Source organism: Streptomyces sp. NPDC029151, assembly GCF_055564315.1.
The window spans coordinates 111,702-224,971 of record NZ_JBVHWQ010000004.1 but is presented as its reverse complement, the minus strand read 5'-3'; the positions used below and the strand labels follow the sequence as shown (position 1 = coordinate 224,971).

The following is a 113,270-nucleotide window of genomic DNA, read 5'->3' as shown; positions in this document are numbered from 1 at the left end:
CCGTGCGGCGGGTGTGAGGGGTGTTGGACGGGGCTGAGGTGCCGTGCGGCGGTGTGAGGGTGCCGGGTGGCTGCGGTGTGTGGGCGGGAGGGTGCCTGCGGCTCATCCGTGGCCGGGTGGGGGTGCCTGTGACGCCTGCGGTGGGCTCGGGGTCGGGGCCGTGCGGGGGCGGCCGTCCTCGGCACGGCGCGGAACCGGCCGGCTGCCCGGGTCCCCGCGCTGACACGCCGACCGCTGCTGTGGGCGGCCCCCGGCACGCCCCCCGTTCCGCCGTGCGTGGCTGGGGCGCCATCGCGGGTCCCACACGGCCGGCCGAAGGGCGCGGGGAACCGGGCGGTCCGCCGCCGTGGGAGGCGGTGGCCCGGTACGGCCGGCCGCGCCCGGACCGCCCGGACCTGCCTCGATGCGGGAAGCGGGGGAGTTGCCCCCGGGGCGCTCGATGCCGGTGCCGGTCCGCGTGCCCGGTGCGGGGGAGCGGCCGGCCGGCCGGACCCGACGGAGTGAGCTGGCGCACACCTGCCGTAGAGTTGAGGCCGGTCGATACCTGACCGCGGCAGATCGGAAGGGCAGCAGGCGTGACCGTCGACGACACGGGCTCCGGCGCTGGCGGGGACGGCCGGGTTGACCCCCACGCCCCCGACACCGGCGAGGACCCGCTGGCCCTGCGGCTCGAACAGCTCATCCTGGGCGCCGAGCGCCGTTACACCCCGTTCCAGGCGGCCCGCAGCGCCGGTGTCTCCATGGAGCTGGCGTCCCGGTTCTGGCGGGCCATGGGCTTCGCGGACATCGGGCAGGCGAAGGCCCTCACCGAGGCCGACGTGCTGGCGCTGCGCCGCCTCGCCGGTCTGGTGGAGGCGGGGCTGCTCAGCGAGGCCATGGCGGTGCAGGTGGCCCGGTCCACCGGGCAGACCACCGCCCGTTTGGCGGAGTGGCAGATCGATTCCTTCCTGGAGGGGCTGACCGAGCCGCCGGAGCCGGGCATGACCCGGACCGAGGTGACGTACCCGATCGTCGAACTGCTCCTGCCCGAGCTGGAGGAGTTCCTCGTCTACGTCTGGCGCCGCCAGCTCGCGGCCTCCGCCGGACGGGTCGTGCAGACCGGGGACGACGAGGAGATGGTCGACCGGCGGCTCGCCGTCGCCTTCGCCGACCTCGTCGGCTTCACCCGGCTCACCCGCCGCATGGAGGAGGAGGAGCTGGGCGAGCTGGTCGAGGCGTTCGAGACCACCGCGGCCGACCTGGTGGCCGCGCGCGGCGGCCGGCTCATCAAGACCCTCGGCGACGAGGTGCTGTACGCCGCGGACGACGCGGGCACGGCCGCGGACATCGCGCTGCGGCTGGTGGAGACGCTGGCGAACGACGAGACGATGCCCGAGCTGCGGGTCGGCATGGCGTTCGGCACGGTGACCACCCGCATGGGCGACGTGTTCGGTACGACGGTGAACCTGGCCTCCCGGCTGACCTCGATAGCCCCGCGCGACGCCGTCCTCGTGGACAGTGCCTTCGCCGAGGAGCTGATCCGCACCGGCGAGGCGCCCGCCTCGGAGGCGGAGGCGGCGGAGGCCGCCGCGGCCGCCGAGAAGGAGGGCGAGGACCCGCCGGTGTACCGCTTCGCGCTCCAGCCGATGTGGCAGCGCCCGGTGCGCGGGCTCGGCGTGGTCGAGCCGTGGCTCCTCGCCCGCCGCGACGGCCAGTCGTAGGCGCCGGTACCGGGCTGCCGGTGCTGAACGCCGGTTCCGGCGGCCGGTACCGGTCGCCGGTCACGGACGGCCCGTCCTAGCCGCCGTCGAGCACGTCCACGCACAGGCCGATCACCGGGACGCACACCCCGCCCGGCTCCGGCTCGCCGGTGGTGCGGCTCGGGGTGGGGGTCCGGCTCGGCGTGGGGGCCGGGGGCGGGGCGGACGCCGTGGGAGTGGGACGCGGTGTGCCGCGGGGGTCCTGTGTCTCGCCGGGTACGGCGGTCGGCGCGGCCGTCGGTACGGAGGTGTGGCCGGGCGACGGCGCGTCCGTGCGCGGCGCCGTGGGAGCCGGGGGACCGGCCGGTGCGGCTGCGAGGCTCCGGCCGCCCATGACCGAGGTCGCCGAGGGCAGCGCGGTGGGGGCGGCGGCGAGGGTGGCCGAGGTGTTCGCGGAGCGGTCCGGGGTCGTACCGCCCGCTCCGAGGCGGGACTCGGCCTCCGCGGTGCCGGGTCCGCCGGCCCCCGGCTCCGGGGTGACCCGGACCAGACTGAGCACCCCGGCGGCCAGGGCCAGGCCGCCGGCCGCGAGCAGCACCTTGCGGGGGCGGGGTTTGCGGTGCCGTCCGCGCCGTACTCCCGGCGTGCGCTCCGGCGCGCGGTGCTGCTGCGCGCCGGACTGTGCAGGTATCGGTGTCATGGATTCCCTCCCCGCCGCGCGCCGGGGGCGCGCGGCGGAGCGCACGCTATGCGCTCCTGTGGGCGATGTGCGGGGAGACGGCCGGGATGTCACTCGAACGGGCGAACGGGCCTGGACCTCCGGACTTCACGGAACGGGGCGCGGCTGCGATGATCGGGCCGACGGTCAGTTAACCCGCGTTAACCGGAGGGGTGTCATGAGCGAGGAGCGGTACGGGGAGTTCGTGCTGGTGCGGCGGCACGGGCACGTCGCGGAGCTGGTGCTGGACCGGCCCAAGGCGATGAACGCCGTCTCCACGGAGATGGCCCGCTCGCTCGCGGGCGCGTGTTCCGCGCTGGCCGCCGACCGGGACGCCCGGGTGGTCGTCCTCACCTCGTCGCACGAGCGGGCGTTCTGCGTGGGCGCGGACCTGAAGGAGCGGAACTCCTTCACCGACGCCGACCTGGTACGGCAGCGGCCGGTGGCGCGGGCCGCGTACACCGGGGTGCTGGAGCTGCCGATGCCGACGATCGCGGCCGTGCACGGCTTCGCGCTGGGCGGCGGCTTCGAGCTGGCGCTGTCCTGCGACCTGATCGTGGCCGACGGTACGGCCGTGGTGGGGCTGCCCGAAGTCTCCGTGGGCGTCATCCCGGGCGGCGGCGGCACCCAGCTGCTGCCCCGGCGGGTCGGTGCGGCGCGCGCGGCCGAGCTGATCTTCTCGGCACGGCGGGTGGAGGCCGCGGAGGCGGCGGAGCTGGGCCTGGTGGACCGGGTGGTGGAGACCGGCCGCGACCGGGAGGAGGCGCTGGCGCTCGGCGAGCGGATCGCCGCGAACTCGCCCGTGGGGCTGCGCGCCGCCAAGCGGGCCCTGCGGCTGGGGCACGGGCTGGACCTGCGGGCCGGCCTGGAGGTCGAGGACGCGGCGTGGCGCTCGGTGGCGTTCTCGGGGGACCGGGCGGAGGGCGTGGCCGCGTTCAACGAGAAGCGCAAGCCCGAGTGGCCCGGGGAGTAGGGCGCCTCGCCCCGGCCGGGGCGGGACGGTTCGCGGCGCCGGCGGCGCGTCGCAGCGGGCGCGGGGAGCCGGCGCCCGTCCTCCCCGCGCCGGCGCCCTTACCCCCGCATTCCACCTGATCGCCCCACCAACAGCCCGGACACTCCCATTCCTCCCTAATCTGGAGTAATGGCTGAGGACAAGCGGCTAGCCGCGGTCGTGGCGCTGGCGCAGGGCATGGCGGCGGCGCACACCCCGCGGGAGTGCTGGCAGGCCGCCGCCCGAGGCGCCTGCCGCGCGCTGGCCGGCAGCTTCGCCGCGCTGTCGGTGTGGGAGCGGGAGCTGGGCCGGCTGCGTGTCCTGGTGAACGTCGGGGACCGCGCGTCGGACGAGGCGGAGTTCCCCGAGTCGGAGACCTACCCGGTGCACCAGTTCCCGGAGATCACCGAGTTCCTGCACGAGCGGTGGGCCGGCGGCGGCGGGCCCAACGCCTGGGTGGAGACGGCCGAGGGTACGGCGAAGGGCACCCCCGGCTACTTCCACCAGCGCGTCGCCGCCCTGCGCCGCCGGGGCCGCGGCTGCTGCGTCGTCGCCCCCGTCGTCCTGCACGGCCGGGCCTGGGGTGAGCTGTACGTGGCGCGGGCGGTCGGCGAGCCGCTCTTCGCACGGGCCGACGCCGACTTCGCCACCGTGCTCGCCGCCGTCGTCGCCGCGGGCATCGCGCAGACCGAGCGGCTGGAGGAGGCCCGCCGGCTCGCGTACACCGACGCCCTGACCGGACTCGCCAACCGCCGGGCCGTGGACGTGCGCCTGGGCGAGGCGGTGGAGCGGCACCGCGCCGAGGGTGTGGCCGTCAGTCTCGTCGTGTGCGACCTGAACGGGCTGAAGCGGGTCAACGACACCTTGGGGCACGCCGTCGGCGACCGCCTCCTCGAACGCTTCGGCTCGGTGCTGTCGCTGTGCGGCGCGATGGTGCCGGGCGCGCTGGCCGCCCGGCTCGGCGGGGACGAGTTCTGTCTGCTCGCGGTGGGGCCGCCCGCCGACGACGTGGTGAAGGCCGCGGACGAGCTGTGCCGGCGGGCCGGGGAGCTGGAGCTGGGGGAGGGCGTCGCGTGCGGGGTCGCCTCGACCGGGGATCCGATCGGCGAGGTGCGGGACGCCCGCCGGCTGTTCCGGCTCGCGGACGCCGCCCAGTACCGTGCGAAGGCGATGCGCCTGGACCGGCCGGTGGTGGCCGGCCGGGAGGGGCCGGACGACCCGGTCGTACGGCTGGCCGACGAGCCGCCGCCCTCGCGGGCCGAGCGGCGGCGGTTCCGCGGGCGTCGGCCGTGAGGCGAACCCCACACCGTGCGGTAAGGGTCGCCCCCGGTCCCCAGTAGTGACATCACCGCATTCAATGCGTACGCTCCTGAATATGGATATGCACACTGTGGTGGTGGGGACGTCCGGTGTCACGGCGTCCGACGTTCTCGCCGTGGCGCGCGGCGGTGCCCGCATCGAACTGTCGGCGGAGGCGGTGGCGGCCCTCGCGGCGGCCCGGGAGATCGTGGACGCGCTGGCGGCCAAGCCGGACCCGGTCTACGGCGTCTCCACCGGCTTCGGCGCCCTGGCGACCCGGCACATCAGCCAGGAACTCCGCGCCCAGCTGCAGCGCAACATCGTCCGCTCGCACGCCGCCGGCATGGGCCCGCGCGTGGAGCGCGAGGTCGTCCGGGCCCTGATGTTCCTGCGGCTGAAGACCGTCTGCTCCGGGCACACCGGTGTGCGGCCGGAGGTCGCGCAGACCATGGCCGACGTGCTGAACGCCGGGATCACCCCGGTGGTGCACGAGTACGGCTCCCTCGGCTGCTCCGGCGACCTGGCCCCGCTCTCCCACTGCGCCCTCACCCTCATGGGGGAAGGGGACGCCGAGGGCCCCGACGGTGTCGTCCGGCCCGCCGGCGAGCTGCTCGCCGAGCACGGGATCACCCCCGTCGAGCTGCGCGAGAAGGAGGGCCTCGCCCTCCTCAACGGCACCGACGGCATGCTCGGCATGCTGGTGATGGCCCTCGCCGACCTGGACACCCTGTACAAGTCCGCCGACGTCACCGCCGCCCTCAGCCTGGAGGCGCTGCTCGGCACGGACAAGGTCCTCGCACCCGAGCTGCACGCCATCCGGCCCCACCCGGGCCAGGGCGCCTCCGCCGCCAACATGCTCGCCGTACTGGAGGGTTCACAGCTCACCGGGCACCACCAGGACGACGCGCCCCGCGTCCAGGACGCCTACTCCGTGCGCTGCGCCCCGCAGGTCGCCGGCGCCGGCCGCGACACCCTCGCGCACGCCCGCCTGGTCGCCGAGCGGGAGTTGGCCTCCGCCGTCGACAACCCCGTCGTGCTGCCCGACGGCAGGGTCGAGTCCAACGGCAACTTCCACGGCGCGCCCGTGGCCTACGTCCTGGACTTCCTCGCCATCGCCGCCGCCGACCTCGGCTCCATCGCCGAGCGCCGCACCGACCGGCTGCTGGACAAGAACCGCAGCCACGGGCTCCCGCCCTTCCTCGCCGACGACGCGGGTGTGGACTCCGGCCTGATGATCGCCCAGTACACGCAGGCCGCGCTGGTCAGCGAGATGAAGCGGCTCGCCGTACCGGCCTCCGCCGACTCCATCCCGTCCTCCGCCATGCAGGAGGACCACGTCTCCATGGGCTGGTCGGCCGCGCGCAAGCTGCGCACCGCCGTCGACAACCTCACCCGGATCGTCGCCATCGAGCTGTACGCGGCCACCCGCGCGATCGAACTGCGCGAGGGCCTCACCCCGGCGCCCGCCAGCCAGGCGGTCATCGAGGCCGTACGGGCCGCGGGCGTCCAGGGACCGGGCCCCGACCGGTTCCTGGCCCCCGACCTGGCCGCCGCCGACGCGTTCGTGCGCGGCGGTGACCTCGTGGCGGCCGTCGAGAAGGTCACCGGCCCGCTCCGGTGAACCTCCGGTGAGACGCGCAGGGGCCCCGGCAGCATGTCGCCGGGGCCCCTCGACGTTCACGGAGGGAACGTCACTTCAGCTTGGCGGCCTGCGCCTTCACGACCGGAGCGGAGACCGTGTAGGCCTTCTTGCTCATCATCGCGCCGATGTTGATCGTCGTGTACACGGCGAGGGTGTTCCCGTGCCGCACGACCTCGGCGTGCAGCGGCAGGGAGCCGTCCTTGCCCGCGTCGTTGACCGCGGTGAAGGCGACCGACGCGTCACCGGTGCCGGAGGACTTCTCCCCGGAGACCTTGGTGAACTTGCCCTTCTCGCCGTCCTGCTCGCCGGAGAAGCCGCCCGAGCAGGCCTTGACCGCGTCGGAGACCGACTTCAGCCCCTGCTCGGCGCCGTCACCGTCGTACGAGGCCAGGGTGACCACGGTGACGTCCAGGTTCATGGACTCGTTGATCGAGTCCTCGAACTTGCCGTCCTCCAGCGAGGTGGCGTCGGGCTTGGGGGCCTTCTTGTCCTCGGTGGCCATCTTGCTGGTGTGGGCCGCCGGGGAGCCGGGCGCGATGCCGGTGAAGGCGCGCAGCACCGGGTCGCACTGGGCGTCGTCGGCCCTGACCTTGCCCGCGTCGGGGACACCGCCCTCGACCGCGCCGACCTTCTGCCCGGGCACGTCGCCCTGGGTGATGATCCGCTTCTCCAACTCCGCGGCGCTCAGCGTCTTCGCGGCAGGCTTCGCCGCGTCCTTGCCCGAGGTGGTGCCGGAGTCCTTCGAGTCCCCGTTGCCGCACCCGGTGACGAGGGCGAGCGACAGAGCGCTCACAGCTGCGGTGGCGCACAGCCGCACGCCCGATGATCTGTTCATGGGCGAACTATGTGCGGTCTGTCAAGCGTTCGTCAAGGCAGATTAAAAACCCAGGCGTTCCCGGCGTACCGAATACACCACGAATCCGGCGCCCACGGCGAGGAAGAGGCTGCCGCCGATGACGTACGGGGTGGTGTCGAAGGCCCCCGTGTCGGCCAGCTCGGTCTCCTGCGCCGCCTGGTCCGCGGACTCGGTGGTCGACGCCGTCACCGCTCTGGCCTGCGTCACGTGGGTGACCTGGGTCGAGACGGCACCGGTCGCCGTCTCTCTCGCCGGGGCGTCCTGCGAGGCGTTCGCGGACGGGACGAACCACAGCGCGCAGAGCAGGGTGCCCGCGGCGGTGGCGGTCAGCAGCGGACGGCGAGCGGATGACACGGAATATCGATCCCCTTGTGACGCTGGCGAATTGGCCGTGTGGGGCGATGTTAGTGAAAGGCGCGGGTCACAGGAAAGTCACGGGAGGTTTCGGCCGTACGCTCCCGCCATGAGTGCAGAAGACACATCACGGTTTGTACGGCTTCGCGTGGAGCTGGTGCTGGAAGTTCAGGACGACGACGAGGTGACCAAGGCCGCGCTGCGCCGGGTCGCCGAGGACTCCGAGCTGCCCGAGGCGGAGCGGACCCACGCCGAGAGCGCTGTGACGGAGGACACCGCGGAGGCCCTGGCCTATCTCGTGGACCCGTTCGACCTGGTCAACGCGGTGCCCGGGGTGGAGCTCCAGCAGGCCTCCTGGTCCAGCGAGCGGATCGACTTCGACCCCGATTCGCCCGACTGGGACCTGGACGAGGATGATGGGGCGGCGGACGACGAGGAAGAGGACGGCATCGGCTGAGCGTCGCGGGGCACCCATGACCCCGGACGGCAACCGCCGTCCGGGGTTTTGTCGTCCCAGGGGGCGCACGGACCGGAACCCGCACCGCCCGCGACCGCGTTCCGCGGACGTGGGATGCCCCACAGACCCGCGGTCTGTGGAACGGGGAGGGGCGGCCGTAGCGTTCAAGGTTCTTGACGGGGACTCTCGGGCTTATCGCGACTCGGCAATGATGGAGAAGCTTGTGATGACGGACAGTATGCGGCGCAGGGGCCTGGCGGCCGCGTCCGCTCTGCTCGGCGGTGTGCTGGTGCTCACGGCGTGTTCCGGCGGCGACGACGCCTCCGGCAGCGGCAGCGGCGACACCTCGCAGGCCAAGGTCGACGAGGCGGCGGCCAAGAAGTCGTCCGAGGCGCAGATCACGATCACGCCCAAGGACGGCTCCAACAACGCCTCGATCAACAACTCGGCCGCCGTCACCGTGCGCAAGGGCACCCTCACCGGCGTCACGATGACGACCCAGGACGGCAAGACCGTCGCCGGCCAGCTGTCCGCCGACAAGAAGAGCTGGAAGCCCAGCGTCCAGCTGGAGCGCTCCACCACCTACAAGCTCGCCGCCGAGGCCAAGGACTCCGAGGGCCGGATAGCCCACGAGAACGCCTCCTTCACCACGGTCTCCCCGGCCAACAGCTTCATCGGCAGCTTCACCCCGGACAACGGCTCCACGGTCGGCGTCGGCATGCCCGTGTCGATCAACTTCGACAAGGCGATCACCAACAAGGCCGCCGTGCAGAAGGGCATCACGGTCAGCTCCAGCAGCGGCCAGGAGGTCGCCTGCCACTGGTTCAACGCCAACCGCATGGACTGCCGTCCGGAGGAGTACTGGAAGGAGGGCTCCACCGTCACCCTGAAGCTCGCGCTCGACGGCGTCCAGGGCGCCGACGGCGTCTACGGCGTCCAGCAGAAGACGGTCACCTTCCACATCGGCCGCAACCAGGTCTCCTACGTCGACGCGCAGACCAAGCAGATGAAGATCACGCAGGACGGCAAGGTCGTCAAGACGATCCCCATCTCCGCCGGCTCGCCCGACAACAAGACGTACGAAGGCCGGATGGTGATCTCCGAGAAGTTCAAGGAGACCCGGATGAACGGCGCGACGGTCGGCTTCACCGACGACGACGGCAAGGGCGAGTACGACATCAAGGACGTGCCGCACGCCATGCGCCTGACCACCTCCGGCACCTTCATCCACGGCAACTACTGGGGCGCCCCCTCGGTGTTCGGCAACGTCAACACCAGCCACGGCTGTGTGGGCCTGCAGGACAAGAAGGGCGCGAACGACCCCAGCACGCCGGCGGCCTGGCTCTACAACCACTCGCTGATCGGTGACGTCGTCGTCGTGCAGAACACCGGCGACAAGACCGTCTCCCCGGACAACGGCCTCAACGGCTGGAACATGGACTGGGCGCAGTGGAAGGCCGGCTCGGCCGTCTGACGCCTCCTCAACCACGCCTCCGGTGCCGCCCCCAGGGGCGGCACCGGTGTGTGCGGGGCCGGCCGCGGCCTTCTCATGCCGCTCTTATGCCGGCCTTATCGTGTCATCAGGGTCCGTCCCTAGCTTGCGGCCATGTTCTTCACCTACCTGAGGCGCGAACTGCGCCGCCGCAGAAAGGCGGCCCTCGTCGTCGCCTCCGGGCTCGCCCTGGGCATCGCGCTGGTCATCGTGGTCGACTCCGTGTCCAACGGCATGGGCAAGGCCCAGGACAAGGTCCTGCAGTCGCTGTACGGGCTGGGGACCGACATGACGGTCACCAAGGCGGCGCCGGCGTCCACCGGCGACGCCCAGCGCCCCCGCTTCCGCTTCGACGCGCAGGGCGACGACGACGCCGAGCAGAGCAGCGACCGCGTCATGGTGCAGGGCTTCCAGACGCTGCCGGTCTCCACGGTCGGCAAGGTCGGCTCGCAGCCCGGGGTCTTCGACGCGGTCGGCGGACTGAGCCTGCGGGTCCTCAAGGTCAGCGGCCAGTTCACGCGCGGCCGGATCCAGCAGGAGGACGCGGGCGGCGGGTTCCGGCGCGGCGGGGAGGGCCGGCCGCAGGGCGAGGTGAAGGGCGGCGGCGCCGACTTCGACGTCGACGACTACTCCGTCTACGGCACCGACGTCACCGAGCCCGCCCTGGGCCCGCTGACCTCCTCGAAGATCACCAGGGGCCGCACCTTCAAGGCGACGGAGACCGACGCCGGGGTCGCCGTGGCCGACTCCGCCTACGCCCAGCGCAAGAAGTACGAGGTCGGCTCCACCGTCACCGTCAAGGGCGTCACGTTCCGCGTGATCGGCATCGCCACCGCCGACAGCGGTGACCCGGCGGCCGACCTGTACATCCCGCTGAAGCGGGCGCAGACCCTCGCCGGCGCGAAGGACGAGGTCACCACGGTCTACGTCAAGGCGGCCGACTCGCAGAAGATCGACGGCGTCAAGTCGACGATCCGGAAGAACGTCCCCGGAACGACGGTCACCACCTCCGCCGACCTCGCGGACACCGTCTCCGGCTCCCTGTCCACCGCCTCCTCCCTCGCCACCGACGTCGGCACGTGGCTGTCCCTCGCCGTGCTGGTGGCCGCGTTCCTGGTGGCGGGACTGCTCACCTCCTCCGCGGTCTCCCGCCGGGTCCGCGAGTTCGGCACGCTGAAGGCACTGGGCTGGACGTCGGGCCGGGTGACCCGGCAGGTGGTCGGCGAGGCCGTCGTCAACGGCCTGGCCGGCGGCGTCCTCGGTATCGCCCTCGGTCTGGCGGGCGCCTACGCCGTCACGGCGATCAGCCCCGCACTGAAGGCCCGGCTGGGCGGCGGCACGGGCGCCGGCACCGCCGGCGGTGGCTTCCCGGGCGGCCCCGGAGGCCGGACGGCCAAGACCCTGGAGGTGGCTCTCACGGCCCCGGTGAGCGTGACGACGATCGTCCTGGCGGTGGGCCTCGCCGTGGCGGGCGGCCTGATCGCGGGCGCGTTCGGCGGCTGGCGCGCGTCCCGGCTGCGCCCGGCGGACGCGCTGAGGCGGGTGGAGTAACCCGGCTCCCCGGCGAAGACCGGCCGGTCCGGCCGAGGGGCGCGGGGAACCGCGCGCCCAGCCCCCGCGGACCGGCGGCCGCACCCGAGCGCGCGTCCACCCCCGAACGGATACCGGAGCCACCATGTACGAACTGAGAGACGTCACCAAGCGCTACACCCGGGGCAAGGACACCGTCCACGCCCTCGACGGAATCGACCTCACCATCGCCGACGGGGACAGGCTCGTCATCCAGGGCCCCACCGGCGGCGGTAAATCCACCCTCCTGCAGATGCTCGGCGCCCTCGACCGGCCCACCTCCGGCGAAGTCGTCCTGGACGGCACGGATCTGGCCGGACTGACCGAGGCGCGGCTGACGCGGCTGCGCAGCGAGAACATCGGTTTCGTCTTCCAGTCGTTCAACCTCATCCCCACCCTCACCGCCCAGGAGAACGTGGAAACCGCCCTCGTACCCCTCGGTATCAAGGGGAGGGAACGGCGTGAACTGGCCGCCGAGGCACTGGAATCGGTCGGTCTCGGCGAACGCCTCGGCCATCTCCCCGGCGAGATGTCCGGCGGACAGCAGCAGCGCGTCGCCATCGCCCGGGCCGTGGTGAAGAAGCCCAAGGTGCTGCTGGCCGACGAGCCGACCGGCAACCTGGACGAGGGGACGCGGGACGAGATCATGGACGTACTGGAACGCCTGTGGAAGGAGCACGGGCTGACCTTCATCATGGTCACCCACGACTCCGCGCTGGCGAGGAAGGCCCCGCGCCTGGCCACCCTGCGCAAGGGAAGGATCACCGTGCGGGAGAACGCCGGGACCTGACGGCGTATAACACCCGGGAACGCCACGGCACTTCCCGGTTCTGTAACGGTGTTCCGGCCGCCGCGTAACAGTTTCCGTACGCGCTTTCTCACCCTCCTCTCATCTATTGAGCCGTCTGATCACCCCCCGGCATACTGCGTCACCCGGGGGGCTGACGTTCATACATGCGAGTCCGCCCCCGGCCGGGTGAACGGGGAATTCACCCGGTACTCCATCTCCAGGGGGAGAACTTGCGCAGACAAGTGAAAAGAGCAGCTGCGGCCACCGTGGCAACGGCCGCAGCGGTCGCCCTCGCAGCGGGTATGACCAGCCCCGCGTCGGCGAAGCCCGCAGGCGCCCCGGCGGCCGTCGCCGCCTCCGACGTCACCGCCCGGCACCACGTCACCCTGATCACCGGTGACCGGGTCGCCCTCGACGCCAAGGGCCGCATCGTCGGCCTGGAGCGGGCCAAGGGGCGTGAGCACATACCCTTCCAGGTCCGCAAGGCCGCCGGACACACCCTGGTCATCCCGGCCGACGCGGCCCGCCTGGTCGCCTCCGGCACACTGGACCAGCGTCTGTTCGACGTCACCGAGCTCAACAAGGCCGCCACCCGCAAGGCCCAGAAGAACGGCCTGAAGGTCATCGTCGGCTACCGCGGCGCCGCCACCGCCGCCAAGGCCGACGTCCGGGACGCGGGCACCCTGCGCCGCAGCCTGAAGGCGCTCAACGCGGACGCCGTGCAGACCCCGGTCAAGGCCACCGGTGAGCTGTGGGACGCCGTCACCAACGGCGACAGGACCGCCTCCGGCATCGCGCACGTCTGGCTCGACGGCGTCCGCAAGGCCTCGCTCGACCAGTCCGTGCCGCAGATCGGCGCCCCCACCGCCTGGGCCGCCGGCTACACCGGCAAGGGCGTCAAGGTCGCCGTCCTGGACACCGGTGTGGACACCAGCCACCCCGACCTGAAGAACCAGGTGCTGGAGTCCAAGAACTTCACCGCCGCCGCCGACGCCACCGACCACTTCGGGCACGGCACGCACGTCGCCTCCATCGTGGCCGGCACCGGCGCCAAGTCGGGCGGCAAGTACAAGGGTGTGGCCCCGGACGCCAAGCTCCTCAACGGCAAGGTCCTGGACGACTCCGGCTCCGGTGACGACTCCGGCATCCTCGCCGGCATGGAGTGGGCGGCCTCCCAGGGCGCCTCCGTCATCAACCTCAGCCTCGGCGGCTACGACACCCCCGAGGTCGACCCGCTCGAAGCCGAGGTCAACAAGCTCTCCGCCGAGAAGGGCGTCCTGTTCGCGATCGCCGCGGGCAACGACGGCCCCCAGTCGATCGGTTCCCCGGGCAGCGCGGACGCCGCACTGACCGTCGGCGCCGTCGACAAGAAGGACAAGCTGGCGGACTTCTCCTCCACCGGCCCGCGCACCGGTGACGGCGCCATCAAGCCGGACGTCACCGCGCCCGGCGTGGACATCACCGCCGCGGCGGCCAAGGGCAGCGTCATCGACCAGGAGGTCGGCGAGAAGCCCGAGGGCTACCTGACCATCTCCGGCACCTCGATGGCCACCCCGCACGTCGCGGGTGCCGCCGCCATCCTCAAGCAGGAGCACCCCGACTGGGGCTACGCCGAGCTGAAGGGCGCCCTGACCGGCTCCGCGAAGGGCGGCAAGTACACCCCGTTCCAGCAGGGCTCCGGCCGCATCCAGGTCGACAAGGCCATCAAGCAGTCGATCGTCGCCGACCCGGTGTCGGTGAGCTTCGGTGTGCAGCAGTGGCCGCACACCGACGACAAGCCGGCCACCAGGAAGCTGACGTACCGCAACCTCGGCGACAAGGACGTCACGCTCACCCTGAGCAGCACCGCCACCAACCCCAAGGGCGCGGCGGCCCCGGCCGGCTTCTTCAAGCTCGGCGCGACGACGGTGACCGTCCCGGCGCACGGCACGGCCGCGGTCGACCTCACCGTCGACACCAAGCTGGGCGGCACCGTCGACGGCGCCTACTCCGCGTACGTGACGGCGACGGGCGACGGGCAGACCGTCCGCACGGCCGCCGCGGTGCAGCGCGAGGTGGAGTCGTACGACCTCACCCTGAAGTTCATCGGCCGTGACGGCAGGCCCACCCCGAACTACGGCGCCGACCTCAGCGGTATCGCGGGCCTGGCCGGCGGCATCTGGCTGAACCCGTACGACAAGTCCGGCACGGTGAAGGTGCGCGCGCCCAAGGGCACGTACATCCTCAACACCTCCGTCTACGCGGACCCGCAGGACGCCACCAAGGGCATCGACTGGATCGCGCAGCCGAAGCTGACCGTCGCCAAGAAGCAGACGATCACCATCGACGCGCGCAAGGCCAAGCCGGTGGACATCACCGTCCCGGCCAGGGGCCTGACGTCGCGGTTCGCCTCGCCCGAGTTCGACGTGGTGCTCGGGGACAACCAGTACGGCTACGGCTGGTTCCTGGACACGTACAAGAACTTCCGCACCGCCCACCTGGGCCCGCAGCTGCCCGCCGGCTCGCTGCGCCAGCAGTGGGACGGCCACTGGAGCAAGGGCGCGACCGAGCAGTACGACGTCACCTCCGGCGGCGCGGTCAAGCAGCTCGCCACCGGCTACACCAAGCACTACAAGGCGAGCGACCTGGCCACGGTGAAGGCCCGGCTCGGCGCCGCGGCCAAGGGCAAGAAGGGCTCGATCGACGCGGTGGGCTGGCTGCCCGGCAGCTCCAGCGGTTCCTCCATCAGCATCCCGCAGAACCTGCCCGGCACCCGCACCCTGCACCTGTCCGCCACCGGCGGCGTCCAGTGGCAGCTGGAGTTCCAGCAGAACGGCGGCGTCGACCAGGACGGCTTCCCGGTCAACGAGATCGGCTACGGCCTCGGCCAGTTCACCTTCAAGGCCGGCCGGACCTACACCAAGACGGTCAACACCGCGGTCTTCGGCCCGCACGTGGGCACGGGCGCCGGTCTCTTCCGGGACGGCAACGAGATCTTCGGCTCGCTGCCGCTGTTCGCCGACTCCGGCAAGCACGCCGGGTACTCGCAGTACACCTCGGCGAACACCACCCTGTACCGCAACGGCACCAAGGTCGGCTCCAACGACGACCCGCTGTACGGCGGGAAGACCTTCAAGGTCCCGGCCGGTGACGCGGCCTACAGGCTGACCACCTCGGTCAAGCGGTCCTCGAAGGTGGCGGAGGCCTCGACGCGCATCGACGCGGCCTGGACCTTCCGCTCCAAGAAGCCGGCCGACTTCACCCAGCTGCCCGCCTCCGCGCCGCACTTCGGCGCCACGACCGGCCTCGACAGCCGCGTCACGGCCGGCAGGACGGTCACCTTCCCGGTCACCGTCGAGGGCTCGGCCGCGGGCCGCAACCTGAAGTCCCTCGCCGTCTACGTCTCCTACGACGGCAAGAACTTCAAGAAGGTCACCGTCAAGAGCGGCAAGATCACCGTCAAGAACCCGGCGAAGAACAAGGCGATCTCGTTCCGCGCCAAGATCACCGACAAGAAGGGCAACACGTCGGAGGTCACGATCTACAACGCGTACTTCGGCAAGTAGGCCGTAGCGCTCCCAGGTGAGGGGCACACCGGAGGACAGCCTCCGGTGTGCCCCTCACCGCGTCGCCGCCCGGGTCGCGTCGGCGCCCCAGCTGGCCAGCAGACGCAGGGACTCGGCCGACGGGGAACCCGGCTCGGCGTGGTAGGTGAGCAGGGACTGGTCCGAGCCGTCCGTCAGGCGGAAACTCTCGAAGTTCAGGTCCAGGTCGCCCACCAGCGGGTGGTGCAACCGCTTGACGCCGTGGCTCTTCTCCCTGACGTCGTGCGTGGCCCACAGCCGGCGGAACTCCTCGCTCTTCACGGACAGCTCGCCCACCAGCGCCGACAGCCGGGGATCGTCCGGATAGCAGCCCGCGTCCATCCGCAGCGCGCACACGATGTCGATCGCCTTCTGCTGCCAGTCGACGAACAGCTCCCGGTAGTCCGGGTGCAGGAACACCAGCCGCGCCCAGTTCCGCTCCGCCGGCGGCAGCTGCGCCCAGTCCCCGAAGACGGCCGCCGCCATCCGGTTCCAGGCGAGGATCTCCGCCCGCCGGCCCACCACGTACGCCGGCACGCCCTCCATCGAGTCCAGCAGCTGCCGCAGCGCCCCCCGCACCTGCTGCTGCCGCGCCGCCGGCTTCTTCTTGTGCGCCTTCGGCTTCGCCAGGTGGGTGAGGTGGGCGTGCTCGGCCTCCGTCAGCCGCAGCGCCCGCGCGATCGAGGCCAGCACCTCCGCCGACACGTTCCGCCCATTGCCCTGTTCGAGCCGGGTGTAGTACGCCACCGACACCCCGGCCAGCTGCGCCAGCTCCTCCCGGCGCAGCCCGGGCACCCTGCGCTGCCGCCCGAAGCCGGCCAGCCCGACGTCCTCCGGCTTCAGCCGGGCCCGCCGGCTGCGCAGGAACTCGCTCAGCTCCGCCCGCCGGTCCAGGGCCCGGCCGGCGGTGACCGCCGCGTCCGGCTGCTCGTCGCTGCTCTCCATGCGTCCAGTATTCCTGGTCGTACGCCCACGAGCCTGACCCCGCCAGTGGTACGCACAGCCGTCGTACGCAAAGCCGTGGTCTGGGTGGCGGGGCCGCCGCCTTGCAGGCTGGAGGCCGTACCCGGCAGAAAGAGAGCCGGGCGCGAACCCCCTCGCTAGGAGATCCCCGGCATGACCACTGTTGCCGCATACGCCGCACCCGCCGCGAAGGCTCCGCTGGAGCGGACGACCATCGAGCGACGCGCGGTCGGCGAGTTCGACGTCCTGATCGACATCAAATTCGCCGGCATCTGTCACTCCGACATCCACCAGGCCCGGGAGGGCTGGGGCGAGGCGATCTTCCCGATGGTCCCCGGCCACGAGATCGCCGGTGTCGTCGCCGAGGTCGGCCCCGGCGTGACGAAGTTCCAGGCCGGCGACCGGGTGGGGGTCGGCTGCATGGTCGACTCCTGCCGAGAGTGCGAGAACTGCCTGCGCGGTGAGGAGCAGTACTGCCTCAAGGGCATGGTCGGCACCTACAACGCCGTCGGCAAGGACGGCGAGCCCACCTACGGCGGCTACTCCGAGAAGATCGTCGTCGACGAGAACTACGTCGTCCGCATCCCCGACGGCCTGTCCCTGGACGTCGCCGCGCCGCTGCTGTGCGCGGGTATCACCACGTACTCCCCGCTGCGCCACTGGAACGCGGGCCCCGGCAAGAAGGTGGCCGTCGTCGGTCTCGGCGGCCTCGGCCACATGGCCGTCAAGATCGCCCACGCCATGGGCGCCGAGGTGACGGTCCTGTCCCAGTCCCTGCGCAAGAAGGACGACGGCCTGAAGCTGGGCGCCGACCACTACCACGCCACCAGCGACCCGAAGACCTTCGAGGAGCTGGCCGGCACCTTCGACCTGATCGTCTCGACCGTGTCGGCGCCGATGGACTTCGGCGCACTGCTGTCGCTGCTGAAGGTCGACGGCGCCCTGGTGAACGTGGGCGCACCCGAGGAGCCCGTCGCGCTCAACCTGTTCTCGGTGATCGGCGGCCGCAAGACCCTCGCCGGCTCCATGATCGGCGGCATCCGCGAGACCCAGGAGATGCTGGACTTCTGCGCGGAGCACGGGATCGGTGCCGAGATCGAGCTGATCAGCGCCGCCGAGATCAACGAGGCGTACGAGCGGGTGCTGGCGAGCGACGTCCGCTACCGCTTCGTCATCGACACCGCGACGATCTGACCCCGGGTCCCGCGGGCCCCGGTCCCGCCGGTCCTGTACGGCCGTAGTCCCGCCGGCCCCCTGGGCCTGCCGGGCTACGGCCCGCGTGGTCCCCGCCGGCCCTGCCGGGCTACGGCCTTCGGCGGATCGCGCGCCTCCCGCGGGGCGACCGCCGGATGCGGGCCGTCACGGCCGTTCGCGCGGCCCCGCCCGCACCGTGGGCGCGCCCCGTTCGCACGGTCCCCCACGCCTTCGGGGCGAGCTCCTACCGGCCGAAGCCCTCCCCGGCGCCGTACGCCCGCACCAGGACGGCCCCGTCGCCCGCCGGCCGTACGACATGGACCCGGCCCGCCCCGGACACCCGCACCTCGTCGCCGTCCACCGCGACCAGCGTGTTCTCGTCCACCGCGACCCCGTACGGCACGTCGCCCCGCGCGACCGCCGCGACCAGCCGCGGCAGCGTGCCCCACTGGGCCGCGTGCACGTCCACCGCGAACGGGACCAGTCCGAGCCCCGCCCGCACCTCGACCTCCGCCAGGTCCTCCCCGGTCTCCTCCGGGCACACCGGCACCCCCTCCACCAGCCACCCGCCGACCACGGCCCGCCGCGCGGCCACGGCGGCACCGGCGGAGAAACCGGCGTACGGCAGACCGCGCGCCGCCAGCAGCTCCGGCAGCCGCTCCAGGCACCCCGACAGGGCTTCCTGGTAGGCCGGCGTCAGCCCGCCGCACACCAGCAGCCCGTCGATCCCGTCCAGCGCGGCCTCCGGCTCGAACCGGCCGCCGAGCGGCACCGGCAGCGGCACCGGTACGCACGCCGGGTCCGCCTTCCCCAGGGCCGCCGCGTACCGCTCGAACTGCGCGGCCCCGTCCCCCTCGTCCAGGACCAGGCAGCCGACCCGCCGCCGCCCGCGCACCTCGCGCAGGAACGGCTCGTACACCTCGGCGCGGTCCCAGCCGCCACCGATCAGAAACACAGGACTGCCCATGCCCTCCCCTTCACCTTCCGCTTCCTGGCCGAAGGGCGAATCTACGGGGCGGCCGCCGGAGCCGTCGCCCGAATTACGGGGTCAGCGGGGCACCCGGAACACCTCGGCCGCGGTGCCGCCGAGCACCCGGTCCCGGACCTCGCCGGAGGCCGTGGCCCGCTCCACCATCACGCGGGCCACGACGGGGTCGCCGTAGGGGGCGTCGGAACCGAAGAGGGTGCGCTCGGGGAGTTCGCGGACGGCCAGCCGTACGGCGATGACGAGGAACGCCGTCGACAGCTCCAGGTACATGCCGGGCGTGTCCCGCACCAGTTCCACGGCCTCCATCCAGTGCAGGCCGCCGAGCTGGCTCACGACGAGCGGGACGCGGGGGTGGCGGCGGGAGAGCGCGGCGAGCGTGCGCAGGTCGTCCGCGGTGGTGGGGGCGAAGCCGTGCACGACCACGGGCAGCCCGCCGTGATCGGCGGCGGCCCTCAGCACGGGCTCCAGCCGCCCGGCCCGCCCCGGCGCCGGCGTCAGCTCCCCGATCCCGCGCAGCCCCCGGCCGACCACGTCCTCGGCGACGGCCCGTTCGACCTCCTCCTCCGGCAGCTCCAGCGGCACGGACCCGAACCCGACGAACCGGTCCGGATGCGCGGCGACCGCCGCGGTCACCTCGTCCAGCGCACCGGCGAAGGCCTCCCGGGTGCCGCCGCGCCCGCCGAGCGCACCGTCCAGCACCGCGAACTCCCGCCGCAGCGACGCCAGATCACCGGCGCGCTCGGGATGCGGCCGGGTCGGGAAGAGGACGGTCCTGTCGACACCGGCGGCGTCCATGGCGTCCAGGTGGAGGCCGACGGGGTCGTGCACGTGCCCGTGCGCGTCGATGATCACTGTTTCTCCCTGCGGGTCGCGGAATGCCTGTCGCCGCGAGAGAGTTGCAGCCTCACACAGTGGGAAGGTCAAGCGACCGGCAGACCCGGGAGGAGGAACGGCGTGCTGATCGGCGAACTGGCGGCCCGCACCGGCACCAGCCCCCGCCTCCTGCGCCACTACGAGAGCACCGGCCTCCTCACCCCGCACCGCCGCCCCAACGGCTACCGCACGTACGAGGAGGCGGACGTCCAGCGCGTCCACCGCATCCGCACCCTCCTCGCCGCGGGCCTGCCGACCCGCCTGGTCGCCACGCTGCTGCCGTGCACGGCGGACAGCGCAACGGGCCCCGCCCTGACCGCCTGCCCCGGAGTCCCCGAAACCCTGCGCCGCCGCCTGTCCGAACTGGACGAGAGGGCCCGGCGCCTGGAGGCGGAGCGAACGGAACTACGCCGCCTGCTCACCGCCCTGACCCCGCGGACCGCCGCCGCGCAACGCTGATCACCCGCCGGACGCTCCGGCCTCCGCGGCACGCGTGACCTCCGCGACGTAGGCGGGGAAGGTGGCGAAGCGCAGCCAGACCAGCAGGCAGGTGTTCCGGGGTGCGCAGCCCGGGCGGACGAGGCCGTGGAGGGCGCCGACCGCTTCGGCTGGCGCCCGGCGGTCCGGGCGGCCCATGCGGCCGAGGTCCGCGAGACACACCCCTGCGACGGTCCGGGCGGCTCCGCCCCTTCCGGTCAGGCGGCCGCCGGCGCGGCCTGGGCGGCCACCTCGCCCACCACGGTGTTGCGGACCCGGCAGTAGTACCCGGCCTTGTCGTTCCGGTAGCGCCACGGCAGCGCGTGCACATACCCGTCGACCAGCTTGAACTGCTCCAGCGCCGCCTCGTTGCGGTCCTGCAGGTGCAGGTAGAACGCCAGCAGGTGACGCAGCTCCGGCAGCCGCGGGTGGGCCGGGTCGGCCGCCGCCGCGTCCGCGAGGGCCGCTTCGACCCGGGCCAGCATCTCGGGGGTGTTGTCGGCCGCGGTGTCCTCCGAGTCGTCGTGCTCGAAGTGCGCGATGAGCGGCAGCGCCGTCAGCAGGCTGCCCAGCGGCGCGCCGGCCGCCGCCCGCTCGGCGAAGTCCATGGCCTGCCGCTCGGAGCCCCGCCATTTCGCGCACCAGTACTGGAGCGCCGAGAAGTGGGCCTCGTAGTGGTGCGGGGCGCGGGCGGTGAGCTTCTCCCACAACGCGTCCATCCGGGCGTTCGGATAGCCGAGGCCCAGCGCCACCCAGATCTCCGCGACGTACGGCGTCGGGTCGTCCGGGTTCAGCTCCGCCGCCCTGGCGACCTCCTCACGGGCACCGTCCAGCGTGCGGTGGAAGGCGTCGAACTGCTCCCTGGTCGTGTACTGGGCCTTCTGGCCGCCCCGCAGCTTCCAGGCCAGGATCACCGTGCTGCGCGCCCGGACCACGGCCGCGTCCGGATCGTCGCGCCGCTCGGCCTCCCACGCCAGCAGCCAGGCGTCCTCCTCGGCCGCGCACTCGGCCAGCAGATACGCGGCCCACGACCGGCGCTCCCAGTCCCGGCCTATCGAGGCGAGCAGGCCGGCGGCCGGCAGCCAGTCGCCGCCGCGCACCGCGGCGAGCACACCGGCCCACTCCGCGGGCAGGGGCCCCGCGAGGTCCGTGTTCTGCCGCTCGACGGGCAGCAGTCCGAGCTTCTCCGCGGCCCGCGCGGCCTGCGCGGCTTCCGCGGCCTGTGTCGCCTCCGCATCGTCGTCGGGGCTCGGGTGGAACAGCTCCTTGAGGAACACCCAGGCCAGCCACAGCACGAAGACGAGTGTGGGGACGGCCAGGACGCCCAGGATCCAGAACAGGACGGTCATCGGGGGTCGGTCCGTTTTCTTCTCGGGGGGTCTTGCTCGGGGGAGGTCTGGAGGGTCGGGGGAGATGTCACCGGAAATCCCGGGGAGTTCCAGGGGCGAGGGGCGGGGCTGCCCGGGCCGGGAGGACCGTCAGGCGTTCTGGGTGGCCGGCGGCAGCAGGGCCCGCAGCCGCGTGGTGTCGGGGTGGTCGGCGAGAGCCGCCTCCAGGGCCGCCTCCAGCTCGGCCTCCGAGCCCCCCTGCCCCGTCTCCGAACCCCAGCCGGGCAGCCGCAGCGACGCCGGCTGCGACCAGGAGAACTCCCAGTGCAGCAGCGAACGGGAGCTGAACTCGGCCAGCACCATCGTGCGCAGCGAGCGGCGCAGCACCGGCCGTACGAACTCGCGGAACGCCCGCCCCTTCGCCGCGGCCGCCTCCTCCGACAGCGGCAGCTTCTCCGCCAGGCGCCACAGCCGGCCGTCGTCGATGACGTCCAGCAGCGCGGACAGCGTCGCCGGCTGCCCGGTGTACCCGGCCAGCGCCCGGTGCAGCGGGGTCTGGGTGGCCGCCAGGCCCGCGGTCATCGAGGCGTCCAGCAGCTCCGGCCAGCCGGCCGCGCGCGGGTAGCGCAGCAGTTCGTCGGCGAGGGTGGCGTCCTCCAGCGCCGCCAGCGTGCGCGCGGGGTCGGACAGCAGGGCCAGCGCCGCCCCCGTGGCCTCGTCGGTGCGGCCGTCGGCGGGCAGCGCCTCGATCCGGCGGACGCGTTCGGCGATCGGCGGGTGGGAGTCGTACGGCCCGACGGGCTCCTCCGGCAGCTCCGAACGGAGACCGGCCAGCTCCAGTTCACGTGCCGTCAGCATCCGGCCGAAGCCACCGAAGAACTCACCGTGCGGCGGCAGCAGCCGGGCCTGGAGGCCGAGGGTGGCGTACGACTCCAGGTAGAAGTCGTGGGAGGCGGACAGGACCGGGATCTCCCGCAGCGCCGACGCGGTCGCGTCCCGTCCGGCGATCCGGGCGGCGCTCAGGTCGGCGGCGAACTCCTGGCCGCGCGCGGTGGAGAGGGAGGCGCGCAGGTAGAACCTGCCGTACGCGGTGTAGATCCGCGCCATCGTCCGGTACGTCGCGCCGACGCCGGTGGTGTCGACCTGCTTGGCCTTCCTGCCCTTGGCGACCCGCTTGGCGGACGCCCGCTCCTGCCGTGCCCGGTCGGCGGCGACCTTGTCGTCCGCCTTCTCGTGGAACTGGCCGATGACCCGGCCGATCTGCACGCGCCCGCGCACGACGAGTGCGGACAGCCGGGTGTCACCGCCGGTGAAGTGCCCGAACTCGTGGGCGAGCACGGAACGCAGCTGAGCCTCGGTCAGGCCGGTCAGCAGCGGGACGCCGAGGTGGAGGCGGCGGGGGCCGGGGAGCAGGCCGAGCAGCCGCGGACTCTCGCTGACGGACGCGTTGACCTCGCCGGTGAGCACGATCCGGTCGGGGGCGCGGGTGCCGGCCGCCGCGGCGATCTCCCGGACCAGCGCCCACAGCCGGGGCTCGTCGGCCTCGGTGACCGGGATGCCGGGGACGTCCTCGCCCCTGGGCGTCCGCAGCATCAGCATGCCGCGGACGACGGGGATGGCGAGCAGCACGGTCACGAAGCCGACCTTCGCCGTGAGCGGGCCGTGTCCCCAGCTGAAGACGAGGACATCGAGGCCGATCAGCGCGGCGAGCAGGACGAGGCTCAGCAGATAGAAGCCGAGCAGCAGGACGAGGGCGCGCAGCGCGCGCAGAGTAGCGCCCATCGGGCAGATCCCCCCACAGGACCTCAAAAAGGGACATGACAAGGCCGACGGGCCGTCGGGCCCGGTCGTCGCCGGTAGTGCGTATGGGTGCGTTCCGGTGCTGGTGATACGCGTGTGGCACCGGTGGCACTTGTGGTGTGGGGGGATGCGGAGTATGCCCTACCGCAGGTCAGAAGGGCAATGCCGGTCAGCCGGGGAGGGTGGCCGGGCTGCCGCCGTTCGCCTCGTAACCTGCCACCGCCAGCGCGCGGGCCACGGCGTACTCGGCGGCCGGGTCGGTGGACAGGGTCCACGGCAGCGCCCCCACGTGACCGTCGATGTGGATCAGCTGGTCCATGGCCTCCGCCCAGCGCTCGGCGCGGACCAGGAAGAACAGCAGCAGGTGCCGGACGTGCGGGAGCGTCGCGTCGTCGGGGCGGGCCGAGCGGACCGCGTGCAGGGCGCCGTGGATCGCCTTGGTGATGACCTCGCTCTGGAAGAAGCTCCTGACCGTGGTCACCTCCGGGAGGTGCTCGAACACCGCGAACAGGGGCAGCGCGGCGAGCAGCGAGCCCTCCGGGGCGCGGGCGGCGGCGGCCTCGGCGAAGGAGTACGCCTGCTCGCGCGAGCCGTGCCACTTCTCGCACCAGTAGTGCAGGGCGGCCAGGTGTGCGCCCATGTGCTGCGGCGCCCGGTCGACGATCTTCAGCCACAGCTGCTCGAACTCGTCTCGCGGGTAGGCCAGTCCGCGCGCGATGGACAGCTCTACGACGTACGGCACCGGGTCGCCGGGGGCCAGCAGCGCCGCCTGTGCACAGGCGTCCCGCGCCTCCTCCATGATGATGCGGAAGTCCTCCGTGCCCGGTGTCGCCGTCCGCCAGGCCTGCTGCACCAGGAACTCCGCGTGGACGGCGGCGGCGCCCGCGTCCTTGGGCCGCTCGGCCCGCCACACCCGCAGCCACTGGCCGCCCGGCGTCTCGTGTATCCCGCCGGGCCGCTGCCGCAGCTCCAGTGAGGCGGCGCCGGCGAAGGCCTGCACCCGCTGCCAGCGCAGTTCGTCCCCGGCGTCGGTGCCGGCCAGCAGCTGGTCGGCGGCCCGGTAGTCCTGGGTGCGCTGCACCAGCTCCAGGACGGCCAGCAGGTCCTGGTCCGGGCCGGGCAGGCGCACGTCCAGCTCCTCCTGGCGCACGAAGCCGTAGGCCGCCGGGTCGGCGGCGTCCGGGTGTCCCGGGAGGACCTGCTCGATCATCCCGCGCCTGCGCCGCATGACCGGGAGCAGCACGAGGCTCAGCATGAGCAGCGCCATCAGCAGCCAGAGAATCGCCATGCCCCAAGCGAACCAGACGCCGCCGACACTTGGCGAACCCCGCCCCGCCTCTGTGGAAAACTCCCGACCCGACCATGACAACCAGCCGGATCGGGGGGAGGGCGGGGGACCGGTGGAAGGGCGGCGCGGACGGCCCGGGGGACGGCGTGGCGGGGCGATCGGGCTCGGCGGGCGTCCCGGCCTGGGGAGGGTGAGGTGGGGCGATCGGGCTCGGCGGGCGTTGGGGCCCGGGGAGGGTGAGGTGGCGCGATCGGGCTCGGCGAGCGTCGGGCCCGGGGAGGGTGAGGTGGGGCGATCGGGCTCGGTGGGCTGTCGCGGCGGCTCCGGGGAGGGCGGGGTGGGGCGTCCGGGTTCGGCGGGCGTTGGGGCCCGGGGAGGGCGAGGTGGGGCGATCGGGCTCGGCGAGCGTCGGGCCCGGGGAGGGTGAGGTGGGGCGATCGGGTTCGGCGGGCGTCCCGGCCTGGGGAGGGTGAGGTGGGGCGTCCGGGTTCGGCGGGCGTTGGGGCCCGGGGAGGGTGAGGTGGGGCGTCCGGGTTCGGCGGGCGTTGGGGCCCGGGGAGGGTGAGGTGGGGCGATCGGGTTCGGTGGGCGTTGTGGCGGTTCCAGGGAGGGCGGGGTGGGGCGTCCGGGTTCGGCGGGCGTCTCGGCGGCTCCGGGGAGGGCAGAGCGAGGCGACTGGGTTCGGCGGGCTGTCGCGGCGGCTCCCGGGGAGGGCGAGCCGGGGGCGACCGGGCTCGGTGGGCGTCGGCAACGGGCCGGGCGGACTACGCTCGGTGCACATGAGCGACAGGCACATCAGTCAGCACTTCGAGACCCTCGCGATCCACGCGGGCAACACCGCGGATCCCCTCACCGGCGCGGTCGTACCGCCGATCTACCAGGTGTCGACCTACAAGCAGGACGGCGTAGGCGGGCTGCGCGGCGGCTACGAGTACAGCCGCAGCGCCAACCCCACCCGCACCGCCCTGGAGGAGAACCTCGCCGCGCTGGAGGGCGGCCGCCGCGGCCTCGCCTTCGCGTCCGGCCTGGCGGCCGAGGACACCCTGCTGCGTACGCTGCTCACCCCCGGCGACCACGTGGTGATCCCGAACGACGCCTACGGCGGCACCTTCCGGCTCTTCGCCAAGGTCGCCACCCGCTGGGGCGTGGAGTGGTCGGTCGCCGACACCAGCGACCCGGCCGCCGTCCGCGCCGCGATCACCCCGAAGACCAAGGCGGTCTGGGTGGAGACCCCCTCCAACCCGCTGCTCGGCATCACCGACATCGCCGCCGTCGCGTCGGTCGCCCACGACGCGGGCGCGAAGCTCGTCGTGGACAACACCTTCGCCACCCCCTACCTCCAGCAGCCGCTCTCGCTCGGCGCCGACGTCGTCGTGCACTCCCTGACGAAGTACATGGGCGGCCACTCGGACGTGGTCGGCGGTGCGCTGATCGTCTCCGACCCGGCCCTCGGCGAGGAGCTGGCCTACCACCAGAACGCGATGGGCGCCGTCGCCGGCCCCTTCGACTCCTGGCTGGTGCTGCGCGGCACCAAGACCCTCGCGGTGCGCATGGACCGGCACAGCGAGAACGCCACGAAGATCGCCGACATGCTGACCCGGCACCCCAAGGTGAGCAGCGTGCTCTACCCGGGGCTGCCCGAACACCCCGGCCACGAGGTCGCCGTCAAGCAGATGAAGGCGTTCGGCGGCATGGTGTCCTTCCGTGTCGAGGGCGGCGAGCAGGCCGCGGTCGAGGTGTGCAACCGCGCCCAGGTCTTCACCCTCGGCGAGTCCCTCGGCGGCGTCGAGTCCCTCATCGAGCACCCCGGCCGGATGACGCACGCCTCCGCGGCCGGCTCCGCCCTGGAGGTCCCGGCCGACCTGGTCCGCCTGTCCGTCGGCATCGAGAACGTCGACGACCTGCTGGAGGACCTGCAGCAGGCCCTCGGCTGACAGGCCGGCGTCACCAGCCGGTGAGCGGCGGAGTCGTCTGCGAGGGCGGCTCCGCCCACGGCTGGGCCCCGGCCGCCCACACCGCGAACGCGACGGCCGCGGCGAACGCCAGCAGCCACAGCACACGGCGGACGAGCTGCCGCTGCCGCAGCAGACGGTCACCGCGGCGCACCGCCTCCCCGTACAGCTCCGGCGGCAGGGGCGCGCCGCCCCGCTCCATGACCCGCCGCACGGCGGCCTCCCGCTCACTCCGGTTCATCCCGGCCTCCCCCCGCCGCCCGTCCCGGTCTCTGCCCGGCCCCGGTGGCGCTCACGACGGTGCCACCTCCGTGTTCGGCGTGCGCGGGGCGGCCCGGCGGTCCGGGTGCAGCACCGTGGCCGTGGCCCGGTCGCACAGGATGTGGACGCGTTCCGCGGGCAGGCCGAGCAGGGCCGCCGTCTGTTCCTCGGCGACACCCTCGTACAACCGCAGCACCAGGACGAGCCGTTCCCGCGGTGTGAGCGCGGCCAGCGGACTGCGCGGATCCGGCCTGGCCCGGCCGAGGACGCCGTACCGGTGCCAGGTGGTGCGGGCGAAGCGGGTGGCGAGGTACTGGCGGGCGCAGTCGTACGGGTCCTCGCCGCGCAGCCGGTCCCAGCGGGCGTAGGTGTGCGCGAGCGCGAGCGTCAGCAGGCGCCGCGCGCGCGGGTTGGCGTCCGGCGCCTCCGCGGTGAGCAGCATGGCGGCGTGCAGCAGGCGCCCGGCCGCGCCCGCGACGAACGCCTCGAACTCCCGGGCCCGGCGGGCATCACGGGCCACTTGCCGATCGCGCACCACGCCTCCCCCTGACGGGGTCCTGGTGGGGACCCGGTCTCATATGAGGCCAGCGGCGGCCCCGGGTCAAGAGGTGCGGACGCCCGCGGTGCGGTGCGCGCTCAGGAGGCCGGCGGCTGCTCCGCCACCGCGACGCCCTGCACCGACATCCGGGCGGAGAGGGCGACATTGAAGCGGGTGAGGAGCGTGCAGAACTGCTCGCGCTCCTCCGGCGCCCAGTCGTGTGTCAGCTCGGCCATGAGCTGACGCCGGGACGAGCGCACCTCCTCCAGCCGGGCGGCGCCGCGCGGCGACAGCTGGAGCACCACCGCGCGCCCGTCCTCCGGGTGCGAGGTGCGTTTGACGAGCCCGGTGTCGACCAGCGGCGCCACCTGCCGGGTGACCGTGGAGGAGTCGATGCCCATGCTCGCGGCGAGCGCCTTGACGCCCATCGGGCCTTCGTTGTCCAGGCGGTTGAGCAGCAGGTACGCAGCGCGGTCCATGGAGTTGCGCACCTGTCCGACGCCGCCGAGCCGGGTCTGTTCGGCGCGGCGGGCGAACACCGCCACCTCGTGCTGGAGGGTGTCGAGGAGACCGGTGTCACCGACGGTCGTCATGTCCATCGACATTTCAGGTGTTGTGGGCATGGCCGGAGGCTCGCTTCATGAAGGGCTGCTGGGTTGGGGGACAGGGTACGCGGCCCGGCGCCGGGCCGTACCGGCGCTGCGCAAACCGGTCTCGCTGCTTGGTCACACCCGTCGTGCGCACACGTGAACTGCGATGCTGGAGTCATGAGCTACCGCACGGCCGACTCCTTGCGCTCCGTCACCCTGGACGACGTCCGCGGCGCGCAGAAGATGCTCTCCGGCGTGGCCCGGGTGACCGCGATGGAGGGCAGCCGGCACCTGACCCAGATGGTGGGCGCGCCGGTGCACCTGAAGTGCGAGAACCTCCAGCGGACCGGCTCGTTCAAGCTGCGCGGCGCCTACGTGCGGATCGCCGGGCTGCTGCCGGAGGAGCGGGCCGCCGGCGTGGTGGCCGCGAGCGCCGGCAACCACGCGCAGGGCGTGGCACTGGCCTCCTCGCTGCTGGGCGTGCACTCCACGGTGTTCATGCCCAAGGGCGCGCCCCTGCCGAAGATCAGCGCGACCCGGGACTACGGCGCCGAGGTGCGCCTGCACGGCCAGGTGGTCGACGAGACACTGGCCGCCGCCCAGGAGTACGCGGCCGAGACCGGCGCGGTGTTCATCCACCCCTTCGACCACCCGGACGTGATCGCCGGCCAGGGCACGGTCGGCCTGGAGATCCTTGAGCAGTGCCCGGAGGCCCGGACGGTGGTCGTCGGCATGGGCGGCGGCGGACTCGCGGCCGGCATCGCGGTGGGGGTGAAGGCGCTCAGGCCGGACGTCCGGATCGTCGGCGTACAGGCGGAGGGCGCCGCCTGCTATCCGCCCTCGCTGGCCGCCGGGCGCCCGGTGTCGCTGCGGAACCCGGCGACGATGGCCGACGGCATCAAGGTCGGGCGGCCCGGCGTGGTGCCGTTCGGGATCGTCGACGAACTGGTCGACGAGGTGCGCACGGTCACCGAGGACCAGCTGTCCGCGGCGCTGCTGCTCTGCCTGGAGCGGGCCAAGCTGGTCGTGGAACCGGCCGGGGCCAGTCCGGTCGCCGCGCTGCTGGCCGCGCCGGACACCTTCGAGGGCCCGGTCGTCGCGGTGCTCTCCGGCGGCAACGTCGACCCGGTGCTGATGCAGCGGGTCCTGCGGCACGGCATGGCCGCCCAGGGCCGCTACCTGGCCGTACGGCTGCGGCTGACCGACCGGCCGGGCGCCCTCGCCACCCTCCTGGGGGTGCTGTCGGCGGTCGACGCCAACGTCCTCGACGTCAGTCACGTCCGCACCGATCCCCGGCTCGGGCTCAGCGAGGCCGAGGTGGAGCTGCACCTGGAGACGAAGGGCCCCGTCCACTGCACCGAGGTCGGCCGGGCCCTGCACGACGCCGGCTACACCGTCATCGACTGACCCGGCGCCGCCGCACCCGCTCGCCGGTCATGACGAAGCCCCCGGCCGCCCTGGGGCGGGCCGGGGGCCGAAGCGAACCGGGATCAGGCCGTGTACGGCTTGGCCTCCAGGATCCGCACCGAGGCCTTCTTGCCGTTCGGCAGCTCGTACTCCGCGTCCTCGCCGACCTTGTGGCCGATGACGCCCGAACCGAGCGGGGACTGCGGGGAGTACGTCTCGATGTCGGCGCTCGCGTACTCGCGCGAGGCGAGCAGGAACGTCAGGGTGTCGTCCTCGTCACCGTCGAAGGCGATCGTGACGACCATGCCGGGCGCGACGGCGCCGTCCGCGGCGGGCGCCTCACCGACCTTCGCGTTCTCGAGGAGCTGGGTCAGCTGGCGTACGCGCAGCTCCTGCTTGCCCTGCTCCTCCTTGGCCGCGTGGTACCCGCCGTTCTCGCGCAGGTCGCCCTCCTCGCGCGCGGCCGCGATCTTGGCGGCGATCTCCGTGCGCGCAGGACCAGTAAGGTACTCAAGCTCTTCCTTGAGCTTGTCGTACGCCTCCTGGGTCAGCCAGGTGACGTTCTCGCTGGTCTGGGTCACAGGGTGCTCCTCGTCGGTACTGGGAATACAAAGCATCGCCCTACCCAGAAGAATGTTCCCTCTCGGGTGGGCGAAACCACGAGCCTAACAATTCAACGGCCCAAGGGGGAGGACATAAGCCACCAGAATTCCATCAACGCAGGTCAGCGCCTACGCATTCCGGGTGAACCCGGGAGGTGTCGTCCCCGTCCCGCAGCGGCCGTCAGTCGGTGTGGCAGCCCAGCAGCTGTGCCGTCGTCCCCTCGGCCGTCGTACGCAGCGTGACCACCTTGTCGATCCGCGTGGCCGATCCGGAGAAGCGGAAGTCGGCCCGGCCCACCTCCGCACCGTCGGCCGCCTGGGACCGCACGGTGCAGTAGCCCGAGGCGCCGGCGTCCTTGTGGACCTCCAGATGGACCCGGACCGCGTCGTCGGACGCCTTGAAGGAGATGACCGCGGCGCTGATCTCGCTCTTCGCGACGTAGTGGTAGAAGAAGAAGCCGATCAGGGCGAGGAGGGCCGCGCCCAGCACCGAGCCGGCGATCCTGAGCGTGCGGTCGGCGTTCCGGTCCGAGGAACGACCGTAGCGACCCTCGGGCAGCCGCGTGCTCGCGGTACTCATGATCGTCCTCTCCGCGGAATTATTCGCCCCCCGATTCGGTCACTATAGAAGCCGCCCGCCACCCGACCACCACCCCTCAACGAGTCCCTTCGGGACGACGCCAGTTTCTTCGCACCCGGAGCCACGGGGGCGCCGACTTACCGAGGATTGAGTCTTGACTGACCAGTTGCGACTGATGGCCGTTCACGCGCACCCCGACGACGAGTCGAGCAAGGGCGCGGCCACCATGGCGAAGTACGTGTCCGAGGGGGTGGACGTGCTGGTGGTGACCTGCACCGGCGGAGAGCGCGGATCCGTCCTCAATCCCAAGCTGCAGGGCGACACCTACATCGAGGAGCACATCCACGAGGTCCGCCGCAAGGAGATGGACGAGGCCCGGGAGATCCTCGGCGTCCGGCAGGAGTGGCTCGGCTTCGTCGACTCCGGCCTGCCGGAGGGCGACCCGCTGCCGCCGCTGCCCGAGGGCTGCTTCGCCCTGGAGGACGTCGACAAGGCGGCCGGCGAGCTGGTGAAGCAGATCCGTTCCTTCCGTCCGCAGGTGATCACCACCTACGACGAGAACGGCGGCTACCCGCACCCCGACCACATCATGACCCACAAGATCTCCATGGTGGCGTTCGAGGGCGCGGCGGACACCGAGAAGTACCCCGAGGCCGAGTTCGGGCCCGCCTACCAGCCGCTGAAGCTGTACTACAACCAGGGCTTCAACCGTCCCCGCACCGAGGCGCTGCACCAGGCGATGCTCGACCGCGGCCTGGAGTCGCCCTACGGCGAGTGGCTCAAGCGGTGGAACGAGATCGAGCGCACCGAGCGCACCCTGACCACGCACATCCCGTGCGCGGACTTCTTCGAGATCCGTGACAAGGCGCTGATCGCCCACGCCACGCAGATCGACCCGGACGGCGGCTGGTTCAAGGTGCCGCTGGAACTCCAGAAGGAGGTCTGGCCCACCGAGGAGTACGAGCTGGCGAAGTCCCTCGTGGACACCTCCATCCCCGAGGACGACCTCTTCGCGGGCATCCGGGACAATGCCTGACATGAGCGCAAGCGTGAGCCTCGCAGTGACGCACCTGGTCCCCCTCGCCAAGGAGGTCGACCAGAACAAGGTCACCCCCGGAGTCCTCGGCTTCATCGTCTTCGCGGTGATGGCCCTGGCCGTGTGGGGCCTGATGAAGTCGATGAGCAAGCACATGCAGAAGGTCGACTTCAAGGAGGCCCCGGACGCGGAGGGTGAGAAGGCCGGGCGGAAGACCGGCCCCTCGGCCCAGCAGGGCTGACCCGCGGCGGGTCAGCGCCCCGTCGGTACCGCCACCCCCATCACCTCCCGGGCGTGGCGGTCCGGAGTCATGCGCAGACGCCAGGCCTGCCAGCCGTCCTCCAGCCGGACGCCCCGCTCCAGCAGCAGGGCGTACGCCGGCACGTAGTCGTCCAGCTTCTCGTCCCGCAGCGGATGCGTGGCACGGGCCAGCTGGGCCAGCTCCTCCTGGGCGACCGCCGTGCCCACCTCCACCCCGCCCGGCGCCGCGTACGGCAGCAGGGTGCAGCGCAGAAAGCGGGCCCAGTCCTCGCCGCGCTTGTCGCCGTAGGACGAGAACAGGGTGAGCGCCTCGTCGCACAGGGCCAGCGCCTGCTGCGTGCGCGCGTTGCCCGCGTCCACCACCGCCAGCTCCAGGCAGGTCCAGGCCTCGCCGTGGGCGACGCCGATCCGCTGGAAGTCGGCCCGCGCGTCCACCAGGAGCTGACGGGCGAACCCGGAGTTGCGCAGCGAGCCGGTCTGCGCGGCCCGCTGGTCCCGGGTCGCCCGCGCCGAGTGGTGCCGGGCGCAGGCCAGGCCGTAGACGTCCCGCATCCGGGAGAACATCGTCCGGGACCGCTCCAGCTCGCGCACCGCCTGGTCCAGCTCGCCGGTCTCCTCCAGCGCCTGCCCCAGGTAGAACAGCGTCCACGCCTCCCCGCGCGCGTCCTCGTTGTCCCGGTGCCGGGCCACCGCCCGGCGCAGGCCCTCCACGGCCGCCGGGGCGTCCCCGGCCACCAGCCGGGCCCGGGCCAGCTGCGTCAGCGCCCAGGCCTCGCCGCGGGCGTCCCGCGTCCTGCCGTACCGCTCCAGGGCCGCCCGCAGCTCCGTCTCCGCGCGCGGTACGTCCCCCAGCCGCAGCGCCAGCTGACCCAGCTGGAAGTGCGCCCAGGCCTCGCCGTGCACCGAGCCGCCCTCGCGGTGCAGCACCAGCGAGCGGGTGAGCAGGTCCAGTGCCTCCGCCAGCCGCGCCCGGTCCCGCTGCACGGCCGCCAGCGCGTGCATCGTCCAGGCCCGGTCCGTCGCCAGCTCCGGCGCCTGCTGCAGGTCCAGCGACTCCTGGAGCCTGGCCGCGGCCTCGGTGAGGTTGCCCTGGTGGTGCAAGGTGATCCCCAGCGAGGTCAGCGCGCGGGCCGCCCCCGCCTCGTGATGGGCCTCCCGGTACAGGTCCACCACCGACGCCAGGGTGGTACGCGCCTTGTCCAGCTCGCCCAGCTGCCGGGCCGCGATACCGGTACGCCACTGCACCGACCGCACCAGCAGCCCCTGGTCCACCGACTGCGCCAGCTCGCTGATCTCACCCAGCCGGTACAGGTCACCGCGCAGCAGGCAGTAGTCGCACAGCGCGCCCAGCAGGTTCAGCACCGCGGCCTGGTCCACGCCCTCGGCGTGCCGCAGGGCCGCGGTGATGAAGCTCGACTCGTCGTCCAGCCAGCGCAGTGCCTCGTCGAGCGAGGGGAAGCCGTGCGAGCCGAACTGGTTCGACCGCGTCGACATGTTCCCGTCGACCAGGCGCAGCACCGCGTCGGCCAGCTCGGCGTAGTTCACGATCAGCCGTTCCTGCGCCGCCGCCCGCTCGGCGGGGTCCTCCTCGTCCAGCAGCCGGGCGTGCGCGAAGGCCCGCACCAGGTCGTGCAGCCGGTACCGGCTGCCGCGCACGTGGTCGATCAGGCCGGCCCGGGCGAGCACCACGAGATGCCGGGTGGCCTCCGCCTCGTCGGTGGCGAGCAGCGCGGCGGCCGCCGCCGCGCCCAACGAGGCCCGGCCCGCCAGCGCGAGCCTCCTCAGCAGCCGGCGGGTGGGCTCCGGCTGGTCGGTGTAGCGCAGCCACAGCGCCCGCTCCACCGGCTCCACCGGGCCGTACACACCCAGGTCCGCGGCCAGCCGCCGGGGGGAGCGCGGGCCCAGCGCGGAGCCCGCGATCCGCAACGCCAGCGGCAGCCCCCCGCACAGCTCGCGGACCCGCTCGACGGACTCCGCGTCGTACGGCCCCGACGCGTCCTTCGCCGCCGCGCCCAGCAGCTCCTCGGCGCCCGGCGCGTCCAGCGCCCGCACCGGCAGCTCGTGCACCCAGGCCGGCAGGTCGCCGGGCAGGTCGAGCGGGGCCCGGGCGGTGACCAGGACCAGGCTGTCGGACCGCTCCGGCACCAGGGCGCGCACCTGCTCCGGGTCCGAGGCGTCGTCCAGCACGATCGTGACCGGCAGCCCGGTCAGATGCCGGTGGTACAGCTCGCCGAGCCGCTTGAGCTGCTGGTCGGGGGAGGACCGCTCCCGGAACAGCAGCTGCTCGCGGGGTGCGCCCAGCCGGTTGAGCAGGTGCAGCAGCGCGTCCCGGGTGGACAGCGGCGCCTCGTCCCGGCTGCCGCCGCGCAGGTCGACCACCACCGCGCCCCGGAAGTGGTCCCGCAGCTCGTGCGCCGCGCGCACCGCGAGCGTGGTCCGGCCGGAGCCGGGCTCGCCGTGCAGCACCACCACCGTCGGCCGTGTCTCGGTGGCCGCACGGGCCGCCTGCGCCCACTGCCTGATCCGCCCCAGCTCCGCCCGGCGCCCCGCGAAGATCCCGTCGGCCTCCGGGAGCTGACCGAACGACTGCTCCAGCATCGAACGCCTGCGGGCCGCCGCGCTCTTGTCCGCACCGCGCAACGCCTGTCCGCCACCGGTCTTCTTGGCGCCCGTGGAGGCGCTGAGGACCCGCTGCTGATCGAGGAACGGGCGGATCCCCCGCACCTCCAGGGCCGTCAGCCACTGGAGCCGCAGCTGCTCCGGGCCGCCGGGCTGACCGGCCGCGCCCGCGCGGTGGTGGGCGGCGGGCAGATGCGCGCCGGCCACCTTCACCACCGTGGCCGCGGCGCCCACCACGGCGGCGGTGGCGCCCGCGCCGAGGGCCGTACCGGTACCCGTGCCCAGGGACAGGTCGGCCACGGCGGCGGCGACGGCGGCAACGGCCGCCACCAGCAGGGCCGTCCCCGCGCCCGAGCGCGCGTACCGCTGGCCGAAGGTCAGCCGGCCGGCCTCCGCCTCGTCCAGCGCCCGGGTGTAGGCCTCGTACTCCTCGCCGGCCGCCCCCGCCATCGCCTCCAGCGCACCGCGCGCCCGCGACAGCAGCACCTGACCGTCGACCCGACCGCCCGACCGTCGCACCTCCTCCTCGACGGCCCGCACCAGCAGCCGCTCGGCCTCCGCCCGATGACCGTCCCGCATGTCCCGTCCCCCTCCGGCGTCAACTCCTCTGCCTAGGAGTGTCCTTGGAGCGGGGCGGGAGCGCGAGGGGGTGGCGGCCGGCGGGGTGCCGGCGCCGAGCGCCGAGGCCGCGCTCACGGCCATTCCTCGCGTCCGGCCCGTCTTGCCAGCGCCAGTGTCACGCACACCGCCGCCACCGCCCCCTCCGCCACCGCGCAGGCGAGGGCCTGGGCGAGGGAGGCCACCGTGTGGGCGGTGGTGATGTCGAACCAGGCGTCCACGACCGCGATGCCGGCCGTCGCCGAGGCCGTGAGGCGGGCGCGGGCGTCGCCGCGCAGGCCCAGGGCGGCGGTGGCGGCGCAGCCGGCCGCCAGGAGGACGTCCAGGCCGATCCAGGCCAGGGACCAGTGGTGCACCCGCGTGCTGCCGGGCAGGGTCACCGCCAGCACCGCCATCCACGGCACCAGCAGGGCCGCCGCCGCCCCCAGCAGGATCAGCGTCCACTTCCTCGTCCCCGTCATCCCCAGCCCCCTCGTCGCCGTCACGAACACTGCTTCCACGATAGAACGCAGAGAAAACTCTGCAAAGAAAAATCGGCAGACCTCAGGGATGTCTCAGGGTGGCTCAGGGATCGGTCGGGGGTGCGCGCGTTACCGTGAGCCCATGACCGACGGCCTGCCCGAGATGACCAGCCTGGAGCGCACCGCCCTCTACAAGTCCCTCGGCAACCCGCTGCGCCGCCGGATCCTCGACTACCTCGGCCGGCACGGCGAGGCGAACTCCACGGTGCTCGCCCGCGAACTCGGCGAGAGTTCCGGTACCACCAGCTACCACCTGCGCAAACTCGCGGAGCAGCGGCTCATCGAGGAGATCCCGGAGAAGTCCGGCGGCCGGGAGCGGTGGTGGCGGGCCCTGCCCTTCCGGCACACCACGCCCGACCCGGCCACCATGGCCCCGGAGGAGTACGCGGCAGCCGCCGAGCTGGCCCACCTGAAGATCGAGTTCGACACCGCGCTGTACCACCGGGCCCACCGGGAGTACCGGGGTCCGGAGGGCTGGGTCCAGGTCCAGCGCCACGGTACCTGGATGACCAGGGCGGAACTCCTCGACTTCATGCGGGACTACCACGCCCTCCTCGACCGCTACGGCCGTTCCCGCGAGGAGGCCCCGGCGGGGGCGCGCCCGATGCTGATGCGGTTCTACGCCGTTCCCGAGCCCGGGGGGCCCGGGGGGCCCGGGGAGCCCGGGGAGCCCGGGGAGCCCAGGGATGGGGTCGCGGGCGGGTCCGTGGAGGGCGGCGCCCTGGGGAGACCCCTGAGGGAGTCCCCGGGGGAGCCCTAGGTGAGCGACCCGGGCCCTGGGGGAGTTCCGAGGGAGGGTGCCCCAGGCCCCGATGGGACGCCCCGGAGGAACCCTTGCCGGCATCCGTGGAGCAGTGGGTGCAGGAGGACGCCCGACGCGGTCCCGCCCTGACCTCCCGCACGCGGGGTGCTGCGGCAGGATGGGGGTATGCCGAATCGACTGGCCCATGAGACGTCCCCGTACCTGCTCCAGCACGCGGACAACCCCGTCGACTGGTGGCCGTGGTCCGGTGAGGCCTTCGAGGAGGCCCGCAGGACCGGGCGGCCCGTGTTGCTGAGCGTCGGATACAGCAGCTGTCACTGGTGCCATGTCATGGCGCACGAGTCCTTCGAGGACCAGGCCACCGCCGACTACCTCAACGAGCACTTCGTCAGCGTCAAGGTCGACCGCGAGGAGCGGCCGGACGTGGACGCCGTCTACATGGAGGCCGTACAGGCCGCCACCGGGCAGGGTGGCTGGCCCATGACCGTCTTCCTCACCCCGGACGCCGAGCCGTTCTACTTCGGCACCTACTTCCCGCCCGCCCCCCGGCACGGCATGCCGTCCTTCCGGCAGGTGCTGGAAGGGGTGCAGCAGGCCTGGACCACTCGTCACGACGAGGTCGCCGAGGTCGCCGGGAAGATCGTCCGGGACCTCGCCCAGCGGGAGATCGTCCGGCATGCCGCCGAGGCGCCCGGCGAGGGGGAACTCGCCCAGGCGCTGCTCGGGCTCACCCGCGAGTACGACCCGCAGCGTGGTGGATTCGGCGGTGCGCCGAAGTTCCCGCCGTCCATGGTGCTGGAGTACCTGCTGCGGCACCACGCGCGGACGGGTGCCGAGGGCGCGCTCCAGATGGCGCAGGACACGTGCGAGCGGATGGCCCGGGGCGGGATCTACGACCAGCTCGGCGGCGGGTTCGCCCGGTACTCCGTCGACCGCGACTGGATCGTGCCCCATTTTGAGAAGATGTTGTATGATAATGCACTTTTGTGCCGGGTGTACGCCCACCTGTGGCGGGCCACCGGATCGGATCTCGCCCGGCGGGTCGCGCTGGAGACGGCCGACTTCCTGGTGCGGGAACTGCGCACGGAGGAAGGCGGGTTCGCCTCCGCGCTCGACGCCGACAGCGACGACGGCAGCGGGCGGCACGTCGAAGGGGCGTACTACGCCTGGACGCCCGCGCAGCTGCGGGAGGTGCTCGGCGACGACGCCGAACTCGCCGCCCAGTACTTCGGCGTGACCGAGGAGGGCACCTTCGAGCACGGGCAGTCCGTCCTCCAGCTCCCGCAGACGGAAGGTGTGTTCGAGGCCGAGAAGGTCGCGTCCGTCAGGCAGCGGCTGCTCGACGCGCGCACGCGGCGGCCCGCGCCCGGCCGGGACGACAAGGTCGTCGCCGCCTGGAACGGGCTCGCCGTCGCCGCGCTCGCCGAGACCGGTGCCTACTTCGACCGGCCCGACCTGACCGAGGCCGCCCTCGGCGCCGCCGACCTGCTCGTCCGCGTCCACCTGGACGAACACGCCCGGCTCGCCCGCACCAGCAAGGACGGCCGGGTCGGCCCCAACGCCGGTGTGCTGGAGGACTACGCCGACGTCGCCGAGGGCTTCCTCGCGCTCGCCTCGGTGACCGGCGAGGGCGTGTGGCTCGACTTCGCCGGACTCCTCCTCGACCAGGTCCTCGCCCGCTTCACCGACCCCGCGACCGGCGCCCTGTTCGACACCGCGTCCGACGCCGAGCCGCTCATCCGCCGCCCCCAGGACCCCACCGACAACGCCGTCCCCTCCGGCTGGACCGCCGCCGCCGGAGCGCTGCTGGGCTACGCCGCCCACACCGGCTCCGAGGCCCACCGAACCGCCGCCGAGCGGGCGTTGGGAGTCGTGAAGACGCTCGGACCGCGGGTGCCCCGGTTCATCGGATGGGGGCTCGCCGTCGCCGAGGCGCTGCTCGACGGACCGCGCGAGGTGGCGGTCGTCGGACCCGCCCCGACCGACGAGCGGACGGCCGCCCTGCACCGTACGGCGCTGCTGGGCACCGCCCCCGGGGCCGTCGTCGCCTGCGGCACCCCGGACGGCGACGAGTTCCCGCTGCTCGCCGAGCGCTCCCTCATCGACGGCGCCCCGGCCGCGTACGTCTGCCGGGGCTTCGTCTGCGACCTGCCGACAACGGACCCGGCGGCCCTGAAGGCACGGTTGGCCAGGCCGTGACCCGGGGGCCGGCCGGGCCGCGGCCACGCCTCCGCCGTCCCCGGTGATCCGGCCCGGCGGCACGGTGCCGGAGACCGGCGGCGCCCCGCGCGCCCACCGCGTGGACCCCGCCTTCGAGGGGTCCGTCTTCGGGGGGTCCGCGAGGGGCCTGTGAGCCGCCGTGCCCGTTCCGGGGCGGCCCGCCCGCGGATCACCTCGCTCGCGCACACCCACCGGAGGTACGGCACCACCAGCGGATCACCGCCGACCGCCCCCGACCGCCCCCGGCGGCAGCCGGCCGCGCGGGCCGGGCCCCGCGGATCGGCCGGTGTGCTCAGCCGCCCTGGGTACGCCTGCTCAGCGCCCGCTCCACGACCGCCTCCAACTGGTCGTGGTGGGCGCCCTTCCAGTAGGCGCGGCCGCAGTCCGCGCACCGGGCGAAGACGTCGTACGAGCGTTGGGTGCCGTCCTTGAGCTGGTCGGCGACCTCCTCCTTGGTGGCCTCCGTCAGCAGGCCGTTGCAGGCGGTGCAGCGGGTCCAGGGGCGCAGGTCGGGGGCGAAGCGGTCGAGGACGTCCTGGAGCTGGTCGTCGGGGCGGGTGCTGTAGACGAAGGCGCCGGCCCACAGTTCCCGGCGGCGCAGCAGACCCCGGTCCCGGCTGAGCATGACCCGCTTCTCGGCCGCGGAGCGGGCGGCGAGCGCCGGGTCGCCGATGTCCGTCGACTCGTACGCCGTGTCCACGCCGAGGAGGCGCAGCCTGCGGGCCAGCGTGCCGAGGTGGACGTCGAGGAGGAAGCGGAGCGGCGCGCCGGGCACCCGCTGGGGCCGTTCCACCGGCCGCACGGCGACGCGCTCGGCGGGCCCGGGGATGTGCGAGGGCGGGACCGTGCGGCCGTCCACGACCAGCGCGCCGACCTCGGTGAGCGGGACCCCGAGGGACTCGACGACGTGCCCGAGCGTCGAGACGCCGTCGGTGACGAGCGTCCGGCGCGGCGCACGCGGGACGAACAGGGACAGCTCGGGAGCGAACTCGACGTGGATCTCGGGACCGTTCACCCGGTCAGGATGCCACGCGAACGGGCTGTGGCCTCAGGGTTTTCCGGTGGGGAGGCCGCGCTCCAGGACGTCGAGGGCGCGGTCCAGCATGGCGCGCAGGTCGTCCTCGAAGCCGTTCTCCGCCCAGCACATGTTGGCCTCCATGAGGCCGCCGACGAGGGCCATCGCGTAGACGCGCACCTCCAGGCTGTCCGGGTCCAGGGCGAAGCGCTCGCCGAGGGCCGTCCGGAGCAGGCGCCCGGTCTCCGACATGCTCTCGACCATCCGGGACCGGACGGCGGGGACCTCGACCGCGAGGCGCGCCCGGAGCCGGACCACCTCGGGGTCCTCCGCCATCATCGCGTCGAAGGCCGTGTGCATCACGTACCGCACCGAGTCCGTCCACGACTCCCCCGCGGGCCGGGCGCGCAACTCCTCCAGCAGCAGGGGGTCGTACTCGTCCGTGAGGACGATGTCCTCCTTGGTCGGGAAGTACCGGAAGACGGTCGACGGCGACACCTCGGCCCGGTCGGCGATCTGCTCGATCGTCGTGGCGTCGTAGCCCTGTTCGCCGATCAGCGCGTAGGTCGCGGCGCGGATCGCCCGGCGGGTCTTGATCTTCTTGCGTTCCCGCAGCCCCAGAGGGGGGCGGTCGGCGGGGGAGAGGGGGGAACGAGCGGCCGTCATGCCGGTCATTGTCCGGCATCGGCCGTGGTGGGGGCCACGGGCCGGGTCTCCTCCCCCTCCGTGCGCCGGGCCGCCGGTGCGTTCGGCAGCAGCAGCGCCGCGAGCAGGGCGGCCACCAGGGAGGCCACCGCGCACACCAGCAGCACCAGGGTCATGCCGTGCACGTACGAGGCGTCCGCCGAGGCCGCGAGGTGCGCGGAACCGGTCCTCGCGGCGACCAGGTGCGCGGCGACCACCGACTCCCCGGCGGTGTGCGCGGCGGCGGAGGGCAGCCCGGTGACGTCGAGCCGGTCCCGGAAGGCGTCCGCGAGGAGGCTGCCGAGCAGCGCGATGCCGATGGCGCCACCGACCTGGCGGAGGGTCAGCAGCAGTCCCGATCCGCTGCCGGCCCGGTCGGAGGGCAGCGTGCCGAGGGCGCCGTCCATCGCCGGGACCACGCAGAAGCCGAAGCCGAGGCCCGTGATCGACAGCCACAGCGCGGTGAAGCCGTAGCCCGAGTCCACCGTCGTACGGCTGCCCAGCAGGGCGGCGAAGGCGAGCACGACCAGGCCCGCGCCGACCACGGCCCGGGCGCCGAACCGGGCGACCACCGGCTGGGCGCCCCGCGCGGCGACCAGCAGGCCGCCCATCATCGGCAGCAGCCTCAGGCCGGTGCCGAGGGCGTCGTTGCCGAGGACGGCCTGGAGGTACGGGGGCAGCACGAACATCAGGCCGGACAGCACGAACATCACCAGGGTCGCGGCGACGGTGTTGAGCAGGAAGCCCCGCCGGCCGAGCAGGGCAAGGTCGAGCATGGGGCGGACCGCCCGGCGCTCGCGCAGCACCAGGGCGGTGAGGACCACGGCCGACGCGGCGAGCACCGCCAGGACCGGCGCGTCGCCCCAGCCGCGGTCGGGGGCCTCGATGATCGCGTAGACGAGGGCGCCCAGGCCGGTCGCGGCGAGCGCGGTGGACAGGACGTCGACCCTCGGTGAGGCCGGGTCCCGCGTCTCGGGCAGCAGGAACACGCAGGCGGCGATACCGAGGGCCGCCATCGGCACGTTGACCAGGAAGACCGAGCCCCACCAGAAGTGGCCCAGCAGCCAGCCGCCGAGGACCGGACCGAGCGGCAGGCCGAGCGCGGAGGCCGCGGAGATCAGGCCGACCGCCTTGGTGCGCTCGTCCGGGCCGAACAGCGAGGGCAGCACGGACAGGGCGAGCGGCATGACCAGCGCCGCTCCGACGCCCATGACCGCGCGGGCGGCGATCACGGCGTGCACGTCACCGGCCAGCGAGCCGAGGAGCGAGCCCGCCAGGAAGACACCGAGCCCGGCGACGAGCATCCGGCGGCGCCCGAACCGGTCGCCGAGCAGACCGGCGGGGAGCATCAGCGCCGCGAAGACGACGACGTACGCGTCCGCCATCCACTGCTGCTGACCCGTCGTGGCGCCGAGCCGCCCGGCCATCGTCGGCAGGGCGACGTTGAGGATCGTCGTGTCGAAACCGAGCACCAGCATGCTCGCGACCAGGGCGCCGAGGGCCCACCAGCGGCGGGGGTGGTGCCGCGTCTCGTCCACGTGAGTGACAGTAGCCATGAAATGAAAGTAGCTGTCAAAATAGGCCGACTGTCAATTCCTGCGAGGTGTCGGACAACGAAAAACGGCCACGGCTCGGGTGAGCCGTGGCCGCGGGAAGCGGTGTCGCGGGGTTACGCGTGCTGGTACGCCACCAGCGAGATCCCGACGTAGTGGACGACGAACGCGGCGAGGGTGAAGAGGTGGAAGACCTCGTGGAAGCCGAACCAGCGCGGTGACGGGTTCGGGCGCTTGATGCCGTAGATCACGCCGCCGACGCTGTAGAGCAGCCCGCCGACGACCACCAGCACCAGGACGGCGATGCCGCCGGTGCGCAGGAAGTCCGGCAGGAAGAAGACCGCCGCCCAGCCCATCGCGATGTAGCAGGGCGTGTAGAGCCAGCGCGGGGCCCCGACCCAGAAGACGCGGAAGACGATGCCCGCCGCCGCGGCGGCCCAGATCCCCCACAGCAGCCACCGGCCCTTCCCGTCGGGCAGGAGCAGCAGCGTCAGCGGGGTGTAGGTGCCCGCGATGATCAGGAAGATGTTGGCGTGGTCCAGGCGGCGCAGCACGCCGTCCATGCGCGGGCTCCAGTTGCCCCGGTGGTACAGGGCGCTGACACCGAACAGCAGGCAGGCCGTCAGGGCGTAGATCCCGCAGGCGACGCGGCCTCTGGTCGAGTCGGCGAGGGCGGTGAGCAGCAGGCCCGCTATGAGTACGGCCGGAAACATACCGAGGTGCAGCCAGCCGCGGAGCCTCGGCTTGACCGGATGCGGCAGGGAGAGCGCGACGGGACCGCGGCCGGCGGCCGGCGTGTCCGTGGGCGCGTCGGGGGCGGACGCAGTCATGCGCCGCATGGTACCGAGGACGCCGTAGGTCATTCATCAACGCACGGTCATTTTCCGCGCGATGGACCGGTTGGGCAAAAAGTCCTTCACCTGAACCCAACGTGGACGCAAAGAGTCCAGGAAATCGTGTGATTCCTCACGCCGCTCACCTGTGATGCCCCCTGGACAGATGGGCACTAGACTCGGATGATCAAATGAGTGCGGTCGGCACCGGATGAGCGGGCTACGAAGCATCCGGGTCGCGGCCCCCACGGGGCGGACAAACACAAAAACCCTCACTTAGGAGCAATCGTGGCGCGCGACATCGCGGCTCCCACCGTCGTCCCCACCAACCACCAGGAACTGATCTCGTGGGTCAACGAGATCGCCGAACTGACGCAGCCGGACAGTGTGGTCTGGTGTGACGGCTCCGAGGCCGAGTACGAGCGGCTGTGCGAGGAACTGGTCGCCAAGGGAACGTTCAAGAAGCTTGACCCGGTCAAGCGCCCCCACTCCTACTACGCCGCCTCCGACCCGACCGACGTCGCGCGCGTCGAGGACCGGACCTTCATCTGCTCCGAGAAGGAGGAGGACGCCGGTCCGACCAACCACTGGAAGGCCCCCGCCGAGATGCGGGAGATCTTCTCCGGCGAGAAGGGCCTGTTCCGCGGTTCCATGCGGGGCCGCACCATGTACGTCGTCCCGTTCTGCATGGGCCCGCTGGGCTCCCCGCTGTCCGCGCTGGGCGTGGAGATCACCGACTCCGCGTACGTCGCCGTCTCCATGCGCACGATGACGCGCATGGGCCAGGCCGTCCTGGACGAGCTCGGCGACGAGGGCTTCTTCGTCAAGGCCGTCCACACCCTCGGCGCCCCGCTGGAGGAGGGCCAGGAGGACGTCCCCTGGCCCTGCAACTCCACCAAGTACATCTCGCACTTCCCCGAGTCGCGCGAGATCTGGTCCTACGGCTCCGGCTACGGCGGCAACGCCCTGCTCGGCAAGAAGTGCTACGCCCTGCGCATCGCCTCGGTCATGGCCCGCGACGAGGGCTGGCTGGCCGAGCACATGCTCATCCTGAAGCTGACCCCGCCGCAGGGCGAGTCCAAGTACGTCGCCGCCGCCTTCCCCTCCGCCTGCGGCAAGACCAACCTCGCCATGCTGGAGCCCACGATCTCCGGCTGGACCGTGGAGACCATCGGCGACGACATCGCCTGGATGCGGTTCGGCGAGGACGGCCGCCTCTACGCGATCAACCCGGAGGCCGGCTTCTTCGGCGTCGCGCCCGGCACCGGCGAGCACACCAACGCCAACGCGATGAAGACCCTGTGGGGCAACGCGGTCTTCACCAACGTCGCCCTCACCGACGACGGCGACGTGTGGTGGGAGGGCATGACCGAGGAGCCCCCGGCCCACCTGACCGACTGGAAGGGCAACGACTGGACGCCGGCCTCCGGGACCCCGGCCGCCCACCCCAACGCCCGCTTCACCGTGCCGGCCTCGCAGTGCCCGATCATCGCGCCCGAGTGGGAGGACCCCAAGGGCGTGCCGATCTCCGCGATCCTCTTCGGCGGCCGCCGCGCCAGCGCCGTGCCCCTGGTCACCGAGTCCTTCGACTGGAACCACGGCGTCTTCCTCGGCGCCAACGTCGCCTCCGAGAAGACCGCGGCGGCCGAGGGCAAGGTCGGCGAGCTGCGCCGCGACCCGTTCGCGATGCTGCCGTTCTGCGGCTACAACATGGGCGACTACATGGCCCACTGGATCGACGTCGCCAAGGACAAGGACCAGTCCAGGCTGCCGAAGATCTACTACGTCAACTGGTTCCGCAAGAACGACGAGGGCGCGTTCGTCTGGCCCGGCTTCGGCGAGAACTCCCGCGTCCTGAAGTGGATCGTGGAGCGGCTGGAGGGCAGGGCCGAGGGCGTCGAGACGCCGATCGGCATCCTGCCGACGAAGGACGCGCTGGACACGAACGGCCTCGAACTGGCCGACTCCGACCTGGACTTCCTGCTCACCGTCGACAAGGAGATCTGGCGCGAGGAGGCCGCCCTGGTCCCCGAGCACCTCAACACCTTCGGTGACCACACCCCGAAGGAGCTGTGGGACCAGTACCGGGCGCTGGTGGAGCGCCTGGGCTGACCGGTCCCGCCGAAAGACTCCACGGCCGGCCAGGATGTGCCCTGACCAGCGATCGTCACGACCGGCCGTGGAACAACCCCGGGAAGGGCCCCGCACAACGGCGTGCGGGGCCCTTCCCGTGCGCGCCCCCTTGCTCACCGGATCTTCACAGCTGTTTCATGGCTGTACAGGCGTCTCACCGACGACGGCGGGACGCCCGAACTCAGCCTGTGGGGGGCACAGTTGAATACAGCACAGCGACCCGGACGTCTCGCGGCCACGCTGCTCGCCGCCGCACTCGCCGGGACCGGACTCACCGTCGCCGTCGCGCCCGCGGCCCACGCGGCGGCCTCCGACGCCGTGGCCAAGCTGCCGATCTCGTCGTACTCGGGCCTGGCCGTCGACTCGGTGCACCAGCGCATCTACATCGCCGACCAGCGCGACACCAACACCGACGGCACCGTGCTGGTCTACGACTTCGAGGGCCGGAAGGTCGGCACGCTCCAGCACCAGTCGAATGTCTCCGGCGTGGCGCTCAGCGACGACTCCGCGACGCTGTACGTGGGCGAGCGCGGCCGTGTCGTCGGCTACGACACCGGCACGCTCCAGCAGAGCGGGGCGTACGGCGCCGCCTACGACACCTGCGGCCGGCAGCTCGCCTTCGCCGGGGGCACGGTGTGGAGCACGGACGCCTACGTCTACCAGGCCTACCAGTGCGCCACGGCCTCGACGGCCCTGGACGTCCTCACCGGCGGCACCGTCGACCGGACCGGCTGGAACGACACCGGCCGGCTCCAGCTGGCCCCGGGAGCACGCGGGAAGAACCGCCTCCTCGTGGGCCAGCCCAAGGACAGCGGTGCGGCGAACCCGTTCCTCGCCTCGTTCGACGTCAGCGGCGCCACCCCGGTGCGGGACGCCTCCCGCCGGTTCGCGGACGGCGACGGCAAGGGCGCCCTCGACCTGCAGGACATGGCGGTGAGCCCGGACGGCGGCAAGGTCGCCGTGGCCGACGCCGGTGCGGGCACCCGGCTGCTGAACGCCGACCTGTCGGACGCGCCCGGCCAGTACCAGGCGCTGCCCGCCGGAGCGACGTCCACCGCGGTCGCCTTCAGCGGTGACGGCGCCTACATCGCCCGCGGCGCCCAGGCCTCCGGCAGCACCCCCGACCTGCTGGTGCAGAGCGCCGACCCGGCCGACGGCACACCGCCGCTGGAGTTCGCCTTCGAGGGCGGTCTGGACGGCAACGCGGTCGCCCCGCGGGGTCTGGCCTGGTCCCAGGACGGCTCCCGGCTCTTCGCCGTCACCCGGGGCGGCACCGGCCAGGAGTTCTGGCTGCACGTCATCCAGCCGCCGGCCGTCCAGTACGACACCCGCTTCGCCGGCGCCCTCACCCACAGCCCCGCCGGGGCCGTCGCCGGGGAGCCGCTGGCCGTGCGCGGCCGGCTGGAGTGGGAGGGGCCCGCGCCCGCCGGGCCGCTGAAGGTGAGCGCCGTCCGCAAGGACGCGACCGGCACCCACCAGCTGGGCACGGCGACCGTCAAGGACGACGGCACCTTCACCGTCCTGGACGAGCCCGACCTGGTCGGCGAGGCCACCTACAGCGTGTCCTTCCTCGGCGACCTCACCCACCGCCCCGCGACCGACGTCACCCACACCGTGACCGTCGGCAAGGCGCCGAGCGCGATCGCGCTGACCGCGCCGGACGAGGCCACGATGCGCGGGGGCGTCCACATCACCGGCACCTTCACCGCCCAGGGCAAGGCGCTGCCCGAGCGGGCCGTGCTCACCGTGAAGCGGACGGACCGGCTCGGCACCGGCACCCTGTCGTCGGTGACCGTCGCCGCCGACGGCACCTTCACCGTCGACGACCTGCCGCGCACCCGGCGCGAGGTGACCTACGCGGTCAGCTGGCCGGGCGACGACCTGCACACCGGCGCGACCGCGTCGGCCACGGTGTACGTCAGGCGCTGAGCCCGCGTCCCACCGGTCCCGCCCCGGTCCTCCGGGCACGGGTGCGGGACTTCTGGGGCACCAGCCCCGGGGCGCACGCCGCCGGCGCCGCCCCGGCCGGGCCGGGCGGGGTCTGTGGCGCCCGGTCCGCGCGTCGCTGCGGGTGCACGCGGACCGGGGCCGTTCGAGGGGATCCCCGGAGGGATCAGTGGGCGGTGCTGTACGCCTTCGGGCCGGACAGCGCGGCGGTGTGCGCGTCCATCCGCTGGGCCGCGAGGATCGCCGCCGCCGTGTCGGCGCGCGACGCGGCGACCACGAGCGCGCGGCCGGCGAGGGTGTGCGCGCGCCGGTGCAGGGCGGCGGGGTCGCCGGCCGCGGCCGGTGCCGCCCGCAGGGGCGTGCGTCCACCCCGCAGGCGGGCCACCTGTGCCGCGAGGCGCTCCGCCGCCGTGTCCAGGTCGGCGGACGGGCTCAGGGCACGCAGCTCGTCGGTGACCGCGAGGAGCGCGGCGAGGTGTCCGGCGAGCTGGATGTCCAGCTCCTCCTCGCGCGAGCGGTGCGGGAAGTCGGAGGGGGCGCCGGCCATCGTGCTGTGGACCGACTTGGTGCGGATCGGTTCGTACATGGGGGATGGCCTCCTGTGCTCTGACAGGAAGCCATCCTACCTTGGATTTCGTCTAAAGTTGAGTCGGGTCACGGAACGGGGTCCGCCGGCTACCGCTGGCTGTATCCGTCCAGGAAGTTCCCGATCCGCGTCACCGCGTCCCGCAGGTCCCCGACCGACGGCAGCGTCACCACCCGGAAGTGGTCCTGCTCGGGCCAGTTGAAGCCCGTCCCCTGGACGACCATGATCTTCTCCTGCCGCAGCAGGTCCAGGACCAGCTGCCGGTCGTCCCTGACCCGGTAGACCTCCGGGTCCAGCCGCGGGAACAGGTACAGCGCGCCCTTCGGCCGTACACAGCTCACGCCCGGGATCCGGGTCAGCAGCTCGTACGCCGTGTCCATCTGCTCCTTCAGCCGCCCGCCCGGCAGCACCAGGTCCTTGATCGTCTGGCGTCCGCTGAGCGCGGCGACCACCCCGTGCTGCCCCGGCATGTTGGCGCACAGCCGCATGTTGGCCAGAATCGTCAGGCCCTCGATGTAGGAGTCGGCGTGCGCGCGGGGGCCGGAGATCGACATCCAGCCGACGCGGTAGCCGGCCACGCGGTAGGCCTTCGACATGCCGTTGAACGTCAGCGTCAGCAGGTCGGGCGCGACCGCCGCCGTCGGGGTGTGCGTGGCGCCGTCGTAGAGGATCTTGTCGTAGATCTCGTCGGAGCAGACCAGCAGGTTGTGCCGGCGGGCGATGTCGGTCAGCCCCTTCAGCACCGCCTCGTCGTACACCGCGCCCGTGGGGTTGTTCGGGTTGATGACGACGATCGCCTTGGTGCGGTCGGTGACCTTGCGCTCGATGTCGGCCAGGTCGGGCATCCAGTCCGACTGCTCGTCGCAGCGGTAGTGCACGGCGGTGCCGCCGGACAGGGAGACGGCGGCCGTCCACAGGGGGTAGTCCGGGCTCGGGACGAGCACCTCGTCGCCGTCGTCCAGCAGGCCCTGCATCGCCATCACGATCAGCTCGGAGACGCCGTTGCCGATGAAGACGTGCTCGACGTCCGTCTCGATCCCGATGGTCTGGTTGTGCATCACCACCGCGCGGCGCGCGGCGAGCAGGCCCTTGGCGTCGCCGTAGCCGTGCGCCGTGGAGACGTTGCGGAGGATGTCCTCCAGGATCTCCGGGGGGCACTCGAAGCCGAAGGCGGCCGGGTTGCCGGTGTTGAGCTTGAGGATGCGGTGGCCCGCCGCCTCAAGCCGCATGGCCTCTTCGAGCACCGGGCCCCGGATCTCGTAACAGACGTTGGCGAGCTTGGTCGACTGGATCACCTGCATGTCCGTGAGCTTAGGGGCAGGCGACGCCTCCTGGTCCGTGTTTTCCGCCACGTGAGACCCGCAGGTCTGCCCGGATGTCGACGTCGGCTGTCTCAAGAGTCACTTGCATCCCTAGAATCCGCTGGCATGTCCACGGAACGGGAGTACGAGGCGGGGGCGTACGGCATGGAGGCGGCGGGCGGCGCGCCCGGCGTCCGGCCGAACGTGTACCACCCGCAGCCGGCTCCGGCCCCCGCGTACGAGCAGTACGCCGACCCCGCCGCCGCGCACGGCTGGCAGAACGCCTACGACGCCACGCGCGAGCTCGAACCCCTGGCCGAGCCGCCGGGGCCGCCGGAGGCGGCGGAGCCGGGGGAGCGGGCCGGAGTGCCGGCCGCGGTGCCGGCCGGGACGCGTGGGCCCGGCCGGGCCGACCGGCGGCGTGCCGCGCGGCGCCCGGGCGGCCGGCGCCGGGCGGTGGTGGTCGCCGGCGTCCTCGGCGTGGCCGGCGCGGTCGCGGCCTTCGCGGCGCTGGGCGGTTCGGACTCCCCGGACGGCGCGCGTCCCGGGGCCGGCCGGAGCGCGGGCGCCGGAGCCGCGTCCACGGGCCCCGGCGCGGAGACCGCCTCCCCGGGCACGGCGTCCCCGGCGGGCGCGGGCTCCGGCGGCTCCGCGCCGTCCCCCGCGGCCTCCTCGGACACCGCCGCTCCCGCCCCCGCCGCCACCCCGGACGCGGGCGGTGCGACGGACCACGGCCCCGGCGCCACGACCTCGGCGCCGGCCCCGTCGGCGTCCGGCGTCCCGAGCCCGACGGCGCCGACGGCCACGCCGACGGCGTCACCGTCCGGCACGCCCGTCGGCAGGGGCCGCGGACACGGCCGCGGCACGTGGAAACACCGGTAGGCCCGGGCGTCGGTGACGACGTGTCCGGTGCCGTGGACGGTCGCGCCGCCGCCCGCGCGCACAGGGAAACCCCTATGACCTGACACCGCGTCTTGTCCCCGCGCCTCTCCGCTGCTGAGAATGCGCATGACAACCGAGTGGGCGACCGGAAGCACCTCCGGTCGCCCCAGTCGTAAGAGGGGACCCCCACGTGAACAAGCCTCTCCTTGCCGCGCTCTCCGCCCTGGCGATAGCCGGACTGGGCGCGACCCCGGCCGTCGCCGCACCGCACGCGGCCGCCAAGACCACCGCCCCGCACTCCGCCAAGGCCGTCAAGGCGACCGTCAGCTTCGCGGGCACCGTCTCGCTCAGCAACTGCTCCGGCTCCGTCATCCGCTTCCCGGGCTCGGCCGACACCGACCCGGCGCTCGTACTGACCAACGGCCACTGCCTGGAGACCGGCATGCCGGGCCCCGGCGACGTCATCACCGGCCAGTCCTCCAGCCGTTCCTTCGGCCTGCTGAACGCCTCCGGCTCCAGGATCGGCACCCTCCGCGCCAACCAGGTCGTCTACTCGACCATGACGGACACGGACGTCACGATCTACCGCACCACCACCACGTACGCGGCGATCAGGAGCACGTACGGCATCAGCCCGCTCACCGTGCAGGACACCCATCCGGTCGCCGGCACCGCCATCAAGGTGGTCTCCGGGTACTGGAAGCGCACCTACAGCTGCAACATCGACGGGTTCGTCTACCGGCTGAAGGAGGGCGACTGGACCTTCAAGGACTCGGTCCGCTACACCTCCTCCTGCAACACCATCGGCGGCACCTCCGGCTCCCCGGTCATCGACACCACCACCGGCAAGGTCGTCGCCGTCAACAACACCGGCAACGAGGACGGCGAGCGGTGCACGGTGAACAACCCGTGCGAGGTCGACGCGAACGGCAACGTCACCGTCCGCCAGGGCATCAACTACGCCCAGGAGATCTACAACATCCCGGCCTGCTTCACCACGGGCAACAGGCTCGACCTGAGCGCGGCCGGCTGCACCCTGCCCAAGCCGTAAGCGCGGTTCACAGCGGCGTACGGCGGACGGACCGCCCCGCGAGGACGTCCGTCCGCCGGCCGTCCTCGACGGCGAACCGGCCGTCGACCAGCACGTACGGGATCCCCTCCGGCAGCGTGCGCGGCTCGGCGAAGGTGGCGCCGGGCGCGACCGTCTCCGGGTCGAACAGCACCAGGTCGGCCCGGTAGCCCTCGCGCACCAGCCCGCGGTCCGGCAGCCGCAGCCGCGCCGCGGGCCGCGAGGTGAGGTGGGCGACGCACTCCTCCAGCGTCAGCACCCCCAACTCCCGCACGTAGTGCCCGAGATAGCGCGGGAAGGTGCCGTACGCCCGCGGATGCGGCTTGCTGCCCCGCAGGATGCCGTCGGAGCCACCGGTGTGCGTGCGGTGCCGCATGATCGCGCGGACGTTCTCCTCGTGGCCGACGTGCTGGAGGACCGTCGTGCCGAGCCGGTCGCCGGCCAGCAGCCGGCGCGCCGTCGTCCACGGCTCCTCGCCGCGCAGCCGCGCCGCCTCCCGCACGGTACGGCCCACCAGGCCGGCCAGGGCCGGATCGGTGACGCCGGAGATCTCGATCGTCTCCCACTGCACCGGCACCCCGTGGCAGCCGTCCGAGCCGGTGACCTCCAGGTCGTAGCGGATCCGCTCGGCCGTCCGCGGGTCGGCGAGCCGGGCCAGGACCTCCGTGGGGCCGCCCTCGCTCGCCCAGCTCGGCAGCAGTGCGGCGAGGGTGGTGCAGCCGGGGGTGTAGGGATAGGTGTCCAGCGTGATGTCCGCGCCCGCGTCCAGGGCCCGGTCGAGCAGCGCGAGCAGCTCCGGCGCCCGGCCCCGGTTCACGCCGAAGTTCAGCGTCGCGTGCGCGAGGTGCAGCGGACAGCCCGCCTCCCGGGCCAGGTCCACCACCTCCGCGTACGCCTCCAGGGCGCCGGCGCCGTAGGAGCGGTGGTGCGGGCAGTAGTAGCCGCCGTAGGACGCCACCACCCGGCACAGCTCGGTCAGTTCGCCGCCCCCGGCGTACATCCCGGGCGTGTACGTCAGCCCGGAGGACAGCCCGACCGCGCCCTGCTCCAGCCCCTCGGCCACCAGCCGCCGCATCCGGTCCAGCTCCGCCGGGGTGGCCGGGCGGTCCTCCCAGCCGACGACGAGCGCCCGGACGGTGCCCTGCGGGACCAGGTAGGCCGCGTTCACGGCGATCCCCCGGTCCAGCCGGTCGAGGTACTCGCCGACGCTCCGCCAGTCGATGTCGACGTCGTCGCCGTACCCGTTCCAGCCGGTGATCGCCCGCCGCACCTCCTCCAGCGTGCGGTCGTCCACCGGGGCGTACGACAGCCCGTCCTGCCCCAGGACCTCCAGGGTGACCCCCTGCGCGACCTTGGCGCTGTGGTCCGGGTCGCGCAGCAGAGCCAGGTCGGAGTGGGCGTGCATGTCGACGAAGCCGGGGGAGAGGACCAGGCCCTCGGCGTCGATCTCCCGCACGGCCTGCGGGCGCTGGCAGCCCGCCGCCGCGGCCTCCTTGACGATCGAGACGATCCGGCCGGCGTCGACCACGACATCGGCGCGGTACGACGGCTCACCGCTGCCGTCGACCACGTCGGCGTCCCGGATGACCAGGTCCTCCACACCGGCCTCCTAGAAGAACGTACGGATGTAGTCGACCACCGTGCCGTCGGCCTCGGCCACCGGGATCAGCTGCCACTTGTCGAAGGACGTGCACGGATGGGAGAGGCCGAAGCCGACCCAGTCGCCGACCTCGACGTCCGCGCCGGGCCCGGTGCGCAGCCACAGGTGCTGGTCGGACAGGGCGGTCACCTCGATCCCGGTCGCCGCGTGCTCGCCACCGTCCCGGCGTACCACGTGCGCCACCGGGAGGTCGAGGTCGTAGGCGGCGTCGCGCTTGCCCGCGTTGACGAACGCCTCGGCCGGGGACGGCCGGGACACCACCTGCGCCCACAGCCGGAACGCGGGCTCCAGCGCCCCCTCCTCCGGCACCCGGTTGAACGGGGTCAGCCTGCTGTAGTGCACGTCGTCGTGCGAGACGTACGCCCCGGAGCGCAGCAGCTTCAGCACCGGCAGGGACAGCCCGGGGACCCCGGCGAAGACATCGGCGACGGCGTCGAACCACTCGCTGCCGCCGGCGCTCACCACGATCTCGCTCGCCTTGGCGAACCGCCCGGCCCGGTCGAACTCCACGGTCAGCGCCACCAGTCGCTCCAGCCACGCCCGCACCCGCTCCGGGGAGGCGTCCGGCACCTGCGCCTCGTACCCCGCCACGCCGACGAGCCGCAGCGTCGCGGTGCCGGCCACCGCGTCGGCGACGGCCCGGGCCTCCGTCTCCGACCGCACCCCGGTCCGGGCGCCGTCGCCCGCGCCGACCTCCACCACCACGTCCACCGGGCGGGCGGTGCCGCCGAGGGCCGCGTCCATCAGCTCCACCCCGCGCACGGAGTCGACGTAGCAGACGAACCGGAACTCCGGGTCGGCGGCCAGCTCGCCGGCGATCCAGCGCAGGGCGGAGGCGTCCACCAGCTCGTTGGCGAGGAACACGCGCGGGACGCCGAACGCCCGGGCCACCCGGACCTGGTGGGGCAGCGCCAGCGTGATCCCCCAGGCGCCGTGCTCGATCTGGCGGTGGAAGAGCTGCGGGGCCATGGAGGTCTTGCCGTGCGGGGCGAAGGCCAGGCCGTGCCGGGCGGTGTACGTCTCCATCAGCGCGAGGTTGTGCTCAAGGCGCTCGGCGGAGAGGGCGAGGACGGGCGTGGTGAAGCCGTCGCCGTCCCGGAAGAGGTTGCGCCGCTGGGCGGTCAGCTCGCCGACGGTGAGACCGTCGGCGTCCGGCGGGAGGCCCTTGAAGCGGTGGTCGACACGTTCCTCGGCAAGGCGGGTGAGCGCTTCGGTGCCCATGGAGCCCCTCTCTCGACCGTTGCAAGAAATGCAACGGTCATTGCGTGTGCTGCTACTGGTGTCTAGCATCTCGCCGAACACCGGGTCAACGGAGCCGTCACCCGGACCTCGACAGGACAAGAGTCCCCGGCAGGAGTCCCCGACAGGGGTCCCCGACAGGAGTCATCATCGACGACGCTGCTTACGCCCCGGCCGTTGCACCGGCGTGGGAAACCGCGGACGTGGTGACGCTCGGCGAGTCCATGGTCGCCTTCCTGCCCAGTCGCCCCGGCCGCCTCGCCGACGTCCCCTCCTTCGACCGGGCCATCGGCGGCGCCGAGTCCAACGTCGCCTGCGCGCTGGCCGCCTTCGGACACACGGCACGCTGGGTCGGCCGGGTCGGCGCCGACGGCTTCGGCGACCATCTCGTGGAGCGCATCGCCGGGTACGGCGTCGACGTCACCGCCGTCCACCGCGACCCGCACCGGCCCACCGGGGTGTACTTCCGTACCGCGGGGGACCGGAGCACGGGCGCGCACGAGGTGGCGTACTACCGGACGGGATCGGCGGCGTCGGCGATGTCCCCGGCCACCGTGGACCTGACGGCGGTGCGCGCGGCCCGTGTCCTGCACCTGTCCGGCATCACGGCGGCCCTGTCGGACGACTGCCGGGAACTGCTCCACGCGCTGACGGCCCCCGCCCCGGACCGCCCGCCGGTGTCCTTCGACGTCAACCACCGGCCCGGGCTGTGGCGCGACGGCGAAGCCGGCCGGGTGCTGCTGGACCTGGCCCGGCGCGCGGACATCGTGTTCGTGGGCGAGGACGAGGCCGAGGAGGCCTGGGGCGTCACGGGCGGCCCCGACGCGATCCGCGGGGAACTGCCGGAACCGGCGGTCCTGGTGGTCAAGCAGGGGGAGAAGGGGGCGACGGCGTTCGGACGACGGGGTACGGGCGCGCGCGGCGCCGGGACCTTCGAACCGGCCCTGCGCACGGCCGTCGTGGCCACCACCGGCGCCGGGGACGCCTTCGCCGCCGGATTCCTCTCCGCGACCCTGCGCGGCCTCCCCGTGCGGGACCGCCTGCGCCACGGCCACCTCTTCGCCGCCGCCGCCCTCACCGCCCCCGGAGACCTCGCCGCGCCCCCCGCCCGCGACCACGCCGACCGCCTCGCCGCCCTGGACGACGACGCATGGGGGAGACTTCGACTCGGCCCCGGCTGGACGCAGGCCGATCGGGCCCCGGAGGAGGCGAACATCCCATGAGTCAGACCGTCGACCGCGCCCTGAGCATCCTGCCCCTGCTCGCCGAGGGCCCCGCCGACCTGGGCCGGGTCGCCGACCGCCTCGGCGTCCACAAGTCCACGGCCCTCCGGCTCCTGCGCACCCTGCACGAACACGGCCTGGTCTACCGCCAGTCCGACCAGCGCTACCGCCTCGGCGCCCGCCTCTTCGCCCTCGCCCAGGAGGCGATGGAGAACCTCGACATCCGCGAGATCGCCCACCCCCACCTCGTACGGCTCAACGAACAGTGCGGGCACACCGTCCACCTCGCCGTCCACGAGGACAACGAGGTCCTCTACATCGACAAGGTGGAGAGCCGCTACCCGGTCCGCATGTACTCCCGGATCGGCAAGCCCGTCGCCGTCACCGTCGCCGCCGTGGCCAAACTGCTCCTCGCCGACCTGCCCGAACCCGAGCGCCGCGCCCTCGCCGAGCGGCTCGACTACCCCCTGTACACGCCCCGTTCGACCCCGAACGCCGACGCCTTCCTGAAGGAGCTGGCCGCGGTGCGCGAACAGGGCTGGGCCACCGACCTCGGTGGCCACGAGGAGTCCATCAACTGCGTCGCCGCCCCCATCCGCGGCGCCGACGGCCGCGTGGTCGCCGCGATGTCGGTGTCCGCGCCGAACGTCGTCGTCACCGCCGAGGAACTCCTCACCCTCCTCCCGCTGGTACGCCGTACGGCCGACGCGATCAGCGGCGAGTACTCCGGACGAACCCCAGCGAAGGACCCCACCGTATGACCGGCAAGACCGCGCTCACCCCGAACACCCACACCACCCCGACCGCGAAGTTCTCGCACGGCGTGCGGAAGGGCAACATCCTCCAGGTCGCCGGCCAGGTCGGCTTCCTGCCCGCCGAGGAGGGCAAGCCCCCCACGCCGGCCGGACCCACCCTGCGCGCGCAGACCCTCCAGACCCTCGCCAACGTCAAGGCGATCCTGGAGGAGGGCGGCGCCGGCTGGGACGACGTGATGATGATCCGCGTCTACCTCACCGACACCGCCCACTTCGCCGAGATGAACGAGATCTACGACGCCTACTTCGAGGAGCAGGCTCTCACCCAGCCGCCCGCCGCCCGCACGACGGTCTACGTCGGCCTGCCGGCCGGCCTCCTCGTCGAGATCGACGCGCTCGCCGTACTGGGCTGACCGGCACCGGACTCCCGCGGCCCCCCTGGCACTCCCCGACGCACGCCCTCTCCGGCACGGCGCCCTCCCGGCGCCGTGCCGCGATCCCCCCTGCCCGAAAGCAGCATGCGTTCACGTAGAGGACCCCCGTATGCCGTGCTTCCTCGCCGTTCCCGCCACCGCCCCCGCCGCCCCACCCCACACCGGAGGCCTGCTCCTCCTCGTCGACGGCACGGCCGGACTGCTCACGGTCGCCGCCGTGGGCATAGCCCTGCTCCTCTTCCTGATCATCAAGGTCAGGCTTCAGCCGTTCGTCGCCCTGCTCGTCGTCTCCGTGGCCGTGGGCCTGCTGGCCGGCCTGTCGGTCACCGAACTCTTCGGCACGGTGCAGCGCTCGGACGCGGTGTCCACCATCGAGTCCGGCATGGGCGGCATCCTCGGCCACGTCGCGATCATCATCGGCCTGGGGACGATGCTCGGCGCGGTCCTCGAAGTCAGCGGCGGCGCCGAGGTACTGGCCGCGCGCCTGCTGGCCCTGTTCGGCGAGCACCGGGCCCCTCTCGCGATGGGGGTGACAGGCCTGGTCTTCGGCATCCCGGTCTTCTTCGACGTCGGCATCTTCGTCCTGGCACCGATCGTCCACGCGGCGGCGAAGCGCGGCGGCGGGTCGGTCCTGCTGTACTGCCTGCCCCTGCTGGCCGGCCTGTCGATGACCCACGCCTTCCTGCCCCCGCACCCGGGCCCGGTGGCCGCGGCCGGACTGCTGCACGTACAGCTGGGCTGGGTGATCCTCATGGGCGTCGTCTGCGGCGTCCCGGCCGTCCTGGCCGCCTGGGCGTACGCCGCCTGGACCGGCCGCCGCGTCTTCGTCGCCGTACCGCAGGACATGGTGGAGGCGGCGGAGGAGGCCAGGCGGGCCGTCGTCCAGGAGCAGCGGGCCTCGGGTGCGGAGCCACGCGAGGACCCGGTGCCGCTGGGCACGGTCCTCGTCATCATCGGTACGCCGCTGATCCTGATCCTCGCCGCCACCTTCTCCTCCATCGCCCTCGACCGGTTCACCGGCCGCTCGGTCGTCGAGTTCTTCGGGCACCCCTTCGTCGCCCTGACGATCGCCCTCCTCCTCGCCTACCACCTGCTCGGCATCCGTCGCGGCTGGTCCCGCAAGTCCCTGGAGGCGGTGTCGACGGCGTCCCTGAAGCCGGTCGGCAACATCCTGCTGGTCGTCGGCGCGGGCGGGGTCTTCGGCGCCGTACTGAAGGCCGGCGGGGTCGCCCAGGCGCTGTCGGACACCTTCCACGACGTGGGTCTGCCGGTGATCGTCCTGTCGTACCTGATCGCGCTCGTGCTGCGGGTCGCCCAGGGCTCGGCGACGGTGGCGATCGTGACCACGGCGGGCATCGTGGCCCCGCTGCTGACACAGGATCACCACTCGCAGGCCTTCACCGCCCTGGTCATCATGGCCGTCTCGGCGGGCTCCATCTTCGCCTCGCACGTCAACGACGGCGGATTCTGGATGGTGGCCAAGTACTTCGGCATCAGCGAGCGCGACACGCTGCGGACCTGGACGGTCCTGGAGTCGGTGCTGTCACTGGCGGGGTTCGCGGTGGCGGCGGTGGTCAGCGTGTTCGTGAGCTGACTGGTTCCGGCACAGGAAAGTCGTCCATACTGCCGCCGTGGAGCAGCGCATAGGATCGAGCAGCAAGCCGTCGAAGGCCGAGCCGTTGAAGGCGGCGCCTGTCACGGGCGCCGGTTTCGACCCGGCGTACATCCCGGGGATCACGGGTCCGACACCGGGCGAGCCGGTGTCGAAGGAGCCGGATCCCGTGGAGGCGACGGCTGAGGAGCTGAAGGCCGGGAAGGCGCCGGCCGAGAAGCCGGCGCAGCCCGCCGAGGGGCTGGACACGGACACGGAAGAACCGGCCGACGCCCCGGTCGAGGACGCGACCGACGAACCGGCGACCGACGGCCCGGTCTTCGAGGCCTCCGACCGCCGGGCGCGGATAGTGGCCGACCGCAAGGGCGTCCGCCTCAGCCTGGACGAGGAGACCTGCGAGTTCCGCTGGGACGAGATCGCCGCCGTCGAGACGGAGTCGCCCCGCTTCGGCAAGCGTTACACGATCACCGTGCACACGCCCGACCGCCGCTGGTACCCGATCGAGATCGAGGCGGCGGCCAGGGCGCGCTTCAAGGAGTGGGACGAGCAGCTGGACGCGGTGCTCGACGCCTACTTCGAGGAGGCATGACGCCTAACTGCAGTACTGGTCGGCCTTCCCGATCGACCGGTACATGCAGTCGGCGTTCTCCAGCAGCTGCAACACGGCGTCCCTGTTCCGGGAGGTCTCTCGCTCGATGACCTCGTCGGGCGGGTAGAACCCTCCGTCCCAGCTGGACGTCGGGTACATCTCGAAGGTGTAGTCGAAGATCTTGTGCACACCCCAGAGGTAGTCGTCGATGGACCCGTCGGTGATGTACAGGTCGCTGGACTGCTCCGCGGTGTACCCGTTGCTGGCGGCCATCTTCTGCCCGACGGCCTTGAAAGCGGCGGCGTCGTCCGCGGTCATCCCGGTGGCGGTGTCGTTGTACGTCCACCCGAACGGCCACAGCACCAGCTCGCTGTAGGTGTGGAAGTCGATCCCGGCCTTGATCTGCTGCTTGCCCCCGACGACCCGGCCGCGCACGAAGTCGGAGACGACCTTCACCTCGGGCGCGGACTCGGCGGCGGACCCGCGGTAGGTCTCCGAGGACGCTGAGCCCGACGACCCGCCGCAGCAGCCCCACTTGTAGTTCCAGTTCCGGTTGAGGTCCGTCCCGACGTACGACGACCCGGAGTTGGGCTGCCGGTTCTTCCGCCACGACCGGTACGACCCGCTGGCGATGTCGTACTCGCCGCCGTCCGGATTGAGATCGGGCACGATCCAGATCTCCCGGCTGTTGACGATGTCCGTGATCCGGGGATCGCTCCCGTACCCGGCCCCGAGTTCGCGCAGCAGGTACAGCGCCATCTCCACGGTCAGGTGCTCCCGCGCGTGCTGGTGGGCGGTGAACAGCACCTCCGGCTCGTTCTCGTCGGTGCCGACGTTGTCACTGACCTTGATGGCGACGATGTCCCGGCCCTGGTACGACTTCCCGATCACCCGCTTGCTCATGATGCCCGGGTAGGCGGCCAGCCGCTGGTCGATCTCGGCGTTCATCTCGGCGTAGTTGTGGTACTTCGCGTCGGCGCTGGGGAAGTCGTAGAGCCGCGCCCCGCTCCGCTGCGGGGCTGCGCCCAACGGCTGCACGTCGTACCCCATCCGGCGCAGCCTGCCGATCTGCTCGGCCCGCCCGGAGACGACGACACTCTCCTCGTCGGCTTCGTCGACGGTGACACCGGTCGCCTGAATGGCCGTACGGGTGACGGCGTTCGTGCCCCGATGGATCTCGTACTGCCGGACGTCGTCGTCGGCCGACCCGACCCTGCGGACGCCGTCGGCACTGGCATGGCCGAGACCGGCGGAAACCGGAGCGGCGAGTGCGAGCGCCAGCAGCGCACCGAGAGCGGCGGTACGTCTGCCGCCGCGCGCGCCGGAGCCGCGGATGCGAAGTCGCATGAACTCTCCTTGTGGGGTGGAGGTGGGGATGTTCCCGTGCGACGTGCGGATGCGAACCTGCCGGGGCCTTCTTGGGGAGTCCCTGTGGGTTCGCTGTGCGGTTGGCGCTCATGGTGCGCCGTTGACATGATCAGGTCAAGCATGTGTCGGGATGCCGACCGAAACGGGACGGAGGCGGTTGACGGGGCCGCCCGCTCCCCCTGACGCCCCACGACGGCGGTGAGCAGCGTACGTGCAGCGGAAGCGCGCCTTGCGTCCTGTCATGGCGATCGCGGTGATGCCACCGCACGCGGACATCCCACTCACCGACTGGAGTTGCTGAGCCATGCCCGAAAGATGAATCTTGGGACTACACGCTCCACATCCCCGACGACCCGAATGCCGTGACCGTCTGCCGCCGCACCCTGCGCGACCTGACCGGACTCGTGGAGACGGCGGAACTGCCGGCGACGGGCACACCAAGGGACCGACGGCGTTGCGGGTGCGCTGCTCCCGGGAGGGCTTGGTGTGACTCGGGCGCGGGACGCGGACTCCGCGCAGCCGCCCTTGCGCCGGCTGGGAGCGAGCCTTCCACGAAGGGGCCGCGGTCGTGCTTGCCGCGCACCTGGCGGATCAGGAAACTCGCGCCGGGTGGGGAATCGGATGAATCGGGATGGGCCTCCGCGTCACCGGCGCCGTTGATTCATGCTTCGTTGGCATAGGCCGTGAGCTTGGCGATGAAGGCGACTTCGGCGGTGGCGTGGAGTCGCATCGTGGGTGACGACACATCGAGAATGATGTCGCCCTCTCTGTGTAGGGATACATCTGCGCTTACATTTGTTCCGAAGCCTTCCAGGGTGAGCGATCGAAGGCCGCTGAACGAAACCTCGATCTGCACGGTATTGAATCCGTTCGCCTTCCATTTTTTCGGGGGCTGATCAGGGTAATGGGGGAGGTCCAGGCGCAGCTTAAGTGTGGGTCCGTCTTCGTGTACGGCTACCTCGTGCACGCGTACCCCGGTCAATTCGGGGGCGCTCCCCTGATAAACTGCGTCGATTCCTTGTGAAGAATGCAGAAATGACGTCCATGACATACGGATCAGGCCCTATGCTCCGTCGGTTCAGTACTCATAGTGCTGTGCAGTTCCCGGGACCTTACCAGTCCTGGGGTTTTCCCACGGACGGACGTTGAAGTGTGGCCCCTGATCGCCTACACCGCCTTCACCGTAGTAGTGCCCGTACCCGTGATCCTGGATGATCACCCTACTCCCGTCGCTTCGTGTATAGACGTACTCTCGCGTCATGACAGGATTGTGCGAAGCGTCCATGACCTGCTGCCCCGTACGGTCTGTCATCGGAATCCTGCGAATCTCATCCGGTTGCTGCGACATGGGAATATGCAAGTCGCGTTTCGCATCCCTGAAGGCCGCGTTGCGGCTGTTTGAGTGTTTGTAGGAGAGATTCTCTGGACATCCTTCCTTCGGTGCGAGACCGAGAGGGTCGCTCCAGGTGTGCGGGTTGTCGATATAAGTAAACGGATTGGGGGCGGGCGCCAGTCCGAGGGGGTCCGGAGTCGAGTAGCGGGCGATTTCGGGGTCGTAGTGGCGGAAGTAGTTGTAGTGCAGGCCTGTTTCGGGGTCGTAGTACTGGCCTGGGAAGCGTAGAGGGGTGTAGGTGGTGCTGTTTGTCGACCACGCCGTTGTTCCCCACAGGGTGCTGCGGGTGCGCCAGGCGATTTCGCCCTGCTCGTCCACCAGCTCGTTCGGTGTGCCGACCAGGTCGGTGACGATGACGAAGAAGCGGGAGTCGATTTCCTCCTGCGGGGCTTTCGCCGCGGCGATGCGTTCCGTCTGGGAGAGGGGGCGTAGGCCCTGGTGGTCCCAGGTGAGGGTGACCGCGTGGGGGAGGCCCGCGGACGTTGTTGTCTGTTCGCAGAGGGTGGTGCCGTCCCAGATGAAGTCCACCCGTTCCAGAACCGTCTCACCGTCGCCTGCGAGACGGAGTTTCGCTGTGCGGCGGCCCAGGGGGTCGTAGGTGTAGCGCCAACGGGTGCCGTCGGGTGTCACCACCGACGCCAGGCGGTCTTCCGCGTCCCATTCGTAGCGCCAGGTGTCCGGCTTGCGGGACAGACGAGTCTTCTGGCGGAGGGTGATGCGGCCCAGGGCGTCGTGTTCGTAGCGGACGTTGCCGGCTCGGATAATGCGGGTTCCCGCATACGCGCGCGGGCCCTTCGCCTCCGCACCCGGGTGCTCCGACGGCCAGGACGCCATGGTCTGGTTGCCCGCCTCGTCGTAGGCGTACTGCTCCGTCCAGCCTGCCGCATGGACGGCGGTCACCCTGCCTGTTGCGTCCAGGTCGAAGCGGCGGGTGCCGGAGAGGTGGTCGTCGATGCGGATCGGGTTGCCGTCGGCGCGGTACGTGTACGCCCGGTGTTGGACCCGCTGACCCCCGGCGCCGGTCACCGACTGGGTGGTGAGGCGGCCCAAGGCGTCGAAAGTCTGCTCCAGGGTGATGGTGCCGCCGATGCGGCGGGCCAGTTCGCGGCCCGTCTCGTCGTAGGCGAAGTCGATCGCCCGGTCCGATGCCACCATGCCCGTGCGGCGACCCGCTGCGTCGTACGACCAGGCCGTCTTGGCTCCGGTCGGGGTGGTGCGGCTGGTGCGGCGGCCCAGGGCGTCGTAGGCGTAGGTCACTGTGCGGCCGTTGACCGTCTCCGAGCGCAGGCGGCCGTACCGGTCGCGCAGCAGCATCAGCGTCGTGCCGTCGGGGCCCGTTGCCTGGGCCAGCTGGTCGGTCAGGTCGTAGGCGTACGTGGTGATGCGGCCCGCCGCGTCCTTGCGCAGTACCTGGCCGAATTCGTTCCGCTCGAACGACGTCACCTCGCCGAGCGCGTTGCGGCGGGCGACCAGGTGGCCCGCCGCGTCGTACTCGTACGTCAGTACGCGGTCGTCGAAGTCCGTCTCCCGCACCAGGCGGCCGGCCGGGTCGTACTCGTACGTCCAGGTCAAGCCATGCGGGTTCGTGACCGCCGTCAGGCGTAGTTCGGTGTCGTGCGCGAATTCGTAGCGGACGCCGTCCGGTGTCGTGCGGGCCGTCAGCAGGTCGAAATGCGTGTACTCGAAGCGGCTGACCCCGCCAAGGGGGTCGGTGTGGCTCGTGCAGTTGCCCTCGCCGTCGTACGTCCACGTCTCCGTGGTGCCGTCGGGGGCCGTGCGGCGGGTCAGCCGGCCTTCGGGGGACCATTCCAGGCGGGTCGTGGCGCCCGTCGGATCCGTGATGGCGACCGGGAGGCCCAGGGCGTTGTGTTCGTAGCGTGTGGTCGCGCCCAGCGGATCCGTCACCTCCACCGGGAGGCCCGCGCGGTCGCGGACGACCGTCGTGGTCGCGCCCAGCGGATCCGTCACCGACGTGAGGTGGCCGGCCTCCGTGTACGTGAAGCGGGTCGTCTGGCCCGCCGGGTCCGTCACGGAGGTGCGGTTGCCCCGCTCGTCGTAGGTCTGGCGGATCACCGTGCCGTCCGGGTTCACCACCTTCACCGGCAGGCCCAGGTCGTTGTACTCGGCCCGTGCCTCGCGGCCGTCCGGGCGGACCACTCGTGTGAGGTTTCCTGCCTCGTCGTACTCGAAGGTGGTCGTGTGGCCGAGCGGGTCCGTCGTGGACAGCAGGCGGTTGTAACGGTCGCGGACGTAACGTGTCGTCGCGCCGAGTGGGTCGGTCTCCGCCACGACCTGCCAGGCGTCGTTGACCAGGTAGCGGCGGGTGTGGCCCTCGCCGGTCGTTGCCGTCGTGGTGCGCAGGCCCGTCGTGGGGTCCGGGGCCTCGTACGTCAGCCGGAGGGCCATGTGGCCTTCCGCGCCGCCCTCGGCGATGCAGCGGTTCTGGCTGTCGTACGCGTAGGTGTAGCCGCGGTTGTTGGTGTCCGTCCAGGAGGTGACGTGGCCCGCCTCGTCGTACGTGAAGCGCAGCGGCAGGCCCGAGGAGTCGATGACCTCGGTGAGGTTGCCGTCCGCGTAGCCGAAGCGCTTCAGTTCCTCACCGGTGGCGGTCAGGTGGTACGCCGTGACGCGGCCCGAGTCCGTCGTGATGCGGACGCCCTGGCCGGCGCTCGTGTGGACAGCCAGGGGAGCGTGCTCGGTGTCGTACTCGAAGGTGGTCCAGTTGCCGTTGCGGTCGTCGATCTGTTCCAGGACCGCCAGGCCGGGGCCTCGGTCGGCGAAGTGCCAGGTGCGATGGGTGCGCGGGTCGGTGATCGTGTAGCCACCGTCCACGCGGTCCAGGGGGAGGCGGGGGCCGTGGCTGGGGAGGGTGGGCAGTCCGGGGGCGGGGTGGGGGTACGACAGGAGGAGGCCGTCCTCCGTGACGTAGACGACTCCCTCCGCGTCGATCTCCAGGCGCTGATCCAGGGTGGAGGACCAGGACGGGCCGAACCAGCGGCCCAGGTGGTAGCCCGACTCCACGCGACGTGTGAGAACCAGGGGAAGCGCTCCGGGGAGGGCGACATCCGTCTGGGGCAGGTACATCTTGCCGGTGGCGAGGTCGATGGGGTCGGTGCCCTTGCTTTCCACCGATTCACCGGTACGGGATGGCTGGGCGGGGTCCTCGTTCACCCGGTCCCGGGCCGACTTTCCGGCCGCGCCCTCGGCTCCCGCCCGCGCTTCTCTGCCTGCCGCCGCTTCCGCCGCCTGCCGGGTCAGGCCCGCCTCTGCCGCGTCCCGCGCCAGCCCCGCTTCCAGCCCGGCGCCGTCGCCGAGGAGGAACTGGGGGGCCATGCGTCCGCTGAACTCGGAGGGGTCCTTGCGGAACTCGTCCCACATGGTCTTGGCGGTGCGTTCGGGGTGGGCGGCGGTGGAGGTCAGGCCGGAGAGCGTCATGCTGACGTTCTGCATGTAGGCGGCCGGGTGGGTGAGGTTGTAGGGGTCCGTCGGGTCCAGGCCGCGGACGAAGTTGACGAGGCCGGCCGTGCCCTTGGCGACGCCTCCGGCGAAGTGGGTGAGTTCGATGCCGGTGGACAGCGCGCCGTCCTTCAGGTCGCCCTTGAGGCGGTCCAGGGGAGGGGGTTCGGCCGGGGCGTGGGCCAGGGCCGCTCTCACCTTGCCCTGGGCTTCGGAGGCGGCGGTGTTGCGCTGCTTGCGGGCCTCGGCGAGCTTGTGCTGCGCGGCCTGGACGGTGGCCTTGCCCGGGTCGTGGAACTTCCCCGGGTCCGGGCCGGGGTCCTCGCCCGCGTCGGCCTTGGCCTTGTACGACGCCACGTCCTTCTGATACGTCTCGAACGCGGCCTTGGACGCCTTCACGCCCTCCTTGTAAAGCTCCACGGCCTCCTTGGCCTGGCCTTGCGCCCATTTCACGGTGTCGGCGTACGAGTCCAGCGCCTCCGCCGCCGTCTTGCAGGCCTCCGCCGCCTGGGCCCACTTGGCGGGGTGGACGCCGAACTTCTCGCGGAAGGCGTCACCGCCCTCGCCCTTCCAGCCGGAGGAGTCGACCTTCTTCAGGCCCTGGCTGACCTTGTCGAACGCGGCGTGGAAGTCCCGCAGGTGTGCAGCGCTGTCCCGGATCTTCGCCGGGTCGCCCTGGACGAGTTCGTTCGCCTCCTCGCTCTGGCCCAGCTGCTGCTCGCCGGGGGTCGCGCCGAGGTCGGAGGCGATCCCGTCGCCCCAGTCCTCCACCACGTCGGCCCACTTGTGCAGCCCGTACTCGTCCAGCTTGTCGCCGACCTTGTCCGTGGCCCAGTCGACGCCCTCGCCGAGCTTCTTCTTGCCCTTGTCGTAGAGGTTCTCGGCACCGCCCAGCAGGGCGTTGGTCACATCCCCGATGCCCATCAGCCCTCACCGCCCGGCTGGTCACCGACCAGGTCGCCGACGCCCACGCCCGGTACCGGTCCGATGGTGTGCGAGGTCATCACGTCGTCCGCGGCCTGCTTCCAGCCCTGCTTGCCGGTGGCCCACGCCTTTTCGAAGGATTCCTCGCTGTAGTCGACGTCGCCGCCGTACGCACCGGACGTCGCGATGTCGCCGTAGCCCATCTTCTCGACGTCTTTCTCAGAGGCGTACGGGTTGCCGACGGCCGCGTTCTCCACGACCTTCACCGTGCCCTCGACGTACTTGTCGGTCTCGTAGTACGTCCCGGCCGCCAGGCCCGTCTTCTCCGCGAACCCGTTGCCCTCGGCGATCAGCGACCGCACCCCCCACTCCCAGCGCTCGCAGAACGACTTGAACTCGTCCGTCAGGCCCTCATGGCCCAGCTCCAGGCCGGACAGCGCGATGCCGGCGAAGCCTCGCCCGGCCCCGGACGTGCCGAAACCGCCCAGCTCCTTCAGCTCGCCCAGCGCATCCGTCAGCCCCTTGGCGATCAGGCCCAGCCCCTCGGTCGCCAGATCCTTACCGGTCACCGCTCATCCCCCGTCGCACTCTCCACGTCCACCGCCACCGCGTCCGGCACGATCCCCCGTACCGGAGGGAAGACCATGCCGTCCTCCCCGTCAGCGCAGTCCAGCGCCACCCCGCACGGCACCCCCACCGCCGGAACCGCCGCGTCCAGCAGGCGCGCGCCCAGCCACCGCTGGTAGGCCCACTCCCGGGCGCCCTCGCCCCGCGCGAGCGCGAAACGGGCCAGGGCGTGCTCGTGGGAGAAGGCGTAGATCCAGCGGACTCCGCCGAAGTCGGCTGTCAGGGGGGCGCCGTCCTCGGCCACCGGCACCAGCACCGCAGTGCGGCGGAACTCGCCCAGCAGGACAGCGAACTCACGTCGTCCGTGACCGGGATCGCCCGCGGCGTCCGGTCGGTGCTCCGGTGTCGCGAAGTCCGCGTAGTCGTACAGCCGTGACCTGCGGACATTCCCCGTGGTGTTGGCGTCGCCCCCGTGTTCGGCCATGTCCGGGATCATCACACCGAGCCGTTGTCAGGGGCAAAAGGGATGGCGGCGGACCGCTCGAGTTCGGCCGCCGCGCACACGACGGCGCCCGGACCGAGACGGTCCGGGCGCCGGGAGTATGACAGGGGTTCAGGTCACGGCAGCGCGTGCACGTGCGCGCCCACCGGGTTCGACCAGGCGTTCCCCGACGCCGCGTCCCAGTTCGTGGACCAGGTCATCGCGCCGCGCAGGGACGGGTACGTCTTGGACGGCTTGAAGGTGCCGCAGTTCGTGCCGGCGGTCAGGCAGTCCAGGGCGTTGTTGACGACGGTCGGTGAGACGTAGCCGCCGCCGGCCGCACGGGTGGAGGCCGGGAGGCCGAGGCCCACCTGGGAGGGGGACAGGCCGCCCTCCAGCTGGATGCAGGCGAGGGCGGTCAGGAAGTCGACCGTGCCCTGCGAGTACACCTTGCCGTCGCAGCCCAGCATGGAGCCGCTGTTGTAGTACTGCATGTTGACGACCGTGAGGATGTCCTTCACGTTCAGCGCGGTCTGGAAGTAGGTGTTCGACGTCGACTGCATGTCGATCGTCTGCGGGGCCATCGTGATGATCAGGGAGGATCCGGCCTTCGCCGACAGGGCGCGCAGGGCCTGGGTCATGTAGGTCGCGTTGAGGCCGTTCTCCAGGTCGATGTCGACGCCGTCGAAGCCGTACGTCTGCATGAGGGAGTAGACCGAGTTGGCGAAGTTGGTGGCCGATGCGGCGTCGCTGACCGACACCGAGCCCTTCTCGCCGCCGACCGAGATGATGACCTTCTTGCCGGCCGCCTGCTTGGCCTTGATGTCCGCCTTGAACTGGTCGACCGAGTAGCCGCCGAGGCCGGAGGAGTCGAGGGAGAAGCTCACCGCGCCCGGTGTCGACGTCGCGTCGGCGAAGGCCACCGCGATGATGTCGTAGGAGGACGGGACGTCCGAGAGCTTCTGCACCGTGGCGCCGTTGTTGAAGTTCTGCCAGTAGCCGGTCACCGCGTGCTTGGGGAGGGTCCCGCCGCCGCCTCCGCCGCCCGTGCCGGAGGTCGTCGTGCCCGTCACCGTCGCCGACTTCGCCGACTCGCCCGCCGCGTTGGTCGCCGTCACCTGGAAGCTGTACGACGTGGAGGCGGAGAGGCCGGTCACCGTCGCCGACGTGCCCGTCACCGCGGTGACCTTCGTGCCGTTGCGGTAGACGTTGTAGCCCGTCGCGCCCGACACCGGGGACCAGGCCAGGTCGACCGAGGAGGAGGTCGTCCCGGTGACGGACAGGCCGGCCGGGGCCGCGGGGACCGTGGGGGCCGGGTCGGAGCCGCCGCCGCCGTCGGGGCCGTAGACCGAGAGGTCGTCGGCGTAGTAGGCGGCCTGGCCGTACCAGCCGTGGGTGTAGACCGTGACCGAGGTCGTGGAGGCGCCCGTGGTGAACGTCGTCGACAGCTGCTTCCAGGACGCCGAGTCGGGGGTCCACGTCGAGACGTCCGTGGTGCCGGTGCCGGTCACGCCCAGGTAGGAGTAGCCGCCCTGCACCCACGCGCTCAGCGTGTAGGTCGAGTTGGGCTTGACCGCCACCGACTGGGTGCACTGGGCGTTGTCCTGGGCGGCCGGGGTCGCCTTCAGGGCGGAGGTGCCGCCGTGGACGGGGGAGGTGACCGTCGTACCGCTGCCGGCCGTGCACGTCCAGTTGGTCAGGCCCGACTCGAAGCCCGCGTTCTTCACGTTGTTGACGTCCGCGGCGGACGCGGGAGCCGCCGTGACGAGGCCCGCGGCCGAGAGGGCCAGGGCGCCGGCGGCGGACCATGCCGCGAGCCGCCGTCTGCGGGGTCCGGGTATGCCTGGGGCGCGGTCCACTGAAGCCTCCGGAAGGGGAGAAGGGGGAAGAGGGGGAGGGGCGGGGAGAGGGAGAACGGGCGGGGAGGGAGCGGTCTTCGCTGTGCGGGTCCAAGTTGGTCCAGACCAATCTGGGTGTCAAGAGGTCCGGACCAACAAGCGGGAAGGGCGGACGCTCAACCTGTCCGGGTTTGGCGGGACTTGTGGCTGGAGAGTTCCACCCCGGCTTCACAAACGCTGTTCTCCGGCCATACGGCCGTGGTTACAGTGCTCAGGTAGTCACGCAATGAAGTCGTCCTGGCGCACTGGGGTGATGCCCGTGGACCGGACGGTGTGAAGAGCGGGGAGCTGCGCGTGCCAACTGCCATTGCCGTGACCAGCGCCGACATGGCGCTGCCGGCGCAGGACGAGCGGACCATGCCCGCCGTCGTGCTCGCCGGGATCGACCGCAGGCCGCTGGAAGCGGCGCTCACCGAACTCCACGCCCTGGTCGAGCAGTACGGGTACGTGATCGTCGTCTGCTCCCAGGCCACCCCCGAGCCGGTCGTGCGACGGCTGTACACCCTGCGCTCGCTGCTGGAGAGCGACCGGATCGCCCTGTTCCGGCCCGCGCTGCCGCCGCTCGGCATCGCCGTGCTGGCCCGGCAGCTGCGGCAGCTCGCCTCCTGCGACCTCAGCCCGGGCGTGCTCGCCTCCGCCGCACGGCTGCTCACCCACTACATCCACGCCGGCGCCGTCCTCGGCTCCGTCGCCAGACTGGACCGGGTGCCGGTCGGGCTGAAGGCGCACGCCCGCTCCTGGGTGCCGGGCAGCCAGTTCGCCGTGCTCGCCCATCCCGAGCCCCAGCTCGTCCGGGTCGGCCCCGAGGCCACGCTGAAGGGCCCCGAGTTCAGTACCTGGCTGCTGGTCGCCAAGGGGCAGTCGCAGAGCGACTGGGTGGGCGGGCTCGGCAGCCGGTGGGGCGTGCACGGCGTACGCGAGGTGCCGCTGCCCGCCGAGTCCCCGGCGTGGTGGGGGACCGGCCGCCTGATCGAGTTCTGCGGCTACCTCGCCGACCTGTCCGTGCTCTACCAGCTGGTCACCTCGGTACGGCAGACCAGCTGCCACTGGTGCGGCCTCGACGTCATCGGCGACCGCTGCGTCTTCTGCTCCGCCACCCCGCCCGCCCACGAACCGCCCCGCGCCCTGGAGCAACGCACGCCCGCCTGACCGGCCCGGACACGACCCTCACATCCCGCTCGACCGATTCCCCCAATGAGGTTGCACGGTTCATGAACTCCCGTCAGCGCCGCGGCGTGATACTCCTGATCCTGTCGGTCCTGTGCGCGCTGGGCGCGTTCGCCGGCGTGCTCTCCGTCATCCACGACGTGAACTCCAAGGTCGGGCCCGAAGTCGCCGCCTACCGGGTCAGGTCCGAGGTGAAGCCGTACACCGCGCTGGAGGCGGGCCAGTTCGAGAAGGTCGAGATGCCCAGGCGGTGGCTGTCCGGCAACGCCGTCACCGACCTCGGGCAGATCCGCGGCAAGATCGCCGTGACCACCCTGCACACCGGCTCCCTGCTCCAGACCGACATGGTCGTGGACCAGCCCGCCCTCCAGCCCGGTCAGCAGGAGGTCGCCATCATGATCGACGCGGCGACCGGCGTGGCCGGGAAGATCACCCCGGGTTCGCGCGTCAACGTCTACGCCACCTTCGAGGGCAGGAAGGAGGGCGACCCCGACCAGTCGAAGATCATCGTGACCAACGCCCGCGTCCTCGACGTCGGCCAGATCACCGCCCTCGACCCGGACCGGGACAAGGACCGGCAGGCCACCGAGGCCGTCCCGATCACTTTCGCGCTGTCCACCATCGACGCCCAGCGCATCACCTACGCCGAGTCCTTCGCCCAGCGCGTCCGGCTCGCGCTCGTGGCCCCCGGCAGCGAGACCAGCGTCCCCGACAAGGACCGCACCTACGAACTCGCGACGGACAAGTGAGAGGCGGCCATGCCCATCAGGATCCTCCCGGCCGGCACGGACCCGGACGCCGTCCGCTCCCTCACCACCCTCCTCAGCCAGCTCCCCGACGCCGAGCCCCAGCCCCCGGTCACCGACTCCACTCAGCTCGTCGACGGCCTCGCCCGGCTCGCCGCCGAGTCCATCGACGACCTGCCCGAGGTGGTCGTCGTCCACGAGCGGATCGGGCCCGTACCGGCCCTGGAGCTGATCCGCGAGGTCGCCCTCCGCTTCCCCGCCGTCGGCGTCATCCTCGTCACCACCGACGCGAGCCCCGGCCTGTTCGCCGCCGCCATGGACTCCGGCGCCCGCGGCCTGGTCGCGCTCCCGCTGTCGTACGAGGAACTCGCCCACCGCGTGCAGGCCGTCGCCCAGTGGTCGACGGGCGTACGACGGCACCTCGGGCACGGTGCCGAGCTGCTCGCCGGCGTCGGCGGCACCGTCGTCACCGTCAGCGGCGCCAAAGGCGGTGTCGGCGCGACACTGACCGCGATCCAGCTGGCCCTCGCCGCCCAGGCCTCCGGCCGCGCCACCGCCCTCGTCGACCTCGACCTCCAGACCGGCGACATCGCCTCCTACCTGGACGTCCAGTTCCGCCGCTCGGTGGCCGACCTGGCCGCCATCACCGACATCTCGCCCCGCGTCCTCGCCGACGCCGTCTTCCGCCACGACACCGGGCTCGCCCTGCTCCTCGCACCCGGCGAGGGCGAACGCGGCGAGGAGGTCACCGACCGCGCCGCCCGCCAGATCGTCGGCGCGCTGCGCTCCCGCTACGAGGTGGTCGTGGTGGACTGCGGGGCCCAGCTGAGCGGTGCCGGGGCCGCCGTGGTGGAGATGGCCGACACCGCGCTGCTGGTCACCACCCCGGACGTCATCGCCGTACGCGCCGCCAAACGGACCGTACGGATGTGGGACCGGCTCCAGATCCGCAAGGCCGAGGAGACCACCGCGGTCGTCAACCGGCACACGCGCACCGCCGAGATCCAGCCCGCGCTCGTGCAGCGCATCACCGGGACGGCACTGGCGCGTACGGCCGTACCCGCCAACTTCAAGGAACTGCAAGGCGTCGTGGACGCCGGACGGGTCCATGAACTCGACACCAGGAGCACGGTCAAACAGGCGCTGTGGGCGCTCGCGGGCGAGCTGGGACTGGTCAAGGCCGCGGAGGGAGCCTCCCACCGCGGCAGCGGGCGGGGCCCGGTGAGTCTGCGCCGGCGGAAGGAGTGAACCTGCCATGAGAGGACCGGGCGGGGACCGGGGGCAGGTGAGCATCGAGTTCCTGGGCATGACACCGCTGATCGTTCTGACCCTGCTGCTCATGTGGCAGGCCGTGCTCGTCGGGTACGCCTTCACGCTCGCGGGGAACGCCGCGGACGAGGGCGTACGGGCGGGGACGGCGGCACCTCCGGGAGAGCGGTACGGCGTGTGCGAACGGGCCGCGCTGCAGCACCTGTCCGGGGCGTGGCGGGCGGGCGCCGGCGTCGACCACTGCGGCGGGAGCGGGTACGTGACGGCGGACGTGGCCGTCAAGGTGCCCGTCCTCTTCCCCGGCTTCGTCGACTTCCCCGTCACCGTCCACGGCCACGCCGGAGCCGTCGAGGAGGCGAAGCACTGACATGCCGTACCGCCACCCGGGACGCGACCGCGGCCAGGTCGCCATCGAGTACCTGGGGTTCATCCCCGTCCTGCTCGTCGTCGGCCTGGCCGGCTTCCAGATCGGTGCCGTCGCCTACGCCGCCGAGCAGGCCGGTACGGCGGCCAGGGCGGGGGCGCGGGCCGCGTCGCTGGGGCAGTCGTACGGCCAGGCGTGCGCCGACGCCGTGAGCGGCGGCCTCACGGTGTCCTGCGCGGCCGCCCCCGGAGGCGACTCGGTCACCGTCACCGCGACCGTCCACATCCCCACCGTCGTCTGGGACCTCGGCTCCGCCACCAAGTCCGCCACCATGCCGCTCGACCACTGACCGAGGAGAAGCGACCCCATGAGTCTGCGGGCACGCATCAGCACCCCGGAGGAGCACGGCAGCCGGGGCGAGGACGGGCACCTGGTCGCCTCCTACCGCGCCAAGCTGCTGGAGGAGATCGACCTCGCCGAGATGAGTTCACTCGCCGCCGCCGACCGCCGGACCCGGCTGGAGCGGGTGCTCGGGCACATCATCAGCCGCGAGGGCCCGGTCCTGTCGACCGTCGAGCGCTCCCAGCTGATCCGCCGGGTGGTGGACGAGGCGCTCGGCCTGGGCATCCTGGAACCGCTGCTGGAGGACGCGTCCATCACCGAGATCATGGTCAACGGGCCCGACGCGATCTTCGTGGAGCGCGGCGGCCGGGTGGAGCAGCTCCCCCTCCGCTTCGTCTCCGCCGACCAGCTGATGCAGACCATCGAGCGGATCGTGTCGACCGTCAACCGCCGCGTGGACGAGTCCAACCCGATGGTCGACGCCCGTCTGCCCTCCGGCGAACGCGTCAACGTCATCATCCCGCCGCTGTCCCTGACCGGCCCCATCCTCACCATCCGCCGCTTCCCGCGCTCCTTCACCCTCCAGGAGCTGATCGGCTTCGGCTCGCTCGACGAGCACATGGTGTACCTGCTGGCGGGCCTGGTGCAGGCCAAGTTCAACATCATCGTCTCCGGCGCCACCGGCACCGGCAAGACCACCCTCCTCAACGCCCTGTCCGGCCTGATCCCCGCACACGAGCGCATCATCACCATCGAGGACTCCGCCGAACTCCAGCTGCAGCAGACCCACGTGGTCCGCCTGGAGTCACGCCCGCCGAACGTCGAGGGCAAGGGCCAGGTCACCATCCGCGACCTCGTCCGCAACTCCCTGCGGATGCGCCCCGACCGGATCGTGGTCGGCGAGGTCCGCGGCGGCGAGTCCCTCGACATGCTCCAGGCCATGTCCACGGGCCACGACGGCTCCCTGGCCACCGTGCACGCCAACAGCGCCGAGGACGCCCTGACCCGCCTGCAGACCCTCGCCTCCATGTCCGACGTCGAGGTCCCCTTCGTCGCCCTTCACGACCAGATCAACAGCGCGGTCGACGTCATCGTCCAGCTCACCCGGTTCGCCGACGGCGCCCGCCGCATCACCGAGATCGCCCTGCTCGACAGCCACGGCGGAGAGCCGTACCGGCTGGCGACCGTCGCCCGCTTCGAGGCACAGCCCATGACCCCGGACGGCCGTGTCCACGGAGCCTTCCGCTACTTCCCGCTGCCCCGCCGCACCGCCGACCGCCTCTACATGGCGAGCCAGCCCCTCCCGCAGGCCTTCGGCGTAGCCCGCTCCGCCGACCAGCTAGCCACCCGAGAAGCCAGGTAGGACCCCCGACCATGGAACTCCACACCCTCGTCCGGCTCACCACCTCAGTGACGCTGATGACCTGCGTCCTGGCGGTGGCCGGCATCCACGCCTACGCCTCCGGCCGGGCCCGGCGCGCCGCCCTCGTGGACCGTCTCGCCCACACCGGCCCACCGGCCGCGGCCGGCCGCACCCGCCGCTTCCGCGACCTGGACCGGCGGCTGCGCCGCACCCGCCTCGGCCGCTGGCTGGAGCGGCGCCTGGCGGCGACCGGCCTGGACGTCACGCCGGGAGAGTTCTTCGCCGCCATGCTCGCGACCGTGGCCGCGCTCTGGCTGATCGGCCAGGCCGCCCTGGCCCCCTTCTTCGGCCCCCTCGCCGGGCTCCTCGGCATCGGAGCGGCGGTCCAGTTCCTCAACTGGCAGCGTCAGAAGCGCATCGAACGCTTCATCAACCAGCTCCCCGAACTCGCCCGCATCCTGGCCAACGCCACCCAGGCCGGCCTCGCCCTGCGCACCGCGATCGGCATGGCCGCGGAGGAACTGGAGGCCCCGGCCGGCGAGGAACTCGCCAAGGTCGCCGACCAGCTCGCCGTCGGCCACTCCCTGGAGGACGCGCTCGGCGAGCTGGCCGACCGCCTCCCCTCCCGCGAACTGGTCGTCCTCGTCACGACACTGGTCCTGTCGAACCGGGCGGGCGGCCAGGTGGTCTCCGCCCTGCGCAACCTGACCGAGACCCTGGAGGAGCGCAAGGAGACCCGGCGCGAGATCCGCACCCAGCTCTCCCAGGTGACCATGACGTCGTACGCCGTACCCGTCCTGGGGATCGGCGCGTTGTTCCTGATGAACGGCGTCAAGGACGGCGCGCTGGACCGCATGACCGGCTCCCCGGTCGGCCAGGCCTGCGTGATCATCGCGTTCGCCATGTACGCCGTCGGCTTCGTGCTCATCCGCCGCCTGAGCCGGATCGACGTCTGAGGGAGGTGACCCGATGGCATACCTGCTCGCCCTGCTGATGGGCGCGGGCGTCTGGGGCGTCTTCGCCGGCCTCCGCATGTACCGCGCGGAGGCCAAACTCCCCGGCGACCTCGCCGTCGCCCTGGAGGTCGGCGCCACCCGCACCGGTGCGGTCGGCTCGGTCGTCGACCGCCTCGGCATGCGCTACGCCCCCGCCGTACTGCGCCTGATGGGCCCGCGCCTGGTGGCCAGGTACCGCCGGAAGATCGACCTCGCGGGCAACCCCGGCGGCCTCACCCTCGACCGCTACGCGGCCCGCCGCGCGGTCTACGGCGCGCTGGGCGCCGTCGGCTTCCTGGTCTTCCTCCTGCGCGGCCAGTGGTTCGTGGCCGTACTCCTCCTCCTGTTCGGCGCCTTCTGGACGGAGGTCGGCCTCTGGTCGGCCATCCGGGTCCGCAAGGACGTCATCGAACGCACCCTGCCCGACTTCCTGGACGTCCTGGCGGTCGTGGTCAGCGCGGGCCTCGGCTTCCGTCAGGCGCTGGACCGGGTCGCCTTCCGCTACGAGGGCCCGTGGGCCGACGAACTCCGCATCACCCTCCGCCAGATGGACCTCGGCATGAGCCGCCGCCAGGCCTTCGCGGAGCTGAGACGGCGGAACGACTCCGAGCAGGTGGCGATGTTCGTCACGGCCCTTCAACAGGGCGAGGAACTGGGCGCGCCCATCGTCGACACCCTGGTCTCCCTGGCGAAGGACATGCGCCGCACCGACGCCCAGAACGCCCGCCGCAAGGCCGCCCGCGCGGTGCCCAAGGCCACGCTGATGATCACCACGTTCATGGTCCCGGCGACGATGCTCCTGCTGGGCGCCGGCCTGCTGCTGGGCTCCGGCGTGAACTTCGGCTCGCTCACGGGGGAGTGAGGGACGGGGTGGCGGCGATGGGGACGCGGCTCACGGGGCGCGGGGCGTGGAGGGGAGGAAGGCGGGGGGTGCGGGGAGCACGGGGGGTGTGGGGGGTGCGAGGGGTACGGGGGGTGCGTCCCGGGGCGTGGTTGCGGGGGAGGCCGGGTGGGGGTGCCGGGGCGGGGGTGGCTGGTGCCGGGGCAGGGGGCGGGGCCGGGGCGGCCGGTGTCGAGGTGGGGGGTGGGTTCGGGCCGGCGGGCGGTGTGGCGTGGGCGGACGGTTGTACGCGGGCGGACGCTCGTACGCGGGCGGACGGTGTGGGACCGGCGGATGGTGTCGGGTCGGCGGGCGGTGTCGGTTCGGTGGCCGGTGTCGGGTCGGCGGCCGGTAGTGGGGTGGCGTGGGCGGACGGTCGTACGCGGGCGGACGGTGTGGGACCGGCGGATGGTGTCGGGTCGGCAGACGGTATCGGGTCGGTGGCCGGTGTCGGGTCGGCGGCCGGTAGTGGTCCGGTGGACGGTAGCGGTGCGGTGGACGGTAGCGGTGCGGTGGACGGCGGGGAGTCGGAAGCATCGCCGGTAGCGGCCGTGCTCCCCCCGGCCGAGCCGTCCGAAAAGCTCCAGATCCGCGCGCTCCAGGCGATGTGCCGCCAGGTCTTCGGCTTCCGCCTGGCCATGATCCTGGTGTCGGCCCCGGCGGCCCTCCTCAACGCGGCCCCCGGCCTGGGCGCCCGCCTGGTCGGCGCGGCCGTGGTCGTCACCTTCATGGTGTCCTACGTCCTCTTCCGGGACTGGGAACGCTTCGGCCCCCTCCTCCTCCGCCACCCCAGCCTGCTGGCCGCGGACACCGTCTTCGGCTCCTTCCTCCTCGTCTCGGCGGGCCCGGACACCACCCTCGCCTACGTCAGCGTCTGCACACCCCTGCTGGCCGGCCTGGTCTACAGCTGGCGCGGCGCGGCCTGCTTCGCCTCGCTCCAGTCCCTGATCCTGCTGCTGGTCCACGCCACCCTGAAGACCGACCGGCACGCGCCCGTCGCCGAGGCCCTGTTGCTGCCCGGCCTGTGCGTCATCGCCGGTGCCATGGGCTCGACGCTGCGCAACCTGATGCTCCGCTTCGGCGCCGCGACCCAGGCCCTGACGACGGTGCAGGCCCGGCTGGCGGCGACGGAGGCGGTGAGCGCGGAACGCGCCCGTCTGGCCCGCGAGATGCACGACTCGGTGGCCAAGACCCTCTACGGCGTGGCCCTGGCGGCGGACGGCCTGGCCGCGACGGCCTCGACCACGACCCCCGACCCGGCCCGCATCAGAGAACAGGCGGAACTGGTGTCCCGTTCGGCCCGCAGGGCGGCGGCGGAGTCCCGGGAACTGCTGACGGACCTACGACGCGACGGCCAGGAGACACCGGACCAGGCCTCCGCGCTGTGGCAGGCACTGGAGCGGGAGGCAATGGACGTCACCAGGCGAACCGGGATCGAGGTGACGTGCCACTGGGCGTGGGGGGAGACGGACGGGGCCGGGAGCCGAACGGACGGGGCCGGAGGGGAGACGGGCGGGCACCGGAGGGAGACGGCCGGGGACTGGGGTGAGCCGCGCGGGGACGTGAGCGAGACGCACAGGGACTTGAGCGAGACGCATGGGGACGTGAGCGAGACGCGCGGGGACTGGGGCGAGGCGCACGGGGACCGGGGTGAGATGGGAGGGGCAGTGCCCGACGGGGTTCCACCCGGCGGGACCTCGCCCGGCGGAGCCTCGCCGCACGGGCCCCCACCGGACGGGCCCCTGCCGGACGGACCCCCGCCCCTCCCACCCCCCTTGACCCGCCACCTCCTCGCCATCGCCACGGAGGCACTGGAGAACGCCCACCGCCACGCGGCCGCGACCCGGGTGGACGTACGGGCATCGGTCGACGGGCACCTGCTCCGCCTGACCATCCACGACGACGGCAACGGCCTCCCACCCGGCACCACCCTGGAACGGCTCCGCGGCTCCGGCCACTTCGGGCTGCTCGGCATGGTCGAACGGGCCGCGCAGGCGGGGGCCCGGATCCGTATCGGAAGGGGCGCGCACGAGCGCGGTACGGAGGTACGCCTGGACATCCCCCTGCCTGCCCGTCCCGCGTCGCCCCCGGCCCCCGCAAACCCCTGAGAGGAGGCACCATGCGGCCCTCACGCCATCCACGGCCGTCACACGGCGAACCCGGCACCGACAGCGCGCCGTTCCCGCCCCCGGCACCGGCCACCCCGCCGTTGCGGCTCCTGGTCGCCGACGACAACCCCGTCGTCCGCGCCGGCCTGACGGCCCTGCTGTCGGGTCACCCGGACACCACGGTGGTGGGGGAGGCACGGGACGGCCGCGAGGCGTACGAGGCGGCGGTCCGGCACCGGCCCGATGTCATCCTCCTCGACGTCCGCATGCCCGGAGTCGACGGAATCTCGGCGTTGCCCCACCTGGTGGGCCTGGCCCCCGTCATGATGCTCACCTACAGCCATGAGACGGAAACCGTGCGGGAGGCGCTGCGGCTGGGGGCGGGGGGATACCTGGTGCACGGCGAGTTCACGACGGAGCAGTTGGTGCGGGCGGTGCGGGATGTCCGGGAGGGGAGACCGCATGTGACGCCGGGGGCGGCGAGGGCGTTGCTGGAGGATCTTCGAGGAGATGCACCTGCACACGTCGAGCGCGAACTTCCGGCAATTTCAAAGGAATATGCCCCATCCACTCTTTCGCATCTGCAACCATCTATGGGACAGTCGTTCCGGTCGCGGTTCCGGCTGAGTACGAGGGAGGCGGAGATCATGGACCTCATCGCGTCCGGCATGACCAACCAGCAGATCGCCGCCGCCTGCTTCATCAGCGAGAAGACGGTCAAGAACCACATCAACCGCATCTTCGCCAAGCTCCACAGCACGACGAGGTCCCAGGCGACGGCGAAGTGGCTGGGGGTGGCTTGAAATGCGGCGGCAGGGGAGGAACCCGGGGAAGAAATGGGCCTGGGGTTGGGTCCTTGGGCCCTCTGGCACGCGCCGACCCGGGCTCTACGTTGCCGGAGTCCGCAGCGAAGCCGGAGGGGAGCGCCATGAGCGACTGGATGCTGAAGTTGATGGTTGCGATGCAGCGTCGCACCGACGACAGGGGGCAGACCGCCGTCGAGTACCTCGGGATCATCGCGGTGGTTGTGGCGATTGTGCTGGCGGTTACGGGTACCAGCATCGGATCGGCGATCCTCGACAAGATCATGTCGCAGATCAACAAAATCGTGTGAGGCGCCTTCGCCGTCACGGCGATGCCGGGCAGGCCTTCCCCATCTACATCACGGTGGTGGCGGGCCTGCTCTTTCTTGCGTTCGCGTATCTCGCAGTAGGGCAGGCTGCGGTGAACCGCAGTGGTGCTCAGACGGCGGCCGACGCAGCGGTGCTGGCGGCAGCTCAGAACGGGCGTGACCAGCTCGCGGCCGCATGGGCCGCCGACCTGCTCGACCCGGACAAGTGGAAGGACGTCTTCGAGGGCAAGGTGCCTGTCGACAACCCGTGCGCGCGGGCGGAGCAACTCGCAGCCCAGAACGACGCCACGCTGAATGACTGCAATTGGCAGCTCCTGCGGTACACGGTCGATGTCGAAACCAAGAAGTCGGTCGGAGACTCCGTCGTCCCGGGGACGGAGGACATCCACTCAAAGGCTTTCGCTGCGGCCGTCATCGAACCGCGCTGTACTTTCGACCTCCCAGGAGAGTCCGGCGAGGGCGAGAAACTGCCTCAACTCACCTGCGACGGCGAGCCTTGGAAGCTGGATCCGGATGACGGAGCGACCCTACCCGCGCCCGAGGACCTGTTCGATGTGCACCTGGCCGACGCACAAGCTCACGACGATTGATGAAGGAAACGGAGCGATGATCATGCGGTTCACTGCGAAGGCCCGCAGGGGGATGGTCGCGCTGACCGTTGCTGCTGGGCTGGGCTTTGGCGTTGCGGGTTGTGGCGGCGGAGGGCACGACGACAAGAAGCCGGAGACCTCTGCGGCTGCTTCCAGAACCGATGACTCCCAGCCGAGCGCCCAAGAGGGGCAGTCACAGGAACCATTGGCAGAACTCAAGGGGCAGGACGGCCTACTGCTCCAAGTCACCTCCGCCCAGCGAGACTCCGGTGGGTTCATCACCGTGAATGGAAACCTGAAGAACGAGGGCGCGCAGTCGGTCGTCATCCCGTCCGCACTTCGTGGTGACGAGACGGAGATCGTGCAACATGGGACGTCTCTTGGCGGCGCCACCCTCGTGGATGCCAAGGGCAAGAAGCGGTACTACGTGCTGCGGGACACGGACGGGCGGCCCCTCACCACAACCGGTCTGACAACGATCCAGCCAGGGCAAACCATCCCGGTGTTCATGCAATTTCCCTCGCCGCCCACGAACATCACCGAGGTGACCCTCCAGCTACCCACCTTTTCCAGTGCCGGCATCCAGATCTCCGGGTGAGGCCCCAGTGACCACCGCACCCCGCCTCGCCCTCGTCTCCACCGCCCTCCTGCTCATCGTGCACCTGCCCGCCACCACCGCGATGGCCGACGACACCGGCCCCAGCGAACCCCCCGGTACAGAACCCTCCGCCACCGCCCCCGTGAAAGTCGACCCCACGGATCCGGACCTGAAGCTTCCCGAGGGCGCCACGCTGGCCGAGGCCAAGGTGTTGGACATCAAGTCGGTCGTGGAGGACCAGAGCGGGGAGGAACGACGTGAGGACACCAACGCCGACGTGACGTTCGCGCTCCAGGCGGAGGTGCTCTTCGGCAAGGACAGCGCGAAGATCAGCCCGGAGGCCAAGGCCCGCATCTCCGCCGTCGCCGAGGAGATCAGGAAGCAGAACGCCACCCGCGTCCGCGTCTTCGGCTTCACCGACAACCTCGGCTCCTCCGCCCACGGCGACACCCTCTCCAAGCAGCGCGCCAACGCCGTACAGGCCGTACTGGACCAGGACCTGAACAGCCCGACGGTCACCTTCGACGTCCGCGGCTACGGCGAGCAGTACCCGATCGCAGACAACGCGACCGAGGAGGGCCGGCGGAAGAACCGCCGCGTGGAGGTGACGTTCCCCCGCACCCAGCCGTGACCGCAAACAGCAGCGACCGCTTCCGGGAACCCCCCGGCCGGCGCACGGGAACGGTGCCAGGGGCGCTTTCCAGCCGACTGTGCTCCCAGCAGTGTCAGGAGCCGATGACGCCTCACCGCCTCGGCTATCGTGCCGCTGTTGCTCCTGTTACGCACAGGCAGGACACGGACACTGTGCGCCATCTCCGTGGTGCTGACTGCATGGGTGGGACCGGCCCCCGGGATCCGGCGGCCGCACGGAGACGGCGACTACGGGGAGAGGCCCTGGCATGGCGTGGGACGAGTGGGAACAGCTCAAAACCGGCGCGAAGGACCGCACCTCCGCGCGCACGCAGCTCAACCACGTCGCCACCCCGATCGACGGGAGCAGCGGTACCTACGGCGACCTGAAGGTCGGCAACAGCGATCTCGTGGCCATCGGCAAAGAGGCCCACTCGCTCTACGACCAGCTGTGGAACAAGGCCCGGGTGGCACAGTCGACGAGCGAGTCCGCGGCCGGGGACCTCGCGAAGCAGGGTTTCACCCTGGGCAGGGGGCTGAAGCACGTCGCCCAGCGCTGGGACGACCAGCTCAGATCGCTGCTGGACGCGTGTGCGCAGATCTCCAACCACATGCACGTCACCAAGAAGATCCACTCCGGCGACGACGGCTACATCGGGCGACAGATGAGCAGCATCGACACCCTGGACGCCGGTTTCGACGACCGTGCGGGAGAACCGGGCGAGAAGAACCCGGTCTACTACCCGAAGAAGAAGCACTGAGCGAGGCCGCCGGGTGAAGTTCGAAGACCTCTACCAAGCCAACTTCAAGCAGCTCGACGACGCGGTCCACGACTGGGGCCTTCTCGTCCGCAACCTGAGCGACCTGCAGAAGCAGGCGAGGGACGGACTGCACGACAAGGCGGTCAAGGCCGACTGGCACGGTGTCAACGCCTCCGTCTCCAAGGAGTTCATCGGCAAGACCGCCGGCGAGTTCGAGGACGCCGCCAAGGAGGCGTCCTCCATCCACAAGATCCTTCAGGACACCCGGGACGAACTGAAGCACTACAAGGAGCAACTGCACCAGGCTGTCGAGAACGGCCGCAAGAAGAACCTCACCGTGATGCCGACCGGCGAGGGCGGCTTCACCGTCACCATGGCCGTCCATCCGGACCGCGCCGGACACGGGACCAAGGTCTCCGGCCACAGCGTCGCGGACGAGGAGCACCTGCGCGACGAGGTACAGAGGATCCTCGGCAACGCCGCGAAGAGCGACAGCACGGCCGCCGACGTCCTCATGGCGCTCGTCGACGAGAGCAGGTACGGCTTTACCGGTGTCGTCTACGAGAACCGGGACTCGGCTGCGAAGGCCGTCCAGGAGGCCGACGCGGTGGCGAGACTGGCGCGGAAGGACCCGTCGAAGCTCACCCCGGCCGACTTCGACGAGATCAACGCGGGCCTGAAGCAGTACCACGACGACCCCTTGTTCGCGGAGGAGTTCGCCGAGCGGCTGGGGGCCCGGGGGACGGAGAGGTTCTGGCTCGGCCTCAACGACGACCGCGAGGGCGCGCACCTGGCCTATGACCGCGGATACGAGTACGCCGAACTGCAGAAGAACCTGAGCCTGACCCTGGCCACCGCGAGCCAGTCGGACAGCGCGGGTATGGAGGCGTGGAAACAGCAGGTCATCATGTCGGGCAACAAGGCTGTCGGTACCCATGGTGACGTGCTGGGCTTCCAGGTGATGAGCAACCTGATGCGCAACGGTGACTTCGACGATCGGTTCATGACCGATTACGGCCGCGGGCTGATGAAGGCCGAGCGGTTCTACACGCACGACGGCAAGAACGTCGCCTGGCAGGCGAGCATCTGCCCTCGGCTCAACCACTTGGGCTCCGACGGCGGCTGGGATCCGCTCAACGGGTACTTGAAGGGCCTGGCGAACAATCCCGCAGCCGCCACGGACTTCTTCGACGACGACTTCATCCCGCAGGACGGCGACCACAAGAAGGCCGTCTCCAACTTCGACTATCTCTTCAAGCAGCGACAGTGGCCCATGGACATCCACGACACCCACGATGTCCACAGCATCGCCGGCCAGAACTACCTGGCCCAGGCCCTGGAGGCGGCAACCACCGGCCACCCGGCGGGCGAGATCCCCACGGCCGACACCCCGGCCCACACCAGTGCCCAGACCAAACTGTTCGAGGAGATCGTCTCCGCCGCAGCGGACAGGCAGGAGCTCCTCACCGACCGCGGCTACATGTCCGACAGCATGGGCCAGATCGCCTCGGAATACCTGCCGGACATCAACCGGGCCAACAGCGACTTGCCGCACACGGACCTGCTCTATCCCATCGATGGCGCTGCGGCCGATCTCGACGGGCGGGACGTGAACAAGTTCCTGTTCGCCGTGGGGCAGAACCCCGAGGGATACGCTGCCGTCGAAGTCGGCCAGAAGGCCTACATGTCGAACCTGTTGCAGCACCACCTGAACCCCGACCTGCCGGCCGACCACCGTTTCACCAGCGACCACGAACTCCTCGTCCAGACCGTCACCGAGAGGAGCGGCGAGGTCTCCGGGATCCTCAGCCAGGCCCGTATGGAGGCCATCGGCAGCGTGGCGAAGGGAAAGGACGACTCCTTCGACCACGCTGTCGCCCAGTATCAGAACCTGGTCTCCGGTGGCATCGGTACGGCCGTCGGCGTAGGCACGTCGTTCATCGGCTCACCCGCAGCCGGTGCGGTCGTCGGCGGCGCGGCAGGCACCGCGACGGGCGCGGCCTTGCAGTGGCTGTTCCAGGATATTCAGGGTTCCGCTGCGGATGATGCTCAAGACAAAGAAGGAGATGTCTGGCAGCGCGGCTGGGACCGAAATGGCGAGTACACGAAGCGGGCGACAGATCTTACTGTGAAGCGTTATCACTTGAGCCCCGACCTCGTGTCCTACGCGGCAAGGTCCGCACATCAAGGCTATTACAACGCCCAGGCCATCTTGCACGGCCAGGCACCGGGCGGTACTGCGGACGTTCCGGACTAGCAAGGGAGATAGGGGAGATCCATTGAACAGCGTCCGACCTTACGGGAAGTTGCGCCCCATTGCTATTGCATCCGCGACTGCCGCCCTCTTGGTCGGACTCTCCGGGTGCAGTGACGAAAAAGTAGAGCGTAAGTACGCCGTCCCGCACTCGCTGTGCGGGATTCCTGTCGACGGCAAGGGACTGGCGCCGTTCCTGCCGTCCGGACGAAAGCTGTCGGTCAAGCAGACTCTGTCCGATGACTGGGGGTCGCGTTGCGAGGTTCGCGTCGACTCCCGCCTCGTGGTGAAAACTTCGCTGCAGTGGTTGTCGGATGCCCCCAATACTGCCTACTTCGTGGGAGGGCAGGCCAATTCCAAGCTTGACCATGAAGTCGAGGATGGAAGGTTTCTCTATTCCGGATGGGAGGCGTTCGGTAAAACACGGAACTGCACGAGCAAGCAGCTTCTGGGTAGTGAACTGTTTACCGCATTCCAGATGCATTCCTCAGAGCATCAGGATTCCGACGCCATGAAGCAACTCATCATCGCGTACACAAGAGCGGCCGAGAAGACGGATATCTGTAAAGAGGGCAGGCCGTTCAAGTAGCCTCGCCGGACGATCGAGGGTCCACGGATTCAGACCTGGGCCGCGACCTCGACTCGGACACCCACGCCCACCCCCCACCCCGCCATAGCCCCCGCCTCCGCCTCCAGCACATGCCGTGCCCGGAGGCGGGGCAGGCCCAGGCGGCCCGGGGGCATGGTGTGGACGGCGATGACGGTGAGGTGGCGGTCCAGGTAGGCGACGTCGATCGGGATGCGCATGCCGAAGGTGTGCACCCCGCTCGCCGGCGACAGCAGCAGCGCCCCCTCGACGGAGTCCCGGCCCAGGAGCCCCCTGGTGCGGGCCCGGTAGGAGGCGGCGATTTCCAGGGGAACCCCTGCGGAGCGCGCCGCCCCGGAGCCCGTCCGTACGATCAGTCGCCCACGGCCGTCCCGCCAGCGTCCCATGCCCGCCGTCCCCTTCCCTCGGCTTCCCCCGGCCCCCGGCAGCCGACTCGCCACCGGCGTAAACGCGTTGTACTTCCCTGTTCTCCCCACTAGGAAGAGCACCATGACAGGACTCGGTGTCGTATTCCGCCCCCAGCTTCCTCCCGAACGGCTGCGGGACCTCGCACGCCTCGCGGACGCGACGGGGCTCGACGAGCTGTGGCTGTGGGAGGACTGCTTCCTGGAGGGCGGGGTGTCCACGGCCGCCGCCGCGCTCGCCTGGACCGAGCGGGTGCGGGTCGGGATCGGGCTGTTGCCCGTGCCGCTCAGGAACGTCGCCGTCACCGCCATGGAGGCCGCCTCGCTGGAGCGGATGTTCCCCGGCCGGGCCGTCCTGACCCTGGGACACGGGGTCCAGGACTGGATGGGGCAGGTCGGTGCCCGCGTCGCGTCCCCGCTCGGGCTGCTCGGCGAGCATCTCGACGCCCTGCGGGCCCTGCTGCGCGGTGAGCGGCTCAGCGTGCGCGGGCGGTACGTCCAGTTGGACGACGTAGCCCTCGACTGGCCCCCGCAGCGTCCCGTCGACGTCCTCGCGGGCGGAACCGGACCCCGTACGCTCCGGCTCTCCGGCGAGAAGGCCGACGGCACCCTCCTCACCGCCGCCACCTCGGCGGACGGTGTACGGCGCGCCCGGGAGCTGGTGGCGGAGGGACGGCGGGCGGCCGGGCGCGGCGGCTCACACCGGATCGTCGTCTACCTGCTGGCGGCGACGGGGGCCGGCGCCGAGGACCGGCTGCGTGCCGAACTCCTCGCCGAGGGGCTGGAGTCGGCGGACGTGGGGATCGCCGGGGAGGCGGGCGCGGTGGCCGAGGCGGTGCGGGGGCTGGCCGAGGCCGGCGCGGACACCGTCGTGCTGCAGCCGACGGCGGACGAGCCCGACCCGGAGGGGTTCGTGCGTTTCGCGGCGGAGGAGGTTCGGCCGCTGCTGCCCTGACGGGGGCCCCGCGGCCGGGTGTTGTCGCTGGTCAGGGGGCGTTGTCAGTGGCGGGTGTCACACTGCCCGCATGACTGAGCAGACGGAAGCCGACCTGCGCGAGGCCGTGTCCCTGCGGGCCGTCATCGACGACGACCTGGAGGCCTTCTTCGCCTACGAGCACGACCCCGAGGCCGCCCGGCGGTCGAGGTTCGCCCCCCGGCCGCGCGAAAGCTTCTTCCCGCACTGGCGGAACCGGGTGCTCGGTGACCCCGACTGTCTGGTGCGGACGGTCACCGTCGGCGGGGAGGCCGCCGGGAGCGTCGTGTCCTGGACGCAGGACGGACGCCGGTTCGTCGGCTACTGGCTCGGGCGGCCGTACTGGGGCCGTGGCGTCGGCACCCGCGCGCTCGGCCTCTTCCTGCAGCTGGATCCGGTCCGCCCCCTGTACGCCGACCCCTTCTCCGGCAACACCGCCTCCGTACGGCTGCTGGAGAGACACGGCTTCGAGCACTCCGGAACGGTCCGCCACGGCACGGACGAGCATGCGCTGCTGGTCCTCCGGGGAGTCGCCGGGGAAGGAGATGCCGGGGAAGGAGATGAGGAGTCCGGGGAACGGCGGGGGTGACGGACGGTCCGCGTCGACAGATGCCGACGCGGACGCCGGCGCCCTCCCGGGTCGAGACGGCTCCCTCGCGGCGACGCGAGGGTCCCTGCCCCACCGGGCCCTGACCTCTTCCCTCGTCCGCGCCAGGGCCCCGTTTCCCTCATGGCCGTATGACAGCGCACCGTTCCTTCGAAGAGCTCCTGGCCGAGGGCGCCGACGCGCCGACCGAGGGCTGGGACTTCTCGTGGTTCGAGGGGCGGGCCACCGAGGCGCGGCCGTCGTGGGGGTACGCACGGTCGGCGGGGGAGCGCCTGGCCGGGGCCGAGGCCGTGCTGGACATCCAGACCGGCGGCGGGGAGGTGCTCGACTTCGCGCTGGGCCGGGCGGAGCCGGACCGGCCGCTGCTGGTCGCGGCGACGGAGGGGTGGCCGCCGAACGCGGCCAAGGCCACGGTGCTGCTGCGGCCCCGCGGGGTCGTGGTGGTCGCCGCCCCCGACGACGCACCGCTGCCGTTCGCGGACGAGGCCTTCGACCTCGTGCTCAGCCGGCATCCGGTGCGCCCGCACTGGGAGGAGATCGCCCGGGTGCTGCGGCCCGGCGGGACGTACTTCGCCCAGCACGTGGGTCCCGGCAGCGTTTTCGAGCTGGTCGAGTACTTCCTCGGACCACAGCCGGAGGAGGTGCGCCGCGCCCGCGACCCCGAGCGGGAGCGGGGCGACGCCGAGGCGGCGGGTCTCCAGGTGGCCGGGCTGCGGGCGGAGCGGCTGCGGATGGAGTTCCACGACATCGCCGCGGTCGTCCATTTCCTGCGGAAGGTCGTCTGGATGGTCCCGGGCTTCACCGTCGAGGCGTACGAGCCGCAACTCCGCGCGCTGCACGAGCGGATCGAGAAGCAGGGATCGTTCGTCGCGCACAGCGCCCGGCAGCTGTTCGACGTACGCAAGCCGGAACGCTGACGACGCCCGGCACCGCGTGTCAGGACGTCGGCGGACGGCGGACGGCTGACGGCTGTCCGGTGGGTTCTCTGCCGGAAGTTCGACGGCAGTTCCCCCAGGGTTTCCACATTGTTATCCACCCGGGTTTCACAGGAGCCTCACTGGTCACGTAAGTTCAGACCAAGGTTATTCGCGTGAGCAAAGCTGCGCGGCCGGTACCGCGCAGTGGAGGGGGCTGCGCGGTGCCGTGAGGCCGGGTGATCCTTTCATCGGCGGTGGAGCGGAATCGTCAAGTCCACCATTCACTGACGCCGTAGCCCGTCGGGGGGACTCCGGGGCAACTCGCCGATGAGCCCCAAGATGGCCCAATCCCTGCGAAACTATTCGTATGCGAGCGGATTTACCTGTGATTCCGCTGTGAATCGCACGGGAAACACCCCTGAATCCCCCGTTCCGCGAGCAGCGCGGCGTCGCCGGGCGATTCCGGAGAGTAGTTGTGGCACGCCGATGCACCCACCATCCCTTACGAAGGGTTATGGTGGAAACCCCCCCTCGGGCCGGTCCGTCTCCCCCCCACGGACCGGCCCGTTTTTTCGTCCATCGGGGACTTCGGGGGGAACCGCGCAGGGATCCTAGGGATCCCCCTCCGGGCCCAGGCGGGAACCTCCTCCCGGGCCCCCGAGGGGAACCCCCGGCCCGGGCCCCGGCGGGAAACCCCACCCACGGCCCCGACGGGAAGCCCCACCCACGGCCCCGACGGGGACCTCTCCCGGCAGCCCGGTGAGCCCCCTCCCGGAATATCCAGGCAGCTCCCGGAGACTCCCTGGGGGCCTCCGCGGACTCCCTGCGGACCCCGCGGACACCCGGGGACCCCGGGGGACCTCCCGAAGGAGCCCCCGGGGGCTCGGCGGAATCCGCAAAGGCCCTGGCCCCGCCCCCACCCCTCACCCTCCCGCCCCACCCCCGTCTCTCAGCCCCCACCGCACCCCCCACCGCACCCCCCACCCCGTCCCCCCACAGGCCGCCACCCCCCGCTCCCCCTCAGGGCCGGGCCATGACCAACGCCCGATCAGCGGTAGGCTCAACGGCTCCGGCACCCCGTACCCCGCGCCCACCCCCGCGCCCAACCCCCGGAGGGTCACGTGAACCTGCGCGACAAGCTGCGCGGCCTGCTCGTCAGGCTCTACGCACGCCGGGTGGAAGGCCACCTGGACCACGCTCAGGTGCCCAAGCACATCGGCGTCATCATGGACGGCAACCGCCGCTGGGCGAAGGCGTCCGGCTCCAGTACGGTCCACGGGCACCGGGCCGGTGCCGAGAAGATCGAGGAGTTCCTCGGCTGGTGCAGCGAGACCGACGTCGAGGTCGTCACCCTGTGGCTGCTGTCCACCGACAACTTCGACCGGCCGCAGGAGGAACTCGTCCCCCTGCTCGGCATCATCGAGGACGTCGTCCGCACCCTCGCCGCCGACGGCCGCTGGCGCGTCCACCACGTCGGCACGATGGACCTGCTGCCCGCGCAGATGCAGAGGACACTGAAGGAGGCCCAGGAGGCCACCGCCCACATCGACGGGATAACCGTCAACGTGGCCATCGGCTACGGCGGCCGGCAGGAGATCGCCGACGCCGTGCGCTCCATGCTGCTCGACGCGCACGACAAGGGCGTGTCGATGGAGGACCTCGCCGAGTCCGTCGACATCGACATGATCGGCCGTCACCTCTACACCGGCGCCCAGCCCGACCCCGACCTGGTGATCCGCACCAGCGGTGAACAGCGGCTGTCCGGATTCATGCTCTGGCAGACCGCTCACTCGGAGTACTACTTCTGCGAGGTCTTCTGGCCGGCGTTCCGGAAGGTCGACTTCCTGCGCGCCATGCGCGACTACGCCGCACGTCACCGCCGCTACGGCGGCTGACCGCCCGCTCCGGCCCGTCCCGCCCCGTCGCCACCCGGTGACGGGGCGTCGTCGTTCACCCGGATTCCCGGGGCCGTAACGAGGAGTTCACCGGCGCGCTGTTGGCCACATTTGCATGGCGGCGCATGTTCGAGGGCATAGACCAAGCAGGTCGACACCCGAACCACGGGTGTCGGATCTCAGCGGGCGGCAGGGAGCCGTCCGCCCGGGAGGCCCTTTGCACCAGCCCGACCGTGCGGTCAAGGCACGGAAGCAGCCGCGGAGGGCCGGTTCACGGCCCGCCGCACGCGAGGGCCAGACACCGGTCCAGCATCACTTCGTCGCTCCCCGACCTCATCCGAGGGGGTACGTCCTTCCGTGGTGACCAGCACAAAGCGCCACAAGTCAGACCGGCGCACGTATGTTCTCGACACCAGCGTCCTGCTGGCCGACCCGAACGCCCTGGCCCGCTTCGACGAGCACGAGGTCGTGCTCCCCATCGTGGTGGTCACGGAACTGGAGGCCAAGCGGCACCATCCCGAGCTCGGCTACTTCGCCCGGCAGGCCCTGCGCCTGCTCGACGAGTACCGGGTGAGGCACGGCCGTCTCGACGCCCCCATCCCGATCGGGGACCTCGGCGGCACGATCCGTGTCGAGCTCAACCACTCGGACCCCAGCGTGCTGCCCACCGGCTACCGCCTGGGGGACAACGACTCCCGCATCCTCGCGGTGGCCCGCAACCTGCAGGCCGAGGGGTTCGACGTCACCGTCGTGTCGAAGGACCTGCCGCTGAGGATCAAGGCGTCCTCGGTGGGCCTCCTCGCCGAGGAGTACCGGGCCGAACTCGCCATCACGGAGAACTCCGGCTGGACCGGGATGACCGAACTCACCCTGCCGGGCGAGCAGGTGGACATCCTCTTCGAGGAAGGACACGTGTACGTCCCGGAGGCGGCCGGCCTCCCCGTGCACACCGGTCTGACCATCCAGTCCGAGCGCGGCAAAGCCCTCGGCCGGGTCACCGCCGAGGGCAACGTCCGGCTGGTGCGCGGCGACCGGGAGGCGTTCGGCATCAAGGGCCGCAGCGCCGAGCAGCGCATCGCGCTCGACCTGCTGCTCGACCCGGACGTCGGCATCGTCTCGATGGGCGGCCGGGCCGGCACCGGCAAGTCGGCGCTGGCGCTGTGCGCGGGCCTGGAGGCGGTCCTGGAGCGCCGCCAGCACCAGAAGGTGATGGTCTTCCGGCCGCTGTACGCCGTCGGCGGGCAGGAGCTGGGCTATCTGCCGGGCACCGAGGCGGAGAAGATGAGCCCGTGGGCGCAGGCCGTCTTCGACACCCTCTCGGCGGTCACCAGCCGCGAGGTCATCGAGGAGGTCACCGCGCGCGGGATGCTGGAGGTGCTCCCGCTCACCCACATCCGCGGGCGCTCGCTGCACGACGCGTTCGTGATCGTGGACGAGGCCCAGTCCCTGGAGAAGAACGTCCTGCTGACCGTTCTGTCCCGGATCGGTGCCAACTCGCGGGTGGTCCTCACCCACGACGTGGCGCAGCGGGACAATCTGCGCGTAGGCCGTTATGACGGAGTCGTCGCCGTCGTGGAGAAACTGAAGGGACATCCCCTCTTCGCCCATGTCACGCTGACTCGGTCCGAGAGGTCCCAGATTGCCGCGCTTGTGACCGAAATGCTGGAGGACGGCCACATCTGACCCGCGCTGCCCAGCAGTTGGCGCCGTCCGGCAAAGGCCAAGAGCCTAGCCGGGCGGCGCCTTCGTGCGTGGAGCTTTCCTGAAATCCCAGGGGCCAAACGGGATGTGAGCTTTCACACGCAACACAGAATTGCCACGCGGCGTCCGGTTACGGCAGAGTCTCACTCCTGTCAGGCCCCGCATACGACACAGCTGTACCCCCTGGGCGCATCACCCAGTCGTTGAGCCTCGGAAGCGGTACGGCGCCACCGGAACCACCACCAACTCCATAGAGTTCGTCGTATGCCGCCCGTGCACCACGCGGCGCTCCCCGTGGGGGAGTTGCCCACCGGGCCCGCGCCTCCCGTGACCCCGCAGTTGGGAGGCCAGTGTCAGGGGCACGATTGCGTCCGCCAGGGTCACCGAAGCGGGCGATGCTGGAAGGAAACCGTGTGAGCCGGATTTCGGTCCGGGGATTCGCAGTGGCCTCGGCCACCGCGGTCACCGCTGTCGGAAGCGTCGTCGGCGTTGCGTCGGGCAGCACCGCGCAGACCAACGACGCCGAGGCGACGGCAGCCGACACCACGCTCCTCGCGGACATACCCGCGGGTCAGCAGGCGCAGGTCCAGGCCGCGTCCCTGACGCAGCAGGCCGACGCGCAGGCCATCGCCGCCGACGCGAGCGCCAAGAAGGACGCCGAGGCGGCCGCCCGCAAGGCGGCGGCCGAGACCGCGATCGCGAAGAAGGAAGCCGCCGAGAAGGCGGAGAAGGCGGCCAAGGAGGCCGCCAAGAAGCGCGCCGAGACGAAGGCCGCGGCCAGCCGCGGGACCGACGTCCGCGACTCTTCCAGCTTCCCGACCCAGAGCAGCTACACGGTGGCGCAGATCCAGGCGATGGCGCGCCAGATGGTGGCCGGCGGCCAGTACCAGTGCTTCAGCAACATCGTGGACCACGAGTCCAGCTGGAACTACCGCGCGGTGAACGCCTCCTCCGGCGCCTACGGTCTCTTCCAGGCCCTGCCCGGCTCCAAGATGGCCTCCGCCGGCGCCGACTGGCAGACCAACCCGGCCACGCAGATCAAGTGGGGCCTCAACTACATGAACAGCCGCTACGGCAGCCCGTGCGAGGCCTGGTCTTTCTGGCAGGCCAACCACTGGTACTAGGAGCCGCGCCGGATCCGGTCGGCCCTTCTCCACCTCGCGCAGCCCCTCCCCGTCCTCGGGAGAGGGGCTTTCGCCCTGTACGGTCGTATCCGGACGGCTCCCCGGGGGGAGTGATGGCGAGTACCCGGGGACGCGGGGGGAAGAGGACGGACATGTCGCGAGTGCCAGGGTGGCTCGGCCGGCTGGGAGCCGGTCTCACCGAGATGAGCGAGCGTCTGGACGAGCGCCGTGCCGAGGTGGACAAGGAGCAGGGCGACTCCGCGAAGCCCGCCGCCTCCGCCGGCACCGGACCCGCCGGCCCGCCCGCCGACGGACCCCCGCCCACCCACCGGACCCCGGTGCCGCGCGGCCCCCGCCCCGACCCGGCCCAGGCCGTGCCCTGGGGTGTCCGGGTCGCCGCCGAGGCCGGCTGGCGGGTGCTGGTGCTGGCCGGCACGGTCTGGGTGCTGATGCGGGTCATCAGCGCCGTCCAGCTGGTGGTGTTCGCCTTCGTCATCGCCCTGCTGGTCACCGCGCTGCTCCAGCCGACGGTAGCCCGGCTCACCCGGCGCGGGGTACCGCGCGGACCGGCCACCGCGCTCACCGCCATCTCCGGCTTCGTCGTCATCGGACTGATGGGCTGGTTCGTGACCTGGCAGGTCATGGAGAACATCGACACGCTCTCCAGCCAGATCCAGTCCGGCATCGACGACCTGCGCGACTGGCTGCTGAAGAGTCCCTTTCACGTCACCGACAAGCAGATCAACCAGATCGCCAAGAACCTCCGCGAGGCGATCGGCGCCAACACCGATCAGATCACCTCCGCGGGCCTGGAGGGCGTTCAGGTCATCATCGAGGCGCTCACCGGCATCCTGCTGGTGTTCTTCTCGACGCTGTTCCTGCTCTACGACGGCAAGCGGATCTGGGAGTGGTTCCTGAAGCTGGTGCCGTCTGCGGCCCGCCCGGGCGTGGCCGGGGCCGGCCCCCGCGCGTGGCGCACGCTGACCGCCTACGTCCGCGGCACGGTCCTGGTCGCCCTCATCGACGCCATCTTCATCGGCATCGGCATCTACTTCCTGGACGTGCCGATGGCCGTCCCGCTGGCCGTCTTCATTTTCCTGTTCTCGTTCATCCCGCTGGTCGGCGCCGTCGCCTCCGGGGCGCTGGCGGTGATCGTCGCCCTGGTGACGCAGGGTGTGTTCGCCGCGGTCATGACCCTCGTCGTGGTCCTCGCGGTCCAGCAGATCGAAGGGCACGTCCTGCAGCCGTTCATCCTCGGCCGCGCGGTACGCGTCCACCCGCTCGCGGTCGTGCTGACCGTGGCCGCCGGCGGCATGGTGGCCGGCATCGGCGGCGCGGTGGTGGCCGTACCGCTGGTGGCGGTGACGAACACGGTGGTGGGCTATCTGCGGCAGTACTCGCAGGAGGTCCACGGGCAGGCGTCCGCCGAGGACGCCCCGGACGCCGAGAACGCCGAGAACGCCGAGGACGCGGGGGAGACCGGGGAGGCCGTGGCGGAGGACCCGGGGGAGAACGCGGAGGACCCCGCCCACCAGGGGTGAGCGGGGTCCTCGTCGTACGGCTTACTCAGCCAGCACGGCCTCGGCGTCCAGGGTGACGCCGACGGCCTGCACCACGGAGGCGATCTTGAAGGCCTCCTGGACGGTCTCGCGCTCCACGCCGGCCTTGCGCAGCACCTGCTCGTGCGAGTCCAGGCACATGCCACAGCCGTTGATCGCGGAGACCGCGAACGACCACAGCTCGAAGTCGACCTTCTCCACGCCCGGGTTGCCGATGACGTTCATCCGCAGACCCGCGCGCAGGGTGCCGTACTCGTGGTCGGACAGCAGGTGCCGGGTGCGGTAGAAGACGTTGTTCATCGCCATGATGGCGGCGGCCGACTTGGCGGCCTGGTACGCCTCCGGCGAGAGGTTCGCCTTCGCCTCCGGCTCCAGCTCACGCAGCACGATCGGGGAACGGGAGGCGATCGCGGTCGCCAGCACCGTGCCCCACAGCTGCTGCGCCGGCAGCTCCGAGTTGCCGATGACCGAGCCCAGGTTGAGCTTCAGGTCCTTGGCGTAGTCCGGGATACGGGACTTCAGGGAGTCGAGCGACACGGGTCACTCACCAGCCAGCAGCGCGACCGGGTCGAGGGTGTCCTCGCCCTTGCTCCAGTTGCACGGGCACAGCTCGTCGGTCTGCAGGGCGTCGAGGACCCGCAGGACCTCCTTGGGGTTGCGGCCCACGGAACCGGCGGTGACCATCGTGAACTGGATCTCGTGGTTCGGGTCGACGATGAAGACGGCGCGCTGGGCGTAGCCGTCCTCGCCCTCGATGCCGAGGTCGCGCATCAGCTCGTGCTTCGGGTCCGCCATCATCGGGAACGGCAGGTCGGTCAGGTCCGGGTGGTCCTTGCGCCAGGCGTGGTGCACGAACTCGGAGTCACCGGAGAAGCCGAGGATCTGGGCGTCGCGGTCGGCGAACTCGTCGTTCAGCTTCCCGAACGCGGCGATCTCGGTCGGGCACACGAACGTGAAGTCCTTGGGCCAGGCGAAGACCACGAGCCACTTGCCCTCGTAGGACTTGTGGTTGAGCTGCTCGAACTCCTTGCCCTTCTCCAGCGAGACGCAGGCGGTCAGGTCGAACTCGGGGAACTTGTCACCGACAGTGAGCACACGCTCTCCTTGCAGCGAAGAAAGACCCCTTTTGGGGATCTTTCCCATGGGTTGGACTCTGACGATGTTGGCACAGGGTGCATTGATTAGGGAAATAGCTACACTCGGTCGTGTTGATCGGAGGGAGCTATCAGTGACCATGAGTAACGGCAAGCGGAGGCAGCCGAGCCTGTCGCAGCTGCGTGCCTTCGCCGCCGTGGCCGAGCACCTGCACTTCCGCGACGCGGCGGCGGCCATCGGGATGAGCCAGCCCGCCCTGTCCGGCGCGGTCTCGGCGCTGGAGGAGACCCTCGGCGTGACCCTCCTCGAGCGTACGACCCGCAAGGTGCTGCTCTCGACCGCGGGGGAGCGGCTGGCCGTACGCGCCAAGGCGGTGCTGGACGCGGTCGGCGCGCTGCTGGAGGAGGCCGAGGCGGTGCGGGCGCCCTTCACGGGCGTCCTGCGTCTCGGTGTGATCCCCACCGTCGCGCCGTACCTGTTGCCGGCCGTCCTGCGGCTCGTCCACGAACGCTACCCGCACCTCGACCTCCAGGTGCACGAGGAGCAGACCGCCAGCCTGATCGACGGGCTGAACTCCGGCCGGCTCGACCTGTTGCTGCTGGCCGTGCCGCTCGGCGTGCCCGGCGTGGTGGAACTCCCCCTCTTCGACGAGGACTTCGTGCTCGTCACCCCGCTCGACCACTGGCTCGGCGGCCGGGAGGGCATCCCGCGCGAGGCGCTGAAGGAGCTGAACCTGCTGCTCCTGGACGAGGGGCACTGCCTGCGCGACCAGGCCCTGGACATCTGCCGGGAGGCCGGGCGCGAGGACGCGCCGGTCACCACGACCGCCGCCGGCCTGTCCACCCTGGTCCAGCTGGTGGCCGGCGGCCTCGGCTGCACGCTGCTGCCGCGCACCGCGCTCAAGCTGGAGACCGCCCGCAGCAGCCAGCTGCTCACCGGCTACTTCGCCGACCCCGCCCCCAGCCGCCGCGTCGCCTTCGCGATGCGCTCCGGAGCGGCCCGGGCCGCGGAGTACGAGGAGCTGGCGGGGGCCTTGCGGGACGCGCTGCGCGCGTTGCCGGTGCGGGTCCTGGACCGCTGAGGCCGTCCGCCTCGGGCGGCTCCCTCGGCGGCGGCCCGCGCACGTCGTCCGGCGGGGGCGGCCGGTGCCCGTCCCCGACGCCCCGTCCGGGCGCCGGGCCCGGTGGCCGGCCGGTCAGCCGGGCTGGTTCCGCGGCGGCGGGCCGGTGACGCCGGACCGGGGCACGGCCAGGGCGACGCAGACCACCCGTTCCTCGTCCTCGCAGGGGTCCCAGGTGGCCGGGTCGGCCAGGACGGACGGGACGTCGGCCGCGGGGACCTCGGTCGCGTCCGGGAGGTACGCCCAGCCCTCGGCCCGGGTGAGCCGGACCAGGCCGGACCGGTGCCACTGGGTGATGAGGGAGACGAAGCGCGAGACGTGGCGCCGCCACTCCGCCTCGTCCTCGGTGTCCGCCCGGTCGGCCGGCACGGACCACAGGGGCGAACCCTCGACCGCGTTGACGAACAGACAGTACTCGTCGTCGTCCCAGACCGCCGCCGGCTCCCGTGCCGCAGATCCCATGTGCTTCCTCTTTCCCGTCCCGTGTACAGCCCTGCCTATTCCGTCCGCAGCCCCTCCGGGCGCATCAGCCGTACCAGCGGCGGCAGGCTCAGCAGCGTCACCGTGAGGACGACCGCCGCGCCGGCGCCGGTCAGGGCCAGCACGCTCGGCCAGTCGACGGTCACCGCGGTGTCCGTCATCTTCAGCAGGACCGTGCCCAGGGTCAGGCCCACCGCCATGGCCAGCAGCAGGCCGAGCGCGATCGGCACCGCCGTCTGCCACAGCACCGACAGCCCCAGGGTGCGGCGCCGGGTGCCGAAGGCGACCAGCGAGGACAGCAGCTTGCGCCGTTCGCGCAACTGCTCCAGCTGGGAGACCAGCAGGCTCGCCCCGATCAGCGCCAGGACACAGACCGCGCCGACGAACAGGCCGGTGCGCAGGGAGGTGAACTTCGTGGCCTGCTGGGTCGAGGTCCAGTGCCAGGCGTTGGCGAGGTGGTCCACCCGGGCGGCCGTGGTGCGCACGTGTTCGTCCGCGTCCGGCACCGACAGGTCGAGGCGGACGTAGACCTGGTGGTACAGCGTCGGCCAGGCCTTGGCGGGCAGTGCGGACGGGGTGAGCAGCAGGCCGGAGGTCTGCTGGAGCGCGTCCTTGCGGGCGGTGGCGTGCCGCAGGCCGGCCGGGATCGTCCAGGGGATCTGCCTGCCGGGGTCGCCCCCCGAGTACGTGGGGTCCAGGAAGCCGTGCCGGCCCGGCCGCCTGAAGGCCCGCATGGCGGCGTCGTCGTCCTTGCCGGGCAGGGCGAACACGTCCCCGTCCCGGCAGGACGGCAGGTGGGCCAGCTCGCGCAGCGCGGTGCAGTCACCCACGGTGATCCCCGCGGTGGTCGCCGGGTCGAGCCGCTTGTCGCCGAGTCCTCCGCTGGAGATCGCGACCGACGCCCGGACGCCCTGGGTGCGGGCGAACTCGCGGGCCGCCACCGCCACCCGGGACCGGTCCGACAGGTCGATCTCCATCGAGGCCCGCTGCGGGTCACGACCGGTGTCCTTGGTGTACTGGCCCGACACGCCCGCGAACAGCATCTGCAGCGCGATCGCCCCGGCCACCGCCACCGCGATGCCGTTGACCATGCGGGCCGCCGTGCCGCTGCTCAACTGGAGCCGGCGCACGGCCAGCTGCCAGGAGAGCCCGCCCGCGCCGAGCCGGGCGACGACCGCCTCGACCAGCCAGGGCAGCAGCGCGGTGACGCCGACCAGGAGCAGCAGCACGCCACCGATGACCAGGTACTGGTTGAAGTCGCCGTGGCTGCGGCCGTTGCCGATCATCGGGTACAGCATCCCGAGGCCCGCCAGCGGCAGCAGCAGGCGCCACCACAGGCGCCGCCGGGCCGGCTTGGCCGTCCGGACCACGCCGAGCGGCTCCACCACCACCCCGCGCATCGCGAGCAGCGTCACCAGTACCGCGGCGGCCGGAACCGCCACCGCGACCAGCGCGGCCAGTGCGGGGGAGGGGTCCAGATAGCTCGGGAAGACGCTCTCGCCGAGCACCTCCACCGAGCCCGCCACCTGGCGTCCGATCAGGAAGAAGACCGTACCGACGACCAGTCCGAGCAGTGCCCCGGCCAGCGCCTCGCCGGCGGCGATCCGGCGGGTCATCCTGCTGTCGGAGCCCACCAGGCGCAGCGCGGCCAGCCGGCGGTCGCGCCGCTCGCCGCCGAACCGCACGGCCGCGGCGATGAACACGGCGACCGGGGTCAGCAGGGCGACGAACACCACCAGTGTCATCAGGATGAGCACCGGGTCGGCCCGCTCGGTCGTCGGATGCGGGTCGCCGAACGCGGCCAGCCGCACCACACGCGAGCTGCTCTTGGTCGCCACCAGGGTGTCGGCGCCCGCGTAGTAGGTCAGCTCCCGCGAGCCGACCAGTCCGGCCTCGCCGATCGTGCCGGTGATCCGGTCCGGGATCCGCTCCCGCAGCAGCTTCGCCCCGTCCGAGGCGAGCAGCTCCTTCAGCGCGGGCGAGACCACCATCTCGCCCTTCTTCGGGAAGTGGTCGATGCCGGGCGGCAGCGGCGCCCGCGCGCCCTCGGGCTGGAGCAGCCGGCCCCGGATGTCCTTGCCGTGCCACTCGCTGTCGGCCATGCCGACGAGCACGGTGTGGTCGCTCCGCGGCGGCGTGGACGCGCCGTAGGTGAGGTCCTGCCGTGCCGCGCCCCGCTGGTCCCGCGCCGCCAGCACGTTCGGCAGCGCCGTGGTGAGCAGCAGCAGCGTCACGCCCAGGCCGACGCCGACCGCCGTGAGCACCATCCGGACCCAGCCCTCGCGCCCGCCGGTGAAGGCGAACCGGATGCCGAGGGCGAGGTCCCGGGACCACTGTCTGATCTTCATATGGCCCGCTCCATGTCGCGGGACCTGCCGTCGCGTACGACGATCTCCCGGTCGGAGTAGGCGGCCACCCGGGCCTCGTGGGTGACGAGGACGACGGCGGCGTTGGTGGAGCGGGCCGCGTCGGTCAGCAGCTCCATCACGCGTTCGCCGTTGAGGGAGTCGAGCGCGCCGGTCGGCTCGTCGGCGAACACCACCCGGGGTTCGGTGACCAGCGCCCGCGCCACGGCGACCCGCTGGCCCTGGCCGCCGGAGACCTCGCCGGGCCGCTTGCCCTTGAGGTCGTCCACCTCCAGCCGCTCCATCCAGGCCAGCGCGGCGCGCTCGGCCTCCTTGCGGGGGCGGCCGTTCAGCCGGAGCGGCAGCGCCACGTTCTCCACGCAGGTCAGCTCCGGGACCAGCTGGCCGAACTGGAACACGAAGCCGAACTCGCTGCGGCGCAGCGCGCTGCGCTCGGTGTCGCTCATGCCGGCCAGTTCCCGGCCGGCGTAGGTGATGGAGCCGGAGTCGGGCGGCACGATGCCGGCGAGGCAGTGCAGCAGCGTCGACTTGCCGGAGCCGGAGGGGCCCATCACGGCGACGACCTCGCCGGGGTGGATGGAGAACTCGGCGCCGTCGAGCGCGACCGTGGGGCCGTAGGACTTGCGCAGGTTCTCGGCGGCGAGCAGGGAGCCGGGGGGAGGGGTCATCGGGCCACCGCCTCACGGAGCTTGTCGAGGCGTGCGGCGGTCAGCTCCAGCCAGCGCAGGTCCGCCTCCAGGTGGAACAGGGCGTGGTCGCAGATCAGCTGGTCCGCGAGGTCGCCCTTGCGCTTGCGGTCGGTCAGGATCCGCATGCTGCGCAGGTGTTCGGCGCGCTGCGTGTCGAGGATGTCGGACGCGTCCCGATGGGTGAGGAGCGCGAGGACGACCTTGGTGTACAGGGTCGACTGGAGGTACTCCTCCGGCTTCTCCGGGGTGGCGAGCCAGCGCTCGACGTCGGTGACGCCGGCGTCGGTGATCGCGTACCGCTTGCGTTCGGGGCCGCCGCCCGCCTCGATCCCGTCGACTTCCACGAGGCCGTGCTTCAGCAGCCGGGACATCGTGGAGTAGACCTGGCCGTAGTGCAGCGGCCGGTCGTGACCGAACTTCTCGTCGAAGGCCCGCTTGAGGTCGTAGCCGTGGCGCGGGCCGGACTCCAGGAGCCCTAGGAGGGTGTGACCGATGGACATGGCAGCACTCTACACACGGTGTATACGCACGATGTATACGCGGAGTGTGCAGAGCATGGCCGCCGGTAGGGCCCCGCAGGTGGGGGCCGATTGTCACGGTTCTGGCACAGGCGGTGGGGGCGGGCCCGGCGGGCGTCCCCGCCGCGGCAGCGGCCCCGTGTCCCCCGGCAGGCGGCCCGCCTCCGCCAGCGCCCTGCGCAGCAGGAACTCGATCTGGGCGTTGGCCGAGCGCAGCTCGTCCCCGGCCCAGCGGGCCAGTGCCTCGTACACCGCCGGGTCCAGCCGCAGCAGCACCTGTTTGCGCTGCTGCGGCCGGCGCTTCGGGGTCTCCGAAGGGTCGGTCACTGGTAGAGGGTCCCGGTGTTGAGGACCGGCTGCGGGGCGCGGTCCCCGCACAGCACCACCATCAGGTTCGACACCATCGCCGCCTTCCGTTCCTCGTCCAGCTCCACGATGTCCGCTTCCGCGATCCGGGCCAGCGCCGCCTCGACCATCCCGACGGCACCGTCCACGATCTGCCGCCGGGCCGCGACGACCGCCCCCGCCTGCTGCCGCTGGAGCATCGCCGAGGCGATCTCGGGAGCGTACGCGAGGTGCGTGAAGCGCGACTCGACGATCTGCACACCGGCCGCCTCGACCCGCACCTGGAGTTCCGTGGCCAGCTTCTCGGTGATCTCCTCGGCGTTGCCGCGCAGCGAGAGGCCGTCCTCCTCGTGGGCGTCGTAGGGGTACTCGATCGCGATGTGCCGTACGGCCGTCTCGGTCTGCGTGGCGACGAACTCGGCGAAGTCGTCCACCTCGAAGGTGGCCTGCGCGGTGTCCCGGACCTTCCAGACGACGACCGCGGCCAGCTCGATCGGGTTGCCGTAGGCGTCGTTGACCTTCAGGACGGCGGTCTCGTGGTTGCGCACCCGGGTGGAGATCCTGGTCCGCGAGGTGAAGGGGTTCACCCAGCGCAGGCCGTCCTGCCGGATCGTGCCCCGGTAGCGGCCGAAGAGCTGGACGACCCGGGCCTCGCCGGGCGCGACCGTGTTCAGGCCGCGCAGGGAGACCAGGGACGCGAGCAGGACGACGACACCGGCGGCGACGAGTCCGCCCTCGGCGCCGGGCGAGTGGGTCGCCCCGGAGGTCCCGAACAGCACGACCGAGGCGCCGAGCCCGATCAGGCCGAGCAGCAGGGCGAGTCCGCCGCCGATGCTGTGGGCGGTGAACTCGCGCACGCGCGGAGCAGGCATCTCGGGTATGTCGGACATGGGTGTTCCCCCCGTTCTCGTGGCGCCCGGCGGACGCCTGGTGGAAGCATAGCGCGATCCTAGCTAAGTGATATCACTTTTTCTGGTCGAGCAACCCTGCGCCGGTGATTGCCGTCGGTTCCGGTGGGGTGGGTGCTGATTGTCACGTCCGTAAAAGAACGGATCGGGCGCCCTTTGTCATATAGAGGGGTGTTAGCTTTCGGAGCTGACCCCGAGACGGAAGCGAGCGTAGGGACCGATGGGACGAGCGGAAGAGAGACGAGCGCGACAGCGCGGTGGCCGCCGCGCGGCGCCCAAGCGCCGCCGCCCCGAACCCGCGGCCGGCGGCACGTCCGCACCCGCGGCGGGCGGCAAGCCCAAGAGCCTCATACGCCGGATGTTCACGTGGAAGAAGATCCTCGGGACCTTCTTCGGGGTGTGCCTGCTGGGCATCCTGGGCTTCATCGGCCTGTACCTCTACGTGGACGTCCCCCAGGGCAACGCCGCCGCCCAGCAGCAGAGCAACGTCTACAAGTTCAGCGACGGAACGATTCTGGCCCGCAACGGCAAGGTCAACCGCGAGATCGTCGACCTGTCCAAGGTCCCCCGCAAGGTCCAGCTGACCTTCGTCGCCGCCGAGAACAAGAGCTTCTACCACGACTCCGGCGTCGACTTCCGCGGCACCGCCCGCGGCCTGATCAACACGGCGCTCGGCCGCGGCAAGCAGGGCGGCTCCACGATCACCCAGCAGTACGTCAAGAACTTCTACCTCAACCAGGACCAGACCGTCACGCGCAAGCTGAAGGAACTGGTCATCTCGCTGAAGGTGGACCGCGAGAAGTCCAAGGACGACATCCTCGCCGGCTACATCAACACCAGCTACTACGGCCGCAACGCCTACGGCATCCAGGCCGCCGCCCAGGCCTACTACCACGTCGACGCCGAGGACCTCAGCGTCGCGCAGGGCGCCTACCTCGCCGCGCTGCTCCAGGCACCGAGCCAGTACGACTGGGCGGTGGCGAGCAAGACCGGCAAGCACCTGGTCAGGCAGCGCTGGAACTACGTCCTGGACAACATGGTCGAGGAAGGGTGGCTCCCCAAGTCCAAGCGCGACGCCCTGCACTTCCCCTACCCCAAGGAGCCCAAGGGCGCCCCCGGCCTCGGCGGGCAGAAGGGCTACCTGGTCGAACTCGCCAACCAGCAGCTGGAGCAGCGGCTCATGGCGCAGGAGGGCCTGACCCAGTCCCAGGCGGAGAACGCCGTGGTCGACAAGGGCTGGACCATCACCCTGAACATCGACCGGAAGAAACAGGCCGCGCTGGAGAAGACCGTCAAGGCCCAGCTCACCAGCAAGCTCGACGCGAAGAAGCGCAAGGTCGACGGCGACATCCAGGCCGGCGCCGTCTCCGTCGACCCCCGGACGGGCAAGGTCGTCGCGCTGTACGGCGGCCAGGACTACTACCGCCACTACTTCGACAACGCCACCCGCCGGGACTACCAGCCCGCCTCCACCTTCAAGCCGGTGATCCTCGCCGCCGCGCTGGAGCAGAACGCCACCACGCAGGACGGCAAGCCCATCACGGCGAGCACCCTCTACGACGGCACCAGCCGCCGCCCGGTCGTCGACCACGGCGCCAAGGTCGGCTTCGCCCCGCCGAACGAGGACGACGCCAACTACGACGACATCACCGTCCAGGAGGCCATGAACAAGTCCGTCAACTCCGTCTTCGCGCAGATGGGCGTGGACGTCGGGATGAGCAAGGTCATGAGCACGGCGAACCAGCTCGGCATGGACACCAAGGGCATGCAGGCCGTGCCCGCCCAGACCCTCGGCTCCATGGGCGCCAGCCCCCTGGAGATGGCCGGGATCTACGCCACCTTCGCCAACCACGGCTACAAGGTCACCCCGACCATCCTGAAGTCGGCCGAGAACAAGGGCCGCTCGGTGGAGGTGCCGAACCCGGTCGGCGGCTCGGTGATCAGCCGTACCGCCGCCGACACGGTCACCTCCGTGCTCACCGGCGTGGTGGACGACGGCACGGCCAGTGAGTCCGTGGCGAGGAACCCGCTGCGCGGCGGCCAGCAGGTGGCGGGCAAGACCGGTACCTCCGACGAGAACAAGTCGGCCTGGTTCACCGGCTACACGCCGACCCTCGTCACCTCCGTCGGCCTGTTCGGCGAGGACCCGAAGACCAAGGCCCACGTGTCCATGAAGGGCGCCACCGGCCTGCTCCCGCCGCCCGGCCGGATCAACGGCGGCGGCTACCCGGCGAAGATCTGGGCCGCGTACACCTTCGGCGTCACCCACAAGGCCGCGTTCGACCTGAACACCACGCAGGGCGCGGCCGTCGAGCCGACCGAGACGCCGACGTTCACGCACACCCCGACCCAGACGCCGTCGCAGACGCCGAGCAGCAGTGCGCCGCCCACGTCGCAGTCCCCGTCCCAGACGCCGTCCCAGACCCCGTCGCAGACGCCCTCGCAGACCCCGTCCCAGACGCCGTCCCGCACGCCCACCACCGGAACGCCGACGGCGCCCACCACGGAGGACCCGCTCGACCCCGAGGGCGACCTCACCCCGTAGGCGCAGAGCGGAAAGGGCGCCCGGAGCCAGTGCTCCGGGCGCCCTTCGCGTCACCGGGGGACGTCAGCCCCGGTTCAGCTCGAACCACACCACCTTGCCGGTGCTCAGCCGGGTCGCGCCCCAGCGCCGGGCCAGCTTGTTGACCAGGTACAGGCCGCGCCCGCCCTCGTCCGTGGCCCGCGCCTGCCGCAGCCGCGGCAGCTGCGGCACGTCGTCGCCGACCTCGCAGCGCAGCACGTCGGTCCGCAGCAGCCGCAGCGTCACCGGCCGGGACGCGTACCGCACGGCGTTCGTCACGACCTCGCTGACCAGCAACTCCACCGAGTCCGTCAGCTCCTCCAGGTCCCAGCGGGCGAGCGCCTGCCGGGCCATCCGGCGGGCCTGGCCCGGGGCGGAGTCCTCCGGCTCCAGCGTCCAGTAGGCGACATCGCTCGGCGCGATCCCGTCGAACCGGGCGGCGAGCAGCGCGATGTCGTCGTCCCGGTCCCCCGGGCCGAGCATGTCCAGCACCTCGTCGCACAGCGCTTCCAGCGGCGGCGGATGGTCCGGGCCGGTCAGCTGCGCGGTCGCGGCCAGCTTCTCCCGCAGCTGCTCTATACCGGTCCACACGTCCCGCAGCCGCGACTCCACCAGACCGTCGGTGTACAGCAGCAGGGTGCCCCCGGCGGGCGCGTCCAGCTCGACCGCCTCGAAGTCGACCCCGCCGACGCCGATCGGCGCGCCCGGCGGCACCCGCAGCACCTCGGCCCGGCCGCCCAGGTGCAGCAGCACGGGCGGCGGATGGCCGGCGTTGGCGATCGTGATGCGGTGCGTCACCGGGTCGTACACCGCGTACAGGCAGGTCGCCATGCGGTCCGTGCCCAGGCGCTGGGCCTGCTCGTCCAGGTGGTGCAGCACCTCCTGCGGCGGCAGGTCGAGGCCGGCCAGCGTCTGGGCCGTCGTCCGCAGCTGGCCCATGATGGCCGCCGAGGTCATCGAGTGGCCCATCACGTCGCCGACGACCAGCGCGACCCGGCTGCCGGGCAGCGGGATCGCGTCGTACCAGTCGCCGCCGACCCGCGCGGTCTCCGCCGCCGGCAGGTAGCGGGAGGCCAGCCGGACGCCGGTCGGGCGGGGCAGGGTCTCGGGCAGCATGGTGCGCTGCAGCTCGTCGGCGATGTACGCCTCCCGGCCGTACAGCACCGCCTTGTCGATGCCGAGCGCGCTGTGCGTGGCCAGCTGCGCGGCGACCAGCAGATCGTCCCCGTCGAACGCGAGCCGGTCCGGGCGGCGCAGGAACAGGGCCGCACCGATCACCCGGCGCCGCCCGCGCAGCGGCGCCAGGATCGCCCGCTGCCCGCCGGGTACGACCGCCTCACCGCCCTCGCCGAGCAGCTCCGGCAGCGCGGCGCGGGCGGCGGGCGCGTCGGCGAACACCGGCCGCACCCCGCGCAGCACCTCGTTCAGCGCTCCGCCCGGCCGCACCTCGCACAGCTCGGTGGTGAGCGACGACAGGTCCGACAGCACGGACGGCTCCGGTTCCGGTTCGAACGCCGGCGGCAGCAGGACGCCGTCGGTGTCCCGCTCCTGGGGGATCCGGTCGGTGCGGCGCAGCCGCAGCACCACCGGCCCGCTCGGCCGCTCGTCGCCGACCGGCAGCGGCTCGCGCAGGTACACCAGGATCGCGTCGGAGAACGTCGGCACGGTGGCCCGGCACAGCCCCATCACGATCTCGTCCAGGTCGAGCCCGCGGGCGATCCGCCGGGTGGCCGCGCCCACGAACCTCAGCCGGTCCCCGTCACGTCGCATGGGCATCGGCCGCCCGGGCGGCAGACCCCGCCCGGTACGGCGCTCCGGACCGCCCGGCGTCCGCTCCTGGTCGGCGCCGGGCTGGGCCGGGATGGCCTCCGGCGCGGGGCGCGGGCGGTGGGCGCCGGGTTCGGCGGCGGAGGGCTGGGAGTGCTCGGGGCCGTTGACGGGTAGCTCCTTCCCGTTGCCGTCCGTTCCCTTGCCGCAGGACGTGGCCGTGCCGGCGCCGGAGGACGGTCCGTCGGCCCGGGCCTGCGCGGGTAAGCCGGAGGTGCCGAGCTGTTGCGCGGCCTGTTTCTGGGTACGCAGGAGCGCCCCGCGGGCCTCCGCGGGGTCCACGCCCGACTGCGGGCGTTCGAAGGAGGTGGGCTGCTCCGTCACGCGTGTCGCATCCATCCGTCCGGGGCTGAGCGCCGGGTACGCCGGGCGCCCAGTTGGTCCCGCCGACATGCCGATACCCGCAATACGTGCCCCGGGAACGGAATTCCCGCGGGGTCGGCCTTCGTGGTCGTGCCCTGGTACCCCTCGTTCACGTCCTGCCGCCCCTCGATGACGATCGGTCAAGCCCGGCGCATGCCCCGGAAGTTGCCTTGGTGTGCCCTTGCGGAGGACGATCCTACGTTTCTTGCCCTGGGGCACATCAAGGGTCTCATGAGGACATGTGCGCGGGGGTGCGGTCCCAGTCCTCGGGGAGAGAAGGTACCGCCCAGGACGGGTCCGGGCGCCAGTGCGGCCAGCCGTCCGCGAACGGGGCACCCCACTCCCGGATCACCTCCACCGCCTCCCGGCCGGCCGCCCGCACCCGCTCGGCGGTCGCCGCGTCCATCAGCCCGTCCCGCTGGGCCTGCGCGAACTCGTCCTCGTCCCGCCAGTGCCAACTGCGGTCCGGATGCACCGAGATGTCCAGGAAGTGGTCCACGGAGTCCACCCCGCCCGACCAACGGACCAGCGGCTGCTCCAGGTTGACGTACCAGTTCTTGAACCGCCATCCCGGCTCCCAGAACAGCCACACCGACCAGGGCCGGCCGGGCTGGGCCACCTTCAGCACACCGGTGCCGAACCAGCGGTCCCGCTGGACCGTACGCGGCTTGGTGTAACGGGACTCCAGCGGCTCCAGGTGCACGGGCGTCCCGTCGGCCAGCACCGGCTTCACGCACTCGGTGCCGGGGGCGAGCCACACCGCCAGCAGCTCCGCGTCGTCGCGTACGACGGTGACGGGCCGGGCGATGTGGACGTGTTCGCCGCCGTTCTCCCGGTAGCGCCACAGGATCTGCGTGCCCGGGGTCCAGTACGCCACCGGCCCCGCCGTCACTCGTGTCATCGCTCCGTCGTCCGTCATGCACAGATATTAGGTGCCGCGGGCATACGACGCTGCGGTGCACGTCACGGTGGTCCGGCGGTGGCCGGAAAGGTTCGCCGCCGGTTACGGGCGTGTCATCCGCAGGACATCCAGCGCCTCGTCGAGCTGCTCCAGCGTCAGGTCGCCGCGCTCCACGTACCCGCTCTCCAGGACGACTTCACGGATCGTCTTCCGCTCGGCGAGGGACTTCTTGGCCACCTTCGCGGCCTCCTCGTACCCGATGTACTTGTTCAGCGGGGTCACCACGGACGGGGACGACTCGGCGTACTCGCGGGCGCGTTCCCGGTCGGCGGTGATGCCGTCGATCGTCCGGTCGGCCAGCAGCCGCGAGGCGCCCGCGAGCAACCGCACCGACTCCAGCACGTTCTTGGCGATGACCGGGAGCATGACGTTCAGTTCGAAGTTGCCGGCCGCACCGGCGGTGGTGATGGTCGCGTCGTTGCCGATGACCTGGGCGGCGACCATCAGCACGGCCTCCGGGACCACCGGGTTGACCTTGCCCGGCATGATCGAGGAGCCGGGCTGCAGGTCGGGCAGCCGGATCTCGGCGAGGCCGGTGCGCGGCCCGGAGGACATCCAGCGCAGATCGTTGGCGATCTTCGTCAGGCCGACCGCGATGGTCCGCAGCTGCCCGCTGGTCTCCACGATGCCGTCCCGGGCGCCCTGCGCCTCGAAGTGGTCGCGGGCCTCGGTCAGCGGCAGCCCGGTGGCCCGGGCGACCTCCTCGATGACGGCGGCGGAGAACCCGGGCGGTGTGTTGATGCCGGTGCCCACCGCGGTGCCGCCCAGCGGCAGCTCGGCGAGCCGCGGAAGGGAGGCCTTCAGCCGCTCTACCCCGTACCGCACCTGGGCCGCGTACCCCCCGAACTCCTGCCCCAGCGTCACCGGGGTGGCGTCCATCAGATGGGTCCGCCCCGACTTCACCACGTCCGCGAACTCCTCGGACTTGCGCTCCAGGGCGGCGGCGAGGTGCTCCAGGGCCGGGATCAGGTCGTGGGTGACGGCCCCGGTGGCTGCGATGTGGATCGAGGACGGGAAGACGTCGTTGGAGGACTGCGAGGCGTTGACGTGGTCGTTGGGGTGCACGTCCCGGCCCAGCCGCTCGGTGGCGAGGGTGGCGATGACCTCGTTGGTGTTCATGTTGGACGAGGTGCCGGAACCCGTCTGGAACACGTCCACCGGGAAGTGGTCGTCCCACTTGCCCGCGGCGACCTCGCCGGCGGCCTCCTGGATCGCCTCCGCGACGTCCTTGTCCAGCACGCCCAGCCCGGCGTTGACCTTCGCCGCCGCCGCCTTGATCCGGGCCAGTGCCTCGATGTGGGCCCGCTCGATGCGCTGCCCGGAGATCGGGAAGTTCTCCACCGCGCGCTGCGTCTGCGCCCGCCACTTGGCGTGGGCCGGGACCCGGACCTCGCCCATCGAGTCGTGTTCGATGCGGTATTCGCTCATGCCGGGTACAGCGATCCGCGCGCCGGGGATGTTCCGCACGCCGGACCGTACGGGTGGGGGCGGGGCCGTACGGGTGCGGGCCGGGGCCGTACGGGCGGAGGCGGGGCCCCCACGGGTGCGGGCCGGCCGCCCGGCTGCTGCATCGGCATGACCGCGTCACCGGGTCGGGGGAGTGCGTCCCCGGCCGCCGCGCCGGGCGCCCGGGACCGGGGTGACGATCGGCTCAAGGTGACGTGGCGACTCCCGGCCGTCACCACAGCTGGCAGGAGGACAACCGATGAACCCCACTCTCAAGCGCCTGCTCGGCGTCGGCGCGGCCGCGGCCACGGGCGCCGCGGCCCTGCTCGGCACCGGCGCCGGCGCGGCCGACGCCGCCGGCCGCGCGCATCACGCGTCCTGCGAACGCTCCGTACGGGCCGTGTGGACCGGCGGCGACCCCAGCCGCAACATGACCGCCCACGGCTGCGACCTGCCGGACGACGGGCGGCGCTGGTACACCGTCGAGGTCGACACCCTCGTGGAGCCCCACTACCGGACGGACTACCTGGACGGAGGCGTCGACCGGACCGAGACCACGCATGACAGGACCATCAGGTGCATGGGCTACCTCTCCGACGGCGACACCGTGGACTGGTTCGGCTGCGTCCCTCACTGACCGTTACCGATCGCTGCCGACCGCTGCTGACCGCCCTCCGGGGCGGGGTCCGCGCGACGGACCCCGCCCGGCCGGTCAGGCCAGCCCGGGACCGCGCACCGGGATGGTGGTGAACGTCGGCTGCGGGGCCGGGTCCTGGAAGAAGTCGTTGCCCTTGTCGTCCACCACGACGAACGCGGGGAAGTCCTCGACCTCGATCTTCCAGACCGCCTCCATGCCCAGCTCCTCGTACTCCAGGACCTCCACCTTCTTGATGCAGTCCTGGGCGAGCCGGGCGGCCGGACCGCCGATGGAGCCGAGGTAGAAGCCGCCGTGGGCGTGGCACGCGTCGGTGACCTGCTTGCTGCGGTTGCCCTTGGCGAGCATCACCTTGGAGCCGCCCGCCGCCTGGAACTGCTCCACGTAGGAGTCCATGCGGCCGGCCGTGGTCGGGCCGAAGGAACCGGAGGCGTACCCCTCAGGGGTCTTCGCCGGACCGGCGTAGTACACCGGGTGGTCCTTCAGGTACTGCGGCATCTCCTCGCCCGCGTCCAGCCGTTCCTTGATCTTGGCGTGCGCGATGTCGCGGGCCACGACCAGCGGACCGGTCAGCGACAGCCGCGTCTTGACCGGGTACTTGGTCAGCTCGGCGAGGATCGTGTCCATCGGCTGGTTGAGGTCGATCCTGACGACGTCGCCGGCCTCGTCGAGGTGCTCGTCCGTCGTCTCCGGCAGGAACCGCGCCGGGTCGGTCTCCAGCTGCTCCAGGAAGACGCCCTCGGCGGTGATCTTCGCGACGGCCTGGCGGTCGGCCGAGCAGGACACGGCGATGGCGACCGGGCAGGACGCGCCGTGCCGCGGCAGCCGGACCACGCGGACGTCGTGGCAGAAGTACTTGCCGCCGAACTGCGCGCCGATGCCGATCTTCTGGGTCAGCTCGAAGACCTTCTCCTCCAGCTCCTTGTCCCGGAAGCCGTGCCCGAGCGGCGAGCCCTCGGTCGGGGCGTTGTCCAGGTAGTGCGCGGAGGCGTACTTCGCGGTCTTGAGGGCGTACTCGGCGCTCGTGCCGCCGACGACGATCGCCAGGTGGTACGGCGGGCAGGCGGCCGTACCGAGCGAACGGATCTTCTCCTCCAGGAACTTCATCATGGAGGCCTCGTTCAGGACGGCCTTGGTCTCCTGGTACAGGAAGGACTTGTTGGCCGAGCCGCCGCCCTTCGCCATGAACAGGAACTTGTAGGCGCCGCCGTCGGTGGCGTACAGCTCGATCTGCGCGGGCAGGTTGGAGCCGGTGTTCCTCTCCTCCCACATGGTGAGCGGAGCCATCTGCGAGTAGCGCAGGTTCAGCCTGGTGTAGGCATCGTGGATGCCGTGGGAGAGGTGCTTCTCGTCCTCGCCGGCCGTGAGCACGTTCTGGCCGCGCTTGCCCATGACGATCGCCGTGCCGGTGTCCTGGCACATCGGCAGCACGCCCGCGGCCGCGATGTTGGCGTTCTTCAGCAGGTCCAGCGCGACGAACTTGTCGTTGCCCGACGCCTCGGGGTCGTCGATGATGCGGCGCAGCTGCGCGAGGTGGGCCGGGCGCAGGTAGTGCTGGATGTCGTGGATGGCCTCCTCGGCCAGCTTGCGCAGCGCTTCCGGCTCGACCTTGAGGAACGTCCGTCCGCCAGGCCCCTCGACCGTGGAGACGCCCTCGGAGGTCACCAGCCGGTACGGGGTGGTGTCCTCGCCCTGGGGGAGCAGATCGGTGTAAACGAACGCTGGGCGGGTTGGGGGGGGACTACTCGGCATCTCAGCCCATTCCTCACTCTGACGGACGGCGGCCCGCCGACGCTGGCGGGCCCGTCCAGCCTAGAACCTGCCGCCGACGGCGAACCTGTGAGGTAAGGCTCAGTCGGGGGTGTCGCGATCTATCGTGTGTGGGTACGCTGCCGAGGTGGACCTTCACAAGCAGAGCGCACCCACGCCGCCGGCCGAACTGCGGGCCTCCGACGCCGACCGTGACCGGATCGCCGACATCCTCCGCGAGGCCCTCGCCGAGGGCCGGCTGACCGCCGAGGAGCACGCCGAGCGCGTGGCCGGGGCGCTGGCCGCCAAGACGGTGGGGGAGCTGGAGGTCCTCATCCGCGACCTGCCCGCCGCCCACCGGGGCCCGGCCGCCCCCGCCTACACGCCCGTCCCGCCCCGCCCCACGCCGGGCGCGGTCCCGGCGGAGGCGGACGCCAACGTGGTGGCGGTGTTCAGCAGCGCCGTGCGCCGGGGCCGCTGGCGGGCCGGGCGCCGGCTGCACGCGTACGCGGTCTTCGGCAGTGTCGAGATCGACCTCAGCGAGGCGATCTTCGAATACCGGCAGGTGGTCATCAAGGCGGTCTCCGTCTTCGGCGACGTCCAGATCCGCGTCCCGGAGAACATCTCGCTGCGCGGCACCGGCGGCGGGGTGCTCGGCAACTTCGAGGTGAGCCCGCTGGACTCGGTCGACGGCGACGCGCCGGTGGTCTACGTCGACGGCTGGGCCGTCCTCGGCAACGTGGAGGCGCGGCCCAAGCGGGGCAGGCGCGTGGCGGACATCCTGGACCGGGTCCAGGACAAGGTCGACCGCAAGCTCCGCAGACACCTGGGGCACTGACGGCGCCGACCGCGCCGGCGGCCGGGGGCGTGAAGGGGGCGCCGCGCGCCGGAGGCCGGGAACTCTGTGCATAGGCCCGCGCACAGCGGGTAGGCCTTGCTGCATCGTCTCTCGCTCGCGAAGCCGTCGTCAGGAGTAGACCGTGCTGCAACCGCCGCGTTCGTCCCTGCAGGTCGCTGCCGTTCCGGCCCAGCGGGTGCCGGCGCGAGACAGGGACCAAGACGCCCCCTGGCACACCGAGGCGGTGTGCCGGCGCGACGAGGCCGGCCTGTTCTTCGCCCCGTCGAAGGAACCGACCGCCGCCCGGCTCTCCCGTGAGGAGGCGGCGAAGCGTGTCTGCGCCCGCTGCCCGGTCATGGTCGAGTGCCGCGAACACGCCCTGCTGCAGCCCGAGCCCTACGGCGTCTGGGGCGGCCTCACCGCGGCCGAACGCCGGGTGGTCCTGGCGAGGCGCCGTCGCAGGGACCTCGAACTGAAGAAGGCGGCACGGGCGGCGGCGGACCGCATGGCGGGCTGAACCACGTGACGAAGAAGCGCCCTCTCCGCACAGAGGGCGCTTCCCCACGTGGGGGCGCGGGGGCCGTGTTCCAGGGGCCCCCTCCCCACGGACGCTACTTGGCCCGGTCGAAGTCGATCGCGCTGTAGGCCCGCAGCTTGCTGAGCCGGTGCTCGGAGAAGATCTTCCGGACCGTCCCCGACTTGGAGCGCATCACGATCGACTCGGTGAGCGCGGTCTCGGACCGGTACCGGACGCCCCGCAGCAGTTCGCCGTCGGTGATGCCGGTCGCGACGAAGAACACGTTCTCCCCGGAGACCAGGTCGTCCGTCGTGAGCACCCGGTCCAGATCGTGCCCGGCGTCGATGGCCCGCTGCCGCTCCGCGTCGTCCTTGGGCCACAGCTTGCCCTGGATGGTTCCGCCCAGGCACTTCACCGCGCAGGCCGAGATGATGCCCTCCGGCGTGCCGCCGATGCCGAGCAGCAGGTCGACGCCGGTGCCCTCGCGCAGCGCGTACACCGAGCCGGCCACGTCGCCGTCGGAGATCAGCTTGATGCGCGCGCCGGCCTCCCGGACCTCCCGGATCAGGCCCTCGTGCCGCGGGCGGTCCAGGATGACGACGGTGACGTCCTCCGGCGAGGACCTCTTGGCCTTGGCGATCCGGCGGATGTTCACCGCCACCGGCGCGTTGATGTCGACGAAGTCCGCCGCCTCGGGGCCGGTGACCAGCTTGTCCATGTAGAACACCGCGGACGGGTCGAACATCGCGCCGCGCTCGGCGGCGGCGAGGACGGCGATCGCGTTCGGCATGCCCTTGGCGGTCAGCGTGGTGCCGTCGATCGGGTCGACGGCGATGTCCACCTCCGGACCGGTGCCGTCGCCCACGTGCTCCCCGTTGAAGAGCATCGGGGCCTCGTCCTTCTCGCCCTCGCCGATGACGACCACGCCGTTCATCGACACGGTGGAGACGAGGGTCCGCATGGCGCGCACCGCGGCACCGTCGGCGCCGTTCTTGTCACCGCGCCCCACCCAGCGGCCCGCGGCCATCGCGGCGGCTTCGGTCACCCGGACGAGTTCCAGGGCGAGGTTGCGGTCGGGAGCTTCGGAGGGAACGTCAAGCTCGGACGGCAGGTGATGATTTTCGGTCATCGGAGCGCACCTTTCTGATACGACGACGGCCGGATGAGGGTATTGGACCCTGACTCTATCGTCGGGCAGACAAAATGAGCAGGGGACCCCACGGATGAGCGCATGGGGCACCTGCGACGATAGGGGGCGTGGCAGGTTCGAACGGCAAGCAGAAGACGGCCCGGGACATGGTGATCTCCCTGGCCCTGATCGGCATCGCGGCGTTGGTCGTCTACTTCCTCGCCATCCCGCACGACGATCACTCTCCCGACCTCAAGCGGGTCGACTACCGGGTCGAGCTGCTCACGGCCCGCCGCGCGGCGAGCTACCCGGTGGCTGCGCCGGAGGGCCTGCCGAGTACCTGGAAGGCGACCTCCGTACGCTTCCAGGGCGAGAATTCCGACCGCTGGCACCTCGGCTTCCAGACCCCGGACGGCCAGTACGTGCAGGTCGAGCAGTCCACGCAGAAGCCCTCCGACTTCATCGACCAGGCCAGCCAGGGCGGCTCGGCGACGAAGCGGACCGAGACGATCGACGGCCGCACCTGGACCCGCTGGACCGGCGGCCGGTACGACGCCCTGGTCCTCGACGGCACGCCCGGCTCCACGACGGTGGTCGCCGGCACCGGCTCCTTCGAGGAGCTGCGGACGTTGGCGGCGGCGCTGAAGATGCAGTGAGTCCCGTGGTGAGCCTCGGCCGAGGTGCACCGCCTGCGACCGCGGGGGGGGGGGGAAAGGGGGGGGGGGGGGGGGGGGTGGGGTTTGGGGGGGGGGGGGGGGGGGGGGGGGAGGGGGGGGTGGGGGGGGGGGTTGGGGGGGGGGTGAGTAGGTGGAAAGGTGGGTAAG

General features: G+C 71.8%; 101 protein-coding genes and 1 pseudogene. 57 read left to right on the top strand and 45 right to left on the bottom strand.

All coding sequences use genetic code 11. The annotated features are described in order from the left end of the window. The first annotated feature begins 575 nt into the window (after positions 1–575). Positions 576–1,700 carry an adenylate/guanylate cyclase domain-containing protein gene (locus ACZ4VF_RS17530; RefSeq protein WP_467926828.1) on the top strand — a complete coding sequence of 375 codons (1,125 nt, stop codon included), beginning with the start codon at positions 576–578 and terminating at the stop codon, positions 1,698–1,700. Between the two features lie 76 nt (positions 1,701–1,776). On the opposite strand, the gene ACZ4VF_RS17525 is transcribed toward ACZ4VF_RS17530, so the two are convergent. After that, entirely contained in the window at positions 1,777–2,379 is a 603-nt protein-coding gene (locus ACZ4VF_RS17525) for a hypothetical protein (RefSeq protein ID WP_467926827.1), read from the bottom strand. A gap of 196 nt (positions 2,380–2,575) precedes the next feature. On the opposite strand from ACZ4VF_RS17525, the gene ACZ4VF_RS17520 reads away from it, so the two are divergent. From ACZ4VF_RS17520 to hutH, 3 genes are all read left to right on the top strand, one after another. Then, on the top strand, positions 2,576–3,370 hold the full coding sequence (locus ACZ4VF_RS17520) for an enoyl-CoA hydratase/isomerase family protein (RefSeq protein ID WP_467926825.1): 795 nt from the start codon (positions 2,576–2,578) through the stop codon (positions 3,368–3,370). Between the two features lie 168 nt (positions 3,371–3,538). Then, positions 3,539–4,681, top strand: coding sequence for a GGDEF domain-containing protein (locus tag ACZ4VF_RS17515; protein WP_467926824.1), 1,143 nt, complete (start codon positions 3,539–3,541; stop codon positions 4,679–4,681). A gap of 88 nt (positions 4,682–4,769) precedes the next feature. After that, positions 4,770–6,308 (top strand): histidine ammonia-lyase, encoded by a 1,539-nt coding sequence (gene hutH / locus ACZ4VF_RS17510; protein WP_467927362.1) that lies wholly within the window; start codon positions 4,770–4,772, stop codon positions 6,306–6,308. A gap of 70 nt (positions 6,309–6,378) precedes the next feature. Here the strand turns inward: hutH and ACZ4VF_RS17505 are convergent, their stop codons facing one another. Further along, positions 6,379–7,164, bottom strand: coding sequence for a hypothetical protein (locus ACZ4VF_RS17505; protein WP_467926822.1), 786 nt, complete (start codon positions 7,162–7,164; stop codon positions 6,379–6,381). A gap of 42 nt (positions 7,165–7,206) precedes the next feature. Further along, the gene (locus ACZ4VF_RS17500) at positions 7,207–7,539 is read right to left on the bottom strand and encodes a hypothetical protein (protein WP_467926821.1); all 333 of its coding nucleotides are present in this window, start codon (positions 7,537–7,539) and stop codon (positions 7,207–7,209) included. 109 nt (positions 7,540–7,648) lie between these two features. Between ACZ4VF_RS17500 and ACZ4VF_RS17495 the strand changes: the two genes are divergently transcribed. The 5 genes from ACZ4VF_RS17495 to ACZ4VF_RS17475 all read left to right on the top strand — a co-directional run bounded on the left by ACZ4VF_RS17495 (position 7,649) and on the right by ACZ4VF_RS17475 (position 15,392). Beyond that, positions 7,649–7,996, top strand: coding sequence for a hypothetical protein (locus tag ACZ4VF_RS17495; RefSeq protein ID WP_467926820.1), 348 nt, complete (start codon positions 7,649–7,651; stop codon positions 7,994–7,996). A gap of 226 nt (positions 7,997–8,222) precedes the next feature. Continuing rightward, positions 8,223–9,470 carry a L,D-transpeptidase gene (locus ACZ4VF_RS17490; RefSeq protein WP_467926819.1) on the top strand — a complete coding sequence of 416 codons (1,248 nt, stop codon included), beginning with the start codon at positions 8,223–8,225 and terminating at the stop codon, positions 9,468–9,470. A 132-nt stretch (positions 9,471–9,602) separates the two neighbouring features. Continuing rightward, on the top strand, positions 9,603–11,039 hold the full coding sequence (locus ACZ4VF_RS17485; protein ID WP_467926817.1) for an ABC transporter permease: 1,437 nt from the start codon (positions 9,603–9,605) through the stop codon (positions 11,037–11,039). Positions 11,040–11,163: 124 nt separating this feature from the next. After that, positions 11,164–11,847 (top strand): ABC transporter ATP-binding protein, encoded by a 684-nt coding sequence (locus tag ACZ4VF_RS17480; protein WP_467926816.1) that lies wholly within the window; start codon positions 11,164–11,166, stop codon positions 11,845–11,847. Positions 11,848–12,089: 242 nt separating this feature from the next. Continuing rightward, positions 12,090–15,392: a S8 family peptidase gene (locus ACZ4VF_RS17475; protein WP_467926814.1), complete on the top strand. Its 3,303-nt coding sequence runs from the start codon at positions 12,090–12,092 to the stop codon at positions 15,390–15,392. 54 nt (positions 15,393–15,446) lie between these two features. On the opposite strand, the gene ACZ4VF_RS17470 is transcribed toward ACZ4VF_RS17475, so the two are convergent. Continuing rightward, positions 15,447–16,355, bottom strand: a complete 909-nt coding sequence (locus tag ACZ4VF_RS17470) for a helix-turn-helix domain-containing protein (RefSeq protein WP_467926813.1) — start codon at positions 16,353–16,355, stop codon at positions 15,447–15,449. A 171-nt stretch (positions 16,356–16,526) separates the two neighbouring features. On the opposite strand from ACZ4VF_RS17470, the gene ACZ4VF_RS17465 reads away from it, so the two are divergent. Continuing rightward, entirely contained in the window at positions 16,527–17,567 is a 1,041-nt protein-coding gene (locus ACZ4VF_RS17465) for an NAD(P)-dependent alcohol dehydrogenase (RefSeq protein WP_467926812.1), read from the top strand. 244 nt (positions 17,568–17,811) lie between these two features. On the opposite strand, the gene ACZ4VF_RS17460 is transcribed toward ACZ4VF_RS17465, so the two are convergent. Next, on the bottom strand, positions 17,812–18,534 hold the full coding sequence (locus ACZ4VF_RS17460; protein WP_467926810.1) for a Type 1 glutamine amidotransferase-like domain-containing protein: 723 nt from the start codon (positions 18,532–18,534) through the stop codon (positions 17,812–17,814). An 81-nt stretch (positions 18,535–18,615) separates the two neighbouring features. After that, the gene (locus ACZ4VF_RS17455; RefSeq protein ID WP_467926809.1) at positions 18,616–19,407 is read right to left on the bottom strand and encodes an amidohydrolase family protein; all 792 of its coding nucleotides are present in this window, start codon (positions 19,405–19,407) and stop codon (positions 18,616–18,618) included. 102 nt (positions 19,408–19,509) lie between these two features. On the opposite strand from ACZ4VF_RS17455, the gene ACZ4VF_RS17450 reads away from it, so the two are divergent. Continuing rightward, positions 19,510–19,887, top strand: a complete 378-nt coding sequence (locus ACZ4VF_RS17450; protein WP_467926808.1) for a MerR family transcriptional regulator — start codon at positions 19,510–19,512, stop codon at positions 19,885–19,887. Here ACZ4VF_RS17450 and ACZ4VF_RS17445 read toward each other — a convergent pair whose 3' ends face one another. The 4 genes from ACZ4VF_RS17445 to ACZ4VF_RS17430 all read right to left on the bottom strand — a co-directional run bounded on the left by ACZ4VF_RS17445 (position 19,888) and on the right by ACZ4VF_RS17430 (position 24,321). After that, positions 19,888–20,088, bottom strand: coding sequence for a hypothetical protein (locus tag ACZ4VF_RS17445; protein WP_467926807.1), 201 nt, complete (start codon positions 20,086–20,088; stop codon positions 19,888–19,890). 35 nt (positions 20,089–20,123) lie between these two features. Next, positions 20,124–21,254: a hypothetical protein gene (locus ACZ4VF_RS17440; protein WP_467926805.1), complete on the bottom strand. Its 1,131-nt coding sequence runs from the start codon at positions 21,252–21,254 to the stop codon at positions 20,124–20,126. Between the two features lie 129 nt (positions 21,255–21,383). Then, positions 21,384–23,015, bottom strand: coding sequence for a M48 family metalloprotease (locus tag ACZ4VF_RS17435; protein WP_467926804.1), 1,632 nt, complete (start codon positions 23,013–23,015; stop codon positions 21,384–21,386). A 187-nt stretch (positions 23,016–23,202) separates the two neighbouring features. Then, entirely contained in the window at positions 23,203–24,321 is a 1,119-nt protein-coding gene (locus ACZ4VF_RS17430; RefSeq protein ID WP_467926803.1) for a hypothetical protein, read from the bottom strand. A 779-nt stretch (positions 24,322–25,100) separates the two neighbouring features. Between ACZ4VF_RS17430 and ACZ4VF_RS17425 the strand changes: the two genes are divergently transcribed. Next, a complete protein-coding gene (locus ACZ4VF_RS17425; RefSeq protein ID WP_467926801.1) occupies positions 25,101–26,255 on the top strand; it encodes a cystathionine gamma-synthase in 1,155 nt (384 codons plus the stop codon). A gap of 10 nt (positions 26,256–26,265) precedes the next feature. Here the strand turns inward: ACZ4VF_RS17425 and ACZ4VF_RS17420 are convergent, their stop codons facing one another. The 3 genes from ACZ4VF_RS17420 to ACZ4VF_RS17410 all read right to left on the bottom strand — a co-directional run bounded on the left by ACZ4VF_RS17420 (position 26,266) and on the right by ACZ4VF_RS17410 (position 27,677). Then, positions 26,266–26,514: a hypothetical protein gene (locus ACZ4VF_RS17420; protein ID WP_467926800.1), complete on the bottom strand. Its 249-nt coding sequence runs from the start codon at positions 26,512–26,514 to the stop codon at positions 26,266–26,268. Between the two features lie 51 nt (positions 26,515–26,565). Continuing rightward, positions 26,566–27,069: a sigma factor-like helix-turn-helix DNA-binding protein gene (locus ACZ4VF_RS17415; RefSeq protein WP_467926799.1), complete on the bottom strand. Its 504-nt coding sequence runs from the start codon at positions 27,067–27,069 to the stop codon at positions 26,566–26,568. 101 nt (positions 27,070–27,170) lie between these two features. Beyond that, positions 27,171–27,677 carry a MarR family winged helix-turn-helix transcriptional regulator gene (locus ACZ4VF_RS17410; protein ID WP_467927360.1) on the bottom strand — a complete coding sequence of 169 codons (507 nt, stop codon included), beginning with the start codon at positions 27,675–27,677 and terminating at the stop codon, positions 27,171–27,173. 162 nt (positions 27,678–27,839) lie between these two features. Between ACZ4VF_RS17410 and ilvA the strand changes: the two genes are divergently transcribed. Further along, positions 27,840–29,069: a threonine ammonia-lyase gene (ilvA, locus tag ACZ4VF_RS17405; protein ID WP_467926797.1), complete on the top strand. Its 1,230-nt coding sequence runs from the start codon at positions 27,840–27,842 to the stop codon at positions 29,067–29,069. 83 nt (positions 29,070–29,152) lie between these two features. Here the strand turns inward: ilvA and greA are convergent, their stop codons facing one another. Further along, entirely contained in the window at positions 29,153–29,650 is a 498-nt protein-coding gene (gene greA / locus ACZ4VF_RS17400) for a transcription elongation factor GreA (protein ID WP_467926796.1), read from the bottom strand. 202 nt (positions 29,651–29,852) lie between these two features. Beyond that, on the bottom strand, positions 29,853–30,251 hold the full coding sequence (locus ACZ4VF_RS17395) for a DUF4307 domain-containing protein (RefSeq protein WP_467926795.1): 399 nt from the start codon (positions 30,249–30,251) through the stop codon (positions 29,853–29,855). 175 nt (positions 30,252–30,426) lie between these two features. Between ACZ4VF_RS17395 and mca the strand changes: the two genes are divergently transcribed. Beyond that, positions 30,427–31,287 (top strand): mycothiol conjugate amidase Mca, encoded by an 861-nt coding sequence (mca, locus tag ACZ4VF_RS17390; protein WP_467927359.1) that lies wholly within the window; start codon positions 30,427–30,429, stop codon positions 31,285–31,287. After that, complete coding sequence (locus ACZ4VF_RS17385) at positions 31,280–31,528, top strand: hypothetical protein (RefSeq protein ID WP_467926794.1); 249 nt, start codon at positions 31,280–31,282, stop codon at positions 31,526–31,528. The genes mca and ACZ4VF_RS17385 overlap by 8 nt, the downstream gene beginning before the upstream one ends. Before the next feature lie 11 nt (positions 31,529–31,539). On the opposite strand, the gene ACZ4VF_RS17380 is transcribed toward ACZ4VF_RS17385, so the two are convergent. Further along, positions 31,540–34,746 carry a tetratricopeptide repeat protein gene (locus ACZ4VF_RS17380; protein WP_467926793.1) on the bottom strand — a complete coding sequence of 1,069 codons (3,207 nt, stop codon included), beginning with the start codon at positions 34,744–34,746 and terminating at the stop codon, positions 31,540–31,542. Between the two features lie 113 nt (positions 34,747–34,859). Next, a complete protein-coding gene (locus tag ACZ4VF_RS17375) occupies positions 34,860–35,246 on the bottom strand; it encodes a hypothetical protein (protein ID WP_467926791.1) in 387 nt (128 codons plus the stop codon). Between the two features lie 142 nt (positions 35,247–35,388). Between ACZ4VF_RS17375 and ACZ4VF_RS17370 the strand changes: the two genes are divergently transcribed. Both ACZ4VF_RS17370 and ACZ4VF_RS17365 read left to right on the top strand, forming a co-directional pair. Further along, positions 35,389–36,066 (top strand): helix-turn-helix domain-containing protein, encoded by a 678-nt coding sequence (locus tag ACZ4VF_RS17370; RefSeq protein WP_467926790.1) that lies wholly within the window; start codon positions 35,389–35,391, stop codon positions 36,064–36,066. A 168-nt stretch (positions 36,067–36,234) separates the two neighbouring features. Then, the gene (locus ACZ4VF_RS17365) at positions 36,235–38,268 is read left to right on the top strand and encodes a thioredoxin domain-containing protein (RefSeq protein ID WP_467926789.1); all 2,034 of its coding nucleotides are present in this window, start codon (positions 36,235–36,237) and stop codon (positions 38,266–38,268) included. A 313-nt stretch (positions 38,269–38,581) separates the two neighbouring features. On the opposite strand, the gene ACZ4VF_RS17360 is transcribed toward ACZ4VF_RS17365, so the two are convergent. From ACZ4VF_RS17360 to trhA, 4 genes are all read right to left on the bottom strand, one after another. Then, positions 38,582–39,304 (bottom strand): Mut7-C RNAse domain-containing protein, encoded by a 723-nt coding sequence (locus ACZ4VF_RS17360; protein WP_467926787.1) that lies wholly within the window; start codon positions 39,302–39,304, stop codon positions 38,582–38,584. A gap of 33 nt (positions 39,305–39,337) precedes the next feature. Further along, entirely contained in the window at positions 39,338–39,970 is a 633-nt protein-coding gene (locus tag ACZ4VF_RS17355; RefSeq protein WP_467926786.1) for a TetR/AcrR family transcriptional regulator, read from the bottom strand. Between the two features lie 5 nt (positions 39,971–39,975). After that, positions 39,976–41,544 carry a DHA2 family efflux MFS transporter permease subunit gene (locus tag ACZ4VF_RS17350; RefSeq protein ID WP_467926784.1) on the bottom strand — a complete coding sequence of 523 codons (1,569 nt, stop codon included), beginning with the start codon at positions 41,542–41,544 and terminating at the stop codon, positions 39,976–39,978. A 113-nt stretch (positions 41,545–41,657) separates the two neighbouring features. Beyond that, the gene (trhA, locus tag ACZ4VF_RS17345) at positions 41,658–42,371 is read right to left on the bottom strand and encodes a PAQR family membrane homeostasis protein TrhA (protein WP_467926783.1); all 714 of its coding nucleotides are present in this window, start codon (positions 42,369–42,371) and stop codon (positions 41,658–41,660) included. 291 nt (positions 42,372–42,662) lie between these two features. On the opposite strand from trhA, the gene ACZ4VF_RS17340 reads away from it, so the two are divergent. Then, a complete protein-coding gene (locus ACZ4VF_RS17340; RefSeq protein WP_467926781.1) occupies positions 42,663–44,486 on the top strand; it encodes a phosphoenolpyruvate carboxykinase (GTP) in 1,824 nt (607 codons plus the stop codon). Positions 44,487–44,708: 222 nt separating this feature from the next. Beyond that, positions 44,709–46,436 carry a WD40 repeat domain-containing protein gene (locus ACZ4VF_RS17335; RefSeq protein WP_467926780.1) on the top strand — a complete coding sequence of 576 codons (1,728 nt, stop codon included), beginning with the start codon at positions 44,709–44,711 and terminating at the stop codon, positions 46,434–46,436. A 184-nt stretch (positions 46,437–46,620) separates the two neighbouring features. On the opposite strand, the gene ACZ4VF_RS17330 is transcribed toward ACZ4VF_RS17335, so the two are convergent. Together ACZ4VF_RS17330 and ACZ4VF_RS17325 are read right to left on the bottom strand one after the other, a co-directional pair. Next, the gene (locus ACZ4VF_RS17330; protein WP_467926778.1) at positions 46,621–47,040 is read right to left on the bottom strand and encodes an SCO4983 family protein; all 420 of its coding nucleotides are present in this window, start codon (positions 47,038–47,040) and stop codon (positions 46,621–46,623) included. Positions 47,041–47,129: 89 nt separating this feature from the next. Then, positions 47,130–48,341 carry a pyridoxal phosphate-dependent aminotransferase gene (locus tag ACZ4VF_RS17325; protein ID WP_467926777.1) on the bottom strand — a complete coding sequence of 404 codons (1,212 nt, stop codon included), beginning with the start codon at positions 48,339–48,341 and terminating at the stop codon, positions 47,130–47,132. A 126-nt stretch (positions 48,342–48,467) separates the two neighbouring features. Here ACZ4VF_RS17325 and ACZ4VF_RS17320 point away from each other — a divergent pair, with 126 nt between their 5' ends. Beyond that, the gene (locus tag ACZ4VF_RS17320; RefSeq protein ID WP_467926775.1) at positions 48,468–49,223 is read left to right on the top strand and encodes a hypothetical protein; all 756 of its coding nucleotides are present in this window, start codon (positions 48,468–48,470) and stop codon (positions 49,221–49,223) included. Between the two features lie 190 nt (positions 49,224–49,413). After that, positions 49,414–50,274, top strand: coding sequence for a S1 family peptidase (locus ACZ4VF_RS17315; protein ID WP_467926774.1), 861 nt, complete (start codon positions 49,414–49,416; stop codon positions 50,272–50,274). Positions 50,275–50,281: 7 nt separating this feature from the next. Here ACZ4VF_RS17315 and ACZ4VF_RS17310 read toward each other — a convergent pair whose 3' ends face one another. Both ACZ4VF_RS17310 and ACZ4VF_RS17305 read right to left on the bottom strand, forming a co-directional pair. Then, positions 50,282–51,892, bottom strand: a complete 1,611-nt coding sequence (locus tag ACZ4VF_RS17310) for an N-acyl-D-amino-acid deacylase family protein (protein ID WP_467926773.1) — start codon at positions 51,890–51,892, stop codon at positions 50,282–50,284. 9 nt (positions 51,893–51,901) lie between these two features. Beyond that, positions 51,902–53,173 carry an amino acid deaminase gene (locus ACZ4VF_RS17305; protein ID WP_467926771.1) on the bottom strand — a complete coding sequence of 424 codons (1,272 nt, stop codon included), beginning with the start codon at positions 53,171–53,173 and terminating at the stop codon, positions 51,902–51,904. A 167-nt stretch (positions 53,174–53,340) separates the two neighbouring features. On the opposite strand from ACZ4VF_RS17305, the gene ACZ4VF_RS17300 reads away from it, so the two are divergent. From ACZ4VF_RS17300 to ACZ4VF_RS17280, 5 genes are all read left to right on the top strand, one after another. Further along, positions 53,341–54,414 (top strand): sugar kinase, encoded by a 1,074-nt coding sequence (locus tag ACZ4VF_RS17300; RefSeq protein ID WP_467927358.1) that lies wholly within the window; start codon positions 53,341–53,343, stop codon positions 54,412–54,414. Continuing rightward, the gene (locus ACZ4VF_RS17295; protein WP_467926770.1) at positions 54,411–55,175 is read left to right on the top strand and encodes an IclR family transcriptional regulator; all 765 of its coding nucleotides are present in this window, start codon (positions 54,411–54,413) and stop codon (positions 55,173–55,175) included. Before ACZ4VF_RS17300 ends, ACZ4VF_RS17295 begins: the two co-directional genes overlap by 4 nt. After that, a complete protein-coding gene (locus ACZ4VF_RS17290) occupies positions 55,172–55,582 on the top strand; it encodes a RidA family protein (protein WP_467926769.1) in 411 nt (136 codons plus the stop codon). Before ACZ4VF_RS17295 ends, ACZ4VF_RS17290 begins: the two co-directional genes overlap by 4 nt. A 130-nt stretch (positions 55,583–55,712) precedes the next feature. Continuing rightward, a complete protein-coding gene (locus tag ACZ4VF_RS17285) occupies positions 55,713–57,197 on the top strand; it encodes a GntP family permease (protein ID WP_467926768.1) in 1,485 nt (494 codons plus the stop codon). A gap of 37 nt (positions 57,198–57,234) precedes the next feature. Beyond that, positions 57,235–57,804, top strand: coding sequence for a hypothetical protein (locus ACZ4VF_RS17280; protein WP_467926766.1), 570 nt, complete (start codon positions 57,235–57,237; stop codon positions 57,802–57,804). Positions 57,805–57,807: 3 nt separating this feature from the next. On the opposite strand, the gene ACZ4VF_RS17275 is transcribed toward ACZ4VF_RS17280, so the two are convergent. Beyond that, positions 57,808–59,151, bottom strand: a complete 1,344-nt coding sequence (locus tag ACZ4VF_RS17275) for a M14 family metallopeptidase (RefSeq protein ID WP_467926765.1) — start codon at positions 59,149–59,151, stop codon at positions 57,808–57,810. Positions 59,152–59,513: 362 nt separating this feature from the next. On the opposite strand from ACZ4VF_RS17275, the pseudogene ACZ4VF_RS17270 reads away from it, so the two are divergent. Then, positions 59,514–59,832: pseudogene (locus ACZ4VF_RS17270) on the top strand (ATP-binding protein). Between the two features lies 1 nt (position 59,833). Here ACZ4VF_RS17270 and ACZ4VF_RS17265 read toward each other — a convergent pair. The 5 genes from ACZ4VF_RS17265 to ACZ4VF_RS17245 all read right to left on the bottom strand — a co-directional run bounded on the left by ACZ4VF_RS17265 (position 59,834) and on the right by ACZ4VF_RS17245 (position 67,852). Further along, positions 59,834–60,223 (bottom strand): Imm50 family immunity protein, encoded by a 390-nt coding sequence (locus ACZ4VF_RS17265; RefSeq protein ID WP_467926764.1) that lies wholly within the window; start codon positions 60,221–60,223, stop codon positions 59,834–59,836. 27 nt (positions 60,224–60,250) lie between these two features. Then, positions 60,251–64,945 (bottom strand): putative T7SS-secreted protein, encoded by a 4,695-nt coding sequence (locus ACZ4VF_RS17260; protein ID WP_467926763.1) that lies wholly within the window; start codon positions 64,943–64,945, stop codon positions 60,251–60,253. Then, entirely contained in the window at positions 64,945–65,514 is a 570-nt protein-coding gene (locus tag ACZ4VF_RS17255; RefSeq protein ID WP_467926761.1) for a hypothetical protein, read from the bottom strand. Before ACZ4VF_RS17255 ends, ACZ4VF_RS17260 begins: the two co-directional genes overlap by 1 nt. Beyond that, positions 65,511–65,996: a hypothetical protein gene (locus ACZ4VF_RS17250; protein ID WP_467926760.1), complete on the bottom strand. Its 486-nt coding sequence runs from the start codon at positions 65,994–65,996 to the stop codon at positions 65,511–65,513. The genes ACZ4VF_RS17255 and ACZ4VF_RS17250 overlap by 4 nt, the downstream gene beginning before the upstream one ends. A gap of 134 nt (positions 65,997–66,130) precedes the next feature. Next, positions 66,131–67,852, bottom strand: coding sequence for a chitinase (locus ACZ4VF_RS17245; RefSeq protein ID WP_467926759.1), 1,722 nt, complete (start codon positions 67,850–67,852; stop codon positions 66,131–66,133). A gap of 312 nt (positions 67,853–68,164) precedes the next feature. Here ACZ4VF_RS17245 and ACZ4VF_RS17240 point away from each other — a divergent pair, with 312 nt between their 5' ends. From ACZ4VF_RS17240 to ACZ4VF_RS17160, 17 genes are all read left to right on the top strand, one after another. Beyond that, positions 68,165–69,040, top strand: a complete 876-nt coding sequence (locus tag ACZ4VF_RS17240; protein WP_467926758.1) for a hypothetical protein — start codon at positions 68,165–68,167, stop codon at positions 69,038–69,040. A gap of 62 nt (positions 69,041–69,102) precedes the next feature. After that, on the top strand, positions 69,103–69,807 hold the full coding sequence (gene cpaB, locus ACZ4VF_RS17235) for a Flp pilus assembly protein CpaB (protein WP_467926756.1): 705 nt from the start codon (positions 69,103–69,105) through the stop codon (positions 69,805–69,807). A 9-nt stretch (positions 69,808–69,816) separates the two neighbouring features. Next, complete coding sequence (locus tag ACZ4VF_RS17230; protein ID WP_467926755.1) at positions 69,817–71,052, top strand: AAA family ATPase; 1,236 nt, start codon at positions 69,817–69,819, stop codon at positions 71,050–71,052. A 7-nt stretch (positions 71,053–71,059) separates the two neighbouring features. Then, positions 71,060–71,440 (top strand): TadE family protein, encoded by a 381-nt coding sequence (locus ACZ4VF_RS17225; RefSeq protein ID WP_467926754.1) that lies wholly within the window; start codon positions 71,060–71,062, stop codon positions 71,438–71,440. A gap of 1 nt (position 71,441) precedes the next feature. Next, the gene (locus ACZ4VF_RS17220) at positions 71,442–71,786 is read left to right on the top strand and encodes a TadE/TadG family type IV pilus assembly protein (protein ID WP_467926753.1); all 345 of its coding nucleotides are present in this window, start codon (positions 71,442–71,444) and stop codon (positions 71,784–71,786) included. 18 nt (positions 71,787–71,804) lie between these two features. Next, entirely contained in the window at positions 71,805–73,142 is a 1,338-nt protein-coding gene (locus ACZ4VF_RS17215; protein ID WP_467926751.1) for a CpaF family protein, read from the top strand. Positions 73,143–73,153: 11 nt separating this feature from the next. After that, entirely contained in the window at positions 73,154–74,098 is a 945-nt protein-coding gene (locus tag ACZ4VF_RS17210; RefSeq protein ID WP_467926750.1) for a type II secretion system F family protein, read from the top strand. A gap of 13 nt (positions 74,099–74,111) precedes the next feature. Then, a complete protein-coding gene (locus ACZ4VF_RS17205; RefSeq protein ID WP_467926749.1) occupies positions 74,112–74,999 on the top strand; it encodes a DUF5936 domain-containing protein in 888 nt (295 codons plus the stop codon). Between the two features lie 623 nt (positions 75,000–75,622). Then, a complete protein-coding gene (locus ACZ4VF_RS17200; RefSeq protein WP_467927356.1) occupies positions 75,623–77,125 on the top strand; it encodes a sensor histidine kinase in 1,503 nt (500 codons plus the stop codon). Between the two features lie 11 nt (positions 77,126–77,136). After that, positions 77,137–77,928, top strand: coding sequence for a response regulator (locus ACZ4VF_RS17195; protein ID WP_467926748.1), 792 nt, complete (start codon positions 77,137–77,139; stop codon positions 77,926–77,928). A 125-nt stretch (positions 77,929–78,053) separates the two neighbouring features. Next, entirely contained in the window at positions 78,054–78,239 is a 186-nt protein-coding gene (locus ACZ4VF_RS17190; RefSeq protein WP_189301878.1) for a hypothetical protein, read from the top strand. Further along, positions 78,236–78,847, top strand: coding sequence for a pilus assembly protein TadG-related protein (locus ACZ4VF_RS17185; protein WP_467926746.1), 612 nt, complete (start codon positions 78,236–78,238; stop codon positions 78,845–78,847). The genes ACZ4VF_RS17190 and ACZ4VF_RS17185 overlap by 4 nt, the downstream gene beginning before the upstream one ends. 16 nt (positions 78,848–78,863) lie before the next feature. Then, entirely contained in the window at positions 78,864–79,445 is a 582-nt protein-coding gene (locus ACZ4VF_RS17180) for a hypothetical protein (protein ID WP_467926745.1), read from the top strand. 7 nt (positions 79,446–79,452) lie between these two features. Then, positions 79,453–80,076 (top strand): OmpA family protein, encoded by a 624-nt coding sequence (locus ACZ4VF_RS17175; RefSeq protein ID WP_467926744.1) that lies wholly within the window; start codon positions 79,453–79,455, stop codon positions 80,074–80,076. A 268-nt stretch (positions 80,077–80,344) separates the two neighbouring features. Next, positions 80,345–80,836, top strand: coding sequence for a hypothetical protein (locus tag ACZ4VF_RS17170; protein ID WP_467926742.1), 492 nt, complete (start codon positions 80,345–80,347; stop codon positions 80,834–80,836). A 13-nt stretch (positions 80,837–80,849) separates the two neighbouring features. Beyond that, positions 80,850–83,093: a hypothetical protein gene (locus ACZ4VF_RS17165; protein WP_467926741.1), complete on the top strand. Its 2,244-nt coding sequence runs from the start codon at positions 80,850–80,852 to the stop codon at positions 83,091–83,093. 22 nt (positions 83,094–83,115) lie between these two features. Beyond that, positions 83,116–83,679 carry a hypothetical protein gene (locus ACZ4VF_RS17160; RefSeq protein ID WP_467926740.1) on the top strand — a complete coding sequence of 188 codons (564 nt, stop codon included), beginning with the start codon at positions 83,116–83,118 and terminating at the stop codon, positions 83,677–83,679. 29 nt (positions 83,680–83,708) lie between these two features. On the opposite strand, the gene ACZ4VF_RS17155 is transcribed toward ACZ4VF_RS17160, so the two are convergent. Next, a complete protein-coding gene (locus ACZ4VF_RS17155) occupies positions 83,709–84,083 on the bottom strand; it encodes a DUF192 domain-containing protein (protein WP_467926739.1) in 375 nt (124 codons plus the stop codon). Between the two features lie 103 nt (positions 84,084–84,186). On the opposite strand from ACZ4VF_RS17155, the gene ACZ4VF_RS17150 reads away from it, so the two are divergent. The 7 genes from ACZ4VF_RS17150 (at position 84,187) to ACZ4VF_RS17120 (ending at position 92,859) form a co-directional block, all read left to right on the top strand. Next, complete coding sequence (locus tag ACZ4VF_RS17150; protein WP_467926737.1) at positions 84,187–85,056, top strand: LLM class flavin-dependent oxidoreductase; 870 nt, start codon at positions 84,187–84,189, stop codon at positions 85,054–85,056. A 70-nt stretch (positions 85,057–85,126) separates the two neighbouring features. Next, positions 85,127–85,663: a GNAT family N-acetyltransferase gene (locus tag ACZ4VF_RS17145; RefSeq protein ID WP_467926736.1), complete on the top strand. Its 537-nt coding sequence runs from the start codon at positions 85,127–85,129 to the stop codon at positions 85,661–85,663. A 149-nt stretch (positions 85,664–85,812) separates the two neighbouring features. Then, positions 85,813–86,598: a methyltransferase domain-containing protein gene (locus ACZ4VF_RS17140; RefSeq protein ID WP_467926735.1), complete on the top strand. Its 786-nt coding sequence runs from the start codon at positions 85,813–85,815 to the stop codon at positions 86,596–86,598. A gap of 1,121 nt (positions 86,599–87,719) precedes the next feature. Further along, positions 87,720–88,493: an isoprenyl transferase gene (locus ACZ4VF_RS17135; RefSeq protein ID WP_467926733.1), complete on the top strand. Its 774-nt coding sequence runs from the start codon at positions 87,720–87,722 to the stop codon at positions 88,491–88,493. Between the two features lie 357 nt (positions 88,494–88,850). After that, positions 88,851–90,176, top strand: coding sequence for a PhoH family protein (locus ACZ4VF_RS17130; protein ID WP_467926732.1), 1,326 nt, complete (start codon positions 88,851–88,853; stop codon positions 90,174–90,176). A 431-nt stretch (positions 90,177–90,607) separates the two neighbouring features. Further along, positions 90,608–91,318 carry an aggregation-promoting factor C-terminal-like domain-containing protein gene (locus tag ACZ4VF_RS17125; RefSeq protein WP_467926731.1) on the top strand — a complete coding sequence of 237 codons (711 nt, stop codon included), beginning with the start codon at positions 90,608–90,610 and terminating at the stop codon, positions 91,316–91,318. Between the two features lie 152 nt (positions 91,319–91,470). After that, positions 91,471–92,859, top strand: a complete 1,389-nt coding sequence (locus ACZ4VF_RS17120; protein WP_467926729.1) for an AI-2E family transporter — start codon at positions 91,471–91,473, stop codon at positions 92,857–92,859. Positions 92,860–92,880: 21 nt separating this feature from the next. Here the strand turns inward: ACZ4VF_RS17120 and ACZ4VF_RS17115 are convergent, their stop codons facing one another. After that, positions 92,881–93,414 carry an alkyl hydroperoxide reductase gene (locus ACZ4VF_RS17115; protein WP_014674689.1) on the bottom strand — a complete coding sequence of 178 codons (534 nt, stop codon included), beginning with the start codon at positions 93,412–93,414 and terminating at the stop codon, positions 92,881–92,883. Between the two features lie 3 nt (positions 93,415–93,417). Beyond that, positions 93,418–93,972 (bottom strand): peroxiredoxin, encoded by a 555-nt coding sequence (locus ACZ4VF_RS17110; RefSeq protein WP_467926728.1) that lies wholly within the window; start codon positions 93,970–93,972, stop codon positions 93,418–93,420. A 139-nt stretch (positions 93,973–94,111) separates the two neighbouring features. On the opposite strand from ACZ4VF_RS17110, the gene ACZ4VF_RS17105 reads away from it, so the two are divergent. Then, a complete protein-coding gene (locus tag ACZ4VF_RS17105; RefSeq protein ID WP_467927355.1) occupies positions 94,112–95,053 on the top strand; it encodes a LysR substrate-binding domain-containing protein in 942 nt (313 codons plus the stop codon). Between the two features lie 114 nt (positions 95,054–95,167). Here ACZ4VF_RS17105 and ACZ4VF_RS17100 read toward each other — a convergent pair whose 3' ends face one another. From ACZ4VF_RS17100 to ACZ4VF_RS17075, 6 genes are all read right to left on the bottom strand, one after another. Further along, positions 95,168–95,554 carry a hypothetical protein gene (locus tag ACZ4VF_RS17100; RefSeq protein WP_467926727.1) on the bottom strand — a complete coding sequence of 129 codons (387 nt, stop codon included), beginning with the start codon at positions 95,552–95,554 and terminating at the stop codon, positions 95,168–95,170. A gap of 35 nt (positions 95,555–95,589) precedes the next feature. Beyond that, the gene (locus tag ACZ4VF_RS17095; protein WP_467926725.1) at positions 95,590–97,920 is read right to left on the bottom strand and encodes an ABC transporter permease; all 2,331 of its coding nucleotides are present in this window, start codon (positions 97,918–97,920) and stop codon (positions 95,590–95,592) included. Beyond that, a complete protein-coding gene (locus ACZ4VF_RS17090) occupies positions 97,917–98,606 on the bottom strand; it encodes an ABC transporter ATP-binding protein (RefSeq protein ID WP_467926724.1) in 690 nt (229 codons plus the stop codon). Before ACZ4VF_RS17090 ends, ACZ4VF_RS17095 begins: the two co-directional genes overlap by 4 nt. After that, a complete protein-coding gene (locus tag ACZ4VF_RS17085; RefSeq protein ID WP_189301913.1) occupies positions 98,603–99,127 on the bottom strand; it encodes a PadR family transcriptional regulator in 525 nt (174 codons plus the stop codon). Before ACZ4VF_RS17085 ends, ACZ4VF_RS17090 begins: the two co-directional genes overlap by 4 nt. A 93-nt stretch (positions 99,128–99,220) precedes the next feature. Then, on the bottom strand, positions 99,221–99,472 hold the full coding sequence (locus tag ACZ4VF_RS17080) for a type II toxin-antitoxin system antitoxin (RefSeq protein WP_467926722.1): 252 nt from the start codon (positions 99,470–99,472) through the stop codon (positions 99,221–99,223). Further along, positions 99,469–100,380, bottom strand: a complete 912-nt coding sequence (locus ACZ4VF_RS17075; RefSeq protein WP_467926721.1) for an SPFH domain-containing protein — start codon at positions 100,378–100,380, stop codon at positions 99,469–99,471. Before ACZ4VF_RS17075 ends, ACZ4VF_RS17080 begins: the two co-directional genes overlap by 4 nt. A gap of 238 nt (positions 100,381–100,618) precedes the next feature. Here ACZ4VF_RS17075 and ACZ4VF_RS17070 point away from each other — a divergent pair, with 238 nt between their 5' ends. After that, positions 100,619–102,943, top strand: a complete 2,325-nt coding sequence (locus ACZ4VF_RS17070) for a transglycosylase domain-containing protein (protein WP_467926720.1) — start codon at positions 100,619–100,621, stop codon at positions 102,941–102,943. A gap of 63 nt (positions 102,944–103,006) precedes the next feature. Here the strand turns inward: ACZ4VF_RS17070 and ACZ4VF_RS17065 are convergent, their stop codons facing one another. From ACZ4VF_RS17065 to ACZ4VF_RS17055, 3 genes are all read right to left on the bottom strand, one after another. After that, on the bottom strand, positions 103,007–105,112 hold the full coding sequence (locus tag ACZ4VF_RS17065; protein ID WP_467926718.1) for an ATP-binding SpoIIE family protein phosphatase: 2,106 nt from the start codon (positions 105,110–105,112) through the stop codon (positions 103,007–103,009). A gap of 268 nt (positions 105,113–105,380) precedes the next feature. Continuing rightward, entirely contained in the window at positions 105,381–106,070 is a 690-nt protein-coding gene (gene fomD, locus ACZ4VF_RS17060) for a cytidylyl-2-hydroxypropylphosphonate hydrolase (protein ID WP_467926717.1), read from the bottom strand. Between the two features lie 84 nt (positions 106,071–106,154). Next, the gene (locus tag ACZ4VF_RS17055) at positions 106,155–107,540 is read right to left on the bottom strand and encodes a class II fumarate hydratase (protein WP_467926716.1); all 1,386 of its coding nucleotides are present in this window, start codon (positions 107,538–107,540) and stop codon (positions 106,155–106,157) included. A gap of 277 nt (positions 107,541–107,817) precedes the next feature. Between ACZ4VF_RS17055 and ACZ4VF_RS17050 the strand changes: the two genes are divergently transcribed. Continuing rightward, the gene (locus tag ACZ4VF_RS17050) at positions 107,818–108,195 is read left to right on the top strand and encodes a hypothetical protein (protein ID WP_467926714.1); all 378 of its coding nucleotides are present in this window, start codon (positions 107,818–107,820) and stop codon (positions 108,193–108,195) included. A gap of 75 nt (positions 108,196–108,270) precedes the next feature. On the opposite strand, the gene ACZ4VF_RS17045 is transcribed toward ACZ4VF_RS17050, so the two are convergent. Continuing rightward, entirely contained in the window at positions 108,271–109,965 is a 1,695-nt protein-coding gene (locus ACZ4VF_RS17045) for a fumarate hydratase (RefSeq protein WP_467926713.1), read from the bottom strand. Positions 109,966–110,110: 145 nt separating this feature from the next. Here ACZ4VF_RS17045 and ACZ4VF_RS17040 point away from each other — a divergent pair, with 145 nt between their 5' ends. Together ACZ4VF_RS17040 and ACZ4VF_RS17035 are read left to right on the top strand one after the other, a co-directional pair. Beyond that, a complete protein-coding gene (locus ACZ4VF_RS17040; protein WP_467926712.1) occupies positions 110,111–110,800 on the top strand; it encodes a DUF1707 SHOCT-like domain-containing protein in 690 nt (229 codons plus the stop codon). Between the two features lie 142 nt (positions 110,801–110,942). After that, entirely contained in the window at positions 110,943–111,317 is a 375-nt protein-coding gene (locus ACZ4VF_RS17035; RefSeq protein WP_467926711.1) for a WhiB family transcriptional regulator, read from the top strand. Positions 111,318–111,411: 94 nt separating this feature from the next. On the opposite strand, the gene glpX is transcribed toward ACZ4VF_RS17035, so the two are convergent. Further along, positions 111,412–112,446, bottom strand: a complete 1,035-nt coding sequence (gene glpX, locus ACZ4VF_RS17030) for a class II fructose-bisphosphatase (RefSeq protein WP_189301935.1) — start codon at positions 112,444–112,446, stop codon at positions 111,412–111,414. 128 nt (positions 112,447–112,574) lie between these two features. On the opposite strand from glpX, the gene ACZ4VF_RS17025 reads away from it, so the two are divergent. After that, positions 112,575–113,102 carry a DUF4245 domain-containing protein gene (locus ACZ4VF_RS17025; protein ID WP_467926709.1) on the top strand — a complete coding sequence of 176 codons (528 nt, stop codon included), beginning with the start codon at positions 112,575–112,577 and terminating at the stop codon, positions 113,100–113,102. Positions 113,103–113,270 lie beyond the last annotated feature (168 nt).

Bases quoted from the DNA above. Each gene is read 5' to 3' on its own strand.
- ACZ4VF_RS17215 (WP_467926751.1), top strand. From the start codon at position 71,805: ATGAGTCTGCGGGCACGCATCAGCACCCCGGAGGAGCACGGCAGCCGG.
- ACZ4VF_RS17050 (WP_467926714.1), top strand. From the start codon at position 107,818: ATGAACCCCACTCTCAAGCGCCTGCTCGGCGTCGGCGCGGCCGCGGCC.
- ACZ4VF_RS17145 (WP_467926736.1), top strand. From the start codon at position 85,127: ATGACTGAGCAGACGGAAGCCGACCTGCGCGAGGCCGTGTCCCTGCGG.
- fomD (WP_467926717.1), bottom strand. From the start codon at position 106,070: ATGACGGACGACGGAGCGATGACACGAGTGACGGCGGGGCCGGTGGCG.
- ACZ4VF_RS17505 (WP_467926822.1), bottom strand. From the start codon at position 7,164: ATGAACAGATCATCGGGCGTGCGGCTGTGCGCCACCGCAGCTGTGAGC.
- ACZ4VF_RS17305 (WP_467926771.1), bottom strand. From the start codon at position 53,173: ATGGGCACCGAAGCGCTCACCCGCCTTGCCGAGGAACGTGTCGACCAC.
- ACZ4VF_RS17200 (WP_467927356.1), top strand. From the start codon at position 75,623: ATGTGCCGCCAGGTCTTCGGCTTCCGCCTGGCCATGATCCTGGTGTCG.
- ACZ4VF_RS17220 (WP_467926753.1), top strand. From the start codon at position 71,442: ATGCCGTACCGCCACCCGGGACGCGACCGCGGCCAGGTCGCCATCGAG.
- ACZ4VF_RS17090 (WP_467926724.1), bottom strand. From the start codon at position 98,606: ATGACCCCTCCCCCCGGCTCCCTGCTCGCCGCCGAGAACCTGCGCAAG.
- ACZ4VF_RS17210 (WP_467926750.1), top strand. From the start codon at position 73,154: ATGGAACTCCACACCCTCGTCCGGCTCACCACCTCAGTGACGCTGATG.
- ACZ4VF_RS17100 (WP_467926727.1), bottom strand. From the start codon at position 95,554: ATGGGATCTGCGGCACGGGAGCCGGCGGCGGTCTGGGACGACGACGAG.
- trhA (WP_467926783.1), bottom strand. From the start codon at position 42,371: ATGACTGCGTCCGCCCCCGACGCGCCCACGGACACGCCGGCCGCCGGC.
- ACZ4VF_RS17395 (WP_467926795.1), bottom strand. From the start codon at position 30,251: ATGAGTACCGCGAGCACGCGGCTGCCCGAGGGTCGCTACGGTCGTTCC.
- ACZ4VF_RS17205 (WP_467926749.1), top strand. From the start codon at position 74,112: ATGGCATACCTGCTCGCCCTGCTGATGGGCGCGGGCGTCTGGGGCGTC.
- ACZ4VF_RS17325 (WP_467926777.1), bottom strand. From the start codon at position 48,341: ATGCAGGTGATCCAGTCGACCAAGCTCGCCAACGTCTGTTACGAGATC.
- ACZ4VF_RS17275 (WP_467926765.1), bottom strand. From the start codon at position 59,151: ATGCGACTTCGCATCCGCGGCTCCGGCGCGCGCGGCGGCAGACGTACC.
- ACZ4VF_RS17265 (WP_467926764.1), bottom strand. From the start codon at position 60,223: ATGTCATGGACGTCATTTCTGCATTCTTCACAAGGAATCGACGCAGTT.
- glpX (WP_189301935.1), bottom strand. From the start codon at position 112,446: ATGACCGAAAATCATCACCTGCCGTCCGAGCTTGACGTTCCCTCCGAA.
- ACZ4VF_RS17470 (WP_467926813.1), bottom strand. From the start codon at position 16,355: ATGGAGAGCAGCGACGAGCAGCCGGACGCGGCGGTCACCGCCGGCCGG.
- ACZ4VF_RS17525 (WP_467926827.1), bottom strand. From the start codon at position 2,379: ATGACACCGATACCTGCACAGTCCGGCGCGCAGCAGCACCGCGCGCCG.
- ACZ4VF_RS17460 (WP_467926810.1), bottom strand. From the start codon at position 18,534: ATGGGCAGTCCTGTGTTTCTGATCGGTGGCGGCTGGGACCGCGCCGAG.
- ACZ4VF_RS17435 (WP_467926804.1), bottom strand. From the start codon at position 23,015: ATGGGCGCTACTCTGCGCGCGCTGCGCGCCCTCGTCCTGCTGCTCGGC.
- ACZ4VF_RS17385 (WP_467926794.1), top strand. From the start codon at position 31,280: ATGCCTGACATGAGCGCAAGCGTGAGCCTCGCAGTGACGCACCTGGTC.
- ACZ4VF_RS17045 (WP_467926713.1), bottom strand. From the start codon at position 109,965: ATGCCGAGTAGTCCCCCCCCAACCCGCCCAGCGTTCGTTTACACCGAT.
- ACZ4VF_RS17055 (WP_467926716.1), bottom strand. From the start codon at position 107,540: ATGAGCGAATACCGCATCGAACACGACTCGATGGGCGAGGTCCGGGTC.
- ACZ4VF_RS17495 (WP_467926820.1), top strand. From the start codon at position 7,649: ATGAGTGCAGAAGACACATCACGGTTTGTACGGCTTCGCGTGGAGCTG.
- ACZ4VF_RS17430 (WP_467926803.1), bottom strand. From the start codon at position 24,321: ATGGCGATTCTCTGGCTGCTGATGGCGCTGCTCATGCTGAGCCTCGTG.
- ACZ4VF_RS17330 (WP_467926778.1), bottom strand. From the start codon at position 47,040: ATGTACGAACCGATCCGCACCAAGTCGGTCCACAGCACGATGGCCGGC.
- mca (WP_467927359.1), top strand. From the start codon at position 30,427: ATGGCCGTTCACGCGCACCCCGACGACGAGTCGAGCAAGGGCGCGGCC.
- ACZ4VF_RS17410 (WP_467927360.1), bottom strand. From the start codon at position 27,677: ATGTCGATGGACATGACGACCGTCGGTGACACCGGTCTCCTCGACACC.
- ACZ4VF_RS17170 (WP_467926742.1), top strand. From the start codon at position 80,345: ATGGCGTGGGACGAGTGGGAACAGCTCAAAACCGGCGCGAAGGACCGC.
- ACZ4VF_RS17480 (WP_467926816.1), top strand. From the start codon at position 11,164: ATGTACGAACTGAGAGACGTCACCAAGCGCTACACCCGGGGCAAGGAC.
- ACZ4VF_RS17085 (WP_189301913.1), bottom strand. From the start codon at position 99,127: ATGTCCATCGGTCACACCCTCCTAGGGCTCCTGGAGTCCGGCCCGCGC.
- ACZ4VF_RS17515 (WP_467926824.1), top strand. From the start codon at position 3,539: ATGGCTGAGGACAAGCGGCTAGCCGCGGTCGTGGCGCTGGCGCAGGGC.
- ACZ4VF_RS17375 (WP_467926791.1), bottom strand. From the start codon at position 35,246: ATGACGGGGACGAGGAAGTGGACGCTGATCCTGCTGGGGGCGGCGGCG.
- ilvA (WP_467926797.1), top strand. From the start codon at position 27,840: ATGAGCTACCGCACGGCCGACTCCTTGCGCTCCGTCACCCTGGACGAC.
- ACZ4VF_RS17230 (WP_467926755.1), top strand. From the start codon at position 69,817: ATGCCCATCAGGATCCTCCCGGCCGGCACGGACCCGGACGCCGTCCGC.
- ACZ4VF_RS17490 (WP_467926819.1), top strand. From the start codon at position 8,223: ATGACGGACAGTATGCGGCGCAGGGGCCTGGCGGCCGCGTCCGCTCTG.
- ACZ4VF_RS17140 (WP_467926735.1), top strand. From the start codon at position 85,813: ATGACAGCGCACCGTTCCTTCGAAGAGCTCCTGGCCGAGGGCGCCGAC.
- ACZ4VF_RS17180 (WP_467926745.1), top strand. From the start codon at position 78,864: ATGATCATGCGGTTCACTGCGAAGGCCCGCAGGGGGATGGTCGCGCTG.
- ACZ4VF_RS17370 (WP_467926790.1), top strand. From the start codon at position 35,389: ATGACCGACGGCCTGCCCGAGATGACCAGCCTGGAGCGCACCGCCCTC.
- ACZ4VF_RS17440 (WP_467926805.1), bottom strand. From the start codon at position 21,254: ATGACCGTCCTGTTCTGGATCCTGGGCGTCCTGGCCGTCCCCACACTC.
- ACZ4VF_RS17155 (WP_467926739.1), bottom strand. From the start codon at position 84,083: ATGGGACGCTGGCGGGACGGCCGTGGGCGACTGATCGTACGGACGGGC.
- ACZ4VF_RS17105 (WP_467927355.1), top strand. From the start codon at position 94,112: ATGAGTAACGGCAAGCGGAGGCAGCCGAGCCTGTCGCAGCTGCGTGCC.
- cpaB (WP_467926756.1), top strand. From the start codon at position 69,103: ATGAACTCCCGTCAGCGCCGCGGCGTGATACTCCTGATCCTGTCGGTC.
- ACZ4VF_RS17120 (WP_467926729.1), top strand. From the start codon at position 91,471: ATGTCGCGAGTGCCAGGGTGGCTCGGCCGGCTGGGAGCCGGTCTCACC.
- ACZ4VF_RS17070 (WP_467926720.1), top strand. From the start codon at position 100,619: ATGGGACGAGCGGAAGAGAGACGAGCGCGACAGCGCGGTGGCCGCCGC.
- ACZ4VF_RS17260 (WP_467926763.1), bottom strand. From the start codon at position 64,945: ATGGGCATCGGGGATGTGACCAACGCCCTGCTGGGCGGTGCCGAGAAC.
- ACZ4VF_RS17290 (WP_467926769.1), top strand. From the start codon at position 55,172: ATGACCGGCAAGACCGCGCTCACCCCGAACACCCACACCACCCCGACC.
- ACZ4VF_RS17285 (WP_467926768.1), top strand. From the start codon at position 55,713: ATGCCGTGCTTCCTCGCCGTTCCCGCCACCGCCCCCGCCGCCCCACCC.
- ACZ4VF_RS17520 (WP_467926825.1), top strand. From the start codon at position 2,576: ATGAGCGAGGAGCGGTACGGGGAGTTCGTGCTGGTGCGGCGGCACGGG.
- ACZ4VF_RS17295 (WP_467926770.1), top strand. From the start codon at position 54,411: ATGAGTCAGACCGTCGACCGCGCCCTGAGCATCCTGCCCCTGCTCGCC.
- ACZ4VF_RS17075 (WP_467926721.1), bottom strand. From the start codon at position 100,380: ATGTCCGACATACCCGAGATGCCTGCTCCGCGCGTGCGCGAGTTCACC.
- ACZ4VF_RS17150 (WP_467926737.1), top strand. From the start codon at position 84,187: ATGACAGGACTCGGTGTCGTATTCCGCCCCCAGCTTCCTCCCGAACGG.
- ACZ4VF_RS17195 (WP_467926748.1), top strand. From the start codon at position 77,137: ATGCGGCCCTCACGCCATCCACGGCCGTCACACGGCGAACCCGGCACC.
- ACZ4VF_RS17365 (WP_467926789.1), top strand. From the start codon at position 36,235: ATGCCGAATCGACTGGCCCATGAGACGTCCCCGTACCTGCTCCAGCAC.
- ACZ4VF_RS17465 (WP_467926812.1), top strand. From the start codon at position 16,527: ATGACCACTGTTGCCGCATACGCCGCACCCGCCGCGAAGGCTCCGCTG.
- ACZ4VF_RS17225 (WP_467926754.1), top strand. From the start codon at position 71,060: ATGAGAGGACCGGGCGGGGACCGGGGGCAGGTGAGCATCGAGTTCCTG.
- ACZ4VF_RS17095 (WP_467926725.1), bottom strand. From the start codon at position 97,920: ATGAAGATCAGACAGTGGTCCCGGGACCTCGCCCTCGGCATCCGGTTC.
- ACZ4VF_RS17250 (WP_467926760.1), bottom strand. From the start codon at position 65,996: ATGGCCGAACACGGGGGCGACGCCAACACCACGGGGAATGTCCGCAGG.
- ACZ4VF_RS17485 (WP_467926817.1), top strand. From the start codon at position 9,603: ATGTTCTTCACCTACCTGAGGCGCGAACTGCGCCGCCGCAGAAAGGCG.
- hutH (WP_467927362.1), top strand. From the start codon at position 4,770: ATGCACACTGTGGTGGTGGGGACGTCCGGTGTCACGGCGTCCGACGTT.
- ACZ4VF_RS17355 (WP_467926786.1), bottom strand. From the start codon at position 39,970: ATGACGGCCGCTCGTTCCCCCCTCTCCCCCGCCGACCGCCCCCCTCTG.
- ACZ4VF_RS17190 (WP_189301878.1), top strand. From the start codon at position 78,054: ATGAGCGACTGGATGCTGAAGTTGATGGTTGCGATGCAGCGTCGCACC.
- ACZ4VF_RS17425 (WP_467926801.1), top strand. From the start codon at position 25,101: ATGAGCGACAGGCACATCAGTCAGCACTTCGAGACCCTCGCGATCCAC.
- ACZ4VF_RS17350 (WP_467926784.1), bottom strand. From the start codon at position 41,544: ATGGCTACTGTCACTCACGTGGACGAGACGCGGCACCACCCCCGCCGC.
- ACZ4VF_RS17420 (WP_467926800.1), bottom strand. From the start codon at position 26,514: ATGAACCGGAGTGAGCGGGAGGCCGCCGTGCGGCGGGTCATGGAGCGG.
- ACZ4VF_RS17380 (WP_467926793.1), bottom strand. From the start codon at position 34,746: ATGCGGGACGGTCATCGGGCGGAGGCCGAGCGGCTGCTGGTGCGGGCC.
- ACZ4VF_RS17320 (WP_467926775.1), top strand. From the start codon at position 48,468: ATGTCCACGGAACGGGAGTACGAGGCGGGGGCGTACGGCATGGAGGCG.